Origin of the sequence: Bradyrhizobium sp. LB8.2 (assembly GCF_040548035.1) — a bacterium.
GTDB lineage: Bacteria > Pseudomonadota > Alphaproteobacteria > Rhizobiales > Xanthobacteraceae > Bradyrhizobium.
This window is the reverse complement of sequence record NZ_JBEPQV010000004.1, coordinates 1-113,234: the sequence shown is the minus strand read 5'-3', so window position 1 is coordinate 113,234 and position 113,234 is coordinate 1. Positions and strand designations below refer to the sequence as shown.

The 113,234-nt window shown below is 61.6% G+C and carries 110 protein-coding genes and 8 pseudogenes; 44 read left to right on the top strand and 74 right to left on the bottom strand.

Annotated features, from left to right (window positions below; genetic code table 11):
- The first annotated feature begins 352 nt into the window (after positions 1-352).
- Positions 353-733, top strand: coding sequence for an H-NS histone family protein (locus ABIB06_RS06940; RefSeq protein WP_247341570.1), 381 nt, complete (start codon positions 353-355; stop codon positions 731-733).
- Positions 734-788: 55 nt separating this feature from the next.
- Here the strand turns inward: ABIB06_RS06940 and ABIB06_RS06935 are convergent, their stop codons facing one another.
- From ABIB06_RS06935 to ABIB06_RS06900, 7 genes are all read right to left on the bottom strand, one after another.
- On the bottom strand, positions 789-1,865 hold the full coding sequence (locus ABIB06_RS06935; protein WP_354045430.1) for a nucleotidyltransferase family protein: 1,077 nt from the start codon (positions 1,863-1,865) through the stop codon (positions 789-791).
- Positions 1,852-2,982: a serine/threonine protein kinase gene (locus ABIB06_RS06930; RefSeq protein WP_354045432.1), complete on the bottom strand. Its 1,131-nt coding sequence runs from the start codon at positions 2,980-2,982 to the stop codon at positions 1,852-1,854. The genes ABIB06_RS06935 and ABIB06_RS06930 overlap by 14 nt, the downstream gene beginning before the upstream one ends.
- A gap of 157 nt (positions 2,983-3,139) precedes the next feature.
- Positions 3,140-3,385 (bottom strand): hypothetical protein, encoded by a 246-nt coding sequence (locus tag ABIB06_RS06925; protein ID WP_354045434.1) that lies wholly within the window; start codon positions 3,383-3,385, stop codon positions 3,140-3,142.
- A gap of 2,535 nt (positions 3,386-5,920) precedes the next feature.
- Positions 5,921-6,115 (bottom strand): hypothetical protein, encoded by a 195-nt coding sequence (locus tag ABIB06_RS06915; protein ID WP_354125573.1) that lies wholly within the window; start codon positions 6,113-6,115, stop codon positions 5,921-5,923.
- Between the two features lie 566 nt (positions 6,116-6,681).
- On the bottom strand, positions 6,682-7,170 hold the full coding sequence (locus ABIB06_RS06910; RefSeq protein ID WP_354045440.1) for an arsenate-mycothiol transferase ArsC: 489 nt from the start codon (positions 7,168-7,170) through the stop codon (positions 6,682-6,684).
- 156 nt (positions 7,171-7,326) lie between these two features.
- Positions 7,327-7,755, bottom strand: a complete 429-nt coding sequence (locus tag ABIB06_RS06905) for a hypothetical protein (RefSeq protein ID WP_354068648.1) — start codon at positions 7,753-7,755, stop codon at positions 7,327-7,329.
- Positions 7,756-9,082: 1,327 nt separating this feature from the next.
- A complete protein-coding gene (locus tag ABIB06_RS06900) occupies positions 9,083-9,292 on the bottom strand; it encodes a hypothetical protein (protein ID WP_354045443.1) in 210 nt (69 codons plus the stop codon).
- On the opposite strand from ABIB06_RS06900, the gene ABIB06_RS06895 reads away from it, so the two are divergent.
- A complete protein-coding gene (locus tag ABIB06_RS06895; RefSeq protein WP_354045445.1) occupies positions 9,291-9,650 on the top strand; it encodes a zinc ribbon domain-containing protein in 360 nt (119 codons plus the stop codon). The genes ABIB06_RS06900 and ABIB06_RS06895 overlap by 2 nt on opposite strands.
- Before the next feature lie 369 nt (positions 9,651-10,019).
- Positions 10,020-10,442, top strand: a complete 423-nt coding sequence (locus tag ABIB06_RS06890) for an ATP-dependent DNA ligase (RefSeq protein WP_354045447.1) — start codon at positions 10,020-10,022, stop codon at positions 10,440-10,442.
- Positions 10,443-10,531: 89 nt separating this feature from the next.
- On the opposite strand, the gene ABIB06_RS06885 is transcribed toward ABIB06_RS06890, so the two are convergent.
- The 5 genes from ABIB06_RS06885 to ABIB06_RS06865 form a co-directional block, all read right to left on the bottom strand.
- On the bottom strand, positions 10,532-10,846 hold the full coding sequence (locus ABIB06_RS06885; RefSeq protein WP_354068646.1) for a hypothetical protein: 315 nt from the start codon (positions 10,844-10,846) through the stop codon (positions 10,532-10,534).
- Between the two features lie 23 nt (positions 10,847-10,869).
- Positions 10,870-11,514 (bottom strand): hypothetical protein, encoded by a 645-nt coding sequence (locus ABIB06_RS06880; RefSeq protein ID WP_354045449.1) that lies wholly within the window; start codon positions 11,512-11,514, stop codon positions 10,870-10,872.
- Positions 11,515-11,538: 24 nt separating this feature from the next.
- Entirely contained in the window at positions 11,539-11,823 is a 285-nt protein-coding gene (locus ABIB06_RS06875; protein WP_354045451.1) for a hypothetical protein, read from the bottom strand.
- 53 nt (positions 11,824-11,876) lie between these two features.
- Positions 11,877-13,055, bottom strand: a complete 1,179-nt coding sequence (locus tag ABIB06_RS06870) for an NnrS family protein (RefSeq protein ID WP_354045453.1) — start codon at positions 13,053-13,055, stop codon at positions 11,877-11,879.
- Positions 13,056-13,151: 96 nt separating this feature from the next.
- The gene (locus tag ABIB06_RS06865; RefSeq protein WP_354045455.1) at positions 13,152-13,415 is read right to left on the bottom strand and encodes a hypothetical protein; all 264 of its coding nucleotides are present in this window, start codon (positions 13,413-13,415) and stop codon (positions 13,152-13,154) included.
- Between the two features lie 35 nt (positions 13,416-13,450).
- Here ABIB06_RS06865 and ABIB06_RS06860 point away from each other — a divergent pair, with 35 nt between their 5' ends.
- Positions 13,451-13,651: a hypothetical protein gene (locus ABIB06_RS06860; protein ID WP_354045456.1), complete on the top strand. Its 201-nt coding sequence runs from the start codon at positions 13,451-13,453 to the stop codon at positions 13,649-13,651.
- Between the two features lie 34 nt (positions 13,652-13,685).
- Here the strand turns inward: ABIB06_RS06860 and ABIB06_RS06855 are convergent, their stop codons facing one another.
- Positions 13,686-14,114 (bottom strand): pseudoazurin, encoded by a 429-nt coding sequence (locus tag ABIB06_RS06855; RefSeq protein ID WP_354045458.1) that lies wholly within the window; start codon positions 14,112-14,114, stop codon positions 13,686-13,688.
- A gap of 186 nt (positions 14,115-14,300) precedes the next feature.
- On the opposite strand from ABIB06_RS06855, the gene ABIB06_RS06850 reads away from it, so the two are divergent.
- From ABIB06_RS06850 to ABIB06_RS06825, 5 genes and pseudogenes are all read left to right on the top strand, one after another.
- Positions 14,301-15,023, top strand: a complete 723-nt coding sequence (locus ABIB06_RS06850) for a Crp/Fnr family transcriptional regulator (RefSeq protein WP_354045460.1) — start codon at positions 14,301-14,303, stop codon at positions 15,021-15,023.
- A 12-nt stretch (positions 15,024-15,035) separates the two neighbouring features.
- A pseudogene (locus tag ABIB06_RS06845) lies at positions 15,036-15,723 on the top strand (ABC transporter permease).
- Between the two features lie 750 nt (positions 15,724-16,473).
- A pseudogene (locus ABIB06_RS06840) lies at positions 16,474-17,175 on the top strand (SMP-30/gluconolactonase/LRE family protein).
- A gap of 16 nt (positions 17,176-17,191) precedes the next feature.
- The gene (locus ABIB06_RS06835; protein ID WP_354045461.1) at positions 17,192-17,500 is read left to right on the top strand and encodes a tripartite tricarboxylate transporter substrate-binding protein; all 309 of its coding nucleotides are present in this window, start codon (positions 17,192-17,194) and stop codon (positions 17,498-17,500) included.
- Positions 17,501-17,773: 273 nt separating this feature from the next.
- Complete coding sequence (locus tag ABIB06_RS06825) at positions 17,774-18,145, top strand: tripartite tricarboxylate transporter substrate-binding protein (RefSeq protein WP_354045463.1); 372 nt, start codon at positions 17,774-17,776, stop codon at positions 18,143-18,145.
- Between the two features lie 400 nt (positions 18,146-18,545).
- Here ABIB06_RS06825 and ABIB06_RS06820 read toward each other — a convergent pair whose 3' ends face one another.
- From ABIB06_RS06820 to ABIB06_RS06780, 9 genes are all read right to left on the bottom strand, one after another.
- Positions 18,546-19,949, bottom strand: coding sequence for an amidase (locus ABIB06_RS06820; protein WP_354045465.1), 1,404 nt, complete (start codon positions 19,947-19,949; stop codon positions 18,546-18,548).
- Positions 19,950-20,034: 85 nt separating this feature from the next.
- On the bottom strand, positions 20,035-20,796 hold the full coding sequence (locus tag ABIB06_RS06815; RefSeq protein WP_354045466.1) for an SDR family NAD(P)-dependent oxidoreductase: 762 nt from the start codon (positions 20,794-20,796) through the stop codon (positions 20,035-20,037).
- 46 nt (positions 20,797-20,842) lie between these two features.
- Entirely contained in the window at positions 20,843-21,553 is a 711-nt protein-coding gene (locus tag ABIB06_RS06810; RefSeq protein WP_354045468.1) for an ABC transporter ATP-binding protein, read from the bottom strand.
- The gene (locus ABIB06_RS06805; protein ID WP_354045470.1) at positions 21,543-22,262 is read right to left on the bottom strand and encodes an ABC transporter ATP-binding protein; all 720 of its coding nucleotides are present in this window, start codon (positions 22,260-22,262) and stop codon (positions 21,543-21,545) included. Before ABIB06_RS06805 ends, ABIB06_RS06810 begins: the two co-directional genes overlap by 11 nt.
- A gap of 2 nt (positions 22,263-22,264) precedes the next feature.
- Positions 22,265-23,338 (bottom strand): branched-chain amino acid ABC transporter permease, encoded by a 1,074-nt coding sequence (locus ABIB06_RS06800; protein ID WP_354045472.1) that lies wholly within the window; start codon positions 23,336-23,338, stop codon positions 22,265-22,267.
- 12 nt (positions 23,339-23,350) lie between these two features.
- Entirely contained in the window at positions 23,351-24,217 is an 867-nt protein-coding gene (locus ABIB06_RS06795) for an ABC transporter permease subunit (protein WP_354045474.1), read from the bottom strand.
- 98 nt (positions 24,218-24,315) lie between these two features.
- On the bottom strand, positions 24,316-25,557 hold the full coding sequence (locus tag ABIB06_RS06790) for an urea ABC transporter substrate-binding protein (protein ID WP_502916518.1): 1,242 nt from the start codon (positions 25,555-25,557) through the stop codon (positions 24,316-24,318).
- Between the two features lie 34 nt (positions 25,558-25,591).
- Entirely contained in the window at positions 25,592-26,587 is a 996-nt protein-coding gene (locus ABIB06_RS06785) for an acetamidase/formamidase family protein (RefSeq protein ID WP_247444020.1), read from the bottom strand.
- Between the two features lie 17 nt (positions 26,588-26,604).
- Positions 26,605-28,005, bottom strand: a complete 1,401-nt coding sequence (locus tag ABIB06_RS06780) for an amidase (protein ID WP_354045476.1) — start codon at positions 28,003-28,005, stop codon at positions 26,605-26,607.
- Positions 28,006-28,413: 408 nt separating this feature from the next.
- Between ABIB06_RS06780 and ABIB06_RS06775 the strand changes: the two genes are divergently transcribed.
- Positions 28,414-29,589: a transporter substrate-binding domain-containing protein gene (locus tag ABIB06_RS06775; protein ID WP_354045478.1), complete on the top strand. Its 1,176-nt coding sequence runs from the start codon at positions 28,414-28,416 to the stop codon at positions 29,587-29,589.
- Entirely contained in the window at positions 29,586-30,173 is a 588-nt protein-coding gene (locus ABIB06_RS06770) for an ANTAR domain-containing response regulator (protein ID WP_247444023.1), read from the top strand. Before ABIB06_RS06775 ends, ABIB06_RS06770 begins: the two co-directional genes overlap by 4 nt.
- A gap of 599 nt (positions 30,174-30,772) precedes the next feature.
- On the opposite strand, the gene ABIB06_RS06765 is transcribed toward ABIB06_RS06770, so the two are convergent.
- The 8 genes from ABIB06_RS06765 to ABIB06_RS06730 form a co-directional block, all read right to left on the bottom strand.
- Positions 30,773-30,904: an SDR family oxidoreductase gene (locus ABIB06_RS06765; RefSeq protein WP_354045480.1), complete on the bottom strand. Its 132-nt coding sequence runs from the start codon at positions 30,902-30,904 to the stop codon at positions 30,773-30,775.
- 228 nt (positions 30,905-31,132) lie between these two features.
- On the bottom strand, positions 31,133-31,351 hold the full coding sequence (locus tag ABIB06_RS06760; RefSeq protein WP_354045483.1) for an SDR family NAD(P)-dependent oxidoreductase: 219 nt from the start codon (positions 31,349-31,351) through the stop codon (positions 31,133-31,135).
- A gap of 21 nt (positions 31,352-31,372) precedes the next feature.
- On the bottom strand, positions 31,373-32,989 hold the full coding sequence (locus ABIB06_RS06755) for an FGGY-family carbohydrate kinase (RefSeq protein WP_354045485.1): 1,617 nt from the start codon (positions 32,987-32,989) through the stop codon (positions 31,373-31,375).
- 35 nt (positions 32,990-33,024) lie between these two features.
- Positions 33,025-33,753: an SDR family oxidoreductase gene (locus ABIB06_RS06750; RefSeq protein WP_247447667.1), complete on the bottom strand. Its 729-nt coding sequence runs from the start codon at positions 33,751-33,753 to the stop codon at positions 33,025-33,027.
- Between the two features lie 26 nt (positions 33,754-33,779).
- Positions 33,780-35,036, bottom strand: coding sequence for a sugar ABC transporter permease (locus ABIB06_RS06745; protein ID WP_247447668.1), 1,257 nt, complete (start codon positions 35,034-35,036; stop codon positions 33,780-33,782).
- Entirely contained in the window at positions 35,033-35,851 is an 819-nt protein-coding gene (locus ABIB06_RS06740; protein ID WP_354068678.1) for an ATP-binding cassette domain-containing protein, read from the bottom strand. The genes ABIB06_RS06745 and ABIB06_RS06740 overlap by 4 nt, the downstream gene beginning before the upstream one ends.
- 79 nt (positions 35,852-35,930) lie before the next feature.
- Positions 35,931-37,016, bottom strand: a complete 1,086-nt coding sequence (locus ABIB06_RS06735) for an ABC transporter substrate-binding protein (RefSeq protein ID WP_354045612.1) — start codon at positions 37,014-37,016, stop codon at positions 35,931-35,933.
- 211 nt (positions 37,017-37,227) lie between these two features.
- Complete coding sequence (locus tag ABIB06_RS06730; RefSeq protein ID WP_354045614.1) at positions 37,228-38,112, bottom strand: AraC family transcriptional regulator; 885 nt, start codon at positions 38,110-38,112, stop codon at positions 37,228-37,230.
- A gap of 957 nt (positions 38,113-39,069) precedes the next feature.
- On the opposite strand from ABIB06_RS06730, the gene ABIB06_RS06725 reads away from it, so the two are divergent.
- Both ABIB06_RS06725 and ABIB06_RS06720 read left to right on the top strand, forming a co-directional pair.
- Entirely contained in the window at positions 39,070-39,525 is a 456-nt protein-coding gene (locus tag ABIB06_RS06725) for an RbsD/FucU family protein (RefSeq protein ID WP_354045488.1), read from the top strand.
- Positions 39,526-39,821: 296 nt separating this feature from the next.
- Positions 39,822-40,182 (top strand): annotated as a pseudogene (locus ABIB06_RS06720) (ABC transporter permease subunit); the annotation flags it as partial.
- A 139-nt stretch (positions 40,183-40,321) separates the two neighbouring features.
- Here ABIB06_RS06720 and ABIB06_RS06715 read toward each other — a convergent pair.
- Positions 40,322-41,347, bottom strand: coding sequence for an aldo/keto reductase (locus ABIB06_RS06715; RefSeq protein ID WP_354045490.1), 1,026 nt, complete (start codon positions 41,345-41,347; stop codon positions 40,322-40,324).
- A gap of 197 nt (positions 41,348-41,544) precedes the next feature.
- Between ABIB06_RS06715 and ABIB06_RS06710 the strand changes: the two genes are divergently transcribed.
- Entirely contained in the window at positions 41,545-42,444 is a 900-nt protein-coding gene (locus ABIB06_RS06710) for an SMP-30/gluconolactonase/LRE family protein (RefSeq protein WP_354045492.1), read from the top strand.
- Between the two features lie 36 nt (positions 42,445-42,480).
- Here the strand turns inward: ABIB06_RS06710 and ABIB06_RS06705 are convergent, their stop codons facing one another.
- The 5 genes from ABIB06_RS06705 to ABIB06_RS06685 all read right to left on the bottom strand — a co-directional run bounded on the left by ABIB06_RS06705 (position 42,481) and on the right by ABIB06_RS06685 (position 47,578).
- Positions 42,481-42,660 carry a hypothetical protein gene (locus tag ABIB06_RS06705; protein ID WP_354045494.1) on the bottom strand — a complete coding sequence of 60 codons (180 nt, stop codon included), beginning with the start codon at positions 42,658-42,660 and terminating at the stop codon, positions 42,481-42,483.
- 118 nt (positions 42,661-42,778) lie between these two features.
- Positions 42,779-43,738 carry an ABC transporter permease gene (locus ABIB06_RS06700; RefSeq protein ID WP_354045496.1) on the bottom strand — a complete coding sequence of 320 codons (960 nt, stop codon included), beginning with the start codon at positions 43,736-43,738 and terminating at the stop codon, positions 42,779-42,781.
- Positions 43,735-44,847, bottom strand: a complete 1,113-nt coding sequence (locus ABIB06_RS06695; RefSeq protein WP_354045498.1) for an ABC transporter permease — start codon at positions 44,845-44,847, stop codon at positions 43,735-43,737. The genes ABIB06_RS06700 and ABIB06_RS06695 overlap by 4 nt, the downstream gene beginning before the upstream one ends.
- Complete coding sequence (locus ABIB06_RS06690; protein WP_354045499.1) at positions 44,840-46,381, bottom strand: sugar ABC transporter ATP-binding protein; 1,542 nt, start codon at positions 46,379-46,381, stop codon at positions 44,840-44,842. The genes ABIB06_RS06695 and ABIB06_RS06690 overlap by 8 nt, the downstream gene beginning before the upstream one ends.
- A 66-nt stretch (positions 46,382-46,447) precedes the next feature.
- A complete protein-coding gene (locus ABIB06_RS06685) occupies positions 46,448-47,578 on the bottom strand; it encodes a sugar ABC transporter substrate-binding protein (protein ID WP_354045501.1) in 1,131 nt (376 codons plus the stop codon).
- 693 nt (positions 47,579-48,271) lie between these two features.
- Between ABIB06_RS06685 and ABIB06_RS06680 the strand changes: the two genes are divergently transcribed.
- From ABIB06_RS06680 to ABIB06_RS06655, 6 genes are all read left to right on the top strand, one after another.
- On the top strand, positions 48,272-49,273 hold the full coding sequence (locus ABIB06_RS06680) for an autoinducer 2 ABC transporter substrate-binding protein (protein WP_247447676.1): 1,002 nt from the start codon (positions 48,272-48,274) through the stop codon (positions 49,271-49,273).
- Positions 49,274-49,383: 110 nt separating this feature from the next.
- Positions 49,384-50,868: a sugar ABC transporter ATP-binding protein gene (locus ABIB06_RS06675; RefSeq protein WP_247447677.1), complete on the top strand. Its 1,485-nt coding sequence runs from the start codon at positions 49,384-49,386 to the stop codon at positions 50,866-50,868.
- On the top strand, positions 50,861-51,865 hold the full coding sequence (locus ABIB06_RS06670) for an ABC transporter permease (protein WP_247447678.1): 1,005 nt from the start codon (positions 50,861-50,863) through the stop codon (positions 51,863-51,865). Before ABIB06_RS06675 ends, ABIB06_RS06670 begins: the two co-directional genes overlap by 8 nt.
- On the top strand, positions 51,862-52,869 hold the full coding sequence (locus ABIB06_RS06665; protein ID WP_247447679.1) for an ABC transporter permease: 1,008 nt from the start codon (positions 51,862-51,864) through the stop codon (positions 52,867-52,869). The genes ABIB06_RS06670 and ABIB06_RS06665 overlap by 4 nt, the downstream gene beginning before the upstream one ends.
- Before the next feature lie 6 nt (positions 52,870-52,875).
- Positions 52,876-54,294, top strand: coding sequence for a carbohydrate kinase (locus ABIB06_RS06660; protein ID WP_354045504.1), 1,419 nt, complete (start codon positions 52,876-52,878; stop codon positions 54,292-54,294).
- Positions 54,291-55,004 (top strand): class II aldolase/adducin family protein, encoded by a 714-nt coding sequence (locus ABIB06_RS06655; RefSeq protein ID WP_247447681.1) that lies wholly within the window; start codon positions 54,291-54,293, stop codon positions 55,002-55,004. Before ABIB06_RS06660 ends, ABIB06_RS06655 begins: the two co-directional genes overlap by 4 nt.
- A 1,174-nt stretch (positions 55,005-56,178) precedes the next feature.
- Here ABIB06_RS06655 and ABIB06_RS38875 read toward each other — a convergent pair.
- The 8 genes and pseudogenes from ABIB06_RS38875 to ABIB06_RS06620 all read right to left on the bottom strand — a co-directional run bounded on the left by ABIB06_RS38875 (position 56,179) and on the right by ABIB06_RS06620 (position 62,508).
- On the bottom strand, positions 56,179-56,319 hold the full coding sequence (locus ABIB06_RS38875; protein ID WP_502916523.1) for a hypothetical protein: 141 nt from the start codon (positions 56,317-56,319) through the stop codon (positions 56,179-56,181).
- Positions 56,320-56,323: 4 nt separating this feature from the next.
- Positions 56,324-56,782, bottom strand: a complete 459-nt coding sequence (locus tag ABIB06_RS06650) for a KilA-N domain-containing protein (protein ID WP_354045516.1) — start codon at positions 56,780-56,782, stop codon at positions 56,324-56,326.
- Between the two features lie 34 nt (positions 56,783-56,816).
- Positions 56,817-58,427: a sensor histidine kinase gene (locus ABIB06_RS06645; RefSeq protein WP_354045518.1), complete on the bottom strand. Its 1,611-nt coding sequence runs from the start codon at positions 58,425-58,427 to the stop codon at positions 56,817-56,819.
- 44 nt (positions 58,428-58,471) lie between these two features.
- Positions 58,472-58,903, bottom strand: a complete 432-nt coding sequence (locus ABIB06_RS06640; RefSeq protein WP_346730992.1) for a hypothetical protein — start codon at positions 58,901-58,903, stop codon at positions 58,472-58,474.
- Positions 58,904-58,922: 19 nt separating this feature from the next.
- A complete protein-coding gene (locus ABIB06_RS06635) occupies positions 58,923-59,837 on the bottom strand; it encodes a DUF2950 domain-containing protein (protein WP_247350944.1) in 915 nt (304 codons plus the stop codon).
- Positions 59,834-61,507: a DUF3300 domain-containing protein gene (locus tag ABIB06_RS06630; protein WP_354045519.1), complete on the bottom strand. Its 1,674-nt coding sequence runs from the start codon at positions 61,505-61,507 to the stop codon at positions 59,834-59,836. The genes ABIB06_RS06635 and ABIB06_RS06630 overlap by 4 nt, the downstream gene beginning before the upstream one ends.
- A 449-nt stretch (positions 61,508-61,956) precedes the next feature.
- Positions 61,957-62,099 (bottom strand): annotated as a pseudogene (locus ABIB06_RS06625) (HlyD family secretion protein); the annotation flags it as partial.
- Positions 62,092-62,508: pseudogene (locus tag ABIB06_RS06620) on the bottom strand (hypothetical protein). The pseudogenes ABIB06_RS06620 and ABIB06_RS06625, both read right to left, overlap by 8 nt.
- A gap of 169 nt (positions 62,509-62,677) precedes the next feature.
- Here ABIB06_RS06620 and ABIB06_RS06615 point away from each other — a divergent pair.
- On the top strand, positions 62,678-63,133 hold the full coding sequence (locus ABIB06_RS06615) for a hypothetical protein (protein WP_247350941.1): 456 nt from the start codon (positions 62,678-62,680) through the stop codon (positions 63,131-63,133).
- A gap of 40 nt (positions 63,134-63,173) precedes the next feature.
- Complete coding sequence (gene ppk2, locus ABIB06_RS06610; RefSeq protein WP_247350938.1) at positions 63,174-63,974, top strand: polyphosphate kinase 2; 801 nt, start codon at positions 63,174-63,176, stop codon at positions 63,972-63,974.
- Between the two features lie 38 nt (positions 63,975-64,012).
- Here ppk2 and ABIB06_RS06605 read toward each other — a convergent pair whose 3' ends face one another.
- The 5 genes from ABIB06_RS06605 to ABIB06_RS06585 form a co-directional block, all read right to left on the bottom strand.
- The gene (locus ABIB06_RS06605) at positions 64,013-64,447 is read right to left on the bottom strand and encodes a hypothetical protein (protein WP_247350937.1); all 435 of its coding nucleotides are present in this window, start codon (positions 64,445-64,447) and stop codon (positions 64,013-64,015) included.
- Positions 64,448-64,478: 31 nt separating this feature from the next.
- Positions 64,479-66,179, bottom strand: a complete 1,701-nt coding sequence (locus ABIB06_RS06600) for an aspartate:alanine exchanger family transporter (RefSeq protein ID WP_354045522.1) — start codon at positions 66,177-66,179, stop codon at positions 64,479-64,481.
- Positions 66,180-66,190: 11 nt separating this feature from the next.
- Complete coding sequence (locus tag ABIB06_RS06595; RefSeq protein ID WP_354045523.1) at positions 66,191-68,944, bottom strand: decarboxylase; 2,754 nt, start codon at positions 68,942-68,944, stop codon at positions 66,191-66,193.
- Between the two features lie 133 nt (positions 68,945-69,077).
- Positions 69,078-70,778 carry a SulP family inorganic anion transporter gene (locus ABIB06_RS06590; protein ID WP_354045525.1) on the bottom strand — a complete coding sequence of 567 codons (1,701 nt, stop codon included), beginning with the start codon at positions 70,776-70,778 and terminating at the stop codon, positions 69,078-69,080.
- Positions 70,775-71,455: a YoaK family protein gene (locus ABIB06_RS06585; protein WP_247350930.1), complete on the bottom strand. Its 681-nt coding sequence runs from the start codon at positions 71,453-71,455 to the stop codon at positions 70,775-70,777. Before ABIB06_RS06585 ends, ABIB06_RS06590 begins: the two co-directional genes overlap by 4 nt.
- A 134-nt stretch (positions 71,456-71,589) precedes the next feature.
- On the opposite strand from ABIB06_RS06585, the gene ABIB06_RS06580 reads away from it, so the two are divergent.
- Genes ABIB06_RS06580 through ABIB06_RS06570 form a run of 3 tightly spaced genes read left to right on the top strand, consistent with a single transcriptional unit; the run spans position 71,590 to position 74,785 of the window.
- Positions 71,590-73,278: an aspartate-alanine antiporter-like transporter gene (locus tag ABIB06_RS06580; RefSeq protein ID WP_354045527.1), complete on the top strand. Its 1,689-nt coding sequence runs from the start codon at positions 71,590-71,592 to the stop codon at positions 73,276-73,278.
- Positions 73,279-73,290: 12 nt separating this feature from the next.
- A complete protein-coding gene (locus ABIB06_RS06575; RefSeq protein ID WP_247350926.1) occupies positions 73,291-74,178 on the top strand; it encodes an alpha/beta hydrolase family protein in 888 nt (295 codons plus the stop codon).
- A gap of 22 nt (positions 74,179-74,200) precedes the next feature.
- On the top strand, positions 74,201-74,785 hold the full coding sequence (locus tag ABIB06_RS06570) for an invasion associated locus B family protein (RefSeq protein WP_354045530.1): 585 nt from the start codon (positions 74,201-74,203) through the stop codon (positions 74,783-74,785).
- 14 nt (positions 74,786-74,799) lie between these two features.
- Here the strand turns inward: ABIB06_RS06570 and ABIB06_RS06565 are convergent, their stop codons facing one another.
- Positions 74,800-75,168, bottom strand: a complete 369-nt coding sequence (locus ABIB06_RS06565) for a response regulator transcription factor (RefSeq protein ID WP_354045532.1) — start codon at positions 75,166-75,168, stop codon at positions 74,800-74,802.
- A 187-nt stretch (positions 75,169-75,355) separates the two neighbouring features.
- Complete coding sequence (locus ABIB06_RS06560; RefSeq protein WP_247350922.1) at positions 75,356-75,979, bottom strand: response regulator transcription factor; 624 nt, start codon at positions 75,977-75,979, stop codon at positions 75,356-75,358.
- Positions 75,980-76,289: 310 nt separating this feature from the next.
- Here ABIB06_RS06560 and ABIB06_RS06555 point away from each other — a divergent pair, with 310 nt between their 5' ends.
- Positions 76,290-76,973: a helix-turn-helix domain-containing protein gene (locus ABIB06_RS06555; RefSeq protein WP_354045616.1), complete on the top strand. Its 684-nt coding sequence runs from the start codon at positions 76,290-76,292 to the stop codon at positions 76,971-76,973.
- A 113-nt stretch (positions 76,974-77,086) separates the two neighbouring features.
- Here ABIB06_RS06555 and ABIB06_RS06550 read toward each other — a convergent pair whose 3' ends face one another.
- From ABIB06_RS06550 to ABIB06_RS06535, 4 genes are all read right to left on the bottom strand, one after another.
- On the bottom strand, positions 77,087-77,536 hold the full coding sequence (locus ABIB06_RS06550) for a potassium channel family protein (RefSeq protein WP_247350919.1): 450 nt from the start codon (positions 77,534-77,536) through the stop codon (positions 77,087-77,089).
- Between the two features lie 33 nt (positions 77,537-77,569).
- On the bottom strand, positions 77,570-78,763 hold the full coding sequence (locus ABIB06_RS06545) for an acetate kinase (protein WP_354068643.1): 1,194 nt from the start codon (positions 78,761-78,763) through the stop codon (positions 77,570-77,572).
- Positions 78,764-78,963: 200 nt separating this feature from the next.
- The gene (locus tag ABIB06_RS06540) at positions 78,964-80,052 is read right to left on the bottom strand and encodes an AI-2E family transporter (protein ID WP_354045534.1); all 1,089 of its coding nucleotides are present in this window, start codon (positions 80,050-80,052) and stop codon (positions 78,964-78,966) included.
- A 72-nt stretch (positions 80,053-80,124) separates the two neighbouring features.
- A complete protein-coding gene (locus ABIB06_RS06535; protein ID WP_247350916.1) occupies positions 80,125-80,316 on the bottom strand; it encodes a hypothetical protein in 192 nt (63 codons plus the stop codon).
- 384 nt (positions 80,317-80,700) lie between these two features.
- Here ABIB06_RS06535 and ABIB06_RS06530 point away from each other — a divergent pair.
- A pseudogene (locus ABIB06_RS06530) lies at positions 80,701-80,973 on the top strand (helix-turn-helix domain-containing protein); the annotation flags it as partial.
- Here the strand turns inward: ABIB06_RS06530 and ABIB06_RS38870 are convergent.
- The gene (locus ABIB06_RS38870) at positions 80,889-81,140 is read right to left on the bottom strand and encodes a transposase (protein WP_502916522.1); all 252 of its coding nucleotides are present in this window, start codon (positions 81,138-81,140) and stop codon (positions 80,889-80,891) included. The pseudogene ABIB06_RS06530 and the gene ABIB06_RS38870 sit on opposite strands and share 85 nt — an antisense overlap.
- A 132-nt stretch (positions 81,141-81,272) precedes the next feature.
- Here ABIB06_RS38870 and ABIB06_RS06525 point away from each other — a divergent pair, with 132 nt between their 5' ends.
- The 9 genes from ABIB06_RS06525 to ABIB06_RS06485 all read left to right on the top strand — a co-directional run bounded on the left by ABIB06_RS06525 (position 81,273) and on the right by ABIB06_RS06485 (position 87,924).
- The gene (locus tag ABIB06_RS06525) at positions 81,273-81,563 is read left to right on the top strand and encodes a hypothetical protein (RefSeq protein WP_354125572.1); all 291 of its coding nucleotides are present in this window, start codon (positions 81,273-81,275) and stop codon (positions 81,561-81,563) included.
- Between the two features lie 50 nt (positions 81,564-81,613).
- Positions 81,614-82,204 (top strand): site-specific integrase, encoded by a 591-nt coding sequence (locus ABIB06_RS06520; RefSeq protein WP_354125571.1) that lies wholly within the window; start codon positions 81,614-81,616, stop codon positions 82,202-82,204.
- Between the two features lie 262 nt (positions 82,205-82,466).
- Positions 82,467-83,456 carry an NADP-dependent oxidoreductase gene (locus ABIB06_RS06515; RefSeq protein ID WP_354045538.1) on the top strand — a complete coding sequence of 330 codons (990 nt, stop codon included), beginning with the start codon at positions 82,467-82,469 and terminating at the stop codon, positions 83,454-83,456.
- Between the two features lie 77 nt (positions 83,457-83,533).
- Complete coding sequence (locus tag ABIB06_RS06510) at positions 83,534-84,178, top strand: HD domain-containing protein (protein ID WP_354045541.1); 645 nt, start codon at positions 83,534-83,536, stop codon at positions 84,176-84,178.
- A gap of 104 nt (positions 84,179-84,282) precedes the next feature.
- Positions 84,283-84,693, top strand: coding sequence for a cupin domain-containing protein (locus ABIB06_RS06505; RefSeq protein WP_354045618.1), 411 nt, complete (start codon positions 84,283-84,285; stop codon positions 84,691-84,693).
- Positions 84,694-84,787: 94 nt separating this feature from the next.
- A complete protein-coding gene (locus ABIB06_RS06500; protein WP_247350910.1) occupies positions 84,788-85,762 on the top strand; it encodes a GlxA family transcriptional regulator in 975 nt (324 codons plus the stop codon).
- A 176-nt stretch (positions 85,763-85,938) separates the two neighbouring features.
- Positions 85,939-86,580, top strand: coding sequence for an HD domain-containing protein (locus ABIB06_RS06495; protein ID WP_354045543.1), 642 nt, complete (start codon positions 85,939-85,941; stop codon positions 86,578-86,580).
- Between the two features lie 29 nt (positions 86,581-86,609).
- A complete protein-coding gene (locus ABIB06_RS06490) occupies positions 86,610-87,356 on the top strand; it encodes a nitroreductase (protein WP_354045545.1) in 747 nt (248 codons plus the stop codon).
- A 25-nt stretch (positions 87,357-87,381) separates the two neighbouring features.
- Positions 87,382-87,924 (top strand): 4-hydroxylaminobenzoate lyase, encoded by a 543-nt coding sequence (locus tag ABIB06_RS06485; protein WP_354045547.1) that lies wholly within the window; start codon positions 87,382-87,384, stop codon positions 87,922-87,924.
- 33 nt (positions 87,925-87,957) lie between these two features.
- On the opposite strand, the gene ABIB06_RS06480 is transcribed toward ABIB06_RS06485, so the two are convergent.
- The 3 genes from ABIB06_RS06480 to ABIB06_RS06470 form a co-directional block, all read right to left on the bottom strand.
- On the bottom strand, positions 87,958-88,167 hold the full coding sequence (locus ABIB06_RS06480; protein WP_247350903.1) for a hypothetical protein: 210 nt from the start codon (positions 88,165-88,167) through the stop codon (positions 87,958-87,960).
- Between the two features lie 89 nt (positions 88,168-88,256).
- Positions 88,257-88,415 (bottom strand): hypothetical protein, encoded by a 159-nt coding sequence (locus ABIB06_RS06475; RefSeq protein WP_247350901.1) that lies wholly within the window; start codon positions 88,413-88,415, stop codon positions 88,257-88,259.
- A 31-nt stretch (positions 88,416-88,446) separates the two neighbouring features.
- On the bottom strand, positions 88,447-88,695 hold the full coding sequence (locus ABIB06_RS06470; protein WP_354045549.1) for a hypothetical protein: 249 nt from the start codon (positions 88,693-88,695) through the stop codon (positions 88,447-88,449).
- A gap of 157 nt (positions 88,696-88,852) precedes the next feature.
- On the opposite strand from ABIB06_RS06470, the gene ABIB06_RS06465 reads away from it, so the two are divergent.
- On the top strand, positions 88,853-89,290 hold the full coding sequence (locus ABIB06_RS06465; protein ID WP_502916521.1) for a PRC-barrel domain-containing protein: 438 nt from the start codon (positions 88,853-88,855) through the stop codon (positions 89,288-89,290).
- A gap of 276 nt (positions 89,291-89,566) precedes the next feature.
- On the opposite strand, the gene ABIB06_RS06460 is transcribed toward ABIB06_RS06465, so the two are convergent.
- Positions 89,567-89,794 (bottom strand): hypothetical protein, encoded by a 228-nt coding sequence (locus tag ABIB06_RS06460; RefSeq protein ID WP_063994963.1) that lies wholly within the window; start codon positions 89,792-89,794, stop codon positions 89,567-89,569.
- Between the two features lie 730 nt (positions 89,795-90,524).
- Between ABIB06_RS06460 and ABIB06_RS06455 the strand changes: the two genes are divergently transcribed.
- Both ABIB06_RS06455 and ABIB06_RS06450 read left to right on the top strand, forming a co-directional pair.
- Positions 90,525-91,091 (top strand): DUF1236 domain-containing protein, encoded by a 567-nt coding sequence (locus ABIB06_RS06455; RefSeq protein WP_354045552.1) that lies wholly within the window; start codon positions 90,525-90,527, stop codon positions 91,089-91,091.
- A gap of 25 nt (positions 91,092-91,116) precedes the next feature.
- Positions 91,117-91,434: a hypothetical protein gene (locus ABIB06_RS06450; protein ID WP_354045554.1), complete on the top strand. Its 318-nt coding sequence runs from the start codon at positions 91,117-91,119 to the stop codon at positions 91,432-91,434.
- A gap of 622 nt (positions 91,435-92,056) precedes the next feature.
- Here the strand turns inward: ABIB06_RS06450 and ABIB06_RS06445 are convergent.
- From ABIB06_RS06445 to ABIB06_RS06405, 9 genes are all read right to left on the bottom strand, one after another.
- Positions 92,057-92,779 (bottom strand): ABC transporter ATP-binding protein, encoded by a 723-nt coding sequence (locus tag ABIB06_RS06445; protein WP_354045556.1) that lies wholly within the window; start codon positions 92,777-92,779, stop codon positions 92,057-92,059.
- Positions 92,776-93,531: an ABC transporter ATP-binding protein gene (locus tag ABIB06_RS06440; RefSeq protein WP_354045558.1), complete on the bottom strand. Its 756-nt coding sequence runs from the start codon at positions 93,529-93,531 to the stop codon at positions 92,776-92,778. The genes ABIB06_RS06445 and ABIB06_RS06440 overlap by 4 nt, the downstream gene beginning before the upstream one ends.
- Entirely contained in the window at positions 93,524-94,561 is a 1,038-nt protein-coding gene (locus ABIB06_RS06435; RefSeq protein WP_354045560.1) for a branched-chain amino acid ABC transporter permease, read from the bottom strand. The genes ABIB06_RS06440 and ABIB06_RS06435 overlap by 8 nt, the downstream gene beginning before the upstream one ends.
- A complete protein-coding gene (locus tag ABIB06_RS06430; RefSeq protein WP_354045562.1) occupies positions 94,561-95,433 on the bottom strand; it encodes a branched-chain amino acid ABC transporter permease in 873 nt (290 codons plus the stop codon). Before ABIB06_RS06430 ends, ABIB06_RS06435 begins: the two co-directional genes overlap by 1 nt.
- 62 nt (positions 95,434-95,495) lie before the next feature.
- Positions 95,496-96,623, bottom strand: a complete 1,128-nt coding sequence (locus ABIB06_RS06425; protein ID WP_354045564.1) for an ABC transporter substrate-binding protein — start codon at positions 96,621-96,623, stop codon at positions 95,496-95,498.
- A 37-nt stretch (positions 96,624-96,660) separates the two neighbouring features.
- A complete protein-coding gene (locus ABIB06_RS06420; protein ID WP_354045566.1) occupies positions 96,661-97,269 on the bottom strand; it encodes an SRPBCC family protein in 609 nt (202 codons plus the stop codon).
- Complete coding sequence (locus ABIB06_RS06415) at positions 97,266-97,766, bottom strand: (2Fe-2S)-binding protein (RefSeq protein WP_354045568.1); 501 nt, start codon at positions 97,764-97,766, stop codon at positions 97,266-97,268. The genes ABIB06_RS06420 and ABIB06_RS06415 overlap by 4 nt, the downstream gene beginning before the upstream one ends.
- Positions 97,763-98,593 carry an FAD binding domain-containing protein gene (locus tag ABIB06_RS06410; protein ID WP_354045570.1) on the bottom strand — a complete coding sequence of 277 codons (831 nt, stop codon included), beginning with the start codon at positions 98,591-98,593 and terminating at the stop codon, positions 97,763-97,765. The genes ABIB06_RS06415 and ABIB06_RS06410 overlap by 4 nt, the downstream gene beginning before the upstream one ends.
- The gene (locus tag ABIB06_RS06405; RefSeq protein WP_354045572.1) at positions 98,590-100,953 is read right to left on the bottom strand and encodes a xanthine dehydrogenase family protein molybdopterin-binding subunit; all 2,364 of its coding nucleotides are present in this window, start codon (positions 100,951-100,953) and stop codon (positions 98,590-98,592) included. Before ABIB06_RS06405 ends, ABIB06_RS06410 begins: the two co-directional genes overlap by 4 nt.
- A gap of 102 nt (positions 100,954-101,055) precedes the next feature.
- Between ABIB06_RS06405 and ABIB06_RS06400 the strand changes: the two genes are divergently transcribed.
- Genes ABIB06_RS06400 through ABIB06_RS06390 form a run of 3 tightly spaced genes read left to right on the top strand, consistent with a single transcriptional unit; the run spans position 101,056 to position 103,602 of the window.
- Positions 101,056-101,859 (top strand): GntR family transcriptional regulator, encoded by an 804-nt coding sequence (locus ABIB06_RS06400; RefSeq protein ID WP_354045573.1) that lies wholly within the window; start codon positions 101,056-101,058, stop codon positions 101,857-101,859.
- Positions 101,859-102,677, top strand: a complete 819-nt coding sequence (locus tag ABIB06_RS06395; protein WP_354045575.1) for an aspartate dehydrogenase — start codon at positions 101,859-101,861, stop codon at positions 102,675-102,677. Before ABIB06_RS06400 ends, ABIB06_RS06395 begins: the two co-directional genes overlap by 1 nt.
- A gap of 49 nt (positions 102,678-102,726) precedes the next feature.
- A complete protein-coding gene (locus ABIB06_RS06390) occupies positions 102,727-103,602 on the top strand; it encodes an alpha/beta hydrolase (RefSeq protein WP_354045577.1) in 876 nt (291 codons plus the stop codon).
- Positions 103,603-103,656: 54 nt separating this feature from the next.
- On the opposite strand, the gene ABIB06_RS06385 is transcribed toward ABIB06_RS06390, so the two are convergent.
- Positions 103,657-104,442 (bottom strand): AraC family transcriptional regulator, encoded by a 786-nt coding sequence (locus tag ABIB06_RS06385; protein ID WP_354045579.1) that lies wholly within the window; start codon positions 104,440-104,442, stop codon positions 103,657-103,659.
- A gap of 113 nt (positions 104,443-104,555) precedes the next feature.
- Here ABIB06_RS06385 and ABIB06_RS06380 point away from each other — a divergent pair, with 113 nt between their 5' ends.
- The gene (locus ABIB06_RS06380) at positions 104,556-105,614 is read left to right on the top strand and encodes a DODA-type extradiol aromatic ring-opening family dioxygenase (protein ID WP_354045581.1); all 1,059 of its coding nucleotides are present in this window, start codon (positions 104,556-104,558) and stop codon (positions 105,612-105,614) included.
- 19 nt (positions 105,615-105,633) lie between these two features.
- Positions 105,634-107,061 (top strand): aldehyde dehydrogenase family protein, encoded by a 1,428-nt coding sequence (locus ABIB06_RS06375; protein ID WP_354045582.1) that lies wholly within the window; start codon positions 105,634-105,636, stop codon positions 107,059-107,061.
- Between the two features lie 261 nt (positions 107,062-107,322).
- Here the strand turns inward: ABIB06_RS06375 and ABIB06_RS06370 are convergent.
- From ABIB06_RS06370 to ABIB06_RS06355, 4 genes and pseudogenes are all read right to left on the bottom strand, one after another.
- A pseudogene (locus ABIB06_RS06370) lies at positions 107,323-108,670 on the bottom strand (IS5 family transposase).
- Positions 108,671-108,998: 328 nt separating this feature from the next.
- A complete protein-coding gene (locus tag ABIB06_RS06365) occupies positions 108,999-110,363 on the bottom strand; it encodes an HlyD family type I secretion periplasmic adaptor subunit (protein ID WP_247447005.1) in 1,365 nt (454 codons plus the stop codon).
- An 18-nt stretch (positions 110,364-110,381) separates the two neighbouring features.
- Positions 110,382-112,202, bottom strand: coding sequence for a type I secretion system permease/ATPase (locus tag ABIB06_RS06360; RefSeq protein ID WP_247447006.1), 1,821 nt, complete (start codon positions 112,200-112,202; stop codon positions 110,382-110,384).
- A 12-nt stretch (positions 112,203-112,214) separates the two neighbouring features.
- Positions 112,215-113,234, bottom strand: a pseudogene (locus ABIB06_RS06355) (hypothetical protein); the annotation flags it as partial.

Below are 113,234 nucleotides of genomic sequence, written 5' to 3'. Positions count from 1 at the left end.
CAGCGAATAACTTCGATATCCCGCAGTGCACGCTGCCTGAGCTCGATTTGGGCCATCAGAGCCTGGATGTCCGAAAATGAAGCTGAGGGAACAATAAATCGGCTGACTGAATCTTGAAGACGTTCAAGAGGAAGTTCGATCAAGACTACTCCTCCATCCGCAATTTCTTTGCTTGTCGAAAGCATTAATAAATAATCGTCGCAATAATTATTAAATCATATATAATAATTTTATTGTCAGGTCAATTCCGGTGCTGACTTCGTCAATCGTTCATTCGCGGCTCGGGTCACGATACTCGAATGTAGAAGATGATAGATGGACAACCAGTCAGTCGAACGGTGACGAGAATGCTATGCGCAAGCAGGATCTCGAAGCTATGGATTTTGAGGAACTTTGGCTTCTCCACGAGGAGCTGACCAAGATTCTTGCTGAAAAGATAACCGCCGAGAAGCGGGAACTGGAAAAACGTCTTGCGCAACTCAACCAACCCGAGCAATTGGGCCAAGCTGGAAGCGGGGCGGCGGAGACGAGCCAACCCCCGCGCCGCAAATATCCCAAGGTCGTGCCCAAATACTACAACCCGCTGCAGCCGACAGAGACTTGGTCAGGACGTGGCAAACAGCCTCGCTGGCTGGTAGCCGCCCTCCAATCAGGCCACACGCTGGAGGAGTTCAGAGTCCGCGAGACCGGCGAATCGTCAGATCGTAACGCTCATGATCGAGAGCACTCCTGACCCGGCTTGCGATCGCACAATTTTACCGCTGATCTGTCAGACGTCGCTGTCGACCCTAGACTTTTCCCGCACGAGCCACGGTAGCCGCCTTCCACAGAAACTGTAAGGTGTCCGCTCTCGGCATCGACCACAATCCACGGCGCGCGCTGGTTTGCGCGTGATCAACGGTCGCCTCCCGCCGGTAGTTCCTGAGGTCCAGGACCGTCATTGCCAGGAGGGGCAGACGTGAGGCCGGAAAGCGCGCTTGCATCAATTGACGAATAAGCTGTAGGCGCGGAATTAGTCGGGAGCGCAGCGCGTGCGGAATCTCGACTCCAAGCAGCGCAGCGAGAGCGACCAGCTGAGTTTCGACCGCATTCCTCGTCAACTCGCCGGAGACATGAGAGGCAAGCTCATTCCAGTCGAGCCCCCCAGTGGAGCTGTTCAGATCACGCAATTCAACCAAATGCCGCAGATCCATGTCGCCAAGCCAATAACCATAGTCTTGAAATTGATCATGGATGATCAACATGAGCGCTCGGTACGTGGGCGTCGGAATTCGCACGCTCCCCCGCCCTAGCGGCGCAGAAACGCAATGGTTCAGAGCATGTCCGGCGCTACGATAGGCGTACGCGGGGCCTGGGACGGCCCGCTGAAGATCGATAGCGCCGGCATCTGTCGACCGAATCAGCTCTACAAACCATCTCCGGCTTTCGGGACGAGCCTGATCATGAATTTGATAGCCAATTGCTCGAAGTGCAGCGACCGCTCTTTCAACTTCGTCCGGTATAACCATGAGATCGAGGTCGGACATCAGCCGAACTCCGCGCCGCTCGTCAGCCGCGGTGGCTAGCGTCGCCGCCCCCTTGAGCAGCACTGGCGTAACTCCCCGGTTATTCATCGCAACGACGGCTTCTTCCAATTGACCCGCCAACCGGTCGTTGCGCAGTACGTTTCGGTGATAGATCTGTCGGATATACGCGCAGACGTCGTCCGGCAACACCGATGCAAATTGATCGACGAAGTCAATAAGCGCGGGCGTCGTCAACGTCTGGTTTGCGAGGCCGATTACGGACGTCCACTCCACATCGGCAGGCGGCAAACCTCGAAGGCAATTACAGAGGCTCGTCAGTGCCGCACTATGCTTTGCCATTGCACAAGTCCATCAGCAGCGCCCGGGCCTCTCCCGACTGGGAATAGGTAAGCTGAAACGATCGCGCGCCGGCGACAATCCGCTTCAAAGCAAAAAACCCGGCCTGCGACAGCCTTCCGTCGGCGGCAAATGCGCCGTCAATGAGCCGCTTCATCGAATCCAGTTGATCCAGCGATACCAGCTCGGCCGTGCCGCTCGCAACCCGGTTCAAAAAAATGATCCAACTCGCAGAAAGGCTTCCAATGTGCGTGTTCCGAATTGGCAAGTATCGCACCTGAGCGCCGTCGGCCCTGCAATGCGTAACGCCGTCCCAACTGCTATGCAACAGCGACAACAACTCCCATGACCCTTCCTTGAGAGTGAGAGCAAATGGAAATCCACAGACCGCGCCATCATCACCAATCAGCGCAACATCGTCACCGGCATACTGAAATCCTGCGTCCACCAATTGCAGTGTAAGCGTCGACTTGCCGGCTCCCGGCTGGCCGCACAACAGCAAGCCAGTCCCGCAATTCGCAAGAGACGCGGCATGGAGGGCGAAGCCCCATCGATCGCTTCGAATAAGCCGCTCGGTCAAGTACGCTTTGACTGTAGGTGCAAGTGCTTCGATTTCACATCTGTGGACGCCCCCGTCAATTCCTCGGAAGAACACTCGATCGTCCAGCAGCATCGCCTCGATTGCGATATCGTTTTCGCCATCCTCGTTGTCCAGGATGCAAAATAGTGAAACCAACCGCTGCAAGAGCTCCCGATTGTCAGCCCGGACACTGATACGATGCCGCCCTAAAATAGCTGAGAAGGCACAACTGGTCGAGATTTGCCAATCGACGTCGAGCAGCCCTTGATCTGTCCAAGCGTCTATAGCCTGCCACGTGAACCGGCGCGCAGCGTGCTCAACAATGTCCAGCTCTCCGAGCTCCCGATAAACGGTTGCCAAAGAAGCGCCTTCTGCCAACTTGCACCAGATAAATGCACCCAGCTGGTCCAGCTGATAGATGTTCTGCCTTGTCTCACTAAATAGCACCGGTCGGCCATCCAGCAGTGCGAAGACTGCATCCACAGCTGGCCTCAAGACAACTTTTTCTGATGATTTTTCGAGCACGGCTCCAGCCAACATGAACAGTATTCAATCTCTTCACCGTGCCGAGCCAGCCGCGACGAAATCTGCGATGCACTATTCCACAGCCTTCGATGGAACGAACAGCCGCCTCAGATCCAAGCCCAGCATCTAGCGTGGGCACACATCACTTCAAAAATGGCCAGACACCGGCGGGTCAAGCAGCCAACTGATTGCCCTCGCCTGTCCTGGTTCGAGAATTGTTCACCACATCTTCTGTACAATCGCTGTGCAGCACAGCTAAGCGGTGAGCGTCCAGCAGATACCGGTAGGCTTCACGATCAGCACTGCGCTCTTTTAAAATTCGTTCTCTCTCACTGATGATTGTTAATTGGTCGCGCATTTTGGCGAACTGCAGCGTAGCGGAGCCGATGTTGCGCTTGTTATGATTTGATTCCCACATGGTTCCCTCCCAGCACAGCACAACTTACAAAGTTAGCTTACGTCATGCGGCAGAATTGACAATCAATATTCGCGGCGTCAAATATAATAAAAATGCGCCGCATGATTGAACCTGCACCATCCCCCTTGATACCAAGGGGCGCGCTCGTAGAAGGCGCTCAGAGACCCGCCGACGATTAGCCGGCTCATCAACGGCAGATATCCATCGAGCCTTATTCCGATTTCCAGAACGCATACGCTCGATTCATTCGGGCAGATGCAATTTAATTTGCAAATTGATTTTTTCGAAGCGAACATATGACGAAGTGAAGAACGGGGAGTGAAGCTGTCGAGAAGCGCCGTCACCGGCATCTCTCATGGCGCCAAGCAAACGCCCAGTGCCCGATGCCGCTAAGTAAACAGCACTCCCACTCAAGCCAGCCGGTTTCCGATCAGCAGCGAGCAATATCTAGGAAAGGCCTACATGGGTATGATTATGGTCAAGTGCCCCCAAACCGGTCACGTTATTCCCACCGGTATCATGTCCGATCGTGAGACATTTCTGCGAAGCGTCGTGTTTTTCGGCAATACTCATTGTCCAATTTGCCGCGCCAATCACAATTGGTTTGCTCGCGAGGCTTGGGTGGAAGAGCCGGTCACTCAGCTTGTCAAGATGTTCGGAAGGGCGCCGTCGTGCTGATGTCGAATATCGTCGGCGTATACGTCTGGCCGAATTAACGGTGGAATGCGGACCGGATGGATAGCCTTATTTGGCACCGCGCTTGCTGAGTTCTGTTGCGCTCCACCTTCCGACCCGTGGAAAGGAACTTGGCCGCGCCTGATAGAAGCGAAATGATGCGCTTCTCAACGGAGACTGTTGCTATGCCGCTTCGGCCAGATCCGCAGCGGCTATGTGCAGTTGAGAGATCGGGTCCTACCTCCTCTCAGCTGATCGCTATCATGGTCGTTTCGCCCTCACCGGGTAGAATCGCGCCTAGCTTCGAACTTCGCAGGCGACCGCGCTAAGCGGGGATGCGGATCTCGTTCATCGGCCCGATCGCCGATAACGGCTCCTGCAAAACATTAAACGACTGGTCGCCTGCAAATTGTCCGAGCGAGAGAAGCCGCAGCGAATCTCCGCTGCGGTTCTCGACAGGAGGCGTGCCGCCTGGATGTGGAGTCCTGATGGGACGCGCTGCACAATGCTGCTAGGCTGAACGAGGGTTCACGATGGTGTACCCCCTCAGGGAGTGCGCGTGGATCCTCGTTGCGTGCCCTCCCGAGTTTGCGTCATACGCCAACCAGATGTCACCGGCGATATGCCGCTCCAGGACAAAGACGTGTCCGCGTCGCGCTGCAGCCATTCCCGGGGCGGGCGAGGCGCGCGGAAAACGCAGCCAATTAGCCGCCAGGTTAAGTTCCGGCACTATGCGACCAAACACTCGTATTGCCGCACCACATCCACAGAACGATCGAGGGCAACCGGCTGGACGACCGCCGACGATCTCAGTCCCAGCCATGTCTGAGCTGACTGCGGACATCCTTAAGCTCCGAACAGCATCTGGTTTTAGACCCCGTGCTGATCTGCTAGATCTCTGCATGTGCACCAACGACGTTGAAAAATCGCAGGGCATAGTGACGTTGCATTCGGGTGGAGGAGGACGTAAAGGGCGCGCCTCCGAAGAAACGGAGATTGTTAAAGCGAAAATCGACGCAGTTACTAACTCGACTAAACATGCAGGTACTCCCGATTAATGGCCCTGCCCCAGCCAAGAGAACGCCTTGTATTTTGTCGAATTTAAGCTTGCCGTTTAAATTTTCTCACTTGAATAAATTAAATACTTGAACAAGATTTGGAGATCTATGCCGGCCTTATGTCTCTTTACGATGCATTGCGAGCAAGGTTGGAGCGCACGCGGACAGGCGGAGATTCTCACATTCTCCGATGTTGGATAGATCCCTGGGAGGCCCTTACCAGCCCCAGCTTACAGGTTCAGCGCTTGGTCGGAAAATGAGAGCCCAAGGGCCGGCACACGCAATCGCGGGCATGGGCGCTCGCCGGCTTTGAGGCCAGGGCATCCCTCCAGCAGCGCACGGTTGAGTGCCGTCGCCCTAACAGCTTCCGCTCGCTTTGCCGTCGTGAAACAATGTTCAACCGCATAAATTCCCGGGACATGGCCTCAATCGGGCCCGCACGTTTTGGCGGAGCGCCTGCTGCTTAGTCCTTCCTCCCGCCGGGGTGACATCTTACTGATAGATCCGTCTGAGTTTTCGAATGATCCACCGTGCTCGCCATCGGCGCAGCTTTATGGCCTAGGACGAAAATCGGAGGCAGCCTGGTCGGCAGCGAAAGGGACACTGCGTGCCACCTCCTCCGCGTTACTGTCGTGCACCCCACGCTAGCGAGACGTAAAGATGCACCGCAAGCAGAAAGACAGCCGCATATCCCGTGAAGAACAACATTTGGGGTACCGCGCGAAGAAACACTTCTTTGATATTGCCCATACGAGCCTCTCGGTGCTCCCTGTTCGGTGGCACGGGGCTAAAGGTTGCGCTCTTACGATCGAAGCTGCTTTTGCAGATCGTTACGCTCTTCAAGTAGTTCGTTCAGACGTTGAGCATTGCCAATTTGTGTTTCCTGCCACTCGATTCGATCCTCTGCAGTCCATAAGTAAGACTCTCGATTGAACCGATCTTTTTCAAATCCATCGACTTGAATGTACATCTCGATTTCACGCTCAACCTTGTCCAACTGCTCCTGGAGAGCCCTCCGTTGCCTCGGTGGCCACGTTTTAGCAATATCCGTCACCCGCCTGAACCTACATCCCAAGTGAGGAAGCTTGGCATCCGCATGCTCCGACGAGAATAGGAGTTCCGGATTGGGTTTATTGGACGACCTGTTGAGCGAAGCGATATGTGTGCTTGGTAATAAATGCATCGACATCTGAATAGCTCAATTTATGGGAGCGACATCTACAATATTATTCTACCCAAATATCTGAGGAATATACCTTAAGCTATAGCATTTCAATTCCATAGATAATCACAGACGTCGCCGGGCTCCCCGACGGCGCCTTGGCTGCCGTGTAGGGAATTGAGCCCGTTGCAACTTCTTATTTAAATACTCCAATGATTATTTTTATTAATTGAACAATGGACACACTGAATGCCATGAGGGCCAATCCAGGCTGCTTCGCTGTCGATGCGGACAGGGGCTGACGGCTCTGCCATGCCCTTTCGGCGAACGAATAGAACAACCATCTGCCTCACGCGGATGAAGGTGGCGCTATGACGGAGCGGGGATGTCCGCGCCTCCCGCTATTCTTTCCGCAGGCTTTCGGCATGCCCCTTCAGGACCGCCGGTTGTCGCGATATAGCGATCAAGTTCGTGACCATTTGCGTCAGGTGCGGCAGGGCATCGCTGGGCTGGGCGACATCGATATCGTCCACTTGCCAATATAGGACCCGGTCCGCCACAGCCGGAAAGTGGCGTTCGATCATCGATCGATGCTCAGCCTCTTTCAATCCTATGACGACATCTGCTTGACTGAAGTCAGCTAAACTGCACGCCTGCGGAAATTTATCAGCGCCCTTCGGGCGAATTCCTAGGGCTTGCAACCCCTCGAGTGCAAAGCCGGAGATGGGACCGGTGTTCTCAAGCGCCCCCCTCTCGGAAGAGCCTCTGGAGAATGCTCGCCAGGGCAATTCCTCTTGTTCAGCAAGGTGATTGAACAGTTCCTCCGCAAACCGGCTGCGGTAGTAGTTGCCCGTACAAAGGAAAAGAACCCATTTGCAGTTTTCAGTCATTCCGAGACGCCAGGAAATGGAAGTTCGATGGTGGCTGGAGGCGTGAGTTTATCTGGAATCGCGCCAATCTCCTCGACCCGACGATCACCAGCTTGTCTCCTGTAACATCGCTGGCCGAAAGCTTGGCGAAGGCGCCGCGAGCGCCATACCGCACCGTCAGCTATTCTGTCGAATGAAAAATGGCATCAGCTTCTCGAAGATTTGCGACCGAAAGCGATCAATCTCCCAGGTAAGCGCATCGCTAAACCCTGTGGCATACGCATGGATAGTGGCTCGGTCCGCAGTTACCTTGGTGGGCACTCCATTTACAACCACCAAACCAGTCAGAACCTTTCCATCCCATTCAACAGCGCGACTACAATCGACCGACATGGCAACTTCCAATATATCCAATATAAATGACAGGATGGTCTTATATCGCACCAAATCATGTAGATCCGCATGGGCACAATAGAAGGATAAAGAGGCGTGATCCCAAACTTGCGCCAAACTACTTGATTTTAATAACACGATTAAATCGAGGATTGAAATGGAATCTACGTAACTAACTGCCTCTTTTGATCGATTGACACTGCCGATGATCACCTATTCGACTCCCATTTTGCAATTAATTAACGCGATACGCGGAGGCTGGCTCTGGGTTTATCGGGCGACCAATGCAGGCAGGACGTGCGTTCTCCAAGCTCGCCGACCGGCTGGCGAACCTCGCTATCGTTACTGCCGACGATCTCCACCTGCTCGCCGTTGCGCCCGCAGCGTTAGGGAAAGGACTGCAACAGAGCCTGTCCGCCGAACTTCACGCAGAGAAGTCCTGTTGAAGTTGGACGAGGTTGCTAAAAGGGCCAATCGTCGACGCCGTTCTGGATGTCAGTTGGGAGGACCGCAGGAACAACGCCGCGGCGGTATTGATCGGCCTGATCGACGGTAGAGGCGCTCATCGACCGATTTCTTGCAACCACAAAGGGCGCGCGCGATCGAGAACGGCAATAGCCCATGGCACAAGCGCGATTAGCTCGAAAAGTCGCACGGCGGGCGACAAAATCGGTCGCACAAACGTGCCGCACGGCGGCCAAAGGAACGAACCGAGATCGGCCTAAGCGACTGATGCGGTTGTGGATTAGATGGTGGGCGCACCAGGGCTCGAACCCGGGACCCGCTGATTAAGAGTCTCATCTTCTACGAACGCAAACAGGTACTTAGCTGTAAAATGGTCGTTCAATGAGCCTATATAGATCAATAAGTTACACGCGGATTGTAAATCGCATGGGGAACCCCCAGCCCTGCGTCCGGAACGTAAGTAGCGATCGAAAAATCCAGCAAAAACAACCCAAGTTCCTGATCGACCACCCTTATCGCCGTTTATGCGCACGGTTTCGGTGCTCAATCGGTGGTCGAGTTCAGGTTAAATCGCGGTTGATCTCAGCAGCGCCTACGCTCTTCGTCATCACCTTCGAAAAAACAGCGTGACAGGCGGACGAAAGCACCCGCCAAGTGCTATTTCGATCAATCGATGATGCAGGTTGAGCCAAATGTCCGTTGGGAAATATACGGGGCGCTAGCGTGGGCCCGTCCGAAACACCTCAATCGGCCAGCGCGACGCTCGCGAAGGGTTTGCTTTGGCCAAAAGCTGATTGTCCGCCGCAATACGAGCCGCTGAGGCCCAACAACGACCTTCCAGTTGGATCTTTTTTCCGAATACTGGGGCTAGTCGCACCGGTTCGCGTCGCATCGTGACAAACGTTGGAGGGTTTCAGAAGACGGAGCAGAGACGGCGCCCAGAGTGCCGTTACCAGCGACGTCCCCAGGAACTCCGCTTTTTGGGAGAGTTGTGGGCTCGGGCTCCGGCTCATGGGCCGGCGCCGAGCCTGTGCCGTTGCAGGCGTCGCAGCGGATTCGAGGGCGGCCGGTTTCGTCATGCCTCGCCGGCGCCGGAGAAGGCAGAGACGGGCGGCGCGGTGCGCGGCAGCGGCCGTTCGATCATCCTCGACGCCACGGAAGGGCTGCTGGCCCTGGCATCGTACTGACCTGCCAGATCCAGCAGGCGCCGCCTGGTGAACGGATCTGCCTTCTCGGCCAGATCGCGGACGCGCCGCGCCTGCTGCCGATAGAACTCCCGATCCATGACGCACCCCAACAACGACATCGCCCTGCGCAACGTTCAGTACGCCAGCTTCGGCCGCGTCAAGAGCCAGGCTATGTCGTCCGGCGTGAGCGCGCCCCAAGCAACTTTCCGCGATCCACTTGAGCCCGCCGCCATCGCAGGATTAAGCTGCGGCGGCAGGGGAAATTCTAAAATGACGGCGCTCCACCCGATCCGGAAGGCGTGCCCGTCGTGCGGCAAGCCGATGGCCGCAGTGCCCGACGACGTCGCCGAAGGGCGGCAGCGCTACGTCTGCGCCAGTTGCGACGACGACCCGCTGCACGACCCAACAGCCCGCAGGTGGGCGGACGGCCCGTTGCGGGCTCCAGGCAAGGCGTAGGGGTGAGGCGGCGCCGACAGAATTCGCCCCCGGGCAACCAATGGATTGCCGGGGCCGAATTGCTCGCATTTTCGTGCGGCTGGTCGCCGATCGACCCGCAACGCCGGCTGTCGTTCCGGCGGACTCGCTCTCGAAGCCAACTCCCGTCTGCGGTCGCTAGTTATAAAACGGGACCCGGAGTGCCTAAGAGCCCGGGCGCCGCAACCGTAACAGCACCTGAGCGCGCTCATGCCGCTCGGTACGATTCTAACTTTAGGGCGAGGCTCCGATCTCGCCTTGACCCACCTCAAGTTCGCGTCTGACTGTTGGCCGCCTTCGGAAAATATCCAGTAGACTGCCCGCCGTTGTCCTCCGGACCCGGCCGGAACTTTGCGAGTTTGCGTAATTGGCGAAGCGTACCCAGACGCGGTTTCTCGCGCGAACGGTCGACGGCTCGAAGCCGTCGGCGATGCCAGGATTCATCCCGCCCAGCTCGCCACGCTGAGATCCAAGGCGCCCGCCGGCGACCACTGGCTCCACGAAATCAAGTACGACGGCTATCGGCTCCAGTTTCACCTGAACAAGGGCCGGGCGAGGGTCTACACCCGGACCGGATTGGATTGGACCAAGCGCTTCCCGTCGATCGCGGCCGCGTTCGATCTTCCCGTCGCGACTGCGATCTTCGACGGCGAAGTCGTCGTGGTGAAGGACGGCCGCACCAACTTTCCGAACTCCAGGCCGCGCTCGCCGCCGGCCGGCGATTGGCCTTGGCGCACTTGCTGCAGCGGAGCCGGCTTTCGAGCGCGGACATGATGACCGAGAACGGCTCTCCGCCTGCTTGCAGGATCGGACGGACGTCGACATCGATGTATTCGGTCATGTTGCTTCCTTTCGTCGGCTCATCAGTTTCTAGCGAACAGAAGATGGGGTGCGTGCGTGCCACCCGGGAGACGCAGCGGGCTCGCGACGTCGGCAAGCCGCCGCGTCCGGATCACTTCGCGGACGATTCCCGCGATGCCTAGGGTCATTACAGCCGCAAACGCGCGGAACGCGTGCGGTTCGCCGGCCAGCAGCATCAGCGTCCCGGACCACACGGCAGCGTAGTAGGTGACGAACCACTTCGAAGCCCTCCCCTCCGCGACGAGGTCTTGGATGCGGGGAGTAGGTACACGTCCCATGAGGAGGCCGTAGGTCTCGAGCCAGGTCAGGAATGCCACGATCTTGTAGAGCTTTGCGAGGACTAGGCCAGACAGCCATCCGAAGATGGCGAGGAAGGCGAAGGCGCCGACATGCGCGACGAACGTGTCTGTCGCCGCGAGCGCGACCCCAGCATTGCCGTTGCCGCCAGGCTCGCGAAGGATAGCGTCGCCATCCGCATGTTGAGCTCGAGCTGCCGCCGCTTGCGGGTGCGGAAGATGCCGGCGATGTCCCGTGCGTACAGGGCGGCGGACGCAAGACCGAAAACCGCGGCAATAGACAGCACGACGCTCAATCCCGATGCGAGCCCTATCGCGAGGATCCCGCCCGCCACCGTCACGCCGACGGCGAGCGCGCCGGCCGCAAGTGTCATGCGGCTCTGTCGGTCGTCCACGTCCGGCGCCAGCATGAACATGGCCAGGAGCCGGTAGCTGACACCCATGGCCGTCAAGGTCAGCCAGCCGCCGAAACCGGCGATGGCGTGGAGCGGGATGCCGGACGCCAAAATTGATTCGCCTATCGATCCCGCCCACCCCGCAAGCGCGAACACGAATACCGCGCCGAAGGCCGCTGTTGCGCAGAGCGATGCCAGGCCGACGAGGACGAAGCTGGCCGGCCCCGTCGGCCGCAGCCACGCAGTCAGGCCGAGATCGACGACAACCAGACCGAAGCCGGTGACAAGCAGCATCCCGCCGACGGGAAGAAGCCAGAGTCAGGTGGGCAAGCGGCCTCCCAAAGCCAGAAAACCCGCGAGCAGGGAGACGAGGCCGGCGGTCAGGAGGCCCAAAGCCGGCAAGGCCCACTTCTCGGAAAACAAGGGTTTCACGACGAGCACAGGAACGAACTGGAACAGCGCACCGCACATCGCCAGGCTTAGCCATCCGATGCTGACGACGTGCACCAGGACGAGCGTATCCGGCGCAGTTAGTTCGGCGGCCGGATAGCCGACACCCGCGACCATCAGGGCCAGCGCGATGAAGAGCCACGCGAGCGCCACCGCAAAAATAACTCATCGTCCATCTTGATGTGCTGGCGCCGATCATCGCGACCTCAGAACCTTCGTGTCCGGCACAGGAGCGGCGCGTAGGCGAGCGCGAAGCCCAGGAACGCCCCGGCCCACGCGATGCCCGAGACCGTCAGCACCGGCATCGAATAGGTCGGCTCAAGCGCCGCACACACCCGAGCCACCGCCGCGATGACGATCGCAGCGTAGATCGTTTGGGTGGCAACGGACGCCGAGAGGGCCTGCCCGGTATGGCCGAGCGAGGCACGCGTCATCACGGCGATGGTCATCGTGCCGATTGCTCCACCGGTCCAAGCGTGCACGCCCGCGCCCGGGGCAACGATGTCCATCGCGGCGAGTGCCGCCAGAAAGAAGCCGACCGGCACGAATGCGTAGGCCACGTGAAGAATGAGGACGAGCCGGTCCGACAAGGTCCGGTAGCCGGCCCAGCGAGCCAGGCGGGCGACGTGAAGCACTCCGGCGACGCAAAGCGCGCCCGCGACGAGCCCACCCGAAGGGTTTACGGTCCAGGCGGCCATGGCGCAGACGCCCGCGACCATCGCGATCGCGTCGAACCGACCGAAGGGAACGGGGAGCCGTCCCGGCTCGCGGCGGGCGAGCCAGTTGCGAGTGAAGCTTGGCACGATCCGTCCACCGATCAAGCAAACCAGCGTGACGACGAGGGCAATGCCGGCCCGCGTGGAATACTCCGCCAAGCCGTGGAAATGCGCCTCGATGTGAAACGCGATGTTGACCATCGCAAGAAGCGAGACGATGCCGACCACCTTCAGATTGTTCCACTTGCGGCCGGCGACGATCTCGCGGGCGTCGGCGGCTGCGAGCAGCAGCAGAAAGACTGCGTCGATCGCAAGGGCGGCTTGCCACCCGATAAATGCGGAGAACGTCATCGCAAGCCTCCCTGCGAACCAGGCCGCGAACAGGCACTCCAGCCGTGCGCCCTGGATCGGCAGGCGACCGGTCCAGTTCGGAACGGCGGTCAGAAGGAAGCCAGCGATCACCGAAGCCATATAGCCGAACAGCATCTCATGGACGTGCCAGTCCCGCGGCGCCAGCACCGTCGGAACGTGGACGTTGCCGGCGAACACCGCGAGCCACAGCGGAACCATCGCGCCGGCGTAGATCGCGCCGAACAGGAAGAACGGCCGGAAACCGTGCGAGAACACCGCCGGTTCCCGGTAGGCCCTCAATTTCTGCGTCGTTGCCATGGATGTGTTCCTGTTCAGTGGTCCTCATCGTAGATCGTCGTGATCGAGGGGCTCTTTGTCGGAGCGCAAATTGCAGCAAATGTTCAGCTACGGGTTTCATCCGCGACAAAGAGCGAGCCGCGTTCGACCTGTATTTTCGACTCCGTCATCAATGGAGGTTGCGATGCGATTTTCGAGAGATTGCGGGACCGGAACCGGAGCGGAAGCAGCTTCGAGCGCAAGCTTTTCGAAGCGATCGCCGGCGATCTTCTCCGCCGCATCGAGCAGGGAACCGAGGCCGGTCCTGCCGGAGAGCAAATCCACGTGCTGTTCCTGCTGTTGGGCCGAAGAGATGCCGCGTCGGTAACTGCGCCAGATCAATGCGGACCCTGCATTCGGCGACACAAGAAGCCCCCATGTGCAATACCGCCCCGCGCGATGGTTGGCTTCCGATCGCGCTTGCCCCTGATAATTGCCTCGAACTCGGCCAAGTCCGCCTGGTCGGCATCGAGGCGCTGCGCTTTCCGAGCAGGCGCAAATCGGGCGTGTGGTACAACGTCTGGACGGACAAGGCGGTGCTCGTCCATCCTACTCACTGGCGAAGCTGGCGGCCGTAGATGCTCACTTCGACGCGATCTTGCTGGCTTCGAGTTAGTCGAATAGCGTCGCGAACGCCTGCTTGGCCTTGCCAACCTGGGGAACGGCCTTGGCCTGGTCCAGATTGGAAGGCGTGCCGACCACGATCATCGCAACCATGCCCATTCCGTAGTGAGGAAGGCACTTCACGCCGTAGATGCCTTCCTGGTCGAACTTGACGGCGATGTCCTCGCCGTTCTTGCGGACGAAGGCCGCGGCGCCCTCCGGAAGCATGCCCTTGATGGACTCAGCGTTGTGCCCCTTGTCGGTGGATACGAACTTCACGGTATCGCCCGGCGCCACCTTCACGAAGGCAGGCTCGTAGACCATGACTGCACCCTCGGATCCCTTGTTCAGGAGCTTGACTTCGACCTCCGCCGGGCGGGCGGTTCCCGCCAGCGCCAAACTCGCCGCCACGACGGTCAAAATTGCCAATTTGTTCATCTACCGACCCCTTTTCGAATGGATTTCCCGAACTCCGGATGTTCAAAGGGTCGATATCCTTTTCCGAGAGGCGCGAGTTTGAGCCAGCGCAACGTTCCGGTAGGTTCGCTCGCTATCAGTGGCGTCAACATTGTGGCTTGCCGCTGCGGCAGATAATGTGTGCCCGCATCGAAAATGAGGATTGAAATGGCCGCGGTCGACCGATCCCTGGTCGCGAATTTGGCGATGTTCGCGGGACTTTCGCCCGCCGAGCAGGACGAGCTCCTGCGCGAAGCACGCTCGGTCCGCTACCCCAAGGGAACGGCGGTCTTCAATCAAGGCACAGAGGCCGAGCGCTTCTTCGTGCTGTTGCATGGCCACCTGCGTGTGGAGAAGACCACCCCGCAGGGGCAGCAGATGGTGGTGCGTTACGTTTCGGCCGGCGAACTATTCGGTGTCGCGCAGGCGATGAACCTCAAGAGCTATCCGGCGACCGCGGTCGCCGCCGTCGACAGCATCGCGCTCTCCTGGCCGTCCTCGTCCTGGCACCGGCTGATCGTCACATTTCCGACCCTTGCCGTCAGCGCATTGCAAACCGTCGGCAGCCGCCTGCAAGACACGCAGGCCCGCGTGATCGAGATATCCAATGAACAGGTCGAGCAGAGAGTTGCCCATGCGTTGCTGCGCCTGGCGAAACAGGCCGGACGCAAGGTTGACGCGGGAGTTGAGATCGACTTTCCGATCAGCCGGCAGGACGTCGCGGAGATGACGGGCACGACCTTGCACACCGTGAGTCGCATACTGAGCGCTTGGGAACAGCAGGGACTTGTGGAAGGCGGCCGCCAGCGCATCGTGCTCCGGGATCCACACAAACTGCATATGCTCGCCGAAGGCAACGAAGCGGATCAAGTCAGAGGATCGGCCCCTTGAGGCGCTCCCTGGGTGTTGGGTGCGATCAGCGCCGCCGCCTCGCTGATCGGCGAGAGCGATTCTGAGCTTCTCGAGATTGTCGCTCTGTCGGTGCGCGTCAGCCTAACGGCCAGCATCGTCGCGCTGGCGGTCGGCGCTCCCGTCGGCGCCTGGCTTGCAATCGCCCGCTTCCCGGGCCGGCAGCCGCTCATCATCTTTGCCAACGCGCTACTCGGTTTGCCTCCCGTCGTGGTGGGTCTCGGGCTCTACTTATTCCTTTCGCGCTCGGGCCCCTTGGGAACTGCGGGGCTACTATTCACGCCTACTGCCATGGTGATCGCCCAAACGCTTCTTGCCACTCCGATCGTGGTCGCGCTCGTGCACCGAGCCTCCACATTGTTCTGGGCGGAATACGGCGACCTCGCACGTACCGACGGTTTGTCAGTCCTGCGCAGCGTCGCCTTGCTGTTCGCACTCGGAAGAGCATCGCTGCTGACAGCCTTCCTAGCCGCATTCGGGCGCGCCATCGCCGAGGTCGGTGCCATTATCATCGTGGGCGGCAACATACATGGTTTCACTCGCACGAGACGACGCGATAGTGCTCGAAACCAGCAAGGGCGACCTTCCGCTGGCGCTCGGGCTCGGGTTGATCCTGCTGATGCTGAGCGTGGTTGTCTCGACCGTCGCGCTTCTGCTGGTGGGCCGCGTCGAAGAAAAATAGGTGCACGCTGCTGATCCTTTAGCGACGATACTTGCGATCGGAACGCAATTGAAGCACGTCCATCCGAAGACGATCATCCTGACGCGACTGGCTGCGCACCGCGAAGCACGAAGTTGGTGCGCTGCAACGTCCCCAAGGGCGCGCCCTCACGATCATCGCGAGCCGAACTTGGACGATCGTCGCGGACCTGGAGACGGCAACCGGGATCAGGTCGACCACCTTGAGCAGTCCTGATGGCGAGGGCGTCGCGTGGAGAAGTTGTCTGCGGTGCGATACCTGCTGGAAGCTACACGCAGTCGGCAAGAATTACTTCCATAGTTCGGTGCTCCATCGCCGCGGCGAATAAGAGCATCATGGTACAAACTCGCTGGTTGATCGAGAGTGACGAGGACGAAACTAAGTAGTCGGCTGCTCTTAGCGGGTCGAAGTCTCTCGCGTCGGAGCAACTTCGTTTCGCGTGAATCCAACCTGCGGGACGGGACCAGACTATACTGCCAGCGTCCGTTGACGCGGCTCGGATACTCAGAGCTTCGGAGATACTCCACGACCTTTTAAGTCTAGAATTAATCGGATGAGGTCGATGGCCCGGTACCGGGCTCCGTCGTCTTTACCGCCTCGATTTGGCTGGCGTCACCGATTGCTTGTCGAAGTCGAGGCGGAAGGCCCGCAGATACGCGTCCATAGCCCCGGTGAAAGCAACTCCGCCCGCCGTGACCACAAGGCCACTCACCAGTGGTGTGTCCCAGTTGAATGCCATTCCAAGCGGCGTACGACGGCGAGCCGAACGGGTTGAAGATCGCGCGCGACGGGCGGATCGTCATCACGGACTATCGCCGTGGGCTCATGACGCTCGATCCAGCCAGCGGCAAGGTCACGTCCATGCTGGAGCGGCGCTGGTCGGAGCGTTTCAAAGGCATCAACGACCTGGTCCTTGCCAGCAATGGCGACATCTATTTCACCGACCAGGGCCAGACCGGCATGCACGACCCGACCGGTCGCGTCTATCGCCTGCGCGTGGACGGAACGCTCGACCAGATCGTCAACAACGTCCCCAGCCCGAACGGCCTCGTGCTCACGGCAGCGAACACATCCTCTACGTGGCCGCCACAAGGGGCAATGCGATCTGGCGGATACCGCTGATGCCCGACGGCACGGCATCGAAGGTCGGCATCTTCATTCAACTGTCCGGCAGCCTCGGCGGGGCCCGATGGCCTTGCGATAGACGAGCAGGACAACCTTGCCATTGCTCACGCCGGTCTTGGTACCGACTGGATTTTCAGCCGCCTGGGCGAGCCGCTCTATCGGATCCGCTCCTGCGAAGGGCTCGCCACCACCAACGTGGCCTATGGCGGTCCCGACAACAAGAGCCTCTACATCACTGAATCCGAGAGCGGCTGTGTCCTGGTTGCGCGCCTTCCCGTCGCCGGTCGGTTGATGGCGTCGCATCGATAGCGAAAGGATAACCTTCATGTTCTGGACGGTGCAGACGGTAGTTCTGATTCTTGGCCTGACCGCGTCGGGGACGGCCTGGGCCGCATGGCCCGACGACAACCCGGTCGAAGTCGTCGTTGGCTTCGCCGCGGGTGGCGGGACCGACGTGATGGCCCGCAAGCTTCTTCCCTTCGTCGAGAAAAGACTTGGCGGGACCGCGAGATTTGTCGTCGTCAACAAGCCCGGTGCCGGCGGCGAGATCGCGGTCGCAGCGATTGCGCGCGCCGTCCCCGATGCCTACGCGATCGGGTCGTCAACGTCCCCGGCTACAACTTTCTGCCGATGAAAGACCCAGTACACCATGGGACGAAATCCGTCTGGTTGCGCGCGTGGTCGACGATCCCAGCGTGATCGTCGTTCGCAACGACAGCCCGTTCACGACCCTCGCAAGCGTGCTCGACGCGTAGCGCAAGAAGCCGGGTTCGGTCACGTTCGGCCATAACGGCGGGGGCACGAACGGACATCTGGCCATCTGCATGCTCGCAAAGGCGGCCGGCGTCGAGCCGAATGAGATTTCCTATCGCGGAACGGCAGCGGCCATCTGGTCAGCCTGAGCAAAGTGCCTAAGCTTCACGGTACCAACAAAGCAGAGCTCCGGGCTATCGCAATCCTGTCTAAGCCTAGTTCCTCATCATTGCCCGGCGTACCCACGGCCGAGGAAGCCGGCGTTCCCGTCATCATGACCGCCGAGCGCGGCTTTGCGCCGCCGAAGGGGGCGCCCGATGACATCGCAAAGAAGCTGCAAGCCGCGATCGCCGAGAGCCTCAACGATCCCGAATACATCAAGAGCTCAGCCGGTGGTGCTCCAGTGCTCGCTTTCATAGCCGGAGCCGAATGGCAAGCGTCTCGACGATATGACGAACGGGTTGCAGCCGCTTGCGAGCGAGATTCAGTCGATCGGAGCGCGCCGCGTACGCCAATCCGTAACTGACTGCAAGTCCTACTGACGGCAGGAAGTCATTGAATTCCGGTGGCGTCCGGGCTCTCTCGGGCTCCCCAAAAGCCTACCCAGGCATCCGCTGAGATCGACGATATGCGGTTCGATCCGACTTCCGCTCATGGCCATAGCTGACTTTCGACAACTCAAGCCTGCTAGATGGGCCGACGGGGTCACCCTGTCTACGCCCGGCCACCACTGATAAGCTTTCGGCTATTTCCTTATCAGTTCGCGAACTGCCTCCATTTGCGACGAAGCCATATCGGTTGCCGACTGACTGCTGGGCTCACCAACCCAAATTTCGTGTTCGACTCGCTAAATGAGCCCTATCTGCCAGTCGACTCCGCAGGCTAGGAGATTGCGCGCGCGTCTTGGTATCATTCCGTGACCCCGTTCATTCGATGGCCGCGCGCCGGGTATGCCAGTCCGTTACCGATTGGAAGGCATGACCGGCGCGGGCAAGCACATCCTCGGACAGATGCGGACCCACCAGCTGCATGCTGAGCGGCAGGCCGTCCGACGCCATCCCGTTCGGCAGCGTGATAGTGGGGCTGCCCGAGAAGTCGAACACCGCGGTGAAGCGCAGGATACTGAGCAGCACGTTCGGATCGGCACCGTATTCGGCCATCTTGGTCAGCGTCGGGATCGGCACAGGCATTGTGGGGATCAGCAGCAAGTCGATATCGCCGAACAAGGCGGCGAGACTTCCGCAGAACTTCAGTCGCTCATGATGGATCTGCGCGATCTCGATACCGCTCATCGACCTGCCCTGCTCGATCAGCTGCGCCAGATCGGGGCCGTATTCCGATTTTCGCGACGGATAGGTCTCCAGGTGCGCCTCCGCCGTTTCGATCGAGCACATCGGGATCCACATGCTGACAAGCTTCTCGTAGGCCGGGAACTTGACCTCGCGGATATCGGCACCGAGCGCTGCCAGCGTGCGTTCGGCTTCCAGCAACGCAGCGACCACCTGCGGATCGATCCCGTCCTGGATGTAGCTGCGGTCCACGCCGATCCGTACGCCCCGGATGCCGTCACCGATGCCGGCCAGATAGTTCGGCACCGGCGCCTGCAGGGCCGTGGGGTCGTTGACATCGGCACCTGCGATGACGCCGAGCATGGCCGCCGCGTCGGCAGCGCTTCGACACATCGGCCCGACATGGTCGAGCGAGTCCGCCAGCGGAAAGACGCCGTGGCGGCTGACGCGTCCCCAGGTCGGCTTGATGCCGGTCAATCCGCAGGTCGCCGACGGAAACCGGATCGAGCCGCCGGTGTCGCTGCCGATCGAGCCGAAGCAGAGCCCCACCGAGGTCGCCACGCCCGATCCGCTTGACGAGGAGCCGACCCAGTAATCGACACCCCAGGGATTGAGCGGCGCCTGATCGTTCCGATGGTGGCTGGTATAGGCGCCCTCGGTCATCTTGAGCTTGCCAAGAGTGACGGCGCCGGCGTGCTCGAGCCGGTCCACGATCGTCGCATTGAAGGACGGAACGAACTTGGCATGGATCGTAGTGCCGCCTGCCGTCGGTGCGAACGTGGTGTAGCAGAGATCCTTCAATCCGATCGGCACGCCATGCAATGGTCCACGCCAGACGCCCTTGGCAAGCTCTGCGTCACAGCGCTTCGCTTGCGCCATGGCCCGCTCGGCAAGCACGAGCGCGTAACCGTAAAACTTGCTATCGAGCTTCGCGATCCGGCTCAGCATGGCCTCGGTTACTTTCGAAGGCAGGAGCTCACCCCGGCGGAACAGCTCGGAGAGTTCGGTGATCGACTTGTAGTGAATTGGATCCGCTGACATCTGACAGCCCTGCTGTTGTCGGAAATGGCTTCGCTCACCGGCGCCGCAGACGGCCGGCCTCGTGACTACGCTGCTCGAGATGCGCCTAGAACTGCACGCCGCGCGTGAGGGCACCATCAACCACGAGGTTGGTCCCCGTGATGAAGCTCGCCGCCTTGCTGGCAAGGAACACAGCGCCGTTCGCCATCTCCTGCGGCGTTCCCATGCGGCCGGTAGGATTGAGCGCCAGCGCGGTGTTGTACAGTTCGGGATTGCCGTCCTTGATCTGATTCCAGACACCGCCCTCGAAATAGGTGTTGCCGGGAGAGACCGAGTTGGCGCGGATGCCTTTGCCGGCAAGCTGGAAGGCGAGCCCCTGCGTGTAATGGATGATCGCAGCCTTGAACGTGCCGTAGGGGCCGCTGGCGAAGTCGACCTCGCGGCCCGACACGCTGGAGATGGTGACGATCGCAGCGGCCTTGCTCTTCTCAAGATACGGCATCGCCGCATTGACCAGCCGCACCGTGCCCATCATGTCGGTGGAGAACTCCTTCTCCCAGCTCTCCTCGTCCTGCCCAATCGACAGCGCGCTGACATTGGCAACGACGATATCGATCCCGCCAAGTTTCGAGGCCATATCCTCGACCCAGACCTTGAGCGCCGGCCCATTGGAGACGTCGACGGAACCGCCGAACGCCGCAACACCTTTCGCCTTGATCGCGGTGACAGCACTATCGACGTCGGCCTGGTTGCGGGCGCAGATGCCGACATCTGCGCCTTCCGCCGCGAAGGTGTCGGCTATCGCCTTGCCGATGCCCTTGGTGCTGCCGGTAACGAGAACCTTTGCTCCCTTGAGTCCCAGATCCATGTCCATTCCCTCCCTATTGACGACTTATAACGTGCGACGTGGCCGTTCAGAGCAGAAGCTGCTCGCGGACATTATGCTCGTTGACCTCGCCGCCTGCCAGCGACTGCGTGATCTTGCCCTTCTCCATGATGTAACAACGCTCGGCGATCGCCAGGATCGTGTCGAGATTTTGCTCGACGAAGATGATCGTAGTGCCGAGCTCGTTCCGGAACGATCTCAGCGCCCCGCAGATGTGTTGGACGATCGAGGGCTGGATGCCCTCAGACGGTTCGTCCAGGATCATCAAGGATGGATTGCCGATCAGCGCGCGGCCGATGGCGAGCTGTTGCTGCTCGCCGCCCGACATGGTCCCCGCGACCTGCCGCCTGCGTTCCCTGAGCCGCGGAAAATACTCATAGACGAGCTCCGGCAGCTTCTTACCGTCGGGACCGCCGATCAACTCGCCGACCTGGAGGTTTTCCTCAACGGTCATCTGCGGAAAGACGTCGCGCCCCTGCGGGATGTAGCCGAAGCCCGCCCTCGCCCGCGCGTCGGCTTCGAGCTTTGTGACGTCCTGATCCATGAAGCTGATCGTGCCGCGCCAAGTCTGCAGCAGGCCGATCAGGCACCGCATCAGGGTTGACTTGCCGACCCCGTTACGGCCGATCACGCCGACGATCTCGCCGCGCGAGACCGACATGGTGACACCCTGCAGGATCGGCGTCGCGCCGTATCCCGCCCATAGATCCGATACGTCAAGAATCCGATCAGTGGGCATGGGTTTTACCGAGATAGATTTCCGCGACCTTCTCGTCCTGCAGGATGTTTTCGAGATTGCCGCGCGCAAATATCTTGCCGAGATGCAGCACCGTGACGCGCTGGGCGACCTGGCGCACGAAGGCCATATCATGCTCGACGACAAGCACAGTCATGCCTTCGGCATTGAACGACTTGATCAACTCCCCGGTCTTGAAGGTTTCCTCGGGAGACATGCCGGCGGTCGGCTCGTCCAGCAACAGGAGCTGCGGCTTCAGCGCCAGTGCCATCCCGATTTCAAGCCATTGCTGCTGGCCGTGCGACAGTGCCCCCGCGAGCTTTTCGCTCTCCGGGCCGAGATTGAGCAGCGTCAGCAGGCGATCCTCCTCTGTGATGCGTTCCGCCCCGGACAATCGCTCCTGGAGCGCGATTTGAATGTTCTGCCGGACCGGAAGTTCCTTGAACACGCTCGGAGCCTGCATCTTGATGCTCATGCCCCGTTGCACCCGCGCATATGGACGCTCGGCGGTGATGTCGACGGTATCGAACAGGATGCTGCCCTGGGTGGGTGGGTAAAGACCCACGATCAGCTTGAACAACGTGCTCTTGCCGGCACCGTTGGGACCGATCAGGCAGTGCACCTCGCCCGCGTCGACCGTAAGATCGACATCGGAGACAGCGGTCAATCCGCCGAAGCGCTTGGATACGCCCTTGACCTCGACCAGCGCCATGTTCAGGATTCTTCCGGCTGTAAGCGACCGGCCTCCTCCGCGACGGCGCCATCATCGCGCCGTCGGCGCCCACCCCACCAGTCGGCGGCAAGCTTGCCAATTCCGAGCACAAACCCCTGCGGCGCCAGCATCACCGTGGCGAGCAGCAGCGCGCCCATCAGCACCAGCGCGGCCTGCTGGCTGTAGACCGTGATTGTCTGAAAGCCGAACAGCAACAGGAACGACCCGACCAGGGTCGCCGTCAGATCGTTTCGCCCGGAGAAGGCCACCCACACGATCGGCATCGCGGCTGCCGGCAAGCCGATGCTGGAGGGCGTGATAAACTGTCCCCAGGACGTGTAGAGTGCGCCGCTGAGGCCCGCGAGGCCGCTGCCGATCACGAATGTCAGCAGCTGGTATTTCCGGACGTCATAGCCCAGCATCTCCGCGCGTTGGGGATTTTCGCGCGTTGCCACGATGACATTGCCGATCCCCGAATTGACCAGCATGCGCAGCGCGAGATAGACGATCACGATCAGCGCGATCATGATGTAATAGAGCGCCGATCCCTCGATATAGAAGTCACCCACGGTCAGCGGGTCCATGCCCTTCATGCCGTTGAAGCCGTTCAACCGCGCCGGGCCGATGTGCCATTCCGGCCCTGCGGTCTGACCAAGGAAGAAGGCAAGCACGAGCGTCGCGGACAGCGTCACGATGCCGAAGAAGATGCCGTTGATCCCACCCCAGATCATGAAGTAGCCGAGAATTCCCGCCGCCAACATCGCGAGGACAACCGAGAGCACGAGTGCGGCGATCGTCGCAGTGCCGCCGCCCATGTTGATGGCGAGCACGCCATAGCCATAGCCGGCGATGCCGAAGAACAAGGTCTGGCCGAACGACAGCATGCCGCCATAGCCCCACATCAGGCAGAGGCCGAGCGCCATGAAGATCCAGATCAGGAAGTAAGCGAAATTGCCCACGTCGTAGGAATCGGCGAACAGCGGATAAGTCAGCGCACCCGCGAGCACGGCGAGGAAGCATGACCAGAAGATCTTGCCGCGTCCGAGCGTCTGTGGGCCTTCCAGCAGCTTGAACATCAACATTTCCCCTTAGCGCCCACGGCGGACCAGCACGCTAGAGAGCCCTTCGGGCAACACCCGAATGATCAGGATGACAGCCACCAGCATGCCGATCTGACCGATGATCTGTCCATAGCTCGCGTTCAGCGCCATTCGGATTATCGCCAGGAAGACCGCGGCCGGCGCCGTTCCAAGCAGCACGTTCGCTCCTCCGATCACGACGGTGACGAAGCTTTCGACCACGAATGTCGCACCCATGGTCGGAATCAGCGTCATGGTCGGCGCGTAGAGCGCCCCGCAGAGCCCGGCGAGGCCGGTGCCGATCCCGAAACTGATCGCATAGATGCGGCCTGTGCGCGCGCCCAGCGCCTTCGCCATCGCGGCGTTCTGCATAGTCGCGCGGGCGATCACTCCGAACCGCGTCTTCATGAAGATGATGTAGAGACCGCCCAGCACGGCCACCGCGCAACCGAACAGCACCAGACGATAGGTCGAAAACGAATAACCGCCGATTGCGAAGCTTCCCTCCGGCGTTCCGATCCCCCGTACGGCAGACCCGACAATCAGGAGCATCGATTGCGTCACGATGAGACTGAGGCCCCAGGTCGCGAGCAACGAATCCAGCGGCCGCTTGTAGAAACGCCGCACGACCAGGAATTCGACGAGGACACCGATGAGCCCCGCCGTCAGCGCGGCCAGCATCTGGGCAATCGCGAGCGGCACACCGAGATTCACAAGGCCAACCGTCACATAGGCACCACACATGATGAACTCGCCGTGGGCCATGTTGATGACGCCCATCATGCCGAACACAATGGCGAGGCCTGCGGCCGAAAGAATTAGGAACGCAAACACGTCGGCGAACTGATAGAACACGGAGAATACTTCAGCCGACATCTTGATCCCCTTGCCGATCCCGGCGCCGCATCGTTGCGGCGCCGGCCTTGTTCAAGATCGTGACACTCAACACGAGCAAGATCTGTGCCCGCCGGACGTCACGACTTCTTGGGGAGATGACTCGGGGTGTACTGATCCTTGTCGTTCTTCTTGGTGAGATCGCAACCGATCTCACCAAGCCAGTAGGGCTGGATCGTCCCGTAGTCCTTCTCGACCTTCACTTCGTGCTTCGGCCCGACCGAGATCAGGCGCATGCGGTGCGAGGTATGCTGGCTCTTCGGATCGATGCAGACCTTGCCTTCGGGGGCGTCGATGCAGGCGTCTCCACTGGAGATCACCTTCCGCATGTCGTCGAGCTTGATCGACTTCGCCTTCTCGACCAGCGCCTTGTACATGTAGAGCGCGTTATAGGCGTTGTAGCCCATGTCGTTGATGTAGAGTTCGTCGGGGAATTTCGCGTGCCAGCGCTTCTTGAACTCGGTCGCTTCAGGCGTGTCTATTTCCTCGAACCAGTTCGCGGTTGCGTGCATGTTGTTGAGCGCCGGCGGCTTGAACCGCTTGTGCTCGAAGCCGAGCATGACCTTGATCGAAGACCCCATCGGCAGGTTGAGGTTGGCGGCAGCGGCTTGCTCGAAGAACGAATCCTGGGCGGCACCGACATTGATCGTGAGCAGCCAATCCGGCTTCGACTTCTGGATGTTCTGGATCGTCTGCGCGAACTGCGACACACCGAGCGGAATGAACTCTTCGCCCACTACCTCACCGCCGAGATCCTTCAGGATCTTGCGGTTCCACTCTGCCGAGATCTGACCGAAATTGTAGTCGGCGGCGATGACGTAGACTTTCTTGCCGAACTTCTCGACCATCCACGGTATCAGCGTCGAGAACTGCTGCTCAGGCACCGCACCCATGCTGATCATGCTGGCGTCGCAGACACCGCCTTCATACTGGTTAGTGTAAAAATAAGGCGTGGAGGTGCGGTCGACGATCGGACGCAGCGCTTCGCGCGAGGCCGAAGTGATGCCGCCGATCAATACGTCGACCTTGTCGCGATTGAGCAGACGGCGGCCGAATTCCTGATATCGGGCGTTGTCGCCCTGCGGATCGAGGTGGATCAGCTCGATCTGCCGCCCCAGGATGCCGCCGCTCTTGTTGATTTCCTCGACGGCCAGCTGGGAACCGTGCAGCTTCGGCATGCCCATGAAGGCGAGATCGCCGGATACGTCCTCGAGCAGCCCCACTTTCAACGGCGGCTCTGCCGCGCGTGCAACATTCATCACCGCAGCTGTACCAAGCATGGCGCCGAGCAAAACGATTCCGAGCTTACGTCCTGAACTCATCGTGATGTCCCCTGTTTTTGAAAGCGGCTGGATGTCATGGCTTGAGGTAATTCTTCAGGATCGATGCTCCCATCGTGTATTTGGGGTCGACCATGTTGCCGAGGCGCATGCGGCCCGTCTGGCTGAGCAGCATGTAGGCGTCGATCTCATCGAAGCCGTAATCTGCCGCCATCCACCGCACGAGCTCACGATAGGCGATACGCGCCGCGTCCTCGAGCGGACGCGCGCTGCCGATCGTCATGATGAAGTCCTTAGTCTCGAGCCGGGGCCAGGCGAAGCTCCAGTTCTTGATCAGGTCGACCTGCAATGTAACGGTGGCGCGCTGCTCCAGCGCCACGCCGGAGAGCTCACCGTCGCCTTGCGTCGCATGGCAGTCGCCGACGTAGAGCATCCCGCCATCGGTATGCACCGGAAAATAGATGATCGCACCTGGCGCGACGTCGGGCAGATCCATGTTGCCGCCGTGGTAATCAGGCTGAAGCGACGAGATGGCCTCGATCTCCGGCGAGACACCGATGGTTCCGATGAACGGCTCGTAGGGCAGCGTGATCTTGTCGTTCCAGCGTATGCCGTTCCTGTCGACATGCAGTTTCTTTACGCGTTCCGGCAGCGGCGGATTGAGCAGCGCCGTCGAGCTTGTTCCAACCAGCCCGCCGAATTCCGGAATGATGCAGGTCGTACCGGCCGGCTGTTCACCCCGCGTCTCGACGTCGCGGATATAGATCGCGAGACAATCGCCCTTCTTGGCGCCCTTGACGGCGATCGGTCCGCATTGCGGGTTGAGATAGGGGAAATTCAGTTTGGCGGTTGGGCTGTCGCTTTCGCTGGTGAGCACGCCGCCAAAGGCATCTTCCGTCTCGACGACAACGATCCCACCCGGGTCGATCGACAGGGTCGGCTTGGCATAGGGGCCGTAGACATAATGGAAGCCGCCCTGCTGCTCGATCGTCAGGCTATGCGTCGCGCCAGTCGCGCCTTTGGCGACCGCGCGCTTGGTCATGATTGATGTCTTCAACCAGTCTTCGGACATGTGATCAGCTCCTCAACTCAGACCCCGGGATGACGTTTGTGCCAGTCGGTGACGCGCTGGAACGCGTCGCCCGCCCGCACAAGTCCGGCCTCGTCGAAATGACGACCAACGAACTGGAAGCCGACCGGACCGCCATTCGCCGCGAACCCGCCGGGCAGCGTCACGGTCGGACTTCCCGTCATGTCGAATGGACACGTGAAGCGCAGCAGTCCGCCGATCAGCGAGGCGTCCTCGCCGAGCGCCGCCATCTTGGCGAGCGTGGGCGCGGCGAACGCCTGTGCCGGCACCGCGACGAGATCGACGGTCTCGAACAGGACACGGACCGCGCCGCGAAATGCCTCGCGGCGAAGCACGATCTTCTGGTAGTCCATGCCGGACTGCTGCCGGCCGAGATCGAGCAGACCCGCGAGCGCCGGGCCATACTCGTCCTTGCGCGCCGGATAGGTGTCTTCGTGCGCGACGGCGACCTCGATGCCGCAGAGCGGGAACCAGTCGTCGATGACCGCCTTGGGATCGGGGAAAATGATCTCATTGATCTTCGCGCCGAGATCGGCCGCCACACGCAACCCTTCGGTCAGGACCTTCGCCGCATCGCCATCGGTTCCTTCGCTGGTCCAGCGCCGGTCGACGCCGATCGTCACACCGCGCAGGTCGCCGGAGAGACCGGCGAGATAGTCGGGCACAGGCAGCGGCACCGACGTCGTGTCCCTGGGATCCTGCCCCGCGATGACGCCGAGGATGGCGCCGCAGTCGACAGCGCTCCGCGCCATCGGGCCGATGTGATCCAGCGTCGCCGCAAGTTCGAAAGCGCCGTAGCGGCTGACTCGTCCCCAGGTCGGTTTAAGCCCGGTGACGCCGTTGGCCGCGGACGGAAAGCGGATTGAACCGCCGGTATCGGTGCCGAGCGAGCCGAAGCATAGGCCAGCCGCGGTAGCGACGCCGGAACCGCTCGAGGATGCGCCGGGCCAAAGATCCGCGTTCCACGGATTTTTCGGCGGATCAATCTTCGGATGATGATCGGCGTAAGCTCCTTCGGTCTGCTGCAGCTTACCAAGAATGATTGCGCCGGCCTCCTTCAGCCGCGCAACCACCGTTGCGTCCTCAGTCGGACGAAAATCGTGATGGATCGTCATGCCGTGCGCGGCAGGCGCGCCCCTGGCCCAGCAGAGATCCTTGACCGCCACCGGCACCCCATGCAGCGGTCCTTTGACCTTGCCGGAGGCGATTTCCTTCTCGGCCACGGCGGCGTCGGCAAGCGCTGAGTCAGCCATCACATGCGCGAAACTCTTAAGCTTGCCGTCGAGCTTCTCGATCCGCCCGAGCATCGCCTTGGTCGCTTCGACCGGCGACAGCTCCCTCGCCTGGATCTTTCGCCCGATGTCGACGAGCCCGAGATAGTGGAGATCCGTTTCCGCCATCGCTCTTCATCCTCCCGCTCACATGACACATCGCCGTCTCGCACATGCGTCACCGTTCTGGCTACGCGGACGCATCGCCAGCTTTCCCGGCGGCAAACGAAAAAAGCCACCCGTCCCTCCCGAATGAGGTGACGAATGGCTCAAATGCCGCGGCTATGATCTGTCGCTTTAGGATCCGTGATCGAACGAAGCACTTAGTGCAAGGAGCTGGACGTCATCGGCCAGATCGGCGCACGCGAGGTTCGACAGGTCACCCTGTAGGAGAAAAGTCTAAGGACCTGCCCATCGCGTTGTCAACGATGCTGTCTGCCTAAATTTCGAGAGTGCTGCGCAGCAAAACGGCAAGCCACTTGCGCTGTCATCGGCGATGATGATTTCATCTTCGCGTTACGCGATCGAAAGCAGTCAATGACAAAGCCGTATGTTCCCGTTGGCATCATCTGCTCGCAGTCCGGGCCTTATCAGGCAATGGGCCGCGAGATCCTCAAGAGCGCGATGATGGCGGTCGACGAGATCAACAGCCAGGCGGAGTTCGACTTCGCGATCGCGCCCCATATTCGCGATCCCCGCGGCATCGTCTCCGAATATCACACCGTCTGTGACGACCTCATTCGCAATGTCGGCGTCGAGCACATCATCGGCTGTTACACCTCGGCCTCGCGGAAGCAGGTGCTTCCCATCGTGGAGCGCACCGATCGCCTGCTCTGGTATCCTGCCCGCTATGAAGGCTTCGAGTGCTCGGACAACGTGATCTATGTCGGCGCCTCGCCCAATCACAACGTGCTGCCGCTGGTCCGCTACGTGCTCGACAATCTGTCACGGGAAATCTTCTGCGTCGGCTCCAACTACGTGTGGACGTGGGAGACCAATCGCGTCACCCGTGAACTGGTCAGCGCGGCAGATGGCCACATCCTCGCCGAGCGGCTGCTCGAGCTCGGCGAAAGCGCCGTCGGTCACATCGTCGACGAGATCGTTCGCCGCAAACCGCCGATCGTGTTCAATACGCTGGTCGGAAGCTCGAGCTACGACTTCATCCGCGCATTTCACGCCGGCACCAAGGCTGCCGGGCTGGAGATTCCCATGCTGAGCTGTAGCCTGTGCGAGCCGGAACTGGCGATCGTCGGGCCGGCATCGGCCGGCTGTATCACGTCGTCGGCCTATTTCGAGAGCATCCGGCTGCCGGAGAACCGCGCCTTCGTAGCGCGCTGGAAGGCGCGCCATGGCGAGGACAGCAGCCCCTCCGTTGACGGGCAATCCGCCTATGTCGCAGTCTATCTGCTGGCGCGCGCGCTGCAGCGCGCGGGCACGTCCGACATTGCCGAGGTGCAGCGCGCCGCGGCGGGATATCGCTACAATTCGCCGCAAGGACCGGTGTGGATCGACGGCGGCAACAATCATTGCGTCCTTACACCGCGGCTTGCCGTATCCAATCCGCGAGGACAGTTCGATATCTTCTGGGAGGCCGACGCGCCTGTTAAGCCTGATCCTTACCTGACGCAGCTCGACGTTGTCGCCAGTCCATCGAGGGAGATCTCGGCGGGCGGCGCATTGCCGAACGCGCCGCATTTGCGGGTTGTGAAATGAGCAGACCGTCTTCATTTTCGCTGCGCGGACGCAAGGCGCTCGTTGCCATCAAGGACGAACGCGATGCGACCATCGTGCGACGCCAGTTCGAGCGTCTCGGGATCGAGGGTGTTGCATGGACGCCGGGTGAGCCCGTCGGCTTCACACCGGATCTGTCGCTGATCGATGACGAATTCCTGCCCTTACTGCAACCGGCGCAACGCGCGTACCTGGCGCGATCACCTGTCATCGCGCTGGTCGGCACCGAGACCCCAAGCCGCTTGAAGTTGGTGTTCGAGCTCGACCCAGCTTCGTTCCTGATTAAGCCGCTGCGATCGGCCGGCATCTATGCAGCGCTCGTCATGGCATTCGAGCGAAACCATCGCACAAGCGAATTGAAGCAACAGATCCTCAAACTCGAGCAGCGCCTGCGGTCACGTCGTGTCGTACTTGCCGCCGTTCTCCAGGTGATGCATTCGCATGCGCTTGCCGAACCTGCCGCCTTTGCGCTGATCCGAAAAGCCGCCATGGAGCAACGCAAGACGATCGAAGAGCTTTCGGCAGAGATTACGGCAAGCGGCATGCTCCCGCGCGCAACGGGTTAGATCGCCTCCAGCTGCGGGCGGGCGTGACAGGCCGCAATCTCCTATGCCCCGCTGGACTCTTTGCTGTTGCATCGTCACATCGAGAAGATGAGCCGTAGCACGCGCATCGCATAGCGCTCGATGAGCTCTCAACTGATTGGCACCATCGGGCAAACTCTGGTTTCGGCTTCTGGCCGCATAGTTGACATCCCAACGGCTGTAGCTGCGGTCTGCTATTTGAGACAAATCAGGCATCCATCTCCCGTCCAGCGCCCGACTGATAAGCTTTCGTATGAAACCTTATCAGTCGGCATGCTTACTCCGATTCGTATGCGTCGCTTTTCAGTTGCTCGGATTTCCAGGACAACCGCGCGTCAACTAAATTCCGTAACGCTCTCTCGCTGGAACAGAAATTCCAGGAGACACTTTTTCACCCAGATGAACCTCAGGTCCACTGGGGCACCGAGAGTAACGTTTTCCAAGCTCCTCCACGCGGCGCCAAATTACCTCGCCAGGCCAGTTCGAGCAGGCGGTGTTCGCCTCTGGAAGTTGCTCCAATTTCGGCCTGAGGCGTGTCCAGGTGCTCTGTTGACAGACTCGCTCTGCAAGAACTCGGCTTGCTAGCGCGAGAAGCGTCGCGCACCTCCGTCAACGTGGACTACCTGTCCCGTGATGTAACCGGCAAGTGGTGAGGCAAGAAAGGCGACCAGCACCGCGAGATCTTCCGGTTCGCCGATATAGCGGCAGGACAATTTTCAGCGACCCATTTGCGCTGAGCCTGGCAACAATTCTGGTCGATCTGCTCGGAGTGCAGCCGACCTGGCGGGATTGAATTGACCGTGATCCCATCCTTGCCGTCAACGCGGGAAAGCGACTTTGCCCAGATGTCGGTGGCCCCATTGGGGGAACGCCGCCGTTCAACGCCAACGGATCGTCGCCTCCCGTCAGATTGATGATCCGGCTGAATTTCTGTGCTTGCATTATGGGTACGAAGGCATGGGCGAGTTCCCGACCGGCATGAAATTAAGCGCCATAGCCTCATCCCATTGTTGACGCGTGCCGAGCCCGTCGAAGGGCCGCGAACCGCCGGCATTGTTGACGAGGATGTCTAGTCGGCCGAAAGCGGCAACCACATCATCTCTGATCCTCGTAGCTGCGTCCGGTCGCTTGATGATGCGGAGCGAACCTTCTCTGCCCACTCCGGGCTCAGCCGGTTACCATCAGTATTCGCCCAGCCTGACGGATCTTGCCGTTTGTTGCAGCATCTCGAACGCTCTAAATCGCCTCTCATGCACCTCAACCGAGGCCGGGTCGGGCCGATAGAGTGTGCCGATTGCCGACATAGCCGACATCGCCTTGATGATGTCAGGATAGTGCCCCGAGGCCACTGCACCCAGCATAGCGGACCCGAGCAGCACGGGCTCAGCTGAGGCCGTCGTCGCCAGCACTTGTCCGATCGTGTCGGCCAGAAGCTGACGAGCCAGCTCACTCTGGCCTGCACCGCCGCTGACGATGATCGTGTCGATCGGCAGGCTCTTCTCATGCAGAGACCGCACGATCTGTCGTGTGCCGTAGCCAAGCCCGCACATCCCGGCGAGATACAACGCCACAAGGCTATCGAGGTCATTGTCCATCCTGAGACCGGCGATCAATCCCCGGGCGTCGGGATCCGCAAACGGCGAACGGTTACCAAGAAATTCGGGCACAACATGCAAATCGCGCATGAGATCGACTGCGGCCGAAGCCCCACCTCGTCGCTCCGCCTCAATCGACAGCCAGTTGCCAAGGCCGATCCCATGGGCCTGCGCCAGTCTCGAAGCCTCCTCTGCGGCGGGATGCATGCGGACCAAATGATCGATCGCGGCGCCCGCGGCGGACTGACCGCCTTCGTTCAACCAAAGGCCCGGTACCATGGCAGAGAAATATGGCCCCCATACTCCCGGTACGAAGACTTCTTCGTTGGTCGAAGACATCGTGCAGGCCGAGGTACCGAACACATAGGCCAAGCGCGTCAGCAGATTTCCTGGCTCACCGCGAGCCCCGACTGTTCCGACACCGCCGGCATGGGCGTCGATCAGCCCGGCGCCGACCGGCGTTTCAGGCATTAAGCCAAGTTGCGCGGCCGCGGCTGCGGTCAAACCGCTGCCGAGAGCCGTGCCTCCGTCGACGATGTCAGTCCCGATCCGGCGAAAGGCCTCGTCAACCAGCCCACCGAGACCGACCCTTCTGAAATAAGTCTCGTCCCAGCGCCGCTCATGGGCGAGATAGGTCCACTTGCATGTCACCGTGCACACGGACCGCGCCAAGCTCCCAGTCGCCTTGTAAGTCAGGAAGTCGGTCAGATCCACGAACTGCCACGCCGAGTGAAAAGTGTGTGGCTGGTTTTCAGCGAGCCACAGCAATTTCGGCGTTTCCATCTCCGGCGAAATGGCACCGCCGACATAATTGAGGACTACCTCCCCTGTCGCGTTGATCCTGCGCGCTTGTGACACAGCACGATGGTCCATCCAGACGATGATATTGCGCTCGGGGTCGCCGGAGGGGCCCACGGGCAACGGTTCGCCTCCCGGCCCCAGCACCACAAGCGAGCACGTCGCGTCGAATCCAATGCCCGCTATCGATTGCCCTGAGATGCCGGCCTGGCGGACCGCCCCCTGCACGCAGGCACACACGGCGCGCCAGATGTCGTTGCTGGACTGCTCAACAATCTGGCCTGCCTCGTGCCACAGAGCAATCTCCGCCTTGGCCGATCCGAGCAACTTGCCGAACTCATCGAACACTGCGGCGCGCGCACTGCCGGTACCGACGTCGATGCCGAGGAAACGCTTTTTTGACATGCTCAGTTATTCCACCCTCTTTGGCGATAACGCGTCTACAGATCGTTGCTCTGCGGTAGAATGACGAGATCGCGGATAGTGACGTTCCGTGGCCGCGTCAGCATGAACAGCACGGCCTCGGCCACTTCGGCTGGCTGCATCAAGCCTCCCGCCGCCAATTCGTCGTCGAGCTTGTCCTTGGGCCAATCCTTGATCAGGGCCGTGACCACGGGACCTGGAGCAACGGCACCGACGCGCAGCCCATGCTTGGCGACCTGCCGCCTGACCGTGTGCACGAACGCCTGAACAGCATGCTTGGAAGCCGTGTAGATCGGCTCCCAAACCACCGGCACCAGACCGGCAATCGAGCTCGTTACGATGATGTCGCCAGTCCCGCGCGCGACCATGTGCGGCAGGACGGCGCGGATCGAGCGGAAGGCAGCGTTGACATTGAGGTTCAGCACGCGGTCCCAGACATCGGGATCCCCGTCCACGATATCGCCGCCGACGTAGGTTCCGGCGTTCGCGTGGAAGATGTCGAGTTGGCCCGCCAGCTCCAATATCCGCGGCATCATGCGGCTGACGCTTTCAGGCTTGGTGAGGTCGATCGTCAACGGGATCGCCTGCGGGCCGAGGATTGCGCAGGCCGACTTCAAGCCATCCTCGTCACGGTCGACCAGCACGACACGCGCGCCCTCCCGCAGCAGGATCCTGGAGCATTCCAGACCGATCCCCGAAGCCGCTCCCGTGATTGCGGCCACCTTTCCGGAAAGCGTGAGAGTCATGGCGTTCCTGTTGGTTGAGAGTCATTTCAGGCCCGGCCATGGGACATACGCGAGCGGCGGGCCAGCGAATCGACGATAACGGCAACCGCCAGCACGGCGCCGGTGATCATATACCGGAGCGAAGACGACAGATCGAGCAGCGTCAAACCGCTGGCAATTGACTGGATTACGATGATCCCAAGGAGCGCGGAATAAGCGCTGCCGCGACCGCCGAACAGACTAGTTCCACCGATCACGGCCGCTGCGATGGCGTTGAGATTAACGTCACCGGTGCCGGCCTGCTGGCTTGCGGACGCCAGGCGCGCCGCCGAAAGGATACCGCCAGCGGCCGCGAACGCCGCGCATAGCACGAAGGCCGTCATGTAGATCCGACGCACGTTGATGCCAGCGCGGCGCGCCGCCTCCCGGTTGCCCCCGACGGCATTCATCGAGCGTCCCCACTTTGTTCGGGTCAACGCATAGTTCATCGCCACGACCAGGGCGACGAACAGACTGAACATCCAGGGCACGCCGCGATCTTGATTGAGATAATAGACGACGAGCTCGAGGACAATCGTGATCACGATCGCACGAAGCAGCAGGCTCCCGAACGATCTCGCTGACAAACCAGCCTGCTTGCGGCGGGCAGCCGTTCGAAACGCCGTCGCGAAGATCACCGCGCCGGTCACTGCGGCCAGCGCGTAGGCGACCGCGGGCGCCATGACCAGCGTCTGACCAAAATTCACCAGCGCCGAGCCGTACGGCAGATTAATCGATCCGGTTGAGCCCAGGAGATAAAGCTGCAAGCCAAGAACCGCGAGCAGGCCGGCCAGCGTCGAGACGAAGCTTGGCATCCCGAAGCGGTTAAACAACACCGCGTAGAGCGCGCCAATGGCTCCGCCGACGACGAGCGATGTGACAATCGCGAGCCAGGTTGGCCATTCCATGTTGACCCAGAGCACGCCGACCATGGCCGAAGCGAAACCGCTAACCGAGCCGACCGACAGATCGATTTCGCCGACCATCAGGATGCAGACGATCCCAAGCGCGATAACCCCCACCGTCGAACAGTCGAACAGCAAATTGACGAGATTGTTGCTCGACAGGAAAACCGGATTGAGACTCTGGAATGCCGTGCAGATGATCACGAGCCCGATCACGACCGGAAGCGCGCCGAGATCGCCGGAGCGGACTCGGTCCAGGAACGCGCGTATGGCGGCGGCAAGACCCGCATCGTGGCGAACCCGCTCGTCGGCGCGATCGAGCGGCGCCGAGGTTGCGCGACGTTCCTTGTCGCCGTTCACGGCCGCGGTTCCCCTGAGTGTTCACGTGAGGCCTGTCGCCGCTCTGTGCGCCGCGATACGGCGTTGTTCGAGGCTCCGGTGATGGCGCTCACGAGTTCCTGGTTGGATGCATCCTGGAAGATGCCGTTGTTGCGCCCGAGCCGCAGCACCACGATCCGGTCCGCGACCGCGCGGACGTCTTCCATGTTGTGATTGATCATCACGACGGCGAGGCCACGATCCCGAACGCGCTCGATCAGATCGAGCACCTCGGCGGTCTGCGCCACGCCAAGCGCAGCCGTTGGTTCGTCGAGCAGGATCAGCTTCGGCTGGAGCAGCAGCGAACGGGCGATGGCAACCGTCTGGCGCTGGCCACCGGAAAGCGACGCAACCGGCTCGCGAACACTGGGGATGCGCGCCGACAGCTCGTTGAGCAGGGTCCAGGCTCGAATTTCCATCGCCACCTCATCGAGGCGCCATGGATCGAGCTCCCGTCCGAGAAAAATGTTAGCGACGACGTCAAGATTCTCGCACAGCGCCAGGTCCTGGAATACGGTCGCGATACCAAGCCGCAGCGACGCGGCCGGATCGTCTAGGACCACTATATCGCCGCAGAAGGTAACCGTTCCCGAATCCGGCAGATGAACGCCGGCGAGAATCTTCACCAGGGTCGACTTGCCGGCGCCATTGTCGCCGACCAACGCGACGACCTCACCGGCGTGCACATCCAGATCGATATTGGTCAAGGCGGAGACCGCGCCGAAGTTTTTCGAAATGCCGCGCAGGCTAAGCACCAGGCCGTTCCGCGAATTGGATTGCGATGCCGGGTCGGTCATATCTGGCGTTCCATGATCGTCCCGGCCATGCGGTGAACCGAACCGCATTGCCCGGGCTAAATGATACCTTAACGAAGCTCTACCTGGTAATGCCGAGCTTCTCGCAGCCTTCGGCATAGCGGCCCCCGCAGAGCACTTCGGCTGTCTGGATCGGCTTGCCGTTGATCCGTTTATCGACGATCTCTGCCTTGAGGTTGTCGGCCGTAACTAGCGTCGGCGTGAACAGCTGCGACGGCGTGTTGAACAGCGTGGTTTCAGATTTTGGCTTCTCCCCTGCGAGCAATTGGACGGCCACATTGGCAGCCGCGGCCGCGACGATCTCGCTTGGCTTGTTGATGGTGTTGTATTGGTCCCCGGCAATAATGAGTTGAAGCCCCGCGATCGTAGCGTCGTTGCCGGTGACCGGCGGCACCGGATTGACTCCTGCAGCCTTGAGAGCGGCGATCGCGGCACCGCCGGTTCCGTCGTTGGCGGCCACGACGCCCACAATCTTCTTTCCGAAACGGGTAATCTGGCCGCTGGCCCACTGCTGCGCCTTCGGCGGCGCCCAATCCGGCGTGTCGTACTCGGCGAGGGTCTTGTATCCACTGCCGGCCAGACCGTCGTGGATGCCGTCCCTGATCAGCCCGGCCGCGGCATCGGTCGGTGAGCCGTTGATCTCCAGCACGCCGACATCATCGGTCGGCACCTTGGTTGCCTTGAGATGGTCGACCAGCGATTTGGCAATTGCCTTGCCGATCGCCTTGTTGTCGAAAGACACGTAGAAGTCCGCGGGCGTGGAGGGGATCGGCCGATCATAGGCAATGACCTTTACGCCCTGCTCCTGGGCCTGCTTCACGAGCGACGCCGCAGCGGTGGAATCGACGGGGTCGATGACGATCACCTTGGCCCCCTGCGAAATGACGGAATTGAACTGCTGCTGTTGGTGCGACGCATTGGCATCGGCGTTCTGGTATAGCACCTTGCAGGACGGGCACAGCTTGCTCATCTCAGCCACAAAACCAGGGCGATCGTGTTCTTCGTAACGTGTCGAAGCCTGGTCCGGCATCAGAAAAGCGACCGTGGCGCCCGATACCTTGGCATTCTGACCGAAAGCGGGGCCGCCAGCCAGGACGCACAAGGCGAGCGCCGCCATCCCGACTCCGTTCAATGATGCTAGTGTCATATGGTCTTCTCCCTGGGGTGAGAGCAACCGTTCCGGTTGCCTTGAATGCGTGGGGTTGGCGCCGGGGAACCGGACGTCCCTCTCTTTTTGCCAATCGCTGAACACGACAATCTTCCTTTCGCCGAACCGGTCGAAGCCGGTTCGCGCCGTGTTTGTCGATGATACGTTGTCTCCCGCGCTTCCAGCTACGCGGCCATCCTGTACAGCCCCCTCATGCAGCTTTGGGCGCTTTGATGTTCTCAAACAGTAGCCGCCGAAACTCTGATGGCGTCATTCCCTTTTCGGCGAGGAATTGTCGGTTGAAATTCGAAAGGTTGTTGTAGCCGATCTCGTAGCAGATGCTTGCGATCGAAGCCTGCTCATCGCTCATCAGAATCTGGCAGGCAAGATTGATCCGCAGCCGCTTGACATATTGCGTCAGCGACATTCCGGTGTGCTGGCGGAACGCACGCGAGAAGGCGCTTGTGGTCTGGCCTGCGATCTCGGCGAGATCCATCTCGCTGAACGGCTTGGTCAGATGTTTGCGGAGATAGGCGAGCGCTTTGTTGATGCCAACGGACATATAGCCGGACGGATCGGGCAGATAGCTGGCACTGGCCAGCATGCGGGTGCCCCGTGCGCGGCTCAACACGCCGGCGATCAGCATGAACAACTCGATGCGGCGCACGCCGTTGGCATGCATGGTCTCCTCCAGCAACGGCGACAGCTCCTTACTGGTTTCGCCGCTGAACAGCACACCGCGCCGGGACGATTCCAGCACCGGCTGCAGCGCCGCTAGTTCAGGTAGCGCTTTGATGGCGCCGTCGATGAACTCCTCGCTGAACTGGATGATGCGGCAGCGCAGCGGAATGCTAGTCCCCGGTGGAATGTCGCTGACCCAATTGTGCGGCAGGTTGGGCCCAGTCAGCACTAGATTGCCGGGCGCGAAATTGCCAATGAAATCGCCAACGAAGTAGCGGCCGGAGGTCGCTGCCACCATGTGCAGTTCATACTCCGGGTGAAAATGCCATCGTACGGTACGGAATGGATAACCGTGAGACCAGGCGGCAAACGACTCGCCGGGCCTTATCTGGACCAACTCGAGATCCGGCTCCATGTCCTTCCTCCCAGTCGTATGCACTCGCCGCAACGACCCCGTTCCCACCCGGCCGACTTGCTCGCGGCTCTTGTTTGATCGTAACGGTAGGCGACCACGTCGATGCCTGCCACCACATTTGGCGGCCAATCATGATACTTTTTTGACGCGAGTGGTACCCTAGATCAAGTCGTGCCGGCGACAGATCGGACCGTCTCAAGGACCACCACAGTTGCCGATCAGGATAACGTGCGTCGTTGTTCCCGATTGGGACTCGGTGGCGGAGGCGGGCAATATCAGTGGGTTCTTCAAGAGCCGCGTCCAGCGTAGCGCGGCCGTAGCGGCGCTGTCCAATAGCGACCGATCGCTACCTCGTCGATGTTCCGGAAATTCGATCTGCGAGCACGAACGGCAGAACAATCGGCTGCCACAATGAGTCTTTCGGCAAGCGTCGGATCGAGTCCTGCGCCGTCATGTAGCGGAAATCACCACGTCCGTCGCCATCGACGATCGGGGCACCCACGGATGAAACTTGCGGGTTAGGAGCGAGTGAGAGCACGCGCTTGCATTCGCTAAGGCGTCCACCGGGCGCCTCGTCCCGCGGTAGTAACGAAGCTCAACAGCTCCTCCTCGCAATAAGACGCGCAGCGGCTGGTGATGCGAGATCCCCGGCAAGCGCGCCGGCGCTCCTCGAGTATCCGCTTCTCACCGTGCGACCAGAAATAGCAGCTTGGGAGATACTGCGCCAGGCGTATGAAGAAGGAGCTATTCTCAAATCAAGCGTCACCCGACGGGATGGTCCGCTTCAGTGCGAGTTGGGCCCGCTCGAACTTTCGAGCCGGCTGCCCCACGACGGTGCCGCCTCCAAACCCGCAAACTGAAATTTTGTCGAAGTACGAATCCAAATCGCGCAGACACCCGAGCATTGACGAACGGTCGCTGATCTAACTAGCATGGGAGGAACATAACAGGCGCGTCATGCTGAAGTCGATTGATCCCATTCTGAATGCGGATGTCCTCTACGCGCTGCGATCCATGGGGCATGGCGACGATCTCGTGCTCTGTGACGCAAATTTCCCGGCCGACTCCGTTGCCCGCCAGACGGTGCTCGGCAAGCTATTACGTATCGACAACGTCAGCTCGCCTCGAGCTGCGCGCGCGATCCTCTCGGTGCTGCCCCTAGATTCGTTTGTCGACAAACCCGCCTTGCGTATGCAGATCGTGGACCAGCCCAACGAAGTTCCGACCGTTCAAGTGGAAGTGCAGAAGGAGATCGACGCTGCGGAAAGACGCGCGCTTCCGCTAGGGTCGATCGAGCGATTCGCCTTCTATGAGCTTGCGAAGAAATCGTACTGCGTGATCCAGACCGGCGAACGGCGCTTCTATGGCTGCTTCATCTTCAAGAAGGGCGTCATCACGCCCGATGCAGCCTAGCCGACGCCGTCGGCGTACGCGACAAAGCCTCACGTCGCGCTTGCGGCCCAACTACTGCCTTGAAGACGGTTCGACTTAAACAGCGTCAAACATGGGGAGGACCTCGTGTTCAAACGGCAAGGCGCGAGAGCTGACTAACATCTTAGACAAGGTCGACGCGCAGACCGATGCGAACAACATCGCGACGGCCTGGGAGAAGCTGACAGACCAGATCGGCGAGCAGATCGGGCTCCATAGGGCGTCTTCATGTCGCAGCTGAACAGAGCCCCGGCTCTGGTCGACATCACCTTCGGCCCACGTTGACGGTGCTGCCGATCGTCATTTAGATCATGCGCGACCAGTTCAATGCGATTCCTGTCGAGCTGGATGAAGCCGCCTATGTTGATGGCCTATCGGCATGGAGCGCGTTCCTGCGCATCATTCTTCCGCTTGCGGTCTCCGGCATGGTCGCCGCCTTTGTCCTCTCGCTGATCCTGTGCTGGAATGAATATTTCTTCGCCGCGCTACTCACGAGCACGGATGCCAAGACCCTGCTCGTGACGGTGGGGGCCAGACCGGCTCGCAAGCATCGACTGGCGGTCGATGACCGCATTGTCGACGGCCGCGATCGCGCCGCTCGTTATCGTGGGCATCTTCCTCGAACCCTATATCGTCAGCCGTTTGAGACGGGTGCCGGGCAGTAGCGGCGAACCACTGGATGAGATCAAGTACGGCCGGTCGTCGCGGCGCACCTCCCCGCGCGGAGAGAGATGATCCGTGTCCTCGGCTTGCACCGATTCAAGCGTATTCATCCGGTCTACGTCGGAACAGGCGCTTCCGATTCCAGCAGGCGCGCGGCTTTGAGATCGCTCCAGAGCGCGGACGGCACTGTGGCGCTCAGCGCTGCAACGTTACGCTCGACCTCCTGAGCATTATGCGCCCCGAGCACCACGCTCGCGACCGCGGGATGACCGAGCGCGAAATGTAGAGCGGCCGTTGGCAGCGCGACTCCATGAGCTGCGCAGATATGCTGGATTTCGATAACCTTCGAAAGGATTTGCGGCGGCGCGTCCTGGTAATTGTACTTGGCTCCCTTAGTGGCGCCCGTCGCCAGAATCCCCGAATTGAATACGCCGCCGAGCAGCACGGCGATGCCCTGCTTCAGCGCCAGCGGCATGAACTTCTCGAGTGCCGGCTGTTCCAGCAGCGAATAACGCCCGGCGAGCAGCATCACCTCGAAGGATCCGGCCTGCGCGAAGCGCACGCATATCTCCGCCTCGTTGACGCCGATTCCGATGCCTGCGACCACGCCTTCGGAACGAAGTTTGTCGAGCGCTACATAGGCCCCGGACATCGCCTCGCGAAACCGGTCCTTAATCGCGTCCTTGCCGTGGGTCCACACATCGACATCATGGATCAGCAGCAGGTCGATCCGGTCGGTGCCAAGCCGTAAGAGCGACTGCTCGACCGAGCGCATGGTGCCATCATAGGAGTAGTCGACGATGGCCCGGTGCGGCTGTCCGCCAATAAATCCGGACCGAGTCTCCGGCTGGTGAAACGGATCCATCCAGCGACCCGTCTTGGTGCAAAGCACCACGTCCTTGCGCGGCACGCGCCTGAGCGCCGTTCCGCAGCGATGCTCCGACAGGCCATTGCCATAGTGCGGTGATGTATCGAGCAGATTGATGCCGAGTTCGAAGGCGCGGCTTGCGGCTGCAATCGTAGTCTGGTCGTCGAGCTTGAGAAAGAGATCGCCGAGCGGTGCGGTTCCGAACCCGAGGATGGAGACTTCGAGCCCGGTCCGACCAAGTGAGCGGCGCGGCAAAGCTGATTGCGAAACCATGATGGCTTGCTCTCCCTTCTCCGCGCCTCGCTCGCGCGCTGGTCTCATTTGGCAGCGACGCGCAGCGTATGTATTTGCCGTCACATGTCAACGCGAAGAATGCGTCCCCTCGGGCTGTTCCGCTCGTGCCGTCGGGCTGTTAAGGATAGCGGAAACTGGCACGCGGGGCCTCACGACCTGCGGCAAAAGGAGGAACGATGCTCCCCTATGTCACGCACGATGCGCGCTTTGCACGCCTGGTCTTCGGCCACGCCAATCTCGAAAAGCTCACCAGCGGCTGCCGCTGGGCGGAGGGGCCCGCTTACTTTCCAGCCGGCCGCTATTTGATCTGGTCCGACATTCCGAACAACCGGATGATGCGCTTCGACGAGACCGATTCATCGGTGTCCGTGTTTCGCTCGCCTAGCTTCAACTCGAACGGCAATACGACCGATCGGGAGGGGCGGCTAATCACTTGCGAGCACTTCATGCGCCGCGTCACCCGGACCGAGCACGACGGCTCCATCACCGTGCTTGCCGACCAGTTCGAGGGGCGTCGGCTGAACTCGCCCAACGACGTCGTGCTGAAATCGGACGGCTCGGTCTGGTTTTCGGATCCGACCTACGGCATCGATAGCGATTACGAGGGCCAGCAGACAAAATCTGAAATTGGCGCCTCGAACGTGTACCGGATCGATCCTGCGGGCGGCGAGATCACCCTCGTCGTCTCGGACCGGGTGCAGCCGAACGGACTGGCGTTCTCGCCGGATGAAAAGGTGCTTTATGTCGCCGATACCGGTGCGACGCACGTCGATGGGCTGCCGGCGACGATCTGGTCATATAGCGTGCAGGAAAAGAAGGTCGCTGAGCCCTCGCTGTTTTCCACCTGCCCCGACGGCCTCTACGATGGGTTTCGCTGCGACATCCATGGCAACGTTTGGACATCGGCGGGACGGAGTGTGTTCTGCTACGCAGCCGACGGGACCCATATCGGCACGATTCCCGTCGGCGAGATCGTGGCGAATGTCTGTTTCGGCGGTCCGCAGCGGAACCGCCTCTACATTTGCGCACAGACCTCGCTGTATTCGATCTTCCTCAATACGCGCGCGGTCGTGTAAAGGGAAAACGCTTGGTGGCGGCGTGGGGCGCCATCCTCAACCGTTCTGCCGGTGCTTTTGGGGCCCGTCGGGCCTCCCGCCGCTCCGCAGATCGGATTCGAGTTCCTCGACGATGGCGTGAAGCAGGCGTATGGCCAATGGATCGGTCACCTCGCGCTCCAGGAAGCGATAGCGCGCGATCCGGACTTGCTGCTCTCTGAACTCCATGTCGGTCATAATACGTGGTCACCGCCGATACGACTCCGAGCAAGGAAGTTCGTTTTGCTAAACTTTTCAGATCATTCGCGATGGTTTCCATTCGTAAAGCAAGGCGGGGCTTTGTGAGCCCGGCCGTCTAGCTCGTGACGCGCTCGCCGCGCCCGTAGACGAGCAGCATGAAGATGATGACGAGGCCGTAGATCACCTGGCGGCCTGCCTCCGGCATCTCCATGATCGACAGTACGCTGTTCAGGAGCACGATCAGGACAACGCCGATCAGCGTGCCGAGATAGCGGCCGCGGCCACCGAGGATGTTGGTGCCACCGATCACGACCGCCGCGATCGAAGGCAGCAGATAAGCATCGCCCATGCTCTGATAAGCCTTGGTGGAATAGCCGGCGAGCAGCACGCCGGCGAGCGCGGCAGCGAGGCCGCAAAGGACGAAGCAGACCACCGTGACACGACGCGTATTGACGCCGGCGAGATAGGCTGCCGCCTCCTTGTTGCCGATGGCGTATATGTAGCGACCGAGCGCCATGCGCTGCAGGATGACGACCACCAGCACGGACACCGCGGCCCAGACGAACAGTGCGTTCGGAATGCCGAGCGTGCGATCTCCCGCTAGCATCCGCATCAGGTCGGTCGCTGCGGTCTGCGGCGCGTAACCGCCGGTATGCGCAACCATCAGGCCGCGCATCACGGCATTCACGCCCAGCGTGAAGATCATTGAGGGGACCCGCAGATACGCGACCCCGACGCCGTTGACGAGCCCGACCAGAATGCCGATCCCGAGCCCGACCGGAATGGCGAAGGAACCGCCGACCGAGGTCGCCATCATGGCGGCGGCGGCCAGCGTCCATGGAACCGATAGATCAATTTGCGCGATCAGAATTACGATCATCATGCCCGCCGAGACGATGCCAAGGAACGCACCGATCTGCAACTGCTGCAGCAGATAGGCTGGCGACAACAGGGGGGCGCTGCCGAAACGGGCGAACGTGTAAACCGTGCCGGCGACGAGGATGACGAGGATGAACAGCGCCGCAATCAGGATCGGTCGATCGTCCCGTGAGAGGCCGAGTGAGGCCGTCGTCATCGAAACAGCTCCAGCGTGTTCCTGACGCGCAGCACACCCAACGCGCCGATGCTGACGGCGGCGAGCAGGATCACGCCCTCGAATAGCGGCTGCAAAAGAGGCGCAATGTCGAAGATACGGAAGAAGAAGGAAATCACGCGCAAGACCATGGCGCCGAAGATCGACCCGATCGCACTGCCCGTCCCGCCGAGCAGCGAAGTGCCGCCGATCACTACGGAGGCGATGGAGTTGAGCGTATAGGCGCCGGCCTGCGGAATGTCGGCATTCCCTGACGAAGTCTGGATGGCGAGGAAGAGACCGCCGCAGCCGGCGAAGAACCCCGCGAGCGTGAAGGCGGCAATCTTGGCGCGCTCGATCGGAAGGCCGGACATATAAGCCGCGCCCTCGGCCGAGCCGATGGCATAGACGGCTCGGCCAAGAAGGGAGCGGCGGAACGGCACCCACACCAGGAGCGGAATGAGAACGAGAAGCACAAAGGCCACCGGGATCCAGGCGAGCGGCCCAAACCAGGGAGCTGCGCCGTCGTCGAAGATGTGCACGGTGGATGCGAAATCGCCGAGTGAATTAGTCAGCGCCCAGTTCAGATCCTCATCGATCTTGCCGCCCGGGGTCGGACGCAGGAACAGCGCGATGCCAATATAGACCGCGCCCGTCGCAAGCGTCGCGATGATCGGTTGGATGCGCCCATAGACGACGACGCAGCCGTTGATAAGGCCGGCAGCCGTGCCGATCGCAAGGCACACGGCGATCCCAAGCAAAATGCCACTCACGCCGCCCGGAAAGGTGCCGAGGCTGAGATGCACGCCAAACATGTCGAGATGCAGCGGCGCACCACCTGCCGCGCCGGTCAGCAGGTAGCTCGCAAAGCAGCCGACCATGGTCATGACCGCGCCAACGGAGAGATCAAGACCCGACATCAAGACTGGCACGGTCTGCGCCATCGCCAGCATGGCGAGCGCAAAGATTTCGTCGCCATTCTGCACCAGCACGGCGGAGGAGAAACCCCGGGGGTGCGCGGCGTTGTAGAAAATGTACAGGGCGCAGAATAACAGGATGGCGGTGAGAAGACCGATGTTCTGGCGGATCCTGATCGCGAAATCGTCAAGCATGCGCGGCCCCCGCTGCGGAATCGGTGTCGATATTCAGGGAACTCGCGACGATATTGGTCTCGGTGAGGTCGTCGCCCTCGAGCTCGCGCACGATGCGGCCGTCATACATGATGACGACCCGGTCGCAGCAGCCGATCAGCTCGTCATAGTCCGTCGAGTAGAACAGGATCGCGGCGCTTTGGTCGGCGAGTTCGCGCATCAGCCGATACAGCTCCTGCTTGGTGCCAACGTCGATGCCCCGTGTGGGATCGTTCAGCAGGATGATGCGCGGATCGGTCATTAGCCATTTGGCGAGCACCACCTTCTGCTGGTTGCCGCCCGACAGCGTCGAGACGGCATCACTCGCTGCGCTCAACTTGATCTGCAGCCGCGCGATGGCGCGCTGGATTGCCGTGCGTGCCTTGCCGGCATCGATAAATGGGCCAGTGGAGAGGGCGTCGAGCGAAGCGATCGCAAGATTGTCCGCGATCGACATCGGCAACATCAGTCCCTCGGTCTTGCGGTCCTCAGGCACGAGCGCGATGCCGACCGATTTTGCCGCCGCTGGGGAGCCGGGACGCACCTCGCGGTTGGCCACCGAGAGGCGACCGGTGACGCCGCGCAAAACGCCGAACAGAGCGAGCAGCAGCGACTTCTGGCCCTGACCATCGAGGCCGCCCAGGCCTACGATCTCGCCGGCACCGACGCTCAGCGAGATGCGGTCGAGATGCTTTTCCCAGGACAGAGTCTCGACCGCCAGCATCAGCTTCGCAGCTTTGCGTGCCGGCTTGGCCGGGTACTGGGCCGCGATGTCACGCCCGATCATGAGCTGGACAATTTCGGCGGTAGAGCGCACCCCCATGTCGAAGGTCTCGATATGGCGGCCATTGCGAAACACGGAGGCGCGGTCGGCGAGCGCTTCGACCTCGTGCATGCGGTGCGAGATGTACAGAATTGCGACGCCTTCGGCCCTGAGCCGTGCCAGCACCGCATAAACCTTCTCCACATCGGCGCTCGTCAGTGCCGATGTCGCCTCGTCGAGGATCAGCAACTGCGGCCGCTTGCCGAGCGCCTTGGCGATCTCGACCACCTGGCGCCTCGATAGGGGCAGATCGCGCACGTGCCTCAGGGGATTGATATCCTCACAACCAATTTCGGCCAAAAGCTCTTCGGCGCGGCGGCGCTGGGCCTTCGCATCGATCAGGCCGAACCGCCGCGGCGGGGATGCAATGGAGATGTTGTCCGCGACCGAGAGGTCGGGCATCAGCGATAGCTCCTGGAAGATGCAGACGACACCGGCCGCATTCGCCGCCGACGGCGTGGCGAAGCTGACCTCGCTTCCCGCGAGGTGCATGCGGCCGCTGTCGGGCTGCACCACGCCGGCAATGATCTTGATCAGGGTCGATTTGCCGGCGCCGTTCTCGCCCAGCACGGCGTGGATCTTGCCGCGCTCGCAGGCGAAATCGACCCTTTCCAACGCGCGAACGCCGGCATAGCGCTTCGAGATGCCGGCAAGCTCCAGGAAGGCGGATTGCGTCGGGTTGGCAGCCGGCATGGCCGGGCCTTCACGCAACGACGGCCCGGCGAAAGCCGGGCTGTGGCAGATACATCGCTGGAGCCGTCACTGGCTGTTCTTCTCGCTCTGCGACATGATCTCCGGCGCAGTGAAGTTGACGCCGCACGGTGTGAACTGGTTCGGCGCAAAGAAGTTGGCATTGAGCTCAGGCCAGTAATTCGTGCCTGGCTCGAGATCCTTGTAGGTCGCTACTGGAATCGGAATCGAAATCAGCTGCGGCATGGCATTGCCCTGCAGCGCCGAGATCGCCGCCTTGGTCGCGATCGCCACCAGCGCCGGCGACTGGCCGTAGGACATGCCTTTCAGTCCGTCCTTAGCGTGATCGGCGATCTGCTTGCGGTACTCATTTTCGCCCTCGCCCGACATCGGCACAAAGGGATGCTTGGCAGCCATCAGCGCCTGCACGGTGCCGTCGGATCCGCCTTGGGTGAATACTCCGTCGAAATGCCCATGCACAGCCAGCGCATCCGCAGTCACCTTCTGCGAGGTGCCGGTGTCCCAATTGCCAACCACCTCGGTGATTTTGAAGCTGTTGCCTGGCGATTCCATGACCTCGCGGAAGCCGAGATGACGGTCGCGGTCGACAGAGTTTCCCGGCAGGCCGCGCACTTCGAGGATGTCGCCAGATTTCTTGCCGCTCTCGTCGATCAGCCATTTGGCCGACATGCGGCCCATTTCCTTCTGGTCCTCGTTGACCATCATCACCTTGTCGGTGTCGAGGACGTTGTCGAACGGTACCACCACGACGTTGTTTTTGTCGGCAAGGCGGATGATGCGATCAAAACCGTCGGGCGCGACCGCAATGGTGACAATTGCGTCGAAGCCTTGGTTGATGAAGTCCTCCATCGCGCCGAGTTGCGCTGCCACATCGGTCCCGGTGGAAACGACCTTGAACTCCTTGATATTCTCCTTGATACCCGGCTGATTGGCGAAAGCCTTGGCAGTCTTCACCATCTGGATGCGCCAGGTGTTGCCGACGAAACCGTTGACCAGCGCGATCCTGTAGGGCCCTGCTTTCTTGGGCCACTGAAAAAATTTGGTCCCGGACGACCATGGCTTGAAGCAGGCGGGGTCGGCGCCGGGGCCGGAGACCACCTTGGGACCTGCCAGAGCACTGACCGACGACAGCAGCAAGCCGGCACAAGCCAGCGCCGCCAGACGAAGCGTCCACACCATGTCATTTCTCCCTGAGCGTTTCTGTTCCACGTTAGCGCGGCGCGTTGCCATGCCGGGAATTGACCTTCCCGTGCGCGTGCCGAGCTAGGATGGCACGCGACCCGCGATGCTGACAAGCCGAGGGCGGACGCTCGGGCGCGAGACACGATGTGAACGCACGGCCGAACGATGACGATTGCGGGAAGCAGAAAACGTAACAATGACAGTCGGATGTTCGTGGCCGGCAAGGGATTGTGCAACGGCGAAGCCGGTCACGGCCGGCCTTTCACGGTCGCACCCACGCGCCTGACGAGAAAAATGACACTCAGGGGAAAGTGTGAAGCGCTATGCGAAAACCGAACGAAGCCCGCTTGCAGAAGTTAGATCTTGAAGCCAGAAGCTGGGACTATTTGCTCTTCCGGCGGGGTGGCGTGGCGCTCCTTCGCTGAAGATGATGGCTGTAGGAACGTCGATCGCTCGCAGCTCCTCACTCAGCAGCTCGAAGAAGGTGAGATCAGGTATCGCACTGCGATGACGGCTGGCGAACACGCCACTTGCTTGACACGTTCTGGAGCGCCGGTCTCTAATCTCCCTCAAGGTCCTGCGGTTGGACGGCAACACTTTCTGCCCCCAAGCAAGAACAGGCTCGACTGCGCACCCAGCGACTGTCATGTCGAGGGTGCGGAATCCAAGATAGTTTCCTGGGAGGGAACGATGGACAGACGCCAGACGCTCAAGCTGATCGGTGGTACGGCCGCATTGACCGGTGCAGGTTTTCCGGGCCTTGCCTTTGCGCAAGCCCAGAAGGAAATGGTCACGGTCGTGAAGATCGCGGGAATTCCGTGGTTCAACGCACTTGAAAAGGGAATCCAGAAGGGTGCGAAGGATTTCAGTATTAACGCCACTATGGTTGGCCCGGCGAACGTCGATCCGGCACAGCAAGTAAAGCTCCTTGAGGATCTGATTGCCAAGAAGGTCAACGTGATCGGCTTGGTGCCGCTTGATGTAAAAGTCTGCGAGCCCGTGCTGAAGCGCGCCCAGGCCGCCGGAATCAAGGTCATCACGCATGAGGGTCCGGAACAGGAAGGCCGCGATTGGAATGTGGAATTGATCGACTCCGTTCGCTTCGGCGAGGTGCAGATGGAACGTCTCGCCAAGGACATGGGCGGCGAAGGTGATTATGTGGTCTATGTCGGGACTCTCACGACGCCGCTTCACAACAAATGGGCCGATGCCGCGATTGCCTACCAGCAGAAGAATTTTCCGAAAATGAAGCTCGTCGCCGACCGCTTCCCCGGCGCCGACGAGATCGACACCAGCCAACGCACGACGCTCGACGTGATTAAGGCCTATCCGAATCTGCGTGGTATTCTCGGCTTCGGTTCGAACGGGCCGATCGGGGCCGGGAATGCTGTGCGTCAGCAACGCCTTGGCAAGAAGATCGCCGTAGTCGGCACCGTGCTGCCGAGCCAGGCCAAGTCGCTTATCGCAGATGACACGATCCGCGAAGGTTTCCTGTGGAATCCCACCGATGCAGGTTACGCAATGGTCGCGGTGGCCAAACTCGTGCTCGATGGCAAACCGATCACGGATGGCGTCGATATACCCGGCCTTGGCAAGGCAGCCGTCGACGTTGCAGGAAGGCAGATCAAGGTGGACAAGATCATGCGCATCAACAAGGAAACCGTCGACGGGCTGATCGCCGGAGGGCTCTAGGCGAACACCGGTTCAGCCGCCTCATCGCGCTGCATTCCCGGCCCTTCCGGTCGGGAATGCGGTACCACTCGAGTGATCACACGATCGAACGGTCCATTGCAGGCGAACCTTTGGCGACTTTCCTGGAGATGTCCGGCATATCGAAGCGCTTCGGCGGCGTGCACGCGCTCCGGGACGTCGATCTCACTCTGGAAGCCGGCGAGGTGCATTGCCTGGTCGGTGAAAACGGCTCCGGCAAGTCCACCCTGATCAAGATCATTTCGGGCGTCGAGGCAGCGGAGCCTGGCGGCCGGATCGTAATTTCCGGCAAGCAATATCCCAAACTAAATCCGGTCTACTCCACGCATTGCGGCATTCAAGTCATCTACCAAGATCTTTCGCTATTCCCCAACCTCACCGTCGCCGAGAATATCGCGATGGCGCACCATCTTGGCGGTCTCCATTCGGTCAACTGGGCCTCAATGCGCGCCACCGCGAAGGCCACAATGGCAAAGATCGGCGTTGAGTTCGACCCGGACGCAAAGGTCTCAGAGCTCAGCATTGCCGGACGCCAGCTGGTCGCGATCTGCCGGGCCTTGGCTGCGGATGCCAAACTCCTGATTATGGATGAGCCGACGGCATCGTTGACCCGGCACGAGGTGAACGCCCTGATCGAGCTCGTGAGCGAGCTAAAGCGTGCTGGCATCTGCGTCGTTTTCGTCAGCCACCGTCTCGACGAGGTACTTGAAATCGCAGAACGCGTAACGGTCCTGCGGGATGGCGCCAAAGTCGGTACTTTTGCTGCAGACACAATCGACGGGCGGAAACTCAGCCACCTGATGACCGGCAAGTCCTTTGAGTACCAGGTACAGGCGCCTGAGCTTGCCGCTGGCCCCGTCGTGCTGGAAGTTAAGAGTCTGGGCCGCGAGGGTGAGTATGAGGATGTAAGCTTGCAGTTGCGCGCAGGGGAAGTGGTTGGTCTCACCGGTCTGCTCGGCTCGGGTCGAACCGAACTCGCGCTGTCGCTGTTCGGCATGAAGCCGCCCGATCGCGGCACCATCGTGCTTGACGGGCGGCCGATTGCGCTCCGCACAAATGCAGAAGCGATCAATCGAGGGATCGCCTATGTATCCGAAGATAGGCTTACGCTTGGTCTCATCCTGAATCAGTCCGTCACGGCGAACGTCACGCTCACGGTGCTGGAACGTCTGGCTGGCGCATTCGGCCTGATTGCGGCACGCGCGCGACAGAGCCATGTTGCTCGGTGGGTTGCTGAACTCGGGATCAAGGTCTCTAATCCGGCCAATGCGGTGAAGACCCTCTCCGGGGGCAATCAGCAGCGGGTCGTGCTCGCCAAGTGGATGGCGACCAGCCCGCGGGTGCTTATCCTCGATAGTCCCACGGTAGGCGTCGACATTAGCGCCAAGGACGGAATTTATGAAATCATCCGGCGGTTGGCCAACGACGGCGTCGCGGTCCTAATGATATCAGACGAAATCCCCGAGGTCCTCTATCATAGTCATCGCGTGCTGGTGATGCGGGAAGGCCGTTTGACAACCGACGTGGCTGCCGCAGCCACTTCCGAAGATGCGCTTCGGCAGGCCGTCAATGCCTGAATCGCGCATTGCATCATTCGGCAGGTTTCGTCGCAGCCATGAGTTCTGGCTGCTGATAGTAATCCTCGGGCTCTGCGCCAGCTTGGGCTTCGCGAATGTCCAATTCCTGACCATGCAGAATTTGTTCGACCTGCTGACCTCCTACGCATTCGTCGGCATCCTGGCGCTGGGACTGCTGGTCGTGTTGATCGCCGGCGGAATCGACATCTCATTCACCGCGACGGCATCGGTGGCGCAATATGTCACACTCTCGCTTGCCAATGCTTACGGCGCGAACTGGATCAGCGTCTTCGCCATCGCGATCGGGATTGGCGGTGCGCTCGGCGCCCTCAACGCGATCTTCATCCAGAAACTTCGAATACCGTCGATCATCGTCTCGGTCGCAACGCTGAACATTTTCTATGGACTTCTGATCTTCTTCACCGGCGGTAAGTACATTTATTCGTTGCCCGACTGGTTTGCGAGCGGAATATTCTGGTTCGAGTTCGAATGGGGCAAGGATAGCTCGTACGGCGTCAACCTGCAGATCCTCGCGCTCGCGCTGGCGTTTCTCGTCACCTGGCTCCTGCTTAACCGAACCAATATCGGCCGGCAAATCTATGCGATGGGAGGCAATGCCGATGCCGCGCAGCGGCTCGGCTTCCACATTTTCGGCCTCAACATACTCGTCTATTGCTACATGGGTGTCATGGCCGGAATCGCCTCCCTGATCCAAGCACAACTCGCGCAGTCTGTTGCCCCGACAGTGCTGGTCGGCAAGGAACTCGATGTGGTCGCCGCCGTCGTGCTGGGCGGCGCCAGCCTGATGGGCGGAGTCGGTACCGTCCTCGGCACGTTTTTGGGCCTGACACTTCTCGCGGTCCTCCAAAATGGAATCGTTTTGCTAGGCGTTTCGTCATACTGGTCGCCGTTCTTCGTCGGTCTGGTTATTCTCATTTCGGTCTCAACGACCGCTTGGTCGCAGCGAGAGCGGCGAACCCGGAGCGCGCTCCGATGAGCAACGCGCCCGCCTTCTCACTTCGCCAGCGTATGGTCGGCCTCGCCGGCAGCGGCACGGTCGCCACACTCGTCCTGCTGTTGCTCGCGCTCTGGGTGGTGTTCGCTATCGCGATCGGTGACCGATTCTTCTCAGTCAACACGCTGCAATCTATGGCTTTCCAGATGCCAGAACTCGGCATCCTGTCACTTGCGATGATGCTGGCCTTGCTATCCGGCGGACTCAACCTTTCCATCATCGCGACCGCCAATCTGTCCGGACTGACCATCGCCTTCCTGCTGACGCGCTACATCCCGGGGAGCCAAGGCCTTGCGTGGGTCGGCATTCAGGTGCTGGCGATCGCTGCAGGATTTGCAGTGGCCGCATTGGTGGGCCTCCTCAATGGTTTTGTCATCGCCTATCTCGGCGTGTCGCCGATCCTGGCCACGCTCGGCACGATGACGCTCTGCAAGGGCATCGCGATCGGCCTGTCGCACGGTAACGTCATCTCCGGATTTCCGGAGCCCATTGTGTTTATCGGCAATGGAACCGTTTTCGGCGTTCCCTTTGCTCTGATTGTACTTGCGTTCTGCGCCCTGCCCGTCGCGCTCATGCTGAACGCGACGCCGTTCGGGGCAAAGGTTTACATGATCGGCTCGAACGAGAAGGCGACCCGCTACTCCGGCGTCAATACCCGCGCCGTCCTCCTCAAACTCTATGTGTTTTCCAGCCTGCTCGCGGGGGTCGCAGCGGTGGTTATGTTGGCACGCTTCAATTCGGCTAACGCGGCATACGGCGAGAGCTATCTGCTGGTCACCATTCTCGCGGCCGTCCTCGGCGGCATCGATCCGTTTGGTGGCTTCGGAAAAGTCGGCGGGCTATTGCTTGCGCTGGTCATCCTTCAGGTGATCTCCTCGGCATTTAACCTTCTGAACCTCAGCCAATTCCTCACGCTGGCGATCTGGGGTGGAATTTTGATTGCCGTCGCGGCTGTTCCTCATTTCGCCGGTAAAGCGCCGAGGTAGCCAGCGATGATGAGCTCGATCGTCTCGCCCTCTATCGCCGTTCTCGACATTGGCAAGACCAATCTCAAACTGCTAGTGGCGAGCGAGGAAGGCTGGCCGCTCGAAACACATGCGATTCCGAATGTGTCGATGACTCAGGGCTCGTATCTCGCCTATGACCTTGCCGGGTTAGAAGAGTGGTTTCTCGACACACTTGCCGTCGTGTCTCGACGCCACGCCATTGGCGCCGTGATAGTGGCTGCGCATGGATGCGGCGCGGTTCTCGTCGACGGTGATACGCCAGTGCTGCCGATGATGGACTATGATGCCGTCTGTCCGCCGGCAATCGCTGAAGCCTATGCCCGGATCGCGCCCGGTTACGATGAGGTGTTTTGCGGGATCGCGGGCGCGATGCGGCTTGGAAAGCAGCTGCTGTGGCAGGAAAGCGCGTATCCCGTCGAATTCGCCCGCGCAAAAGCCTATCTGACCACCGCGCAGTTTTTCGCCTTGCGGCTTGGCGGACGTGCGGCCAGTGAGATCTCGCAGCTCGCGGCTCAGAGCCATATCTGGGACCTCATCCACCATCGGCCTTCTTCTCTTTTGCGCAAGCGCGGCTGGAGCCATCTGCTGCCCGAACGGGTACCCGCCGGTGCGGTGCTAGGGACGGTTTCGGAGTCCGTAGCCAGGCGCACCGGCTTGGCGCAATCAGCCGAAATCCTCTGCGGCGTGCATGATTCCAATGCCAACCTGTTTCGCTACAAGGCCGCAGGCATGGCCGATGCCTCGATCCTATCGACCGGCACCTGGATGATCGGCTTTCAGCGTGGCCTCTCCTTGGACAAGCTCGATTGCGCGCGCGCGATGGTCCTCAATATCGATGTCGATGGTGAGAACGCGCCTTCGACATTGATCGCAACCGGCCGCGAATACGACCTGATCGGCGGGGAACATTGTGCTTCTGATACAGCCGTCCTTGCCGCATTGCCGACCCTGCTATCAAAGGGAACGCTGGCACTTCCCTCGTTCATCGCCGATCATGGATTGTTCCCGGGTGCTGCTGGCCTCGGACGCGTGATCGGACCGCCCCCTGGAACGCCTGCCGAATGGCAGGCATTGGCGGTGCTTTACGCAGCATTCAGCGCAAACCGCTGTCTTGATGCGCTTGAGAGCTCAAAGCGCATAGTCATCGATGGTGGCTTTGCCGCAAACCTTCCCTTCGCCCGCTGCCTTGCGACCCTGCGACCTTCGCAGAGCGTCTGGGTCAGTCAATCCCCGGACGGAACGGCGCTTGGGGCCGCGCTGCTGTGGCGACGATTCTCGCGTACGCTGCCGGTTTCGAGCGTGGTACTTGAAGCCGTCACACCACTCAGCAATGATGGGTTCGATCCGCGCGATCTTTCCGCCGCTTACCAGTCGTGGATCGCTTTCTCGGAGCCCGCTTTATGACAGACCACAATCATACAGATCTCCGCCAAGGCATTGTCGATACCTGCAGGGAGATGAATCGAAGCGGCCTCAATCAGGGCACATCCGGCAACCTTTCGCACCGGATTCCAAACGGCATGCTGATCACGCCCAGCAGTCTGCCCTATGATCGGATGCAGCCAGAGGACATTGTTGCGATGGATTTTGCCGCGAACTACCAGGGAAACCATCGGCCTTCATCCGAATGGCGCTTTCACCGCGATATTCTGCGAGCACGCGAAGACGTCAACGTCGTGCTCCACACGCATTCCACCTTCAGCACAACTCTCGCCGTTCACGAGCGTGGCATTCCCTGCTTTCATTATATGGTCGCAGTTGCGGGTGGCAACGATGTCCGTTGTGCGCCCTATGCTTGTTTCGGCACGCAGGCACTATCAAACTATGCCCTCAAGGCACTCGAAGATCGCAACGCCTGCCTGCTTGGCCACCACGGCTTGATCGTGACGGCGCAGACGTTTGAAAAGGCCCTCTGGCTCGCCGTGGAGATGGAGACGCTGGCGAAGATGTATGTCCATGCGTTGGCTATCGGCGAGCCGCCGCGCCTCAGCGACGCTGACATGGCGCAGGTACATGAGCAGATGAAACGCATGGGATACGGCCAGGCGCCTGACCTTGACGATGTCGGCGATGTTCCGCGCGCCTTACCTGAGTCGAGAGGGGCAGCACATTGATGGTGGATTTGATGGACAGCTGCCGCCGAGTTCGCTCAGAATCGGCCCACGCAGAACGAAGGCCGTGGCTGGATGTGCGGGTGGGCCCGGCTGTCGCAGTGCTTGGACAGAAGACGTGAACGAACAATCGCCTCCGCAGAACTGATCTCGACCTATCCACCCGATGGACCAACAATTACCTGAAACATCATTACGAGCGCTTCGATCCAATAGTAACCCGCGCACTTGAGCGTCGTCAGCCTTCCAAATAGGACCTCCGTCGATCTGACGAGCGACAACAAGCCAGTGTATCTCGAATAGCGGTCGTACCGCCGACCGGCAGCATGGACGGACCACACCCCAGCCGTAGACACATTGAGCGACGGTCGGTCGGGAGACAGTAAACCGATGTCCCTGAGATACGAGACCATTCCGCCCGTCAGCCATGTAGGACGGACGGGCAGGCTCTCGTCAGGACGGTCATTCGGCTGATGACGGGTTGCGGTCGACGGGCGGATGCGAGCTTCATGTCAGACTGATATTACCTTATCAGTTGGCCAACTGACTCCATTTGCGACCAAAGCTTATCAGTCGAGGCAAACGACGTATGGAGCAGCCACCTGAGCTCTTGGTAAAGCGCTAAAGGTTTGGTGCTTTCGGATCCAGGGGTGTCTTGTCAACCTTATTGATCTAACTCGCTTTTTCTTACGCCCCCGCAATAATAGCTACGGTGTTTGCAACGGTCGCCTCAGCACCATCGCAACCGTAGTTTCGCCCGCGAACTTGCCCTGTGGCCTGCCCCCAACCTTCGTTCGCAATGCCCGAGGGAGCGGATCTAAGGACGCACGAACGACCTGAGCACATGTCTTTTAATCACGGGGCCCTGGGTTCGAGCCCAGCGCGCTCACCAAGCAAAATCAAAGACATATGGCGAACTTCCGGGCCCCCGAGAAATCCCCGTATGGGCACTGTGTTGGCAAATCGACTGGCGTCCTAAGCATTGAGGATGGCGGCGCGGTAGTCGCTCGCAACCGATAATAGGGACAGCCCGCTTAGCGCCTGCCTGCTCGGCCCCGCCAGATCCGGGGCAGATGCGCCTCCATGTTCGAGAGCTTGTTGACGTCCGTGCTGATGCTGTCCCGTGGGCGCCGATCTGACGGAGTCCAGCGCCCACTCCTTGTAAGGCCAAAAGATCTCAGTTCAGCTTCTTAGGCTTGTTCGTCACGATTAGCTTCGGCAGATATTGCAGAGCCTCGCTATCCCGTCCGCGGAAATAGTCGATCGCTCGGTGCGGCAGCCACTCCTCTCGAAAATGCCGACGGAAATCAGCAAGCAGCTGCTCAGGATTCGGCCAAACCCGTCGACCGGTCCTCGTAGACGTGCAGATAAGTTGGAAGCGCGTCGGTATCTATGCCGTGCACATCACACAACCACTTACAGAACATCTTTCCATGCGAAATGTCCGGCACCAGTGCTCCGGCAGCGTGTAGCCCATACACCCAATGCGACACCTGTACCGCGAACTTTACCGATAGCCATTGCGCAAGGTGGATCGCGACTTGTGGGTGAACCCAGCTGCCCTGGATCCGGATATCGCCACCTTTCATAATTTGGATCAGACCCGAAGCCGGAATTCTGACTTCGGCCGAAAGCGCAGCGACGAAGTCCTTGGTCGTCTTGTTCTCGTTATAGTGTTTGAACTCTCGTCCCGCGGCCTGACACACCGCCGTTGCGTTAACGTAGCCATCACGGGGCGCGGGTGAAGCTGAGGAGAGGCTGCGAGCTTCTGCGCGCCCCATTCCACAAGCGGTTCGTGCCAACCCACGATGCCTGCTACGGTGCGCTCGGCGCTCTCACAGGGAGGGAAATCTCGAAAATCGAACCCCGAGAGCTCGATTCAGCGAGAACCAAGCTGCCCTCGTACCTTTCGACGATCGTGCGGCAGATCGCGAGGCCTAGTCCCATGCCCGCTGGCTTGGTCGTGAAGAACGCCTCAAATATGCGGCCCTGGTCCTCTGGGTGCACTCCGGCCCCGGAGTCTTGGACGAACAGGACAACGGATGATCCTCCTTCGAGGCGGGTCCCGACGTTCAATAGGCGGCCATCAGGGGGCATGAAGCTCATCGCCTCGATTGCGTTTTTCACCAAGTTCAAAATCACCTGCTGCACTTGCGCAGGATCCGCTCGGACCAGCGGGCTTTCAACTCGAAAATCGGTCACGACCGACACTTCGTTGAACTGCAGATCGTGCTGCAGCAACCTCAAGACGTGCCCCGTAACATCCTCGACGCTGATCGTGGCCGGTTGATCGGCGGAATCCTTGAACAGCCCGCGAACGCTCGCGATTGTCGCGTCAACCCTGAGGCTTGCGTCTTCGATGTCCTTGAGAATGACGCCGACCTCCTCCAATGGCGGAGGCTTGACAAGAAGCAGCTTGAGAACCGTACTAGCATTCAACGTGATCGAACCCAACGGCGACCTGATTTCATGCGCAATTGCCGCGGTGGCGGCGTCGATGCTCACCAGGCGGTTGGCTCGCTCTCGCCGCTGCAATGTCAGAGCGCTCGCCAGCCGCGCGTAAAGCACGGTCATTTCGGTCAGCAAGACCGAGAGCAGCAAGCAGCTTGCGACCAGCGCGAAGCCGCGAGCCGCATACCAACCCACGGAAAACCGCGCCGAGCTCGCGACGGCGGCGACCAGAAAGTTGGGCAGCCACGCCAACAAGGTCACCATCAGCCACAGATCAAGCACTGTCCCCCTGCGGATAAACAGCAGCAAGAGCACAAATGCGCCGAGAAAGAACAGCGCGACGTTGATTTGATTGCCAAGCCGAGTCTGTGTCGTGACGCTTGTCGTGTAGAAGCTGGGCAGATGCTCTACACCGGCGGTCACAAGCCACGACAGCACAGCCACTGTCCCGATCACGCCCGCAAGTGTGAGTGCTATTCCTGGGGGCGTCGACCTGGAGGAGGTCTCGTTCGTCTCCTTCAGCAGTACGTACCCGAGGATGCTGAGGGCGAATGTGGTGTGCCACAGAACGAAAAACCAAGCCGGGGTATTGTAGCCGTCACCTATGATTCCATTTGGGGCATAGCCGCCCGGGAAGCTCAACGTCTGCAAGAATGCAAACGAGGCACTGAAGAGATAGCCGCTCGCAACGGCCGGCAACGCGCGATGCGGCTGCACCGAATATTGGGCGAATAGCAGGATTGCCGTGAGAAGATCGGCTGCGCTCAGGACCGTTTGAAGAACCGGAACGAAGCTGTCTATTCTGCCGATCTGGATGTGCGCAAACGGCGCCACCAGCGCCGCGACCGTGACAATAGCGATAACGACGCCAACAGCTATGGCCCGCTGTCGCGGCGTCGCGGGAATCAATGCGACTACGGCGGGAAGATCGCGCTCTGTTGCGGATGCATACCGGAGCGCTTCAGCTTTCAGCATTGGATCGCACCGCCTCGCACCGAGCAACTGGATTGACTATATCGTCACTCCTTCAGCGATATGGTAATCTCGCTCAGATTGGCGGCGAACTCCAGACCAGCTTTTGGACCTTGCAGCACGATCAGGACGCCCTTGTCGTTGCGCAGGTGAACGCCGTTCAGTCCCCCGACCAGGGCGGCGCCACCTCCGACGGAACTGTAGGTGCCAGCGAAATCGCCGACGTCGCGGATGCCAGACGCCCAGCCATCGAGCCGGCCGATCGTGGCGCCTGCGGTGATGCCAAAGCTCATGCCGGTGATCTTGAAGGGATAGGTCTTGCCGCGATAGGTCAGCACGCCGCTGCCGGCGCCACCGCCGACCAAGAGGCCGGCCTTGACGATCCTGGCGCGGACATGGCCGGCGGCCTGTGCAAAGGCCTGCGTGCACGGCGCGGCAAGCCCGAGTACCAAGAGGAGCATCGTGGTCAGGCGAGACACCCGCGGGCGCGCCCTCGATTCAGGGCTTTGCGGCATCCGCCTTCTTCCAGGTTTGATCGGGATCGAACAACGTGGTGCGCGGGGCGACGAAATCGGTCCGGCTGCCGAGATCCTTCTCGTAGACGGTCCCGGCATGGTTCACCAGGAAGGTCATTACGCCCGAATTGCCGTACTCGGCGGGCCAGGCGATCAGCGCAAAGCCGCCGATCATCTTGCTCTTTACGACGTAGTTGAGCGCGCCGCCGGGGGCATCAGACCCCTGCCCCTTCAGAATGCGGAAGTAGTAGCCGTGATAGGGCGCCGGCCCCTCGCCCGGCTTGTACCCTTCGGCAGATGCCTCCGCGACCAGGGCACCCAGAGGACTGGGATCGCTGTCGTCGCGCCAGAACAGGCCGTCTTTCTTGCCGGGCGCGGACAGGAAGCGCTGCGCGTAGACGCCAGCGCCCTCGCCGCGATCCTTGTCGGCATATTCGTTCTGTGCATCGACATAGGCGAGTGCGGTCTGGATCGCGTCGAGCTCGTTGCGGCCAATGCGGCGGCGAAGCACCTCGATGCGCCCCTCGTCAGCGTCGAATTCCCAGCCCGTCTTGGTGTTGACGAGAGGGATCGGGAACGGGAAGTCGTCGGTCCCAAGCAGCAGCGTGGCCTTCTTGTTGCCCTCCGCCTTGATCGCGTGCCTGGCGTCGTACATCGAGATGAAGCGCGCGCGGATGTCGGCGTCGGCGACCTCATCGCCGGACGAGACGATATCGTCCGCCGATCTGCCGAGCACTTTCAGAATATCTCGCGGGCCGCTCTTGGCCGCCGCGGCCAGTGCCGATGCGGCCTCCTCCGGTGTCGGATAGGATTGCTGCGCGAGAGCCGCCGTGCTCATCAATGCGACCGTGATGATGCCCGGCAATGCGGCGCGACAAAGCGACTTCAGGCCGATCATGGCGACACCTCCGCAGGAATCCTCGCGCCGCCCTCGAGCCAATCGCGGTAGGTGCGGAATTTCAGCCCGAGCTTTTCGTAATAGACCCGAAGGTAGCCGTCGCTGCCGCGGGTCACCGCATCCGGCATCACACGCTCGACCTCCTGCGCCATGACGCCGACATAGGCCTTATGGCTGCCGATGTAGGAGAAGCGGTAGTAGCCGAGCCCGCTGGCGAGATTCCCGAGCAGAACGATGTCGTGCTTCAGCGCGATGTCGGACCGGCGGCCACCACCCCCACCGCCGCGGCCACCTCCGCCGCCGCCACCGTGGAATCCGCCACCTCTGCCGCCCCCGCGCCCGGCGAAGCTCGGTGCGCCGCCGCCGCCACGTGGCATGCTCGCCATGCTGGACCGTCCGCGCGCCGATGCCGCGGCTGCCGACCGGCCGGAGGAGACGTTCATGGCGCCGCCGCGGTTGCCGCCGCTGGGCCGGTTGCCGGCACCGCCGCCGGCGCGGTTGGCGGTCTTTGCGCGGTCGCCGCCGGCCTTGGCACGATCACCACCGCCCTTGGCGCGATCGCCACCACTCTTGGCGCGATCACCGCTCTTGGCGCGATCGCCGGCGCCGGCGCGGTCGCCGCCACTGGGCCGGTCCCGCGTGCCCGCACGGTCGCCCGCTCCGGGACGATCTCCACGATCCCCTGCGCGATCGCCGGCTCGGTCTCCCGCACCCTGATTGGGACGCAGCACCTGATTTCCGTCGCGACCGCGGAAATCCTGCCGGTCCGAAGCCCCGGCCTTCAGGTTGTTGTTGCCAAAACGCTGCTGAACATTGGTGTTGTTGTAGCGCACGCCCCCCCGATGCGCCGCATTGTGCTGCCAGCCGGTGTTGATGTTGGCGGTTCGGTGGTTGACGTAGACGTTGCGATTGCCCCAATTGCAGCCGCCACCCCAGTAATTGCCCCAGCGTCCAATCGCCCAGGCCGTGCCGAACGCGAGACCTGCAGCCACCACGCCGGCGCCGATATAGGACGGATACCCAAAATAGTAGGGCGGATACTCGGCATAGGGCCAACTGCCGTAAACAGTCGCCGGATCGTAATACGGCACGTAAACCGCCTCGGGATCGGCCTGCTGAATGACGACGACCTGCTTGTTATCCTGAGTCTGGACGCTGATCTTCTGCTGCTTGGTGGTTACCAATTTCTTGTTGTCATAGGCCTTTGTGCGCAGGCGCTGGATCGCGTCCATCACATCGGGCTGCTGGGCGAGAAAGGCATCGCCGAGGTTCTTGGTCCATTCGAGCTTGTCGCTCATCATCGTGAGCACGTCCGCGGTGCTTGCGAGCGCCTTGACGCTGTCGTCCCAGGCCTGCTTGTCGACCTCCCCCTTCAGCGCATCGCCCTTCAAGGTCTTGTGCTCCTTCAGCCAGCGGTCGGCCTGGACCACCTCCAGCGGATAGGTCGAGGCAGCCAGCACGTTGGCAAGGAGTTCGTCGGGATAGAGCGCGATCGGCGCGACCAGCGCTTCGATCTGCTCGGGCTTCAGAAGCTCGGCGGTCGGTGCCGGCGGATTTGCAGGCTGCGCCTGCGCGCTCGGGGCCGCCGGCGTCGTCGTCTGCGCCGTCGCAGCTGCGGGGACCGCCACCACCAGCGCGAGCGCCATCAGGGTTTTGCCGGAGCTAAACATCACAGAGCCTCCATTGCACTTTCTGTCGGGCAGGATCGAGCCGAGGCACGGGCGCTTGTTGATCGAGATCAACGAAACGGGCCCCGACGCACCGCTGCAGCGCAAGATTGGCGCGTCCTTCGAGCAATTCGGCCTCCACCAAACCCCGGCCTGCCGCCGGCACTCCGAGGACATTTGCCGTGCACCTTGATGACGAGCTCAAGCCAGATGCGAACTGCACCGGGAGGTCGCCGATCCAGGATGACGAGAAACAGCAGCAGCAAGGCGAAGAGGCTCTCGTCCTGCAGACCAGAGCTCGTCGATGCCAGCAACGAAGGTGTCTCAGCTCATGCCTTCATCCGGCAGCCTCAGACGTCCCAACTACCGCCATACGCACACAATCAGCATGAGCGTAACGGCAGGGGACAGCTCAATGGCCGAACTGTCAGCACCGCGTCACCACTTGGCCATAGGTAGCCGGTATTGCCCCATGGCAGTTCGTAGCAGATCGAGAAGAAGTGATTTCCTTGCCGAAGCGCTTACCCTGAACGTAGCGGCGGTAGAGGTAGTCGGGCAGGATCGTCAAAAGGGAGCAGATCATGAGCTCAAGCATGGCTATGCTCACTTTCCCTCGTCTTATCCGGCTTGTTCGTAGGAGCGGGAGCTGAGCCGATTCCCTTTGGCTCGTCCTCTCCAGGCGTCGCATCGGCGATCTTCTCCACGGAATCGGCGATGCTGCGCAGCGGCGTTCCAAAATCCGGGACGTCGATCAGGGCCAGAAGCAAGCCCGCAATCCAAAAGACGTGCATTTGCGCGAACAGCGAGATCAGGCCGAGCACGGCCACGATCTCGAACTGTAGCTTCTGCGACTTGTACGCCATCCGTTCCGGCAGGCTGTGCAGGCGCCAGTAGAGCGTGCCGGCTCAAAACATGATGCCGATCAGGACCAGCGCCATCACCAACATCAGAGTATCGATCCCGCTTCTCGGTGCGAGATAAAAGGGCAGATGAGACGGCGCCATCGGATGAATCTGGTCGCTCAACTAACTCTCTCCCAATCAGGAAATCGCTCTGAGCCGAATGTGGGCAACCGCATCCTGCGTTTGCTTGATTTGAATCAAGGGAACGCCCGTTGCCCGACCTAGCCTTACGCGAATGCTGATCGTGCACAGTCTGTCAGGAGCCACAGCCATGTCCGGCCTCGATGATCTCATTCCGAACGCCGCCCAGATCCGGAAAGAAGCCGCTGTCAAGGAGGCCGAGAAGGCCGAGGAATTTGTCCGCATCGCAGCGGCTGCCGAGGCCGAGAAGCGCGCGCTCATTGACCGGCTGAGCAAGCCCTCCGGCAAGACCGAGGAGGAAAAGATCAAGCTCGCTTCGACCATCATCCAACGTGCGGTGCGAAACGGTCTGACCGAGGTCCTAGTCTATCGCTTCTCCAACACGCTGTGCACGGACAAGGGTCGCGCCATCAACCAGATGGAAAAAGGCTGGGAGAACACGCTGACGGGAATCCCCAAAGAGATATTCCAGCTTTGGACCGACTACCTGAAGCCGCGCGGCTATCGCATAGCTTACCAGATCATTGATTTTCCGGGCGGCATGCCGGGCGATGTCGGCGTCACGATCTCCTGGGGAGATGATTGAGCTCGACGGCTTCGAATCCGAAGCAACGACAAGGACAGACATGGCCAAGGACGAGCCCGCGGAGCGGATGAAGCGCAAGGACTATGAAAAGCAGCTGGAAAAGCTTCAGATCGAGCTTTGCCAACTCCAGGACTTCGTGCGGGAAAAAAAGCTTCGGGTCATCGTCCTCTTTGAAGGCCGGGACGCCGCGGGCAAGGGCGGAACGATCAAGGCGATCACCGAAAAGGTCAGCCCGCGCGTGTTTCGAGTGGTGGCGTTGCCGGCGCCCTCGGATCGCGAAAAGACGCAGATTTTCTTCCAGCGCTACATGCAGCAGTTTCCCGCCGGCGGCGAGATCGTGATCTTCGACCGGAGCTGGTACAATCGCGCCGGCGTCGAATATGTGATGGGCTTCTGCACACCCACCGACCACGATCGGTTTCTCACGCTCTGCCCCGAGCTGGAGAAATACATCGTCGACGGCGGCATCATCCTGATCAAGATCTGGCTCGAGGTCGGCATGGACGAGCAGGAGCGCCGCTTTCACGCCCGTATCGATGATCCGGTGCGGCAATGGAAGCTGAGCCCGATGGATCTGGAATCCTACGGGCGCTGGTACGATTATTCGAGGGCGCGAGACCTCATGCTCAAGAAGACGAGCACGAAACACGCGCCATGGTACATCATCCGCTCCGACGACAAGCGCCGGGCGCGGCTGAACTGCATCGCACATCTGTTGAAGGCGATCCCGCACAAGCGGATCAAGAAGGATAAGGTCAAGCTCCCGCGGCGCTCCGACAAGGGACGCTACAACGACCAGGCCGGTTTGCGTGGGATGAAGTTCGTCCAAGAGCGATACTGAAAATCGGGCCGCGCGGCAACGCGGCCCGATTGCCTGTCCTACTTCAAACGGATCGTGACACCGCCGACGGCCGCCGACACTTCGGCGCCAATCTTCGGGCCGCTAAGCTGAAGAATGACGCCATTGCCGTTCTGCAACTGCACGGCACCTGCACCCGCTGCAACCGCCCCACCTGCTCCGCCGGCTGCATAGGAGCCCTCGATCGAGGCCGGCCCCCTCAGATTGAGAGCACGGCCGACGAACTTGGTAGTGGAGGCACCGATCGTAAGGCCCACGCTCATGCCGGATACGGTGAACGGATATTTCTTGCCGTGGAGCAAGAGGACGCCCTCCCCGCCGCCAACGCCAACAATGAACCCGCCTTTGGTGAAGACGACCGCAACCTGGCCGGTATCGGCGTGTGACGGCGTAACGAAACCGGCAGCGCCAATGGTCAAGGCCAACTGTACGGCAAGAACAACAGACTTTCTCATTACTTTCTTCCCCTCGGGTTATGGCGCCAAGCTATTGGGCAAGGATCATTGCGAAGTAACCGAACACGGTGAGCAGGATGCCCGACACGGCGTAGCCGACCGGGAATCCAATCCAGGGCACTGAGCTCTGGATTTCGACCGCCGCCTCGCGGCACGGGCCGGAATGGGACCGCGCGCCCGCAACGCCGCCCATCAGCACGGCCGGGTTGATCTTGAAGACGTGGAATCCGATCGCCCAGACGATGAAGGGTGGGATCGTGCAGGCAATGAAGCCGGCGACGAATATCTTCAAGGCAACCCCGCCCGTGAGCTGAGCCAGCAAACCGGCGCCTGCATTGACACCGACGATCGCAACGAAGACGACGAGGCCGAGGTCCTCCAGCACGTTGCGCGCCGCATTCGGCGTGTTGCCGAAGAAGCGTAGCCGTGAGACCAGGGACGAGACGATCACGCCCGACAGCAACAGACCGCCGGCATTGCCGAGGCCGATCTTGGCGCCGAAAGCCGGAAATTCGATCATGCCGATTAGGAAGCCGATGATCATGCCGGCGGCGAGCGTCAAGAGATCGGTCGAGGTGTTGGTCCGCGCGATGCGTCCCCACATCTCTCCAAGCTCGTTGACGGCAGACTTGAGGCCGACCACCGAGATGATGTCCATCCGCTCGATCTTGGTCTTGAGACCGGCCGGGATCTGAACCCCCCCGCGCTCGACCTTGGTGACCTGCAACTGGCCGGCGATCGCCGTCTCGCGGAAGGATTCGAAGGTCCGTCCGACGATGTCCTTGTTGGTCACAAGGATGTCCGCCTGGTCCATGGGAATGCCGAGTGCCTTGGCATCCGCGACCTCGGGCCCGATCAAGCCCATCTTGTCGGTGAGATGCTCGGTCGAGCCCCCGAGTGCGATGACGTCACCCTTTTGCAGAACGAAGTCGGGATCGGCGCCCTGCGGTTCGCCGCGGCGCCCCACGTTGACGATGCGGTACTCCGGGTTGACTGTACGGAATTTGCCAATGCTCATGCCTATCTGCGCTGGATTTTCCAGCCGATAGGCTCGAAGACCGAATTGGCGATACCCGGTCAGCCCGCCGCCCTCGAGATCCTTGACGCCAAATTCCTGCTCGTATTGCTTGGCCGCCGCCTTGGCGTCGACACCCCACCAGCGGGGCAGATATTTGCAGATCAGGATGATGCCGACGGTACCCCAGATATAGGTGATGCCGTAGGACAGCGCGATCATGCCCGAGGCATCCTCGGGCTTCATGCCTTGGGGAAGCTTGACGACACCCGAGGTCACCGCCTGCTCGGCCGAACCGATTGCGGCGGACATCGTCTGCGATCCCGCCAGCATGCCGCCGGCCGCGCCGACTGGAAGCTCGAAGAGCTTCGCGAAGATGACGACAAGTGCCAGGCCGAGCACGCTCGATATCAGTGCCAGGACACAGAACTTGAGGCCGTCGCCCTTGAGGCTGTTGATGAAGGAAGGTCCCACGCGCAGCCCGACGCCGTACATGAAGAGATAGTAGAACAGGCTCTTGGCGAATGTGTTCAGCTCGAGCTTCACACCGTAGGTGGATGCCCACACCGACAGGGCGGCGCCGACGACGATGGCGCCGGCCACCATGCCGAGGCCGTACCCCTTGATGCTCGCCCGTCCAATCCAGACCGCGAGCCCGACGACGAAGAACAGCAGCAGAAACGGATTGTGCTGCAGAAATTCAAAGAAAGCTTGCATGTTCGTTCCCCTTAAGACGCCGCCTTCAGCTTCGGTGTGGCGCTGGGCTTGGGCCTGCCGATTTTCGCCAGAGCTTCGGTGCGCACCAGCTTCAGGCCCTCCTTGGCGTCGTAGCCGTGGATTTCCTTCACATCGAGCTTACGCATGAAGTCGATGGTTTCCTGGGTAATGACCTGGCCCGGGACCATGATCGGGAAGCCCGGCGGATACGGGATCACGAAACTGGCGGAGACGAGATCCGGACCGGCCTTCAGGCGGCGGTCGATCTCCGCGTCGCCAAGCCGGATATATTCGCAACCCGCCGCGTCATACGCAGAGTAGAATCCGGTGCGGATATCGCCCTCGTTGGTCTTGGTGCCGGCATCGCCGCGGAAACTGTCGTGGAAACGCGAGAAATTCGGCAGGTCGGGCACATCAGTCATCAGGCTCTTGACCCTCGCCTCGAAGGTCTTCTTCGCGTTGGCGCCGCCCTGTACGAGTCCGCGGTCGACCTCGCCCGCAATCTCGGCCAGAACCCTCACCAGATGTGCAACATCGCTGCGGGTATTGTTGATGTTGGACTGGAACAACACCGAGTTGCGCGAGGTCTTGTTGATCTGGATGTTGTAGTCGTTGGCGAGAATGCCCTTGAACTGCGTGCCGTCGTAACCGGCGGTGCCGCACACCAGGGTCATGCGGGTCGGATCGAGACAGAACTCGTCGTCGTCCAGGCTCTTTAGAACGCTGGCCCAATTGGTGCCGGCCGCGAGATAGTCGGTGAAGCCGCTCTGCCGGTACTGCGCTGGCACCATGGCGTCCGCGCCGAGGATACGGAAATATTTCGAGATCAGCGGATTGTTGTTGACGGCTTGGCGGATGGCGAGCGCGATCTCTATCGCATTGGCCACGAGACCATATCCCTCGAGCTCCATCTGGCGCCGTGAAACATCGAGGCTCGCGATGAGCTGCTGGTTCGGGCTGGTGGATGCGTGGGTGAAGACAGCTTCCTTGAACTGCTGCTCGACCGTGTGGAACTCGACGTCCTTGACCGAGAGCATCGAGCCCTGCCGGATTGCCGACATCGACTTGTGGGTCGAATTGGTCTGATAGACACGCAAGCGGATCTGCCGCGGATCGGGAATCAGGCGGGTCTTAAGCAGCATCTCGTCCGAGGGGTTTTTGCCGAGTTCGGTCTGCTGCTTCTCGTAGGCCGCGACCGACTTCGGATCTTGTATCCAGGCTTCGATGTCGTTGGCGGCGCCCATTGCGGTGCGCTTTCGCAGATAAGGCGAGAAGCGCGCAAAGCCGAACCAGGCCTCGTCCCAGAGGAAGATCAGGTCGGGCTTGATCGCGAGGCATTCCTCCATCACCCGGCGGGTGTTGTAGATGTGGCCGTCGAAGGTGCAGTTCGTCAGGTCCAGCATCTTTACGCGGTCGAGTCGGCCGTCAGCCTTGGCGCCCAAGAGCGCCTGCTTGACTGTCTTCAGCGGCACGGCGCCGTACATCGAATATTCCGTCATCGGAAATGCTTCGACATAGATCGGCTGGGCGCCAGCCAGCACCATTCCGTAATGGTGCGACTTGTGGCAGTTGCGATCGACGATCGCGATGTCACCCGGCCCGAGCAGCGCCTGCACGGCCATCTTGTTCGAGGTCGAGGTGCCGTTGGTCACGAAGAACACGCGGTCCGCACCAAGCGCGCGCGCCGCCTTGTCCTGCGCCTTCTTGATGGTGCCGGTCGGCTCCAGCAGACTGTCGAGGCCGCCGGTGGTCGCGCTGCTCTCGGCCAGGAACAGGTTCAGGCCGTAGAATTCGCCCATGTCGCGGATCCAGTCGGACTTGAAGACCGATTTGCCGCGGGCGATCGGCAGCGCATGGAAGGTCCCGATCGGACGCTGCGCGTATTTCTTGAGATTGTCGAAGAACGGCGTGTCGTAGCGGTCCTGCACCCCTTCGAGGATGGAGAGATGAAGCTCGAGCAGATCCTCGATGGAATAGAAGATGCGACGGGCGACGTTTGCTTGCGGATTTCCGGCCATCTCCTCGACATTGCGGTTGGACATGAGATAGAGGTCGAGCTCGGGACGGACCCGATTGATGATATGGGCAAGCCGGAGTGCCGAGGCGTCGGACTCGTCATGCAATCCGGCCGAAGCAGTCAGCGTGCGGAGCACCGGCGCATCGTGCCTTGAGCGCAGCGCAAAGCCTTCGTTGATGACGACGGCTGCGAGGTTGGGGTTCAGCATCGCCGCGCAGAAGGCGTCCTCGAGGCTGCCGACAATAACCGGCTCATAGATGAACTGATCGACCGGACGTCGCAGCTTGCGCCATTCGCTGGCGAGCCCCGGCCAGTTGCTCGACGAGAGACCCGTGACGATCAGGGTTTCAAAATAGGGACGACGCGCGGTGTGCTGTCCGAACATCTGCGGCACCAGGTCGGACGCCTCGCCGTTGCCCTCGTCATTCAGACTCCAGTCACCGGCATGCTGGCGGAAAGACCTCGTCATCAGCGCCTGCGTCAGCCGCGTGGCGAGAGCGAACGACGTGGCCGCATCGCCAGTCGCGGCCGTTTCCCGCAGGGCAGCCATCAGTTGCAGCCCCGGATAACCGTGAAACTCTTCCGTGACTGAGACATCGGCCAGCGCGGCATCGTACTTCGCGCGATCTCCGCCTCGGGCCCACACCTTTGCCGCTTCCACCAGATCACGCCAATCATCCGCTCGCCCGCCGGGGCCGGAAAGGAACTGATCGATGCGCTTCTGCGCGGGCTTGGCGTCCTTGGACATGTTTCTCTCCGATCCCCTGAGGCGAACCTGATGCGGATCGTGGGTGCGGCACCGGTCGCTCTATTGATCCAAGTCAACGGCCGGGCTCATTCTGATCGACGAAGCCGCGCTGTTTTGCCTCGCGATGCGATCGTCAGGACGTTCGTTGCGTTGTATTGGCCTGATCGTCGCCCAAGACGCTGTCGAGCGACCGCAACCAATGGCCGCTGTCCGTCTTCTCCGCCAGCCCTTCGGCAAGCAAGAGGTCGCGCAATTGTGCGTGCGCGCCGACGATGCAGAAGGCAATCTGCCGGGAGGTGAGCTCGTCATGGAGGTCGTGCAGCATCCGCGCGCCGGCGAGATCCATGTATGGCGACGCGGACAGGTCACAGACCACCAGCCGCATATCCGGTGCTGTGCGTAGCGCCATCAGGACGGTATCTAGGATCGTCTCGGCGTTGATATAGAGCAATGAGGCTTCCGGGCGAAACGCGATGACACCGACCAGCGGCTCGACGTCGACGTGCCTCGCACGGTCCGAATATCGCCCGCCAGGCAAACGGCCGAGGAACGCCACGTTCGGCCGGGAGGCTCGGGCCAGCAGCAGGACGATTGATGCGATCGACGCAAGCAGGACCCCCTGCAGGATGCCGAGCAGCAACACCGATACCAACGCGATTGCGGCGGCGTAGAAATCGATCCGGCTGACCTGCCACATCCGCAACAGCTTCCGGACATCCACCAGCCTGTACACGGCGGCAAACACGATGGCTGCCAGCACCGCCTTGGGAAGGTTGGTCAGCAGCGCCGTGAAGTACAAGAGGCACAGCCCGAGCGTCATCGAACAGATCACCAGGGCCAATTGCGTCCGCGCGCCGGCGCTGTCGTTGACCGCCGATTGCGACAAGCCGCCCGCGACGGGATAGCCATGGCCGAATGAGGCGGCAAGGTTCGCGGTGCCGAGCCCCAGAAACTCCTGCCGCACGTCGAGGGGATAACCGTGCTTGGCGGCGAAGCCGCGGGCCGCCGAGACACCTTCTATGTAGGCCAGCAGCACACATCCGGCGGCGAGCGGAAAAAGGTCGTCGAATTGCAAAAGCCCGAATGTCGGCCATCCCAGGGCCGGCAAACCCTGCGGTATCTTCCCGGTCACGGGCACACCCATGGTCGGTAAGCCAAGGAGCGTTGCCAACATGATGGCCAGCGCGACGACGGTAATGCCGACCGGCTTGCCCGGCAGAAGGCGTTCGCCGACCAGCAGCAACAGCAATGCGACCGTGCCGATCGCCAGCACCAACGGGTCGATCTGGCCGAGTTGCCCTGTCAGCTCGATGGCCCGATCGAAGAAATTGTGGCCGCCGCCGGCGACACCAAGCAGGCTCGGCAACTGGCTCATGATGATGGTGAGTCCCGCTCCTGCCTTGAACCCGACCAGGATGCTGTCGCTGACGAGGCGCACGAGCACGCTGAGCTTGAACAGCCAGGCGATGAAGCACAGCACCGCTACGGCGAAGGCCGCGAGACTTGCGATCTGCGCATAACGCGCCGCATCACCGCCGGCGAGCGCCCCGACGGTCGAAGCGATCATCAGGGAGATGGCCGAGGTCGGGCCGATCGCAAGCTGTCGCGACGATCCCAGCAAGGCATAGCCGATACCGCCGAGCATGCAGCCATAGACACCAATTTGCGGTGGCAGACCGGCCAGCGCCGCATAGGCGAGCGAAACCGGGATAGCGTAGGCGGCGAGCGTGACGCCCGCGACGGCGTCGGAGGGGAGCCATTCACGCCGATAGGCCGCAAGCCAGCCGGCCGGCGGAAAGAAACGCTTCCATTTGGACTCGGACGGCGTACTCATCGCGCCGCCTCCTGATGCGGCACCTCGCAACGCAGCAAGACGATCAGGAGCGCCACCACGGGAATGCCGAGCGCGAGATCGGGAATGCCTTTGGTGGCGAAGGCCCCGACCGCCGCACCGAAGCCGAACACCGCACATAAAGCGAAAAAGATGCCCGAAAGGCGCAGCGTTCCGCCCTGCGCGCCTCCGGATGCGACTGCAAAGATATTTTCGATAGCTTGGCGCATATTGCCGGTGATCATCACCGTGCTGCAGACAACACCCTCGACCCTGGTGAAAACCGCCGCTTGCATGGCGGCAACGAGCGAAATGCCGAGCGTGCCGGCGAGATCCGGCAAGCGGTTGTGCAAAATGCCGATCGTGATCAGCAGCAGGATCTCGATCAACGTGCTGATCGCACTGGCCCGATCGCCGGCAGCGCGGCGGAGCCATGCAGCGACGACAATGCCGGCCGCAAAGGCGAGGATCGGAGGCACGAAGTGAAGTGCCTTGACCCAATTTCCGGCAGTCGCATAGACCCAGAGAAAGATCAGGTTGGCGGTCTGGGCATTCGCCATCACGCCGTGGATGATCCAGGTATAAGCGTCGATATAGCCGCCGGCGAAGGCGAGCAGCAAAGCGATCACGACCGTTTCATCGGGACGCACCGCCTCCGTGACAACCTCCAGAGTGCTCATGAGGACGACGAGGGCTGCCGCGAGTTCTGCATGCCGTCATTGGCGGCGCCTTATCGGCGGCAAGGCTTGATTTGGATCAAGCCATCGCTGCCGGGCGCAAATCAAATCGGCGCAAAGCGGCGGGGAAGTCGACCATGGATACCGTCAGGTGGATCATCACCACCGCACCGGAAATCTTCTTGCTGCTGGCCATAGCGATCGGCACGCTGCTCGGTCGGATCAAGATTCGCGGCTTCGCGATCGGAACCACTGCCTGCATCCTGATCGTCGCCGTCCTGATCGGACAGCTCGGCACCTTCGCATTTCCGTCCCTGCTGCGGGTGATCCTATTCAGCCTGTTCGTGTTCACGATCGGCTACCGATCCGGGCCGGAGTTCTTTGCCTCGCTCAGCATGCGCACGCTGGCGCAGGTCGCCATGGCGCTCGTGCTCGGCGGCACCGGACTCGTCATCGTGCTGGCGTTTGCCTTCATCTTCAGGCTGGATCCCGGCACCGCGTCCGGCATCGCCGCCGGTGCGCTGACGCAATCCTCCGTGATCGGCACCGCGTCGGGCGCGCTGGCGCAACTGGGCCTGCCGAGCGACGCCTTGAAGCAGCAGGAAGCCAACATTGCAGCCGGATACGCCGTGACTTACGTGCTCGGCTACATCCTGACCCTGCTGTTCGTCCCATTCGTGGCTCCGAAATTGATGAGGATCGACCTGAAGGCCGAAGCGAAGAAGCTGGAGGCGGAGCTCTCGGGTGATGCCGCGCCACAGACCGAGAACCTCGCCTACCGGAAATTTCAGGGGCGCGCCTATCTGGTCTCAACCGCAGCGGGCCGCTCCGTCAGGTCGATCGAGGAGGACATCGGCAGCCGCGCTGTCGTCGAGCGCATCGTTCGCCAGGGGATCGATGTCGAACCCCATCTGGATACCTTGCTTGAGGCGGGCGACAACGTCATCGTCGCCGGGCGCACTGCAGCCATGGTTGCCGCCAGGGCAGTCATCGGCACCGAGATCGACGCCGATGAGATCCTCAAAGCGATTCCCGGCAACGTGATCGAGCTGCTGGTCGACAATCGCCAGCTCCACGGCCGCTCCATCAAGGACGTGGCCGAACGCGTCGGCGGCGATGCGCGTGGCGTGTTCCTGCGCGCGTTGACGCGGATGGGCCGCGAAGTGCCGCTGAGCCCTGATACGCGGGTCTATATCGGCGATGTCATGACCCTGGTCGGCAGCACCCGCCACATCGAGCGGGCCGCTGCGAATGTCGGCCAGATCCTTCGCGCCGGAGACCGCACCGATATCGCGTTCTTGGCCGCCGGCATCGCGGCCGGCCTGCTCGCCGGCCTTGTCAGCTTCAAGGTCGGCGGCGTCGCGCTGACGCTCGGCGGCGGCGGTGGCGCGTTGATCGCGGGCCTGGCCTGCGGCTGGCTCCGCTCGCGCCGGCCGACCATTGGCGCGCTACCGCCCGCCGCGCAGCAGACGCTGAGCGATCTCGGTCTCGGCGGATTTATCGCGGCAATCGGGCTCGGCAACGGCGCCGCAGCCTGGGCCGCGATCCAGGCACATGGAATGCTGCTGGTCGGCATGGGTCTCGTCATCACGCTGGTGCCGCTGATCGTCGCGACGCTGTTTGCCCATTACGTGCTGCGCATGAACCCGGTCATCACCTGCGGCGCGCTGGCTGGTGCCATGACGGTCGACGCCGCGGTGACCGGTGCCTGCGACGCCGCCGAGAGCCAGACGCCGGTGCTCGGGGTCGCCGTACCTTACGCCGTCGGTAACGTCGTGCTGACGGTGCTCGGCCCGATCATCGTGGCCGCCACGTATGTTGGTTGACGGGAGATGCCGATGCGATCCGCTGATCTGTTTCGATGGCTGGCCGCAATTCTCGTCACCATCGGTGTCGCCGGGCCGGCACGTTCAGCAGACACGACCGACGCCGTAAGCATCCAGGAGGAGATCTGGGCGCTGCCCCTGCCGCTGCCGATGTTCGCCTATCTGGTGCGCCCGGTCGGCGACGGCCCCTTCCCGCTTGTCATCATGAACCATGGCGTCTCGCTCAACCCGACCGATCGCAGCTTCTTTCCGCTGGTTGAATTCCGCGACGCCGCCAAATGGTTCGCAAAGCGCGGCTATCTCGTGGTCGCGCCAGTCGGCAGCGGCTATGGCGCAGCCGCGATCGACATTCCCGAGCGCGCGCTCTACGGCCCGTTTTTCTCAAAGGTCGGCAAATGCACGAACGCCAACTTCCACGATGCGGGCCTGGCGGTCGCGCAGGTCGATCTCTGGATCATCGACTACATGGCAGCCGAGAAGCGCATCATCCCGAAGGATGTCATCGTGGTCGGTCAATCCGCGGGGGGCTGGGCCTCGATCGCGCTATCGAGCGCAAACCCGCCTCAGGTGAAAGCCATCATCACGTTTGCCGCGGGCCGCGGCGGTCGCGTCGGCGGCAAGCCCAACAACAATTGCGCCCCCGACAAGCTGGTCGAGGCGACCGCGGATTTCGGCCGGACCTCGCGCGTCCCGATGCTGTGGATCTATATCGAGAACGACACTTTCTTCGGCCCCGATCTGTCGAAACGCATGCATGCAGCGTTTACCGCTGCTGGTGGCCAGGCCGAGTATCACCTGATGCCCCCGTTCGGCAACGAGGGTCACTTCTTCATCGGCTCGCCGGACGCGATCCCGCTCTGGTCGCCGCTAGTAGCGAAATTCCTCGATGCGCGGAAATAGGGCTCAGCTTTGGAGGCACAACATGTCTGGTCGCCATCATTGTTTCGCAGGAGTTCTGGTCGTCTTGATCGCAGCGACCGCAACATTCCCCGCCCGCGCAGCATCGAAGGCGGCGCAAGCCGGCAGGCCGGCAGAAGTCGCAACGCGTGGACAGCGCGAGGCCAAGGACATCACCTACGGCGATTGGCAAAAGCTCTGCTTCAAGGCCGGCGGTGCACCGACGCTCTGCCGGACCTCAATCACCGGCAAATTCCCGACCGGTCAGATCGCCGTGCGCGTGGACCTGATCGAACGTGAAGGCACCGCGACGAAACGGCTGCAAGTGTTCGTGCCCGTCGGCATGTACCTGCAACAGCCGGCCAAGCTGACCGTCGATCAGGGCGCACCTTTCCGCGTCCCCTATAGCTGGTGCGTCACCAACGCGTGCATTGCGGCCGACGTCGTGGCTCACGACATCGTCAAGGATATGGAATCGGGCAAGACGCTGGCGCTCGAGGTCGTCGATTCCAGCCTGCTGGCGCTGACGACCATGGTGCCGCTGGCGCAGTTCGCGTCGGTCCACAAGGGCGCACCGGTCAAGACGCTCGAGCAATATGTCGACGAATGAAATTCTTTGCACTGCTACGCGGCACACGCACGCGTCACTGACTCGATGAGAGACTGCGCCGAAAACGGCTTGGTCAAGTAGGCGACACAGCCCGAAGTCATTGCAGCAGCGCGGCTCGCCGCACTGTCATTGCCGGTGATAAAGATCACAGGCGCGGTGACACCTCTCTCGGTGAGTTTCCGGCGCAAATCGATGCCGGACTGTCCGTCGAGATTGATGTCGAGCACGATGCAGACCGCCCTATCCAAGCCGCCATAGTCGAGCAAGGCGTTCGCGGATGCGAACTGACTCGCAATGAAGCCATGCTCACGCAGCAATCTGTATATGCTCGTCCGAATGGACGGGTCGTCGTCGACGACGAGAATGGACCGGCGTGTCGGCAAGTGACAATCTTTCGCGTCGGGCGCCACAAATGGCAGCTTGCACCCGCATTTTTTAACGCGCGTTCTGCCTCCCGGCTTTGAAGGCAGAACGCCACATCCGCTGCGCGCCAATAACAGCACCGCATCGATGACTTTTTCTATTGTCCCTTGGGGCAGTCACATTGCGGGAACCGTAGCGACAAATTAGTCAATCGCCATCCGCATCGAGCATTCCCAGCCGCTCCGCGATCGAAACGAGTTCCGCAAACGAACGAACCTGCATCTTTTCCATGACCTGGTGACGATGCGCTTTCACGGTGCGCTCGGTCGTTCCAAGCTCATGGGCAATCTGCTTGTTGATCCGTCCTCGCACCATGAGATCAAACACCTGCCGCTCGCGGTGCGTCAGCGTAGCAAGGAGCGTACGAAGCGAATTGAGCCTGCCGCGTTGCGCGCGGCCGGCGTGCTGACGCGCCAGCGCGCGCTCGATCGCGTCGATCAACTGCTCCGAGCAAATCGGCTTAGTCAGAAAATCCTCCGCACCAGCCTTGATCGCCCGCACCGTGGTCGGTGTGTCGGCGTGCCCGGTCAGGAATATGATCGGCAGCGCCGAGCCTTGCTCGATCAGGCGGCCTTGGAGATCCGGGCCGCTCAGCCCGGGTATGCATACGTCGAGCAAAATGCATCCCGCCTGCTCGTCGTCCGGCCCGGCGTGCAGCAAGTCCTCCGCCGAGGCATACGTCGCCACGTCATAGCCGGCGAGCTTCAGCCGGCGCGCGACCGCCGTTCGAAACGACTCGTCATCGTCAACTACGTGAACGAGACCTGGCAAGCGTCACCTCTCGTGAGAAGCCACCGAGATCAAATGAACGTTCGTCACTCGCGAATCTTGTCTTCAAATAGTTCGAAAATGAAAACATCCGCTGCGTCTGCAGATGTATTCCGGCAATTGTCGTGACTTCTCATTTTGCGCAGGAAAAGCTCCTGATGTCCCTTGGTACAATGAACCTTATGGCAATGGATTGAAATACCGCCATGATCGTAAATCAACTTGGGCGGGAGCGGAATAGCGCGGCGCATTCCCTACTAGGAAATTGCGTCGTCCGACGGACCAATCCGGCGATGAGCTAAGGAGTTGGCCTATGTTCGTTCGCACCACGACGGATTCCGCGCTGCGTCCCAATTCACTCCGTGACATCGGAATGACCAGCCATTCCAACGCGCTCATCAGTTTAACTGACTTTTTTTACAGAAAAGGCACCGAAATCTACGGCGAGAGAGAACCCGCCGAATATGTCTACCAGGTCAAATCTGGTGCAGTGCGAAGCTATAAGCTGCTGACGGACGGCCGCAGGCAGATCGGGGCCTTTCACCTCGCCGGCGACATCTTCGGTCTGGAAAACGGCATCGAGCACCGCTTCACGACGGAAGCGATAGTCGATACCACGGTGCGGCTGGTCAAGCGGCAAAGCCTCGAAATGGTTGCCGAAAGCGATGCAATGGTCGCCAAAAACCTGCTCAGCATGACCACGATCAACCTCCAGCACGCGGAGGATCACATGCTCCTGCTGGGACGCAAGACCTCGCTGGAACGGGTGGCGGCGTTCCTGCTCGAAATGGACAAGCGCTTGACGGCATCCGGCATCATGGCGTTGCCGATGTCGCGGCGCGATATCGCCGACTATCTAGGCCTGACACTGGAAACAGTATCCCGCGCCCTGTCGCGGCTGCATGAACTCGGCGTTCTCGGCTTCGTCGGCAATACCCAGCGCCAGATCGTGCTCTTGGACCGCCATCAGCTCGCAGACCTCGATCTGCAGTCCTAGGGCAAAGAGCAGGAACGCTGACAGTTTGGTCACCACGCTGGCGCCCTCTTCCTCAGACAGGCGCAGCCATCGCGCTCCATTTTGAGCGGCGTGGCAGATCGTCGCGGTTGCGGTCAGGACCGCTTGAAGCCCGGCGCTTCTGTCACGCCGAGATGCTCGAGTGTCTTGCGCAAGACCTCGAACAGGATGGCGGCCGACCAGCCGAACAACAGCACGCCGTTCATGGCGGTCAGCGGGCCGATGAGCCGCCATTCACGCACCGGCGTGATGTCGCCGTAGCCGAGTGTGGTGTAGTTGACGAAAGCAAAATAGAGCAGATCGCTGCCGGGCGCCGCGGCCTGGACGATGCCATACGTCCAGGCCCACACCAGGATTTCCAGCGTGTGCGCGACCGTCAACACCGCGGCCGTCGCAATCATTACGCCCATCAAGTGCAATCTTGGTCTCACGGTTGTCCGAAGGCCGGCCCTGCGAGCAATCGAGACGGCGACGACGGTCACCAGCGCATGAATTCCGATATTGGTCATTCCGACCAGTGCGCCGACGAGAAGCTGAAGCAGCATAAGGAACCAACCAGTTTTTCGGCGGGCGCCTGCTCAGTGTGGCGACGGCCCATTCAACAAAATCGCCAACGTATGCCGCGCGATCGTCAATTCGTCATCCGACGGGAGCACATAGATCGGAATGCGACCATCATGGCGCGAGATCAGCCGTGCGTGCTGCGCGTTGGCAGGGGCATCCAGTGTCGCACCGAGCCAGCTCAGCCTCTCGGCGATGGACGCGCGGATGGCGGCCGAGCGTTCACCGATCTCGCCGGTGAAGACGAATGCGTCGAGACCCTCCAGCGCGGCCGCAAGGAGACCGGCATCGAGGCCGGCCCGGTAGCCCAGACGCTCGACGGCATGTCTGACTTGAGGAGAGCGGGCCCCCTCCAGCTCCAATGCGACCTCCCCTGCACCAGCGGGGCCGCTGAGCCCGTAGCTGCGCCGGGAAGCGTCCTGTAGCGCCTCGGTCGGCATGCCATTCTCCGACCTGAGCAACTGGGCGATATCGGGGTCGATCTCGCTGGCGAAATCATCGGCCGGCAGCGGACCAAAGGCATAGCGTGCGGGGATGCACTCGACACTGCGCCCGTCCCGGAGCGCGCACATCGAGCTGCTGTCGCCGAGGCGCGCAACGATCACGCGGCGTTTTGCGATGCCGGGCGCCACGAGCGACAGGGTTCGCGCAACTGACTCGTAGGATAGACCGTGCAATCCGGAAGGTCTTACGGTGCCTGCGTGATGCTGATACGGGCTGACGCTGCCGTCACTCGCAGCCGCGCGGCTGAGGTGAAATGCAGTGTCGAAGCAGGCGACCTGCGGTAGCGCTGGATGATCGGCCCGGATCGCACGGATCGGCGCGAGATTATGCAGCTGATGCAGCGGCGCCGAGGCTACCAGCTGTTCTAGCCGGACCATCACGGCGTCATCGATCAAGATCGGTCGAGCGTGCTCGGGCCCGCCCTGAACGATGCGATGGCCCACGGCCAACGGGCCGACCCTCAACTCATCGCGCAGCCATGCGTCGATAGCCGCGAATGCCGCGGCGACGTCACCTACATCCTCGTTGCGGTAAGCGCGATGCGCCAACGAATCTCCGTTCATCCGGCGCGCCTTCAGGCGCGGGCAGCCGCCTACCCCCTCGAGCCTTCCGTTGATTTGCCCTTCCAGCCGCCCGTCGCCTTGCACGGAGAAGAGCTGGAAGCTCACGCCCGCTGCGTTAGCATCGATAGCAAGGATCGTGTCCATGGCTGTCAGTCACCAGCCATCGGGACCCGGCCGCGAACCGCGGACACCTGCCCGAGTGCGCAGTCATCCTGCGACGTCTGATTAGCCATCGACATCCACGTGCCCGAAGTCATGCCTCACCTTCACGTACTCAAGGCGTGCCGGAAACCCAGCGATTGACTTATGTCAAAGGTAGGTCAGATGCCGTGCCGCGCAGGCATTCAGTGCTTGCCGGTCTTCTCTTGAGCCGCGACGCGATCGCTCCGGACCCAGGCCGCCGCCAGCTCCCAGGCGACCGACAGGATGATTGGACCGATGAAGAGACCGATAATCCCATGCGCGAGCGTTCCGCCGATCACGCCGATCAGGATCACGAGGGTCGGCGTGGTCAGGCCGCGCCCCATGACGAGTGGCTTCAGGATGTTGTCGAGCAGGCCGACGGCGACGAAGAACGCGGTGAGTAGCAGCGCCATGGTGACGTCCTTGTCCATCCAGATCCAGATGACCACCGGAAAGAGGACGAGGAACCCCCCGATCTGCACGATCGACAGCAACAGGACGATGACGGCAAGCAACCCGGCACCCGGGATGCCTGCGAATTTGAAGCCGATGCCGGCCAGCAACGACTGCACGATCGCGACGCCGATTACGCCCTGCGCCACAGCTCGGATGGTGGCGCCGGCGAGCTCCAGAAAGTGCTCGCTCTGCTCCGGCACGATGCGGAACAGGAAGCCGCGAACCGCGGCGACGAGCTGCGGCCCCCATGGGAGAAGAAAGCCGGTGACGAACACCGACACAAGAAACTGCAGCGTGCCGAGGCCGGCATCGCCCGCGAATGAGAGCATCATCCCAGCAATCGGCTTGAGATACGGCGCCACCTCGCGCAGCATGGCGCGAATGTTCGTGTACGCCAGGTTCCAGAGGTCGTAGAGCTGCGGGCCGATCACCGGCCAGCTCTTGATCTGCTCGGGAGCGGACTGAAGCACGATCTCGCCGGTGCCGATCTGGCCCGCGAGATCCCTGATCGCTTCGACTGCGCTCAAGCCCAGCCAAGCCGCAGGACCAATGATGATGCCCAGCGTGACCAGGGTCAGGAGGGCTGCGGCCAAGCGAGGACGGCCGCCGAGGCGCTTGGCGAGCCAGCTGAAGGCCGGGTAGAACGCCACCGCAAGTACGCCGCTCCAGGTCAGGATCGGCACGAACGGCCGGATGATCAGGAACGACCAGAACATCAGCAGCGCCAACAATCCGAGCCGGATCACGAGCTGAATGATGTCTTCGGCGGGGAGGAGCTGGCGAAGTGTCTTCAAGGACCGCTCCGATCTGGAGGAGACGCTCTCGAGGAGTCATGCGGCCCTAATCGAGCGGTAGTTTGATTCAGATCAAGCTTGCCAGGGCCGATCCTCCCGGGATGGAATGATGAAGCGCTCGCAGCGCCGACGGCGGATGCCTAAGCCAAAAAACCGACGAATAGTGATTTGGGCCGACTGCGCATCTAGGCAGCGTTTACCAACCTTTGCCCGGAGGCATTCTGCCTCGAGTTCTTCGAGGGTCTTCAGCGGCATCTCTTCCATGAGTGTCCCTCCCCGGGTCCTGAGAAAAGGCCTAAGAGCTTGAACGCGCTCATCTCGAGCACAACGATCGTTCGCAATTCGTAACACGATCGCTGTCCCGTTTTGCGTTCATCCCAGTCCGTGCCGCGCACCATCGGTGTCCCGCGGCGAATAACGAGCACAGCCATCCTGTTGTTTGAATTCGGATTTACGGACCTTCTAACGAGGTGCCAGCAAGGTCTCAGCACCCTCGCCCGCCGCTTTTCCTGCTAGGGCAAAGACAATCTGGGCTGAATTAAAATAGAAAATTCAGTATGTTATTGGTGAGCGGCCCGAGACATAGGTAACATTTCGTACCGGACACATGGGTTACACTTTTCGCTTTTTTGCGAGCAGGAGGTGTGGATGCCGTGGAAAGCGAGTTCGGTCATGGAAGAACGCCTGCGCTTTGTCGCCCGCCTGTTGGACGGGGAGGCCATGACGGACGTGTGCCGGGATTTCGGCGTCTCGCGCAAGACCGGCTACAAGATGTTCGATCGCTACAAGGAGCACGGTCTTGAGGCCCTGAGCGATCGCTCGCGGCGGCCGGTGCGCTACGCCAACCAGCTGCCGGAGCAGCTCGAGAGCCTGATTGTCCGGCTCAAGGGCGAGAAGCCGCACTGGGGCGCGCGCGGGATCGAAGGACGTCCCTCGCTGGCGTATAGCTTTCCAAGGCTGCGGTTCAAATCACTCAAAACATCCCGGACAAGTTCCCGGACCTTCCGCAGCGGATGGTTCGCTGGCACACGTTTATCCGGCGCGATGTACGAAAACAGGCCGCCCTGATCCGTAAACCTGCCGCGCATGATCGTCTCCGCCGATTCGAGATGATAAAGTGAATCATCAACACCGCGACCTGACGAAGATGAAGACCACGGATGCTTACCGGTGGATCAACAGTCTCAGGAAGACATACCCGCAGAAGTTCGATCAGGGACGTGTGGATCGCCGCCATCAAGGCGACGGCGGGCTATTTCGTGGAACAGACGAAACTGAACGTGAATCCTTTCGCAGGAATAAAAGTCCGAAAGGACGATCCGAGCGCGACGAAGGAGAACAAGGTCGAGCCCAGAACGCCTCCCAGGAAGGGCTTCAACGAGAACGAAGCTCGGATCATCCTGACGGCCACGCTCGCGACGCCGAGCCATCTGACCTCGGCGGAGATGAAGGCCGCCAAGCGCTGGCTCCCTGGCTCTGGGCCTACAGCGGCGCCCGCGCGAACGAGCTAACCAGCCTCCATCCCTACGACATCACGGAACATGGCCATGGAATCCGGTGCATGGTGATCAAGCCGTCGCTCGAAAAGACCGAGCAGTGGCGCGTCGTTCCCATCCACTCCCACATCCTGGAACAGCCGGGCTTCCTCGAATACGTCGAGGAGCGCAGGAAGCTCAACAAGCCGCTGTTCTACGACCCGGAGCGCAGCCGCGGCGGCAAGGCCGGCAATCCGCAGTTCAAGAAGGTCGCCGAGCGGATCGGCGAGTGGGTGCATGGTCTCGGAATCCCGAAAGGCGTCAAACCCAATCACGCCTGGCGCCACCTGTTCAAGAGCGTGGCGCGGCACGTCAAGATGGACCGCGAGGTCGAAGCATTCATCACCGGCCACCGCCCCAAGGATGCCAACGCCGGGATCGAATACGGCGACCCTTGGGTCAAGACGATGTACAACGAGATCGAACGCTACCCTCGCTTCCAGATCGAAGCCTTGGGTACCGGGGAGGCCGGTATCCGAAAGACAGGCAATTCACGGCCTTTTCGGGAGTGTCGTGCAATTCCACACTGTTGCGGGGTGAAGTTTCTGGAGGCGCGGCGCTCCTGCGGAGGTCCGAGTTGTCTTGCCACCCGTTCTTGCTCGCCTGGCGTGCCCTGATCGGTCCTCCATCGGACCGCCTCTCCAGCGATCTCGGAGCCCAGCGTGTCGAAACCTCTTGCGGCGAACTCTCCGGCCGCCGTTTGTCAGAAAAGGACGTTCGGCTGTCCTGATCCGTAGGATCTTGTCCGTTGTCCAAAGCAGGGCTCCATGGCGACATGCGGGCAATCCCGTCTGGGCCGAGGAGACAACCGGGAAAACCGCAGCAAGGCTCCGAGAGTGTCGGCGGTACTCGCGACGAGCTGAGCGCAAGGAGAGTGAGATGGCCTCGAGCAGCATGGTTACTCAAGTTACGGAAGCGCGGACCGGATCGACGATGATGGCGTGGCGCGTACATGAGTTCGGGCCGCCGCAGGTCATGCAGTTCGAGACCCTCTCCCGTCCGGAGCCCGGGCCCGGCGAGGTCCTGGTCAAAGTTGCAGCTGCCGGAGTAGGGCCATGGGACGGCTGGATCAGAGCCGGAAAGAGCGCCTTGCCGCAGCCGCTCCCGCTCACTCTGGGCTCGGACCTTTCCGGTGAAATCGTCGCCGTTGGGCCCGGTGTCTCGCAAGGACGTGCGGGAGAGCAGGTCTACGGTGTTACGAACCCGCGGTTTGTCGGGAGCTACGCCGAGTACGCGTTGGCTTCCGCGGAGATGGTCTCAGGCAAGCCGAACTCGCTAACTCACGCCGAAGCCGCCTCCGCCCCCGTCATTGCCGTCACCGCATGGCAGGCGCTGTTCGACCACGCGACCCTCAGAGCGGGCCAAACCGTGGTCATTCACGGGGCGGCTGGCAACGTGGGATCCTACGCGGTCCAATTGGCTCGTCACGCGGGTGTGCAGACCATCGCAACGGTATCGACGGCCGACGCTTCCTTCGTGCGCAACCTTGGCGCAAACACGGTGATCGACTATCGGAGCCAGCGCTTCGAGGAGGAAGTGCGGGATGCGGACGCCGTCATCGATCTCGTCGGCGGCGAGACGCAAAGCCGCTCGTTCCAGGTCCTTCGTCGAGGCGGCAAGCTGATCTCGGCAGTGTCCCGCCCGGATCAGGATCTCGCAAAACAGCACGGTGTGGAAGCCACCTTCTTTTTGGTCGACGTCACGAGCCGGTGTCTGACGGACATCGCTCGCCTCCTCGATGGTGGAGAACTGCGAACGAACGTCGGCGTGGTCTTGCCCCTCGCGGATGCGCGCGAGGCTCACTTCATGCTGGAGGGCGCGCGGCCCCGGCCAAAAGGCAAGATCGTGCTCGCGGTTGGAGCGGACTGACCGATCTCGCGCCTCTCTTGCGCTCACGCGTCCGGAGCGCCAGCCAAGCCCATCGATTTTTGTTGAAAGGACAAAAAATGACACCCCGAACTCCCGCCCCGGCCCTCGTCATTCCCGATTCCTTGCTGGCGAAAGAGGCGACAGACGTCCTGCGCGAGCATTCCACCGATCTGCTCTTCAATCACTCGATCCGCGTGTACCTGTTTGCGGCGGAGCAGGGTCGTCAGAAAAAGCTGCGCTTCGACTCTGAGCTTCTCTACGTGGCCGCCGCGTTCCACGATCTCGGCCTGATCAAGAAATTCGCGAGCGCAGACGAACGCTTTGAGGTCGATGGTGCAAATGCCGCCCGGCAGTTTCTGAGCGCGCACAACATCGCCGAAGACCAGGTGCAGACGGTCTGGGAAGCGATCGCGCTGCACACCACTCCCGGCATCCCGAAGTACATGGGTCCGGAGGTCGCGCTCCTCAATTCAGGTGTTCTGCTCGATGTCGTCGGGGTAGGCTTCGAGCAGTTTCCCGCGGAGCTTCGCGAGGAGATCGTCGCCAAATATCCCCGCACGAATTTCAAGGAAGGCTTCGTTCAGGAGTATTTCGCCGGTTTTGCGCACAAGCCGGCGACCACGTACGGCACCGTCAACGCCGCGGTCTGCGAACGCTTCATGCCGGGGTTCGAGAGCCCCAACGCCTGCGACTTGATCGCGGGTTCGCCCTGGTCTCACTAGAAGAGGAGGTCATGATGTCGATCAGTGCATTCACCAATCGAATAGCCGCGCTGTTACGCCGTTCAGCGATCACGCCCAGACCGGGAATAGAATTGCCACGCACGATGTTCTTGGCGATCGTAGCAGCGGCCATTGCGGGAGCTTCGCCCGCCATCGCTCAGGATCGGGAGCAAGTCAAGCCCGTCTTCGAGCACGCGCTGCCGAACGTCGAAGGAAAGAGAATGGCTGCCGTCCTGGTGAGTTATCCTCCCGGCAGCAAATCGCTGCCTCACCGCCACGCGGCGTCGGCCTTTATCTACGCCTATGTGCTGTCCGGGGCCATCCGCAGCCAGGTCGGCAATGCCCCTGCGCAGGTCTATCACATAGGCGAGGGCTTTTATGAAACCCAAGGCTCTCATCACAGGATCAGCGAGAACGCGAGCGACACGGAGCCCGCCAGCTTGCTCGCGGTCTTCGTGGTCGATTCCAAAGACGGGGCATTGACGATCCCCGACAAGGACGCAGCACCGAAATAATGGCGCGACAGGCTCGCCTGTCCAGACACCGCCCGGCCTTTGCACTGTGTGAATCACATGCATAATAAGGCGCCCGACTGGAGAGGCATTAAAGGTGCCGGTACAAGCCGTCGCGATCGTCGTCTACGAGGGGGTCCAGGCCTTGGACGTGGCAGGGCCGATGGACGTGTTCAGCGAAGCGAACATTTTTCTCGACAGTGCCGACCGCTATGAATCCGTCCTCGTTGCTGCTCACCACAATCCGCTGCGCGCCTCGAACGGCATACGGCTTATTGCCGATCTAACGCTTGAGGAGGCGACGGGTGGGTTCGACATCGTTCTGGTGGCCGGCACACCCACCCCACCTGAAACGGAGCCCGACCCGCACTTGCTTCAGTGGGTCAAGGAGCTGCCGTGGCGGTCGAGCCTCTATGGTTCGATCTGCACCGGGGCTTTTGTCCTTGGCTATGCCGGTCTGCTCGACGATCGGCGTGTCACGACCCATTGGCAGGATGCGCAGGCGCTGGCGGCCAGGTTCCCAAAGGCAAAAGTCGAACCGGATTTGATCTATGTCCGCGATGGGCGGCTGATCACCGCCGCGGGTGTAACGGCGGGAATAGATCTCGGTTTGGCGCTGGTCGGGCAGCGCCACGGTGCGGAAACGGCGCTCAAAGTGGCCAAGCGGCTGGTCGTAGTCGCCCAGCGCCAAGGCGGACAGTCTCAGTTCAGCCCCTATCTCACCGCGCCAGCCGATCCGGAATCGCCGATCGCCCGTATCCAGGACCATGTGATGGCGAACGTCGGGGATCGCCACTCGCTGGAGTCCCTTGCCGCCGTCGTCGGGATGAGCGCCCGAAATCTGGCCCGGCATTTCGTGCAGGCGACCGGGATCACGCCGCACGAATTCATCGAGCGCGCCCGCATCGATGCGGCGCGCATGATGCTGGAGGGAAGCGACCGGCCGCTGAAGGCGGTTGCATTCGACTGCGGGTTCGGCTCGGCGGATCGGATGAGGATCGTGTTCACCGCCCGCCTTGGCGTCAGCCCCATCCAATATCGCGCGAGCTTCCGGCGGGCGACACCGGAATAGACCGCGCGCTCCCCGCCAAGGCAACGCTCGCGATCCTGCTTTCCCTACAAAGCGTCATGTCAGGAAAAGACGTGCGGCTGTCCTGATCCGCGGGATGTCCTTCCTTGTGCGGAGCGGTGCCCGGTTGGCAAATAGGCACAAGCAACCAGCCCGCTAGGCAAAAAGGAGAGCGCTCCATGTCCGAGATCATCGCCGGCATCCGCCTGCCCGACAGTGCCATCGCCCGCGCCGCCACGCAGCTCGTGCGCGATACCGAAGACGACCTACTCTACAACCACAGTCGCCGCGCCTTCCTTTGGGGTGCGCTCACCGCCGAGCGCCACGGCCTTAAGTACGAGCCGGAGCTACTTTACCTCGGCGCGATGTTCCACGACATGGGCCTCACGGAGAAGTATTCCAGTTCCGACCTGCGCTTCGAGGTCGACGGGGCCAATGCCGCGCGCGATTTCATGAAAAGCTACGGCCTGCCCGAGCGTGAGATCGAGGACGTCTGGACCGCGATCGCGCTCCACACCACGCCAGGTATTCCCGAACATATGCGACCCACCATCTCGCTGGTGACCGCGGGTGTCGAGATGGACGTGCTCGGGATCGCCTATCACGACTTCACGCATGAACAGCGTGACCATGTCTGCGTCCATCATCCGCGCGAGACGAACTTCAAGGAGAACATCATAGATCACTTCGCCAAAGGCATCATCAAGAAGCCGCTGACCACGTTCGGGAACGTGAAGGCTGATGTCCTTGCGCTGAAGGACATCAGCTATGTCCGCCAGAACTTCTGTTCGATCATCCTCGGTTCGGCCTGGCCGAACTGACCTTCGTTGCTGGACCGGAGTAAATCCAGATGAGCGTCATCCGAGCCAGGATGTGCGGACCTGAAGAAGCCGTGATCGGACCGAGCGAGGAGTGCGGCGCTGCGCAGAGCCCGATCGACGAGATCATGACCCGCCGGATCGCGTGCCGTGACTTTTGCGATGCTCCGGTCCCGCGACGGACGATCGAGCAGATCCTCCACGTCGCGCGCTTCGCGCCAAGCGGTGCGAACATTCAGCCCTGGCATGTCTACGTGCTGAGTGGCGCCGCCAAGGCCAACATCTTGGCGGCGCTGCTGAACGCGCATGAAACATGCCGGGACGAGCACGTCTCGGAATACAAATATTACGCCAGCGAGTTACCTGATCCGTACCTGAAGCGACGACAGGAATTCGGGCGGCTGTTCTACGGATCGCTGGGAATCCGCCAGGCCGATGCCGAGGCAAGAAGCAGGCAGACCGCGAAGAATTACACGTTCTTCGGAGCGCCCGTGGGACTGATCGTGACGATCGATCGCCGGCTGGAAGCCGGAAGCTGGCTCGATCTCGGCATGTTCGTCCAGAACGTGATGCTCGCCGCAGCGGGACGCGGACTTCAGTCGTGTCCGCAGGAGACGTTCTCGAAATATCACCGGATCTTGCGCCCCCTGCTCTCGATTCCGGAGGAGCAGACAGTGGTGTGCGGCATCTCGGTCGGGAAGCCCGCAGTCGAGAGGCAGCGATTGATGCCGCGGGCGCATGTAGATGAGTTCGCGACGTTCTTGGGATTGGACGCGTAAGAGACAATCAACAGAGGAGATCGCCATGGCGGGTCGAGAAGAACTGATCCAGCGCAGCATTTCTTTTCTCCGCGAAGTGAAGGACATGACGCCCGGAGCCGATATGGAGCGCTGGCTCAACGAGGCGTACGGCGAAAGCAGCGCCCTCTATCGGGATCTGTCTCGTCTGATCAAGATCGGGGTCGAGGAGGGCTGGGCGGCGAACCAGGAGGTGGACGGCCCGAACTACCGGCGCAGCCGCATCGTCGAGCCGACTGCCGAAACCTTCCAGTTCAGCCTCACGGCGGTCTACATGAACAGCGCTGCTCTACGCCGGTTCAAGGACGAGGACGACCACGACGTGCTGCGCGGGCAGTATCACGGTCATCCCTATGGCGAGATCAACCTCGTGGTGCCCTTGGACGCGGGCGCGGAGTTGAAGGGGTTGCAGGGCTGGCAGGGACCCGGCTGGACGGCGCCCGAACCGGGCAGCAGGCACTTTCCGGAGGTCAGGGGCGGTGCGGTGATCGCGCTGTTCTATCTCCCGGCCGGACGCATCTCGTACGATTTCAAGGCTCCCGCCGGCTAGGTGCAAACAGCGCAAACGAAGGCTGTTGCGCCGTCAGGCCTCGCCAGGTCCGGAGAAGATCGTCGCCGGCGGTGTGGTGCGCGGCAGCGGAAGCGGGCGCTCGACCGAGTGCGCGGGGCGCGAGCCTCCTTTGGTGTCGTACCGTTTGGCCAGATCCAGCAGGCGTCGCCTGGTGAAAGGGTCGGCCTTCTCGGCGATGGTCCGGACCCGGTCGGCGAGACCCCGATAGAATTCCTGCTCCATGACGCAACCCCGCAACATCACCGATTGCAGGAATTGAGTACGTGAGAGGCCGAGGAGTCAAGGCACCGGACGCGCCCGTGCTGCGGTGGTCAGGCGGTCGACGCTCTCCGGAGTGCGTCCCGCTCCAGGCAGAGATCGTCGATTTTCGCGCGCATCCTCGAGAGCAGCAGCTCGGCCGAGGCGGTCGCGAGGCCGGCCCGCTGAAGCATCCGGATTTCGCGCTCCTGGGCGCGAATCTGCCCGCGCATCCGGCGATCTCGTTCCGGACCCGGTGGAGTTTCATAGGGTGCTGAGATCGTCCGGAACGTCCCCGAACTTCCGGATCAGCTTGGCGCCGCTGAAGTCGCCGCTCGAGGGATCTCCGGTCCGCGAGAACGCGATCGCGCCGGCATGCCCCGGCTTGCGGGAGAGCGCCTCCGCCCGCATCACCGCGGCGTTGGCGCTCAGGCATTCCGCCGCCTCGCCGGCGGCCATGCCGTCGTCGGAGAAAACGAGCGGCAGAGCTACATAGTAGGTCACTTCAGACATCTGCCTCATCCTTGCGTTCGCGCGCCCCTGGGAGTCCCCGGGCGTAGCCTCTCGACACCTTCGTCCGGAGCTCGTCGGCCTCGGCCTCGAGAAAGTCGACGGCGACGAGCAGCGCCCTGACCGCCTCCCGGGCGTCTCCGCCGCAGGCCGCGATGGCCTGGTCGGCGGCGGCCTCGCGGCGACCGCCCAGCCGGCCGATGCGAAGATGGCGCTCAAGGGAATTTGGCGCGCCTCGAAGCTGATGGGCCTGAACGTCTACAACGAGGCCAACGAGAAGCTCGGCGACATCAACGAATTGCTCGTCGACAAGAACGGCAAGATCCACGCGGTGGTCATCGGAGTCGGCGGCTTCCTCGGCATGGGCGAGCACGACATCGCCGTCTCGATGGACAAGCTGAAGTTCGTTGAAGAGCCGGTCCGGACCAGCTCGAGCGGCACGTCGACCACGTCGCGCGACACGACCACGACCGGGACCGCGTCGACAACCACGACGAACCGCACCACGAACGATTGGGTCCCCGACCACGCCGTCATGAGTGGCAACAAGGAGCAATTGAAGGCGCTTCCGCAGTTCAAATACTCGGACTACAACTAGCGCGACGCGTGCTCTCGGCGAATTAGGGCCCCCACTACGGGGCCCTTTTTTGTGCCCTTGGGAGCCAGTGTACTGACTGCAACGCAAAACGGCCCGCCCAGATCATTGGGCGGGCCGTTCATCCGTGCGGTGTATCCGCTCAGTGCATGTGAACCAGGAAATAGCCGACGCCGCCAACAACCAGGACGGCGGGAACGGCCCACAAAATCAGTACAGGCATTTCTCCTCCAATCGCTGTCAGAACGCTTCAGACGGCTCTTGACGCCGCCGCGGCTATTACTGCTCGGTGCAGACCTTCGTGGTCTTGACCGCGGACTCCGCCTCGACCTTGGTCTTGTAGACGCCGTCGCCCACGACCGTCGTGGTGGTGGTGGTCGGCTTGCTGTCGACGATTGTGCACTTCTTGGTGGTGGCGTCGCGCACGATGTAGAACTCGGCGGCGCTGGCGGCCTGCGTGCCGAGGGCGAAGGCGGCGAGAGCGCCGCACACGATAAGCTTCTTCATGATGTCCTCCTCAAAGTGAAAAATGACTCGTAAGTAGTCATCGCCAACGACGCCGCGCGACCGAAGTTCCCACTCTCGCGATCTGCACCATTTCGGGACAACAGAAACCGCGCTTCCCACGGAACTGCCAAGTTTTCCCGCAATGGAACCCAGCGTCCCGCCCGAGCTTGTTCGACGTCCGCATTAAGGAGGTTCAGATGAACAAGCGATTATTCTTGGCTACCACCGCTGCAGTCGCGATCGCGACTTCCGCTTTGCCCAGTCTTCTCCGAGCACGTCGAATTCCAATCTGCCGACGCGTCAGCAGGATTCCACATCCACGACGCCATCCTCTTCGACGCCGTCGTCATCTTCGGGATCCGCACAGTCCGCCAATCCTTCGGCGAATTCGGCCCAGACGCAGTCTCCGTCCTCGACCGGTCAGACCGCTGCAGGCCAGTCGTCCAATTCGGGCACGGGTACCAACACCACGCAGGCGCCGGCCTCGAACAACTCGACCAACCAGGCTCAGACCAATCAGCCGTCCAATCAGACCACGACGCCTCCCAACCAGGCGCAGACCAATTCTCCTTCGAACACGAATACCCAGACGCAGAGCGCCAATCCGCCCGCCTCGGGCACCAACCAGGCGCAGTCGCCGACGGGTAGCGGTTCGACGAACACGGCGCAGCAGCCGAACAATCAGCAGAACACGGCCGATCGTTCCTCGAACACCAACGTGAACGCGTCGGTGAACATCAACGACCAGCAGCGAACCCGGATCAGCACGTCGATTTCGCATCTGAACGTGCTGCCCCTCAACAACGTGAACTTCTCGTTGTCGGTGGGCACGGCCGTGCCGCGCGATATCCGCTTGCAGCCGCTGCCGGCCGAGGTCGTCGAGATCGTCCCGCAGTACCGCGGTTACAACTTCGTCCTGGTCAAGGACGAGATCGTGATCGTCGAACCGTCGACCTACAAGATCGTGACGGTCCTGCCGTACTCCGGCCGCTCGACGGCCGCTGCGCCGGCGAGGACGGAGCAGCGCAAGGCGACGTTCAGCGATCGTGATCGCGAGGTGATCCGGAAGCACGCCAAGGTTCGCCCTGTCGAGCGCGAGCGGCAGACCACCGGCAGCACCGTGCGCACCGAGATCCGCAGGGGGGAGCGCCTGCCGGAAGGCGTGGAAGTCGAGACTTTCCCCGAGGAGGTTTACCGCGAGGCGCCGAGCCTGCGGGAGTACCGGTACATCAACCGGGATAGCCGCACCTACATCGTCGAACCAGGGGAACGTCGCGTCATCGAAGAGATCGATTGATCTTGCCACACCAAGGAGAACGAACATGAGAACTATTGCTCTCGGAGCGTTTGTCGCCACCGCCATGCTGGCGTCGGCGGCCTCGGCAGCGCCGCTCAACCCAAGCCCGGTCGGATCCACAGAGGCGGCAAGCATCGATCAGGTCCGCCTGGTCTGCAGCGAGTATGGCCGCTGCTACCGGACCCGTGGCCCACGATACGTGCAGCGCTATTACGGCGGCGACGACGGCTACGTGGTGCGCAGAAGCTACGGCTCCTACGGCGGTCCGGGCTACTACGATCGCGGGTACGGCTATTACGGAGGCGGGCCGAGCATCGGCTTCAGCTTCGGCACCGGCCGCTAGTGATTGATGCTTCAGGCGCCGCCCTTCGGGGCGGCGCCTTTCGGATTTAATCGACTAGGCCAGTCCTGCCGCGCCCAGACTCGCGCGGCGCTCCCGCTCATCACGCGTACGAAGGGGTGCTGCCAGCGCTGCTTCGCTCCGCAAGGGAACGATCGGCACTCTGCCGCGTCGAATCCTTGCTCTCGGCACCCCTTGCCCCCCAAGCCCCAGCCGGGAGCGAAACCTAGCCAATAGGTTGGCGACCTCGACCCCGGTCGAGGTCGTTACCTTTTCCCCCTAGTGACGGACCGTGGCCGCTGGGGGAGGAGCAAGCGTCCGAGGGCACTTGATCCGGACGTCGTCCTCGTCCAAAGACATCATCCGCGGCCCATCGAGGCGTTGCCTGCGAACGATGCTCGAGGACCGCGCGGACAAGGCGCCGCCGGGTGTGGCCTCAATGTGCGGTGGACACCTCGGGCATTGTCGGAACTGTGTCGCCCCGTTCGTCTTGAGTCCCCAACGGGTTTAGCCAGACGGGCTCTTGGACTGATAAGCTTTTGCGTAAATCCTTATCAGTCAACCGTCTCCACTTTGGCGATCGTCACAAAGAAGCTGAGTGATTCGGTCCTTAATTTCCATGGGATTAGGCGCCGAGATAAGCGCGGAGCAAATCTGGATTGCCAAGCATGTCGGCGGCGCGGCCTTCTCCAACAACCCGGCCTGTTTCGAAAACGTAGGCCCGGCTCGCCACCGAGAGGGCACTATGCACATTCTGCTCGACAATCAGGATCGTAATGCCTTGTTGGCAAAGTTCGCGCAATGCGCCTAGTACTTCCTGCGACATTAGCGGGCTAAGGCCGAGACTTGGTTCATCGAGCAGCAACAGTTTTGGGTCCGACATCAGGGCACGGCCGATCGCGAGCATCTGCTGCTCGCCGCCCGACAGCAGGCCTGCAAGCTGCGACAGCCGTTCTCGCAGCCGCGGAAACCGCTGAAGCACGCTTTCGAACCGCTGTTCGGCTAAGGCCCGATCCGGGCAGCAATATGCGCCGAGGCCGAGGTTTTCGCGCACGCTCAGTTCGGGCCAGATATGCCGTTCCTCGGGCGACTGGGCAATGCCATCGCGAACGATCAGATCCGGTCGGCGCTTTGCGATCGACTTGCCGCGATAGAGTATGTCGCCCGATGTGGGGGCGAGCAGGCCTGAAATCGCGCGCAAGGCCGTGCTCTTGCCGGCACCGTTGGCACCAAGCAATGCGACGATCTCGCCTTCACGGACCTCCAGATTGATGCCGTTCAGGGCGCGCAGCTTGCCGTAGCAGACCTCTAGGTTGCGCAATTCGAGGACGTTGCTTTGAGTGATCATGCGGCGGGCTTGCCCAAATACGCAGTGACGACGTCCGGATTCGATCGCACTTCGAGCGGTGTCCCGGCGGCGATTTTGCGGCCAAAGTTCAGGACGAGGATGTGATCGGACACGGCCATCACGAGCGCCATGTTGTGCTCGACCAGCAGCATGGCCTCGACATGCTCCTTCACTATCCTTTTCAGCACATCGCCGAGGCGATCCGCCTCGTGGGTGTTCAACCCCGCCGCAGGCTCGTCAAGGATCAGCACCCTCGGGCCGGCGCCCAGCGCGACGGCCACTTCGAGCAGGCGAAGCTCGCCGCAGGGCAGCGAGTCCGCGTCCGTGTTCATTCGGGCACCAAGGCCGACCGTCTCGATCAGCGCTGCCGCCTCGTCGCGAAGTTCACGCTCGCGCTGGCGGCCGGCGGCGAAGAAGGTCCGCCACAACGACCTCTCGCCATGACGGTAGCGGGCGGTCAGCACGTTGCCGAAGACGGTGAGCCCGCGCAGGACGTTGGTCTTCTGGAAGGTGCGAACGAGGCCTCGCTGGGCGGCAGCATAAGGCGGGAGCCCCGTGATGTCGTGCTCGCAATAGCGCACGGTCCCGGCGCTGGGCTTGAAGAACCCCGTCACGAGATTGAGGCAGGTGGTCTTGCCGGCGCCGTTCGGTCCGATCAGGCTCATGATCTCGCCCTTGCGGATCGAGAAGCTGACATCTGACAGGGCCTTCAGCCCCCCGAAGTGCTTGGAGAGCCCGTTCACCTCAAGCATCCGCGGCCCCTCCTCGGTTCAGGCCGGCCGGCTCGAGCGCCCGCGCAAGGCGATCGAGCTTCACGGCACCCTCGGCAGGCTCTGCCGGCCTTCGTTCATAGATCTCATGCCGGCGGGCGATGAATCCCATCAGGCCGCGCGGCAGGAAGACCACCACGGCGACGACGATGAGACCGAAGATCGAGAAACGCAGATCCTTGAAATCGCGCAGGAACTCTTCGAGGAAGACCACCAGCACGGCGCCGACCACCGGGCCGGCCAGAGTGCCCTTTCCGCCCGCGAGCACCATGATGATCATGGTGATCATGAAGGAGAAGCCAAACACTTCGGGGCCGACATAAGAGATGTAATGCGCATAGAAGCCGCCCGAGAGGCCGCCCACCGCCGCCGCCAGCACGAAGGTGACGAGGCCCAGGTAGAACGGCCAGATCCCGATCGACTGCGCCACGAACCGGTTCTCCCGCACCGCGACCGCCGCGCGCCCGATATTCGAATAGACGAAACGATAGCTGACTAAGAGCGATAGGGCCGCCAGCAGTAGGCCGGCATAATAGAACCAGAGCTTCTGCTGCACGCCGGTCGCGCCCGTGATTGCGGCTGGCTTGCCAATTCCCGAGACGCCCATCGGCCCGTTGGTCAAATCGATCCAGTTGTTGGCAACCAGCCGCAGCACCTCCGCAAAACAGAGCGTCACGATGACGAAGAACGGCCCGCGCAGGCGCAGCGTCACCGCACCGATGGCGAGCCCAAAGATCGCCGCAACGATGCCGGCGAGCGGGATTGTGACATAGATCGGCAGCCCGGCCCGCACCGACAGCAGCGCGGCAGTGTAGGCTCCGATGCCGAAGAAGGCGGTGTGCCCGAGCGGAAACTCACCGACGTAACCGACGATCAGATTCAGGCTCGTCGCCAGCATCACCGAGAGCATGATCATGATCCCGATGTGTAATGCGTATTCGTTTTGGACGGCGAGCGGGATCAGCGCGGCTAGCGCGGCCGCAGCGAGGAGACAATTGCGTTCGAACTTCATCACGCGCGCTCGGCTCTTCGGCTGAACAGACCATAGGGGCGGACCAGCAAGGTCACGATAACGAGCGCGAACCCGATGGCATCCACATATCCCGTTGATACGTAGCCACCCCACAGCGCCTCGGTCAGACCAAGGATTAAGCCGCCGGCTACCGCGCCGGCAAAGCTGCCCATTCCGCCGAGGATGACGACCACGAACGCCTTCAGGCTGATCACACCGCCGGTGCTCGCTTCCACGACGTAAATCGAGCCGAGCAGCATCCCGGCCGCGCCCGCCAGCGTGGCACCGAGCGCGAAGGTAAAGCCGTAGATTCGCGGGGTCCGGATGCCGACCAGCTGGGCCGCCATCGGATCCTGGAACGTCGCGCGCATGGCGCGGCCGAGTGTGGTCTTCTGGATCAGGAGATTTGCTGCCGCGATCAGGACCGCGCACATCACAACAAGCACCAAGCGGGCCTGCGTGATCACGACGGGGCCGAAAAACAGCGGCTTGCTCGCGAATGGCGAGGCGACCGTCACCGGCGTGGTCCCGACGATCAGGAGCGCGGTGTTGGCGATGAAGATCGAGAGACCGATCGTGAGCAGGATTGTCGGCTCCTCGCCCTGCCCGCGCACCCGCGCGATCAGCACCTGATCGATGAGGTAACCGAGAATGCCGAGCACGATGACGACGACGGCAAGCGAGAGAAAGTAGTTCCAGCCGAACACCACCGTGAGCGTCCAGCCGAAAAGGCCGCCGATAACATAGAGTTCGCCATGCGCAAAGTTCACGACACGCATCAGGCCGAATACCAGTGTCAGTCCAAGCGCAGACAGGGCGTAGAACGCCCCGACGACAAGGCCGTTGGCCACAAGCTGAAGAAGGAGGTCCATCGCGATCTATTATCCTGGGCATCGAGTGGCGGAGGCAGCCGGCGCTGCCTCCGTCCCGAACGTCACTTTTGTACGGTATTGGATTCGACAACGACCGGAACGCCGTTCTCAAGTTGAACCAGCACAACCGTGAAGCCCGTGGCCTGGCCCTTCTCGTCGAAGCGGAAGTGCCCGTTCGGGCCTTCATAGTCCGTCTTGAGCAACGCTTCGCGAACCTTGTCCGAATCGGTTGACTGCGCGCGCACAATTGCATCGACGACGATATTAAGCGTGTTGTAGCCTGCGGCGGAGTACTTCCCGGGCGCAGCCTTGTACTGGCCTTGATAGGCCTTCACGAATGCCTCGTTCTTCGGCGTCTTCATGGTCGAAGCGTAAGGCACCGCGGCATAGATGCCGTTCGAGGCCTGACCCGCCAGTTGCATGAAATCGGCTGTAGCCCATGAGCCGACGCCAAACACCTTGGTCGAAAGGCCGAGCTCGGCCTTCTGCTTGACGAGGGTCGAGCCGTCCTGGGTCTCGGCGGCCACGAATGCGCCGTCGGCTCCCGACGCCTTCAGCTTGGTGAGCAGCGTGTAGTAGTCCGACGTGCCGTGCTCGAAATATTCCTTCATGACGGTCGTAGCACCAAGCGCGCTCATCTGCTTCTCGAACTCTTCGACACCGCCGCGGCCGAAATCGTCGTTCACGCCGATATACGCGACCTTTTTCAGCTTGAGCTGGTTGACGAGGATTTTGGCAAAGGACTTGGCGAGCAGCGCGTCCGTTTCGGTCGCGCGGAAGAACCAGGTGTTACCCTTCTCGGTCAGGTTCGCGGCTGACGAGACGCCGGTCACCAGCGGCACCTTGGCGCTTTGCGCGACCGGCATGATGGCCGCCGTCGCCGAGCTGCAGAATGCGCCGATGAGTGCGACCACCTTGTCGCGCTGGGTCAGTTTCTCGGCGGCGTTGACGGTGTTGGCCGGCTTGCACTGGCCGTCCTCAATCACCAGTTCGACCTTTTTGCCGAGAACGCCGCCCTTGGCGTTGATTTCGCCGAGGGCGAGCTTGATGCCGTTAACGTCGGTCGTGCCGTTGTAGGCGACCGAACCCGTGAGCGGCTGGATGACGCCGATCTTCACGGTCTCGTCGGCGTATGCCGAAGCGGGCAGCAGGACCGAGAGCAGACCGAGGGCTAAGCTCTTCAGATACATGTGAACTTCCTTGTGCGTTTAACGGGCTACAGTCACTTCACGATGAGGCCGGGGACTTGCCGAACAATCCCCTGACGAACGAACGCAGGCGGTCGCGCAGAACGGCCCACAGCAGCCCCCCGGCATCAAGCGGCTGTTGTGGACGCGTGGGCGCAGCCGGCGCCGCTGCCGCCGTGTCGCTGGATACCGCGGCTGCCGCCGTCAGCCTCGATTCGAAGTTGGCTACGAAGGCCGCTGTGATGCGGTTGGCAATTTCCTGAACGATTGGCCCCTTGCCGAACTGCGCCAGGGGGCCCGCAAGGTTGATGTCGGAGACGATGTCCACCCGGGTCGTCGCGGGCGAGCTGCCGTCGGCGAGCGAATAGGTCATGCTTCCGGAGGCGCGCGAGCCGGATCCCGAATCCGCGCCCTTGCCTGACACCAGGCAACTCCAGTTCTCGCGACGGCTCTCGACGGCGATATCGCCGCTGAAAGTGGCGGCCATCGGTCCGACTTTGACCGACATCTTGCCCTTGTAGCGGTTCTCGCCGAGCTCGCTCACGATCGACGCGCCGGGAAGACAATCGGCGACGAAGCGCACATCGTTCAGCCGATCCCAGACATGCTCGCGCGGCTGCGCGACATTGAATGACTTCTCGATTTTCACGAGGCGACCTCCTCGGCGGCGGCCCTCTTGTCGGCCCATTTGTCGGCCGCAACCTTGATGGAGCGGACGATGCCCTGATAGCCCGTGCACCGGCACAGATTGCCGCTCATCGCGACGCGGATCTGGTCTTCATCGAGCCCCGCCTTCCGCTGCAACAAATCGTGGCTGCTGATCAGCATCCCCGGCGTGCAGAACCCGCATTGCAGGCCGTGCTGCTCGTGGAACGCTTCCTTGAGAACGCCCATTAGCGGATCGTCCTGCAGTCCCTCGAGCGTACGCACGTCACTTCCGTCCAGCGTGACGGCAAGCGCAATGCAAGCGCGCGCCGACTCGCCGTTCAACAAGATCGTGCACGCTCCGCAGACGCCGTGCTCGCAGCCGAGATGGGTTGCGGTCAGACGCATGTCTTCGCGCAAAAGATCAGCCAGGCTCTGCCGCGGCTCTACCAGCGCCTTGCGCTGCTTGCCGTTGATGGTGAGTGTGATTTCGGTCTTCATGACAGGCTGGCTTTCCTGATCGCGCGCAGCGCGGTGGTAACGTGGAGTTGCAACTTGGCGGGCGAGAAGGCGCGGTCGCTTTCTCCGAGCTCGTGCCTGAGCGCCGCCAGGAGCCGCTCTTCATTTGCTCCCTTTCCAATCTCGAGCGCCGTCTTCGTAAGCACGATTGGTGCTCCTTCGACCGTGCCGATGACGAGGCGGACTTTCCGCGAATCCGGATCGAACAACGCGATCGCCATCGAGTCCGCGTATTCGCCAGTCTTTCGCGTTACCTTGTAGTGCCCCCAGCGCTCGGTCCTGGGGCGGCGCCCAATGACCACGCTTTCGAGCAGTTCAGCCTGATCGAGCACCGTCATGTACGGTCCGGTGACGAAATCAGCGGCGGCAAGGCGGCGACGGCCGCGAGGCCCGACTAGTACCACCTCGCCCTCGAGCGCGATCACGGTCGTGAGCCAGTCCGCCGCGGGATCTGCCAAGGCGAGCGCGCCGCCGATCGTGCCCCGCGTACGCACGGCGCGATAAGCAATCTGCCCGCCGATGAAGCGCATCAGCCCATTGCTGCCGTCAGGAACGCGGCCGTCCTCGAACGCGGCGTGCGGGAGCAATGCACCATAGGCGATACGGCCAGCCTGCTCATCGACGCGTCGAAGCGCTTCGATACGGCTGAGGTCGACCAGCTTCTGCACCGGCGCGAGGCGGAGGTTGAGCATCGGAACAAGCGACTGTCCGCCGGCCAGCGGCCGCGCCATCATCTGCTCGTCATTAAGTTGCGCGATCGCATCCTCGATCGAGGTCGCGCGGTGGTAGGCGAACGGCGCCGGCTTCATCGTCGGTCTCCCGCTGCGGCCACGATCTTGGCGAGCACACGATCGGGCGTCGCCGGCGTTTCGTTGATCTCGACGCCCAGAGAACGGAGCGCATCGTTGATGGCGTTGACCACCACGGCCGGAGGCGCAATAGCACCGCCCTCCCCCATGCCCTTGATGCCGAAGCGCGTGTGCGGTGACGGCGTCTCCATATGCAGCACCCGCACGTCGGGCACCTCGGTGAAGCCCGGAATGGTGTAATCGAGGAACGTCGAGGCCAGTGGCTGGCCGTTCTCGTCGTAGGGGATTTCCTCATAAAGCGCGGTGCCGAGCCCCTGCGCCACGCCGCCGACCACCTGGGCCTCGACGATCATAGGGTTCACCATGGTGCCGCAGTCGTGACAGACCACGTAATCCAGAATGTTGACCTGCCCAGTCCCGGGATCCACAGCGACCGTGCAGGCATGGGTCGCATACGAGAATGCGCCGGTGCTACGCCCGGGCTGATAGACCGCATTGGCCTCGAGCGCAGGGTCCTCACCGACCGGAAGCCGCTCCGGATGGAGGAAAGCCGCCTGCGCGATGTCCCGGAACCGGACGCTCTGCTCGCCGAAATAGACCTTGCCATCGGCAAGCCTCACCATCTCCTTGGGGGCTTGCAGCAGGTGTGCACCGATGCGTGCGATCTTTTCGGCGAGGATCACACAGGCGGCCGACACAGCGCCGCCGGACATCGTCATGCTGCGCGACGCGAACGTGCCCATGCCGTAAGGCGATACCGAGCTGTCGCCATGACGGACGACGACGTCATCGATCGCAATGCCAAGCTCCTGATGCGCCACTTGCGCAAGTGTCGTCTCAAGGCCCTGCCCATGGTTCTGGATGCCGACGAACAGGATGAGCTTGCCATCCGGCGTGAAGCGCGCCAGCGCCGGCTCGTACCCGAACACGACCGGTAGACCGCGGGCAACCCATTCGGCAGTGCCATGGGCTGACTGCTCGGTGTAGCTCGCCATGCCAACGCCGATCAGGCGGCCGTCAGGCTCGCCCTTTTTCTGTCGCGCACGAACACCTTCCAGGTCGATGGCCTGGCGCGCCTGCAGTGCGCATTGCGGATAATCGCCGCTGTCATAGAGCTTGTGGGTGGCGGAGCTGTACGGCATCGCCTCGGGCGGCACCATATTCTCCATGCGAACGTCCATCGGCTCTCGATCAACCGCGCGCGCGACGGCATCCACCAGGGTTTCGATGGCGAAACACGCGCCACTTCGCCCCACGCCGCGATAGGGGCCGAGCGGTGACTTGTTCGTGGCAATGCTGACAGCACGCGCGTGATAGACGCGAATGTCATAGGGACCGGTCATGATGCCGGCCGACATGCCGGCTTCCATCCCCGCGGTCCACGGCCACACCGAATATGCCCCGGCGTCGACGACAACTTCCGCCTCTAACCCCAGGATCCGACCCTTTGCGTCCGCGTAAGCCGTCAGATCGTAGCGATGCTCTCGCGCATGCGGCGAGGCGATCAGGTGCTCGCGACGGTCCTCAACCCATCGCAAAGGGCGGTTGAGCTTCATGGATAGCGCCGCGATCGCGAGTTCTTCGGGCTGAAAATTGTTCTTGGGCCCGAATCCGCCGCCCACGTCCGGCGCGATCACCCGCAGCTTGCTCTCCGAGATGCCCAGGCACTCCGCCATGATGGTGCGAATAACGTGCGGAAACTGCGTTGAGCTATAGACGACAAGCTCGTCCAGACGGCGATCGTAGTGCGCGAGGACACCGCGCCCTTCCATCGAAACGCCGGCATGACGGCCCATGCGCAAAGTCTTGTGCACCTTCACGGCCGCAATGCTGCGGGCCTGTTCGAGGTCTCCCGTCTGGATCGTGCTCTGGACGTAAATGTTGTCCGACCAGTGGTCGTGGACGCGCGGCGCCTCGGGTTTGAGCGCAACATCGATGTCCCAGATGGCGGGGAGTTCATCGAAATCGACGACGCAGGCGGCTGCAATGTCCTCGGCATCGGCCCGGGTGGGCGCGACGCACATCGCTATGAGGTCGCCGACGAACCGAACCTTGTCACCGGTCAGCGGGTGGTATTCCGATCGCTTGAACCCTTTCGCCGCGCTGACCGCGACGATCGGTGCGGCAAAGGCGAGATCGGCGGCCACGAACACCTGGTCGCGATACTGCTCGGGAATCTCGACGCCGCGGATGTGCGCGTGCGCGACCGGGCTGCGCAGAAACGCCACCTCCGCCATTCCCGGGACCTGCAAGTCGGCGAGGTATTCGCCCTTGCCGTCGAGATAGCGGGCGTCTTCCTTGCGCCTGACCGAGGCTCCGACCCCCTGATCCCTGTTCTTAGCGACCTCTCCGACTGTCAACGGCTCGCCTCTTGTAATTGGATATCGTATTTCGTATACGATCTATGTATACTTGCGAAGAGTCAATCCCCCGCTCACAAGGCCTGTTCCAGGGAGGCTGCAGTGGGCAAGTCGGGAAAAATCGAGATGACGGGGAAGCAGAACAATTCGGTCGTGCGCTATGCGCCGATGCACGACCAGATCCTGCCTCATCTGCGCAAGGACATCATCGAGAACCGGTGGAAATCTGGGGAGAGATTGTCAGAGCCCCTCCTCTGCAAAGAGTTCGGCGTTTCCCGTACTCCGTTGCGGCAGGCACTAACGACATTGGAATTGGAAGGTCTTGTTCGCCTCATTCCGCACGTCGGGGCAGTTGTTACGGATCCGGACGAGGCACAGGTCGGTGAGCACATGGAGGTCCTGATTGCTCTCGAACAGCTTGCGGCGACGCGCGTGGCCGAGGCCGGCAAGCCCGAAGTGCTGCGGGACATCCAGAAGATACAACGTGAGATGAATTCCGCCGCAAAGTCTGGAGACGCCGCTCGCTATTACACCTTGAACGACGCGTTTCACCTCGCGATCGTACATGGCACCGGCAATCGAGCGCTTATGGATTTACACGAGAAGGTGATGTGGCACGTTCATCGCGAACGCCACCGCGTCAACTTCGGCGAGTCGGTAACGACGAACAGCGCCAGCAGCCACACCGACCTCTTGAAGGCCATCCTGAAGGGGCAGCCGGACGTCGCCGGGCTAGCGATGCGCGTGCATCTGGAGCATGTCGGCGAGCTCATGTTAGCTCATCGTCAAGCTCTGACCATTGCGACAAAACCGGTCAAAGGGCAAGCGTCTCAAACCGGGCACGGCGCCCGCGGCAAGCCGGCGGCACGGGCGGTGCCGCGAGCAAGTCGAGGAGATACGATCTGATGATCAAGGTGATGTCCAAACCTGCGCGGTTGGTGTTCATCGGCTGGGGCGCGATCAATTCGCGGGTCGGCACGCTGTTGAAGCAGCGAGAAACGCCAGTAGAGATCGCCGCGATCGCGACGATTGATACGCCGCAGGCCAGGGCAGAACTACCGCCCGGCGTTCCCTTCCTCGGCTCGCCCGACGAACTCGCAGCCATCAAGCCCGACCTCGTGATCGAAGCCGCCGGCCTCGCCGCCATTTCGCAATGGGCGCCCGCGGCGCTTGCCGCCAGCCCCGCGATGATCACGGCATCCACCAGTGCCTTCAGCGACGACGGCCTGCTCACCTGGCTTATCGACCTCGCGGAGCGGAACGGCAGCCGGATCGAGCTGCCTTCGGGCGCGATCGGCGGGATCGATGCCCTCGCGAGCGCTGCCGTGCTCGGTCTCGACGATGTTGTTCACCAGATCGTCAAACCACCTCGCGCGTGGAAGAACACGCCGGCGGAAGGGCTCGTTGCCCTCGATACCTTGGGCGAACGCACGGTGTTTTTCACCGGAACGGCGCGGCACGCGGCCGCGACGTATCCGCAAAACGCCAATGCGACGGTGGTCACCTCGCTCGCGGGGGTCGGGCTGGATCGAACACGTGTCGAACTGATCGCAGATCCGGCCTTGACGATGAACGGTCATCGCATCATTGCCAGCGGTGCATTCGGCCGTATGGACATCACACTCGAGAACCAACCGCTCGCGACCAACCCAAAGTCGTCCGAGCTGACCGCGCTCAGCCTAGTTCGGCTAATCGAACATCGAACCAAGCGCGTCATCGTCTAACAGGCTTGACGAAACAATGGACCATAAACGGCCTGGCATTCCGAGCGAGTTGCGCGCGCTGATGGCCGAGATTGGCCCCCTCTGGTCGCCGGCCAAGCACGTCAAGCTGATGCTCGACAAGTTCAGCGAGATACATCGGACGGCGCAGACAGAGAACGTCGATGTCAGGGCGGAAATCGCCTACGGCACACATCCGCGTCAAAGATTCGACGTCTACCTGCCTGCCGGCCCAAGCGGCGGCCGCGCGGCGGTTCTATTTGTGCATGGCGGCGCGTTCCTCGACGGTCACCGCAACCGAACCGACGAGATCAATGCGAACGTCTTGCGATATTTCGCGCGGAACGGTGTTGTTGGAATCAATATCGGCTATCGCCTCGCCGACGATACCCGCTATCCTGGCGCGACCGACGACATCGCTTCAGTCGTTGGCTGGGCCCACGAGCACGGCGCCGAGATTGGAATAGACGGCAACCGCATCTTTCTCATGGGGCACTCTGCAGGCGCAGCGCATACCGGCAGCTACGCCTATGACAGGCGCCGTCAGCCCGCTGCTGGGCCGGGGTTGGCCGGTCACCTCGTCGTCAGTGGCAGGGTGCGGGCCGAAACCCGCCCCGAAAATCCCAATGCGCATAAGGTCGTCAGCTACTACGGCACCGACAGCCCTGATTTCTTGACCGATGTCTCGCCGGTTTGTCATATAGACGAGCGCAGCGTTTCTACCTTTGTCGCCTGGGCCGAATTTGAGAATCCGCTGATCGATGTGCATTGCGCCGAGTTGTGCTTCCGGCTTGCGCAGGCAAAGCGCCGTTCACCGCCATCGATGTGGTTGCGGGGCCACAATCACACGTCGTCGATCGGCCACATCAACACGGCCGAAGACGAGCTGGGGGTCGCGATGCTCGACTTCATCGCCAATCCCCGGTGAAGCATTGTTGAACGATAACCTGTTCGGAAAACAGCTGCACACCTTTCCAGATCATCACTGCTCCTGCGAAAGATAGCGCCCCGGCGTCACGCCGTACGCAGCCCTGAACATCGAAATGAAAGCGCTCGGCTCGCCGAAGCCGAGCTGATCGGAGATCCGGCTCACAGGCGTCCGGGCCGATAGCAATTCGAGCGCCTTCAAGAGTTTGGCCTGACGTCTGAAGCTTCGCAGCGAGAGCCCAGTTTCGCTCTTGAATTGCCGTTGCAGCGTTCGCGTTGACATGTTCAGCGAGTTTGAAAGTTCGTGTACGTCGGCTCCTCCCGTTGGCGAGTCCAGGATCTGCATGGCGACTGTTCGTAAGGGCGCCGACCTGGGTATAGGGAGATTGAGCGGCAATGCGCGCGAGCCGGCGATTTGGTCAAGCATCACGTCAATGACGCGTCCATCGGCTCCCCCTTCTTCGTACTCTCGCGGGCGCGCCACGATGGCGGACAGCAATTCCCGCATCAGCGGGTTGATCTGAACCACAGTGGTCCGCGTCGGCAGCCCGCCGCATGCATCGGCTTCGATGTACAGGGTTCGCAGACGAGTAGATGCGAGATGCCGGGTTTCGTGAGGGGTGTGGGCCGGAACCCACACGCCACGCTCGGGCGGCGCCACAAAGGTTGCGCCCTCTGCCAACACGGCAATGGATCCGGACGTCACGGCAAGGAGCTGAGCGCGATCATGCCTATGGAGCGGTCGACCGCCACCACGCCGGAGATCCAACACATAGGCCACCACCCGGCGCGCTGAGTGGCCGTTCGGAGGAATCAGGACGTCGGGATGGATACGGCTCATGGCTTCTGTCGTTTCACCGCAGTTATCTGACAGAATAGCGCTAACGCGCCTCGTGGCAAACGCGTATTTTGGCGAACAGCCAATCAATCCACCTACTCAGGAGGAACAACCCCATGATGTCTACGGTCATCGGTGGCGCTATGCTGCCCCATGCGCCCCAGTTCTTCACGATGCCTGACACTGAGGACAAGACAGTGGTCGAGAAGGTGCGGCAAGTCGCGGCCGATCTCGGCGAAAAGCTCAAGTCACTGAAGCCCGACCTCTGGATCATCTTCTCAAACGATCACGCGGAACAATTCTTCCACAATGCCGCGCCGCCCTTTACGGTTCATGTCGGTGGCGAGGCAACGGGTGAATTCGCCGGTCGCAAGTTCCACTGGAAGGTGCCGAGCGAAATCGGCTTCGAGCTGGTCCGGCAGCTTTACCGGCAGAACTTCGATCCCGCGTTCAGCAGCACTGCAAAGATTGATTATGCGATCGGCATTCCCCTCACCCACCTAGGGCTAACGGAGCCGGTGCTTCCCATCTACGTCAACGCCTACCTGCCGCCGCAACCGACAATGGAGCGCTGCTACGCCTTCGGCCAAGCCGTCGCGCGAACCGTGACCGCGATGGGTCTCAAAACCGTCGTGCTCTCGAGCGGCGGCATGTCGCACTTCCCTGGAACGGATCGTTACTCCAACCCGGAGCTGAGCTGGGATAACAAGGTTCTGGCAAAACTCGCGACTGGCAACCTCAAGTCTCTCATTGGCTATGACGAGGCCGAGCTCGATGATACCGGCAATATCGAGCTGCGATGCTGGGCATGCGCCGCCGGCGCTTTGGGCGAACGCAAGCCGGACGTGCTCTCGATGGACCCGAGCTGGCATCACAACTATGCGTCGTTGGGATGGTACAGTCCGCAGGCGGCCTCCAGCCAGGCTCATTACCCCTCGATCAAGCCTGAGCTTGTTGGACTCACGTCGGCGTTGCACGCATTGGCACACGAGCCGGAGAGCCGGATCCAATTCGTAAAAGATGCCGCTGCCTACGCCGACAAGTATCAGCTTCCCCCCGAACAGCGGCAGGCGCTCATCGCGCTCGACCTCCCGGCGCTCACGAAAATGGGTACGCACCCGCTAGTGCCGTTCTTGGCGAACATGCAGATCCAGCGCATGCGCACAGCCCGATAGCGAACTATGGACACGACTCATGCCTGCCCCCCTCTACGCTAGCTTCATTGACGGAATTATCGCTGAGGACGCGCAGAAGACGTTCGACCTCATAGCTCCCCAAGACGGCAAAATCCACGGTCGGATCGCAGAGAGCGGGCAGGCGGCCGTCGACAAGGCCGTTGCTGCGGCAAACGTCAGCTTTGGGCGAAACCGCAAGCAGCCGACCCACGTTCGGATCGGCTGGCTCAGGGCAGCGGCCAAAGCACTGCGGGAAGCGAGCGACGACATTGCCGGTACCATATGCACCGACGTCGGCAAGCCAATCCGGATGGCCTTGTTCGAAGTAAAGCGGGGCGCGGAATTTCTCGAGGCAACAGCGGCCGCGCTGACACAGTTCGGCGGCGAGACCGTTCCACTGGATGTGACGCCTGCGGGCACAAACCACATCGGCTTTGTTCGACACATCCCCTACGGAGTGGTTGCAGGAATCACGCCGTTCAACGCTCCTCTCAATCTGCTGGTCCAGAAGGTCGCGCCGGCCATCGCGGCTGGCAATGCGATGGTGGTCAAGCCGGCGCCTGCCGGCACGCGGACAGCTCTGAAAGTCGCCAAGTTGTTCCTCGATGCCGGCTGGCCCGAGAACCTTTTCACCGTCGTCACAGGCGACAAGGAGACCGCCGCCGCTCTTGCAGCCCACGATGGCGTACGTGCCGTGTCATTCACCGGCAGCACCAGCGGCGGCGAGGCGCTCGCACGGGCGGCAGGCGCAAAGAAATTTCTTGCGGAACTCGGGTCGAACGCCGCGAATATCGTACTCGGAGATGCTGATATCGCGGTTGCCGCGAAGAAAATTGCCTCCGCAGCGTTCGAGGCCAGCGGACAGCAATGCATCTCAGCCCAACGCATTCTCGTCGCGCGACCCCGCCTTGAGGAATTTCTGGACGCCCTTGTCCGGGCCGCAAAGTCGCTCAACGTCGGCGAAGCCACCGATCCGAAGACGGATGTCGGGCCCATGGTCAGCCCTGCCGCGGCGGAACGCGTGACGGCAATGTGTGCCGACGCGATCGCGCATGGGGCCCGCTACGCGCTTGAACCGACACGGACAGGGGCCACTGTGTCGCCTAGCATACTGGTCGACATATCGCGTGACGCTCGTCTGTGGCGCGAGGAGGTGTTCGGTCCTGTCGCAGTCGTGGCGCCGTTCGACGAGATTGACGAAGCCCTCACGCTTGCCAATGACTCGCCATTCGGGTTGCAGGGTGCTCTCTTCACTCGCGACCTCGGCGCGGTCCTGCGATTTGCCGATGACTTCGATGTCGGCGCTCTCTGGATCAATGAAGCTACGCGTTTTCGCCTCGACAATTATCCATTCGGAGGTGTCAAGCACAGTGGCGTCGGCCGCGAGGGCGTCCGCCACGCGATCGAAGAGTTATCGCAGCTTAAGTTCGTCGGCATGACGATTTGACTCTTCGCGATGCGTCGGCTGCCGCCTCGCCCATCGCGCACTGATAATGTTTCAGCTATTACCTTATCAGTTGGCCAACTGACTGCGTTTCGTATGATAGCTTCTCAGTCGGAAACGCGGTCGAGTATTGCGGGTCATCCGAGTTTAGAGCAGCAACTCGATGGAGGGAGAGAGCCTGGCCTCGAACCTTCTCCGCTCCATCAAAGGACGCCCATCTCAGACTGGGGTTAAAACCAAATAATTTTGTGAGGTAGTCGTCCGTTAAGAAGCGGAATTGAGCGGGGCCGGACAGGCGCGCGTGCGCCAGAGCTGGGTCAGGAACAGGCACAAGAGTTCTCTGAGCCAGGCGAGGATGCGGCGGAAGTTGTGGCCGACGGCAGAGAGGATGACGTTGGCCGCATCGCCAGCGCGGCCTTTGAGATAGCAGCGGCCGAGGTGGCCATCGGTCTTCAGGTGTCCGATGATGGGTTCGATGGCGGAGCGGCGGCGCAGCTCGCGCTTGATGACACCGAAGACGCCGCGCTTCTGGCCAGAGATGAAGATTCGGCGGGGATTTTGTGTGTCGTGGCCGCGGTATCCCTTGTCGACATAGGCCCGCTCGATCGCACAGCCGGTGAGCGTCTCGGTGCGGTCGATGACGTCCCGCAAGGTGTGACCGTCGTACGGGTTATCGGGCAGCGCCCTGACGTGCAGCACGAACAGGCCACCGGGAGCACGGCGGTTGTTGGTGACGAAGGAGGCTTCGACACCGAACTCGTAAGGCGCGGCTGCTTTGCCCTTGCCGATGCACTCCACCTCCGGGGCGTGGAAGGAATAGAGCTTCCAGCCGCGCTGGCGCTGCTGCTGCGAGCGGATCTGCGAGGCCCGGCCAAGCGGGAGGGCGAACGCGTTCTCGATCACGGTCTGACCTTCGATCTTGCGGCGGATATCGCGGATGATCCGGCCCAGTCGGCTGCGCAGAATGCGCAACTGCCGCTGATGCCGCTTGAATTGCTTGGCATGGGCGTAGCGCCCCGCCATCATTGCCGCGGTCTTGGCAATGCGAAGATAGGACTGCCGCAGCCTGACCCCGTGCTTCCTCGCCAGTCGATTGAGCCCCTTGATCGCCGCGTGCAGCAGCTTGGCATCGGTCGGGAAGGTGATGGCCTTCGGCTGCACGGTGGTATCGACCGTGACCCGCTTGAGGTCCTGGCCGCGTAACGCACCGGCCTCGTGCGCCACCCGCAAGCTCTCGGCCAGCAACAGCTCAAGCTTGTCGCCGAGCCGCTTGCGCCAATGGCTCAGGTCCGAGCGCTCGTGCGGGAACGCGTGCTGAAAGAACACTTCGCCGGTGAAGGACTGGAAATACGGGGTCGTGGACCCAACGCTCGCACACCCCCTCATCGGACAGGCCGTAAATGTGCTTGAGCAGGAGTAGCCCGATCACGAAGCGGGTTGCGATGCCCGGCCGACCGTTCTCGCTATAGAGCGGCGCGATCTCGCCGTCGATCCAGTCCCAATCGACCTTGCCGGCAAACTGAACCAGCTCGTGCTTCATATTGATGATCTGGTCCAGCTTGGCCCGGAACAGATCGCCCGATCCCGTCGTCCTGTGCTTCTTCGGTCGCATCGCCACCTCCGATGCGACGAGGGAATCATGACTGGCGATTCGACGGAATCCTGAAAATCAAATTGCAAGGTTCCGATGCCCCAAGCATCAAAACCCTGCAATCGCAAAACAGTCCACAACGACAAATGCGATTCTAGCTCAATCGCTTAGCCGCTCTTCACGGACGACTAGGTAAGGCGTCCCGGGAAGGACCGGCCGTCATTCTTGCGCTTCGCGGGTTTATACGCCATGGCAACCGGGTTGCTGAATGTCAGTGCCCTGATCCGAAAGGCTTGAGGGCACCGTACTCGCGAGTGCTCAGCATTGACGTCCAAAATGCTCGCTCTCTTCAGGTTTCGCGGAACGCGCGCGAGAAGCTGTCGAGGAAAGGCTTCATGATGTACTCGAAAAACGTGCGCTCTCCGGTCTTAATGTAAACGTCTGCGGGCATTCCGGGCGTCGGGATGAATTCAGGCATTCGCCTGAGAATATCGTCCTGGTCCAGGCGCACCCGAACCACATAGAATTCCCGACGGGTGTCACCGTCGGGACGGGTTTCGGTCTTCCCCTGCATTTGCTCCGACAAGGCGTCCGCTGACACGTAGATGACGCTCGCCCCCACCATGGGTGTGACGCGCTGGTTGAGCGCCGACAGTCGTACCAGCGCCTCCTGACCTACGCTCACATGCGAAATGTCCTTAGGATTCACATGTGCCTCGATGAGGCGCTCGTCCCCGATCGGCAGGAGCTCAAGGATCACGGCACCAGGAGAGACGACGCCGCCCGGTGTATGGAAGTTGTTCTTCACCACAATACCTCGGACCGGCGAACGGACATCGACCCGATCGACCACATCCTGAGCGGCGCGAATCTGCTCCTCCGCATCGTCCAGCTCCGCCTCGGTCTCGCGCAGCTCCTTGATCGCGTCCCGAAGCACCGCCGCGTGGAGCTGCGCTATTCTTTCGTTCGCCTGAGCGATCCGCTCCTTCGAATCGGCGATGCGGCCGAGATACTCGCCGAGGTCGCCCCCGAGACTCGCCTCTGAGCGTCGCAACGCTAGCACATCCGACTTGCGGACCAACTGCTGACCAAGAAGCGAATTCTTGTCCTTCAGCTCTTCGGCGAACAAGGCAATACGGTCTTTGGTGGACTGCACTTGCGCCTCATATCCGCGGATGCTTTCCTCCAGCCCAGCGATTTGCTTTAAGAGTACGCTTTCCTCGGCCACCCGACTGGCCCGGCGTGCCCAAAGTTCGGCACGTTGCCGATCAAGAATCGCTTTGATTTCCGGATCACGCGCGCTCTCGCTGAATGCAGCCGGAGTTTCGATTGCGTCCGAAGAGCTCATTTCGGCTTCTAGACGCGCCTTCATGGCGAGCAGTCGATGCTTCTTCAAAACCAGCCGTTTCAGCTTGGCGTTGGCAGCGGTATCGTCCATGCGAACGAGGATCTGGTTGGCCTCGACGACATCCCCGTCCTTGACTGCAATCTCGCGGATGATGCCGCCCTCGAAGTGCTGGACTAGCTTGTTTTGCCCGGTAGCCACGAATGTGCCCGAGGCGACGACCGCACTATTGAGTGGGGCGACTGCGGCCCAAACGCCGAAACACCCTAGCCAAACAACAAGGATGGCGAGGCCGGTGAAGATGGGCCATTTGGCGCTCAGAGGAACACCGCGGTACCACTCGCCGATGTCGTCCTTTACCGCTCTCATGCTGTCCTCCCGCGCCGGTCACCCGCCCGAGGATTCGATGCGTTGCGGCTGCTCCGGCTCATCTCCGCCGGCCCTGCCGGGCGACCGAACCAGGCGATGCAACACGTCGCTCGGAGAGCCGAATGCTTCCGCGCGTCCGGCCCGCAGTATGAGTACTTTGTCCACACTGTTCAGTAGCGCCGGTCGCAGGGTTACGACCACCGCGGTGACCCCCCGCCTCTTGGCGCGCTGCAGGGTCTCGGTCAGAGCCTGCTCGCCCGCCGCGTCGAGATTCGAGTTGGGCTCGTCGAGCACGACAAGGGACGGATTACCGAAGAAAGCCCGGGCGAGCGCGATGCGCTGTTTCTGTCCTCCCGAGAGGGGCCCACCGCCGCGATCGAGCACGGTCTCGTATCCTTGCTTCAACTGGCAGACCATGTCGTGAATGCCCGACAACATCGCCGCCTCATAGATGCTCTCGTCGGGCAAGTCGTCGCGCATGCGGCAGATATTCTGCTTGATGGTCCCGGGAAATAGCTCGACCTCCTGGGGCAGATAGCCGCTATATTCCCCGAACTGGCGGCGATCCCAGTTGCGCAGCTCTGTTCCGTCCAGCCTGACTTTCCCGGCTGTCGGCACCAGACAACCCACCAGAATGCGCGCGAGAGTCGACTTGCCGGATCCGGACGGTCCGACGATGGCCAAAGATTCTCCGGGCGCGAGCTCAAGCGACACACCATTGAGCACCGGCTCCTTCGAGGCCGGCGGCAGATACAAGACCCGATCAACGCTCAGGCGCCCTTGCGGTCTGGGCAAGCGCAGCTTGGGCGCCTCGCGCTGGAATGACTCGACCGCCTGCTTTACGCGGGCATAGGCCGATCGCGCCTGAACGCAGCTGCGCCATCCCTCGATCAAACCCTCGAGCGGCTGCAGAGCGCGGCCGGCGATGATCGAAGCCGCGATCATCATGCCCCCGGTGATCTCGGCGTGGAGGGCCAGATAGGCGCCGGTGCCGAGGATCGTGATCTGGGCCACGAGCCGGACGAACTTCGACGCACCGCTGATCCAGAAATTCCGATCAAGGGCCTGGCTCTGCACCGTCAGCGCTGGCGCCTGGCGGCGCCCCCAGTGGAGAATGCTTTCGCTCAGCATTCCCATCGCATTGATCACTTGCGAATTTCGCGCCAGGGACTCGGCCGCCGCATCGGCCTCGGCGGCATGCAGGCCTGCCTCGCTCAGACGCTCCGAGGTCGCTTTCTGGTTGATCAGCGCAATCAGTGCGAGCGCCAAGCCCGATACGACCGCGATCCAGCCCAGATGTCGGTGAACGAGGAATATGACTCCGAAGTAGAGGGGCGAGAGTGGCGCGTCCATCAGTAGAAGCATGATAGGGCTCGAGATGAAGCCCCGCACCTGGTGAAGACTGCGGATCGCCTGGATGGTTCCGCCCTCGCCAGCCCTGGCGTTGTTGATGCTGCTCGCCAGTACTGCGCCGCCAAGCACCGCTTCCATCTTGGTCGCAAGACGCCCCAGCACCTGCCGACGCAGAATGTCCACAATCGAGAGGATACCGATGAACGTCAGCGCGAGAGCCGAGAGCATCAACAGTGTCTCGAGACTGCGGCTCGTCAGCACACGATCGGATATTTGAAAAAGGTAGATCGGCAACGTGAGCATCAGCAGATTCACAACGACCGAAAATGCCGCGACCGCTATCAAGCTAGTGCGCGCGACCGAACGCCAAGTGGCCAGTGCGTTGACAGGTCCGACATTGTCGCGGGCCTGGTCGTTGGATACGACGCGAAATTGAGCTCCGGACTGGTTGCGCGGCGTATCGTCCAGTGTCTCGACAGCTGTCATGTTTGCCTCCTACTAGAGGATGGCATCGTGAGTTCCAACGTGATCGATCGGAGTACTATCCACGCTGTCGGGAGGCGGCGGCGCGGGTTTTTGGACATCGGCGGCCACCGGCGCCGAAATGTCTTGAGCCGATACGGCGTCCGACTGAGACACGGCAGTCTGGGGGGGCGCGATGTCGCTGCTTAGAGCGACGCCATAGTCTGTATACTGGGTTCCGTTGAACAGCGGATCTGCCGGAGGCGGTGGCGCATCGTTCAACGCGATCACATCGCCCGCGACGGCGGTTGTCGCAGCATTCGATGTGTCCGTCACAACGTTCTCCGGGGCACTGGTCACGGATCCCGAACTCTCGATCGATGCGTCAGTCGTGGCGGCGAGCGTCGAGTCGGCCGATCCAGGAGTTTGAGCGCTGCTGGTGTCCGGCGCGGCCGGCTGTACCGGCTCGGTCGCGGGGCTGCTGAGCGAATCTCCGGCGCTGGCGAGCACCGGCTCGCTCGTGCCCGCGACCGGCGCCGCACTCGCCGAAGCATCGCCAGCCACACTCCCCGTGTCGGCCGGTTGCGACAGATCGCTCGGCGCATCGGTCGGCGCCGCAGTTGTTGTGGCGAGCACCGGCTCGCCCGTGTCCGCGACCGGCGCCGCACTCGCCGAAGCATCGCCAGCCACACTCCCCGTGTCGGCCGGTTGCGACAGATCGCTCGGCGCATCGGTCGGAGCGGCAGCCGTTGTGGCGAGCACCGGCTCGCCCGTGTCCGCGACCGGCGCCGCACTCGCCGAAGCATCGCCAGCCACACTGCCCGTGTCGGCCGGATGCAACAGATCGCTCGGCGCATCGGTCGGAGCGGCAGCCGTTGTGGCGAGCACCGGCTCGCTCGTGTCCGCGACCGGCGCCGCACTCGCCGAAGCATCGCCAGCAACACTGCCCGTGTCGGCCGGATGCGACAGATCGCTCGGCGCATCGGTCGGAGCGGCAGCCGTTGTGGCGAGCACCGGCTCGCCCGTGTCCGCGACCGGCGCCGCACTCGCCGAAGC

Bases quoted from the DNA above. Each gene is read 5' to 3' on its own strand.
- ABIB06_RS06940 (WP_247341570.1), top strand. From the start codon at position 353: ATGCGCAAGCAGGATCTCGAAGCTATGGATTTTGAGGAACTTTGGCTT.
- ABIB06_RS06935 (WP_354045430.1), bottom strand. From the start codon at position 1,865: ATGGCAAAGCATAGTGCGGCACTGACGAGCCTCTGTAATTGCCTTCGA.
- ABIB06_RS06930 (WP_354045432.1), bottom strand. From the start codon at position 2,982: ATGTTGGCTGGAGCCGTGCTCGAAAAATCATCAGAAAAAGTTGTCTTG.
- ABIB06_RS06925 (WP_354045434.1), bottom strand. From the start codon at position 3,385: ATGTGGGAATCAAATCATAACAAGCGCAACATCGGCTCCGCTACGCTG.
- ABIB06_RS06910 (WP_354045440.1), bottom strand. From the start codon at position 7,170: ATGACTGAAAACTGCAAATGGGTTCTTTTCCTTTGTACGGGCAACTAC.
- ABIB06_RS06895 (WP_354045445.1), top strand. From the start codon at position 9,291: ATGACGCACCCCAACAACGACATCGCCCTGCGCAACGTTCAGTACGCC.
- ABIB06_RS06900 (WP_354045443.1), bottom strand. From the start codon at position 9,292: ATGGATCGGGAGTTCTATCGGCAGCAGGCGCGGCGCGTCCGCGATCTG.
- ABIB06_RS06880 (WP_354045449.1), bottom strand. From the start codon at position 11,514: ATGCTGCTTGTCACCGGCTTCGGTCTGGTTGTCGTCGATCTCGGCCTG.
- ABIB06_RS06870 (WP_354045453.1), bottom strand. From the start codon at position 13,055: ATGGCAACGACGCAGAAATTGAGGGCCTACCGGGAACCGGCGGTGTTC.
- ABIB06_RS06860 (WP_354045456.1), top strand. From the start codon at position 13,451: ATGTGCAATACCGCCCCGCGCGATGGTTGGCTTCCGATCGCGCTTGCC.
- ABIB06_RS06855 (WP_354045458.1), bottom strand. From the start codon at position 14,114: ATGAACAAATTGGCAATTTTGACCGTCGTGGCGGCGAGTTTGGCGCTG.
- ABIB06_RS06850 (WP_354045460.1), top strand. From the start codon at position 14,301: ATGGCCGCGGTCGACCGATCCCTGGTCGCGAATTTGGCGATGTTCGCG.
- ABIB06_RS06835 (WP_354045461.1), top strand. From the start codon at position 17,192: ATGTTCTGGACGGTGCAGACGGTAGTTCTGATTCTTGGCCTGACCGCG.
- ABIB06_RS06820 (WP_354045465.1), bottom strand. From the start codon at position 19,949: ATGTCAGCGGATCCAATTCACTACAAGTCGATCACCGAACTCTCCGAG.
- ABIB06_RS06815 (WP_354045466.1), bottom strand. From the start codon at position 20,796: ATGGATCTGGGACTCAAGGGAGCAAAGGTTCTCGTTACCGGCAGCACC.
- ABIB06_RS06810 (WP_354045468.1), bottom strand. From the start codon at position 21,553: ATGCCCACTGATCGGATTCTTGACGTATCGGATCTATGGGCGGGATAC.
- ABIB06_RS06805 (WP_354045470.1), bottom strand. From the start codon at position 22,262: ATGGCGCTGGTCGAGGTCAAGGGCGTATCCAAGCGCTTCGGCGGATTG.
- ABIB06_RS06800 (WP_354045472.1), bottom strand. From the start codon at position 23,338: ATGTTCAAGCTGCTGGAAGGCCCACAGACGCTCGGACGCGGCAAGATC.
- ABIB06_RS06795 (WP_354045474.1), bottom strand. From the start codon at position 24,217: ATGTCGGCTGAAGTATTCTCCGTGTTCTATCAGTTCGCCGACGTGTTT.
- ABIB06_RS06790 (WP_502916518.1), bottom strand. From the start codon at position 25,557: ATGAGTTCAGGACGTAAGCTCGGAATCGTTTTGCTCGGCGCCATGCTT.
- ABIB06_RS06785 (WP_247444020.1), bottom strand. From the start codon at position 26,587: ATGTCCGAAGACTGGTTGAAGACATCAATCATGACCAAGCGCGCGGTC.
- ABIB06_RS06780 (WP_354045476.1), bottom strand. From the start codon at position 28,005: ATGGCGGAAACGGATCTCCACTATCTCGGGCTCGTCGACATCGGGCGA.
- ABIB06_RS06775 (WP_354045478.1), top strand. From the start codon at position 28,414: ATGACAAAGCCGTATGTTCCCGTTGGCATCATCTGCTCGCAGTCCGGG.
- ABIB06_RS06770 (WP_247444023.1), top strand. From the start codon at position 29,586: ATGAGCAGACCGTCTTCATTTTCGCTGCGCGGACGCAAGGCGCTCGTT.
- ABIB06_RS06755 (WP_354045485.1), bottom strand. From the start codon at position 32,989: ATGTCAAAAAAGCGTTTCCTCGGCATCGACGTCGGTACCGGCAGTGCG.
- ABIB06_RS06750 (WP_247447667.1), bottom strand. From the start codon at position 33,753: ATGACTCTCACGCTTTCCGGAAAGGTGGCCGCAATCACGGGAGCGGCT.
- ABIB06_RS06740 (WP_354068678.1), bottom strand. From the start codon at position 35,851: ATGACCGACCCGGCATCGCAATCCAATTCGCGGAACGGCCTGGTGCTT.
- ABIB06_RS06735 (WP_354045612.1), bottom strand. From the start codon at position 37,016: ATGACACTAGCATCATTGAACGGAGTCGGGATGGCGGCGCTCGCCTTG.
- ABIB06_RS06730 (WP_354045614.1), bottom strand. From the start codon at position 38,112: ATGGAGCCGGATCTCGAGTTGGTCCAGATAAGGCCCGGCGAGTCGTTT.
- ABIB06_RS06725 (WP_354045488.1), top strand. From the start codon at position 39,070: ATGCTGAAGTCGATTGATCCCATTCTGAATGCGGATGTCCTCTACGCG.
- ABIB06_RS06715 (WP_354045490.1), bottom strand. From the start codon at position 41,347: ATGGTTTCGCAATCAGCTTTGCCGCGCCGCTCACTTGGTCGGACCGGG.
- ABIB06_RS06710 (WP_354045492.1), top strand. From the start codon at position 41,545: ATGCTCCCCTATGTCACGCACGATGCGCGCTTTGCACGCCTGGTCTTC.
- ABIB06_RS06705 (WP_354045494.1), bottom strand. From the start codon at position 42,660: ATGACCGACATGGAGTTCAGAGAGCAGCAAGTCCGGATCGCGCGCTAT.
- ABIB06_RS06700 (WP_354045496.1), bottom strand. From the start codon at position 43,738: ATGACGACGGCCTCACTCGGCCTCTCACGGGACGATCGACCGATCCTG.
- ABIB06_RS06695 (WP_354045498.1), bottom strand. From the start codon at position 44,847: ATGCTTGACGATTTCGCGATCAGGATCCGCCAGAACATCGGTCTTCTC.
- ABIB06_RS06690 (WP_354045499.1), bottom strand. From the start codon at position 46,381: ATGCCGGCTGCCAACCCGACGCAATCCGCCTTCCTGGAGCTTGCCGGC.
- ABIB06_RS06685 (WP_354045501.1), bottom strand. From the start codon at position 47,578: ATGGTGTGGACGCTTCGTCTGGCGGCGCTGGCTTGTGCCGGCTTGCTG.
- ABIB06_RS06680 (WP_247447676.1), top strand. From the start codon at position 48,272: ATGGACAGACGCCAGACGCTCAAGCTGATCGGTGGTACGGCCGCATTG.
- ABIB06_RS06670 (WP_247447678.1), top strand. From the start codon at position 50,861: ATGCCTGAATCGCGCATTGCATCATTCGGCAGGTTTCGTCGCAGCCAT.
- ABIB06_RS06665 (WP_247447679.1), top strand. From the start codon at position 51,862: ATGAGCAACGCGCCCGCCTTCTCACTTCGCCAGCGTATGGTCGGCCTC.
- ABIB06_RS06660 (WP_354045504.1), top strand. From the start codon at position 52,876: ATGATGAGCTCGATCGTCTCGCCCTCTATCGCCGTTCTCGACATTGGC.
- ABIB06_RS06655 (WP_247447681.1), top strand. From the start codon at position 54,291: ATGACAGACCACAATCATACAGATCTCCGCCAAGGCATTGTCGATACC.
- ABIB06_RS06650 (WP_354045516.1), bottom strand. From the start codon at position 56,782: ATGGGGCGCGCAGAAGCTCGCAGCCTCTCCTCAGCTTCACCCGCGCCC.
- ABIB06_RS06645 (WP_354045518.1), bottom strand. From the start codon at position 58,427: ATGCTGAAAGCTGAAGCGCTCCGGTATGCATCCGCAACAGAGCGCGAT.
- ABIB06_RS06635 (WP_247350944.1), bottom strand. From the start codon at position 59,837: ATGATCGGCCTGAAGTCGCTTTGTCGCGCCGCATTGCCGGGCATCATC.
- ABIB06_RS06630 (WP_354045519.1), bottom strand. From the start codon at position 61,507: ATGTTTAGCTCCGGCAAAACCCTGATGGCGCTCGCGCTGGTGGTGGCG.
- ABIB06_RS06615 (WP_247350941.1), top strand. From the start codon at position 62,678: ATGTCCGGCCTCGATGATCTCATTCCGAACGCCGCCCAGATCCGGAAA.
- ppk2 (WP_247350938.1), top strand. From the start codon at position 63,174: ATGGCCAAGGACGAGCCCGCGGAGCGGATGAAGCGCAAGGACTATGAA.
- ABIB06_RS06605 (WP_247350937.1), bottom strand. From the start codon at position 64,447: ATGAGAAAGTCTGTTGTTCTTGCCGTACAGTTGGCCTTGACCATTGGC.
- ABIB06_RS06600 (WP_354045522.1), bottom strand. From the start codon at position 66,179: ATGCAAGCTTTCTTTGAATTTCTGCAGCACAATCCGTTTCTGCTGCTG.
- ABIB06_RS06595 (WP_354045523.1), bottom strand. From the start codon at position 68,944: ATGTCCAAGGACGCCAAGCCCGCGCAGAAGCGCATCGATCAGTTCCTT.
- ABIB06_RS06590 (WP_354045525.1), bottom strand. From the start codon at position 70,778: ATGAGTACGCCGTCCGAGTCCAAATGGAAGCGTTTCTTTCCGCCGGCC.
- ABIB06_RS06585 (WP_247350930.1), bottom strand. From the start codon at position 71,455: ATGAGCACTCTGGAGGTTGTCACGGAGGCGGTGCGTCCCGATGAAACG.
- ABIB06_RS06580 (WP_354045527.1), top strand. From the start codon at position 71,590: ATGGATACCGTCAGGTGGATCATCACCACCGCACCGGAAATCTTCTTG.
- ABIB06_RS06575 (WP_247350926.1), top strand. From the start codon at position 73,291: ATGCGATCCGCTGATCTGTTTCGATGGCTGGCCGCAATTCTCGTCACC.
- ABIB06_RS06570 (WP_354045530.1), top strand. From the start codon at position 74,201: ATGTCTGGTCGCCATCATTGTTTCGCAGGAGTTCTGGTCGTCTTGATC.
- ABIB06_RS06555 (WP_354045616.1), top strand. From the start codon at position 76,290: ATGTTCGTTCGCACCACGACGGATTCCGCGCTGCGTCCCAATTCACTC.
- ABIB06_RS06550 (WP_247350919.1), bottom strand. From the start codon at position 77,536: ATGCTGCTTCAGCTTCTCGTCGGCGCACTGGTCGGAATGACCAATATC.
- ABIB06_RS06545 (WP_354068643.1), bottom strand. From the start codon at position 78,763: ATGGACACGATCCTTGCTATCGATGCTAACGCAGCGGGCGTGAGCTTC.
- ABIB06_RS06535 (WP_247350916.1), bottom strand. From the start codon at position 80,316: ATGGAAGAGATGCCGCTGAAGACCCTCGAAGAACTCGAGGCAGAATGC.
- ABIB06_RS38870 (WP_502916522.1), bottom strand. From the start codon at position 81,140: ATGCGCGGCAGGTTTACGGATCAGGGCGGCCTGTTTTCGTACATCGCG.
- ABIB06_RS06520 (WP_354125571.1), top strand. From the start codon at position 81,614: ATGGTGATCAAGCCGTCGCTCGAAAAGACCGAGCAGTGGCGCGTCGTT.
- ABIB06_RS06515 (WP_354045538.1), top strand. From the start codon at position 82,467: ATGGCCTCGAGCAGCATGGTTACTCAAGTTACGGAAGCGCGGACCGGA.
- ABIB06_RS06510 (WP_354045541.1), top strand. From the start codon at position 83,534: ATGACACCCCGAACTCCCGCCCCGGCCCTCGTCATTCCCGATTCCTTG.
- ABIB06_RS06505 (WP_354045618.1), top strand. From the start codon at position 84,283: ATGTTCTTGGCGATCGTAGCAGCGGCCATTGCGGGAGCTTCGCCCGCC.
- ABIB06_RS06495 (WP_354045543.1), top strand. From the start codon at position 85,939: ATGTCCGAGATCATCGCCGGCATCCGCCTGCCCGACAGTGCCATCGCC.
- ABIB06_RS06490 (WP_354045545.1), top strand. From the start codon at position 86,610: ATGAGCGTCATCCGAGCCAGGATGTGCGGACCTGAAGAAGCCGTGATC.
- ABIB06_RS06485 (WP_354045547.1), top strand. From the start codon at position 87,382: ATGGCGGGTCGAGAAGAACTGATCCAGCGCAGCATTTCTTTTCTCCGC.
- ABIB06_RS06480 (WP_247350903.1), bottom strand. From the start codon at position 88,167: ATGGAGCAGGAATTCTATCGGGGTCTCGCCGACCGGGTCCGGACCATC.
- ABIB06_RS06475 (WP_247350901.1), bottom strand. From the start codon at position 88,415: ATGCGCGGGCAGATTCGCGCCCAGGAGCGCGAAATCCGGATGCTTCAG.
- ABIB06_RS06470 (WP_354045549.1), bottom strand. From the start codon at position 88,695: ATGTCTGAAGTGACCTACTATGTAGCTCTGCCGCTCGTTTTCTCCGAC.
- ABIB06_RS06460 (WP_063994963.1), bottom strand. From the start codon at position 89,794: ATGAAGAAGCTTATCGTGTGCGGCGCTCTCGCCGCCTTCGCCCTCGGC.
- ABIB06_RS06450 (WP_354045554.1), top strand. From the start codon at position 91,117: ATGAGAACTATTGCTCTCGGAGCGTTTGTCGCCACCGCCATGCTGGCG.
- ABIB06_RS06445 (WP_354045556.1), bottom strand. From the start codon at position 92,779: ATGATCACTCAAAGCAACGTCCTCGAATTGCGCAACCTAGAGGTCTGC.
- ABIB06_RS06440 (WP_354045558.1), bottom strand. From the start codon at position 93,531: ATGCTTGAGGTGAACGGGCTCTCCAAGCACTTCGGGGGGCTGAAGGCC.
- ABIB06_RS06435 (WP_354045560.1), bottom strand. From the start codon at position 94,561: ATGAAGTTCGAACGCAATTGTCTCCTCGCTGCGGCCGCGCTAGCCGCG.
- ABIB06_RS06430 (WP_354045562.1), bottom strand. From the start codon at position 95,433: ATGGACCTCCTTCTTCAGCTTGTGGCCAACGGCCTTGTCGTCGGGGCG.
- ABIB06_RS06425 (WP_354045564.1), bottom strand. From the start codon at position 96,623: ATGTATCTGAAGAGCTTAGCCCTCGGTCTGCTCTCGGTCCTGCTGCCC.
- ABIB06_RS06415 (WP_354045568.1), bottom strand. From the start codon at position 97,766: ATGAAGACCGAAATCACACTCACCATCAACGGCAAGCAGCGCAAGGCG.
- ABIB06_RS06410 (WP_354045570.1), bottom strand. From the start codon at position 98,593: ATGAAGCCGGCGCCGTTCGCCTACCACCGCGCGACCTCGATCGAGGAT.
- ABIB06_RS06395 (WP_354045575.1), top strand. From the start codon at position 101,859: ATGATCAAGGTGATGTCCAAACCTGCGCGGTTGGTGTTCATCGGCTGG.
- ABIB06_RS06385 (WP_354045579.1), bottom strand. From the start codon at position 104,442: ATGAGCCGTATCCATCCCGACGTCCTGATTCCTCCGAACGGCCACTCA.
- ABIB06_RS06380 (WP_354045581.1), top strand. From the start codon at position 104,556: ATGATGTCTACGGTCATCGGTGGCGCTATGCTGCCCCATGCGCCCCAG.
- ABIB06_RS06375 (WP_354045582.1), top strand. From the start codon at position 105,634: ATGCCTGCCCCCCTCTACGCTAGCTTCATTGACGGAATTATCGCTGAG.
- ABIB06_RS06365 (WP_247447005.1), bottom strand. From the start codon at position 110,363: ATGAGAGCGGTAAAGGACGACATCGGCGAGTGGTACCGCGGTGTTCCT.
- ABIB06_RS06360 (WP_247447006.1), bottom strand. From the start codon at position 112,202: ATGACAGCTGTCGAGACACTGGACGATACGCCGCGCAACCAGTCCGGA.